Genomic DNA, 109,668 nt, shown 5'->3' with positions numbered 1-109,668 from the left:
GGTAATTGGCCTTCAGCTGGCGGCGCAGCGCGTGGAAGTAGTTGGCGGGCGTGGTGAAGTTGCACACCCGCATGTTCCGCTCGGCGCAGAGCTGGAGGTAGCGCTCCAGCCGCGCGGAGGAATGCTCCGGCCCCTGCCCCTCATAGCCATGCGGCAGCAGCATCACGAGGCCGGACATGCGCAGCCACTTCGTCTCGCCGGAGGCGATGAACTGGTCGATGATGACCTGCGCGCCATTGGCGAAGTCACCGAACTGCGCCTCCCACAGCACCAGGGTGCGCGGGTCCGCCAGCGAATAGCCGTAGTCGAAGCCCAGCACGCCCGCCTCGGAGAGCAGGGAGTTGAAGGCCTCGAATTTGGGCTGCCCCTCGCGGATGTGGTTCAGCGGCGCGTATTCCTGCTGATTCGCCTGGTCCACCAGCACGCAATGGCGGTGGCTGAACGTGCCGCGCTGCACATCCTCGCCCGAAAGGCGCACCCGGTGCCCTTCCAGCAGCAGGGTGCCGAAGGCCAGCGCCTCGCCCGTCGCCCAGTCGAGGCCCTCGCCGCTCTCGATGGCCTGCTTCTTGGCTTCGAGCTGGCGGGCGATCTTGGGGTTGAGGTTGAAATCGCCGGGCACGCGGCACAGTGCGCCGCCCACCTCGCGCAGCGTGTCGAGGCCGACGGCGGTCTCGTGCAGCTGCTCGGTCTCGGCGCCCGAGGCCACGGGCTTGAGGCCGGCCCAATGCCCCTCCAGCCAGTCCGCCTTGTTGGGCTTGAAGCTGGCGGCGGCTTCGAAGGCCTTTTCCAGCTCGGCGTTGAAGGCGTCCTGGATGGACTTCGCCTCCTCGGCCGGGACGCTGCCCTCGGCGGCCAGGCGCTCGGCATAGAGCGTCCGTGTCGTCTTCATCTCGCGGATGCGCTTGTACATGCTGGGCTGGGTGAAGGCGGGCTCGTCGCTCTCATTGTGGCCGTGGCGGCGGTAGCAGACGATGTCCAGCACGATATCCGACTGGAAGCGCATGCGGAATTCGGCGCACATCTGGGCGCACCAGACCACGGCCTCGGGGTCGTCGCCGTTCACGTGCAGGATGGGCGCCTGGATCGCCTTCGCCACATCGGTGCAGTAGAGGCCCGAATAGGCATGGGCCGGCACGGTGGTGAAGCCGATCTGGTTGTTGGTCACGATATGGACCGTGCCGCCGGTGCGGTAGCCGATGAGCTGGCTCATCGCCAGCGTCTCATAGACCAGGCCCTGGCCCGCGAAGGCCGCGTCGCCATGCAGCAGGATGCCCATGACCGAGGTGCGGGTCTTCACATCGCCCGCCATGTCCTGCCGCGCGCGCACCTTGCCGGCGACGACGGGGTTCACGGCTTCCAGATGCGACGGGTTGGGCTGGAGCGAGAGGTGCACCATCCGCCCATTGATCTCGATGTCGGTCGAGGTGCCGAGGTGGTACTTCACATCGCCCGAGCCCTGCACGTCGTCGGGCTTGAAGCTGCTGCCCTTGAACTCGGCGAAGACCTGCGTGTAGGGCTTCTTCACCACGTTCACGAGCATGTTCAGCCGGCCGCGATGCGCCATGCCGATGGCGATCTCGTTGCAGCCCTGGCCCGCCGCGGTCTCGATCACGGCCTGCACGGCGGGGATGGTGCTCTCGCCGCCCTCCAGGCCGAAGCGCTTGGTGCCGACATATTTCTTGGCGCAGAAGGCCTCGAAGCCCTCGGCCTCGGTCAGCTGGGTCAGGATCTTGCGCTTGGCGGCGGCGTCGAAGCCCTTCACCCAGGGCGCGCCCTCGACGCGCTGCTGGATCCAGGACTTCTGGTCCGGGTCCTGGATGTGCATGAACTCGACGCCGATCGGGCCGCAATAGGTGGCCCGCACCCGCTCCATGATCTCGCGGATGGTGGCCGTCTCCAGCCCCAGCACGCGGTCAATGAAGATGCGCCGGTCCAGGTCGGCGTCGGTGAAGCCCCAGAAGGCGGGCGAGAGTTCCGGGTGGGCCGGCGGCGTCTGCAGGCCCAGCGGGTCCAGCTTCGCCTCCAGATGCCCGCGCACCCGGTAGGAGCGGATGAGCATCAGCGCGCGGATGCTGTCCAGCACGGCGCGGCGCGTCTCTTCGGGGTCCGTCGCACGCGCGGCGGGGGCGGTGCCCTTCTTCGCGGGCGGGGCCTCCTCGGCCGGGGCGAAGCCGCCGCGCGGCCGTGGCGCCCAGGACGCGCCCTGCGCATCGCCCAGCACCGCCCGCGCGTCATCATTCAGCGTGGCGAAGAGCTCGGCGAAGGAGGGGTCCACGCTGGCGGGGTTCTCGACCCAGCGGGCATAGAGATCAGCGAGGAAGGCGGCATTCGCCCCATTCATCGCGCTGGCGAGGATATCCACACCGGCCATTCTTGTTTCACGAACGCACCTTCCGGCGGTCCGCCCTTCCTGAATTTCTGCGGCTGCGCCGCCGGAAACTCATCCTGCGGCGCGTGGTGTTAACATACCGATGATGGCGCCATTGCGGCACCCCCCTTGGACAGGGAAGATGGCGGAAAACCGCCATGCTGCGCCGCAAAACAAAGCAGGCGTGACGCCCTTTGCCCGCCCGCGCTATGCTCGGTTGATGGACGAGACGGATGATGCGCTGGAACGCCGCCTTCTGGCCGCGGCGGTGGCCGAGGCCGAGGCGGCGCCCGCCAGCGCCGACACGCCGCAGGCCCTGGTGCGCGAACGCCTGATCCTCATCCGCGACAGGCTGCAGGCACGGCTCGGCCGGCCGGGGGCGCCATGAGCGGCGAGTTGCCCGTCCATTGGTCCCCCGCGGCCCTGCGCGACCTGGATGGGGTTCTGGAATACCTCACCGCCCAAAACCCGCTGGCCGCCGAGCGCCTGGTGGAGGAAATCCTGGAAGCCAGCGACAGCCTCGCCACCCTCGCCCATCGCGGCAAGCCCGGCCGGGTGCCCGGCACCCGCGAGATGCTGACGGACCGGCCCTATGTGCTGGTCTATCGCGTGGAGGAGGGCCAGGGCGTGCGCGTGCTGCGCCTGTGGCACGCCGCCATCATCCGCTGAGAGGGCCTATTCCAGCGACTGCGTGGAATAGGCGCGCAAGGACATCGCCGGCCCCGGCGCCCTCGTCGCGGCGATGGTGAGGCTGGCATAGCCATGCCGCAGCACCAGGCCGGTGGCGACATCCAGCGCAAAACGCCCAGCGGCCGTGAGCTCCAGGGGGCGCCCCGGCCGCAACTCGCCCGTGGCGCGCAGCGTGCAGGCGGCCTGCACCACCGGGCGGCCGGCAATGGTGCCGGTGCCCTCGGGCCGGCAGGCGAATCCTCCGCCCTCCACCCGCAGCCCCTCCTCGATCTCGCCGAGCGGAAGATCCATCACGAATTCCTCGCCCGGCGCCACGCGGAAGGCTTCCACCGCATGCGCCCGGATCATGGCGCGGAGGACGGCGCGCAACCGGCCCACCATCTCCGGCGGCGGCGCGGGCAGGCCCTCGGGCACGGTGAAATCCGCGGGGCCGACTTGGCCCGCGGCATCGCGCGTCAGGGTGAAGGTGACGCCGATGCCATTCTGCAAGGGGCCCGTCGAGAAAGTGAGGTGCCAGACATCGCCCTGCTCGCGCGCCTCTGTCACCTGAAGGCAGGACGGATCATTGGCCGGATACTCACGGCCATCGGGCACCAGCATCATCCGGCGCACGCAGAGCCGGGTGAACGGCCCCCATCCCGCGCCGCCCACCGCGACCGGGGCGGTCAGTGGCGCGAGCGGCCCGTCCAGCGTGACGGCGGGCGCGCGCGCCATGAGTTCGGCGGGGCTTTCGGCCCGCGCCGATGGGCCCGCCGCCAGGACCAGCGCCGCCAGCAGCGGCCACCAGCGCGGGCGGCGGAGCGGCCTCAGCGCCCGAGCGCCTTGACCATGGTGGAGCCGAGCGAGGCCGGGCTGTCGGCGATGTGGATGCCCACCGCCGCCATGGCCTCCATCTTCGCCGCCGCCGTGTCCTTGCCGCCCGAGATCACGGCGCCGGCATGGCCCATGCGCCGGCCCGGAGGGGCCGTGGCACCGGCGATGAAGCCCACCACCGGCTTGTTGGGCTTGCCGGGGCCGAAATTCTCGCGCGCCAGGAATTCGGCGGCCTGGATTTCGGACTGCCCGCCGATCTCACCGATCATGATGATGGACTTGGTCTCGTCGTCCTTCAGGAACAGTTCCAGGACGTCAATGAAGTCCATGCCCTTCACCGGGTCGCCGCCGATGCCCACGCAGGAGGACTGGCCGAGGCCGGCCGCCGTGGTCTGCGCCACCGCCTCATAGGTCAGCGTGCCCGAGCGGGAGACGATGCCCACCGAACCGCGGCGGTGGATGTGGCCCGGCATGATGCCGATCTTGCAGGCGTCGGGCGTGATGACGCCGGGGCAGTTCGGGCCCACCAGCAGCGACTTGCTGCTCTGCAGGGCGCGCTTCACCCGCACCATGTCCAGCACCGGGATGCCCTCGGTGATGCAGATCACCAGCGGGATCTCGGCGTCCAGCGCCTCCAGGATGGAGTCCGCCGCGAAGGGCGCGGGCACGTAGATCACGCTGGCGTTGGCGCCGGTCGCTTCCTTGCACTCGGCGACCGTGTTGAACACCGGCAGGTTCAGCGTGGGGTGCATGGTGCCGCCCTTGCCGGGGGTCACGCCGCCGACATAGGTGCTGCCATAGGCGATGCCCTGGCTGGCGTGGAAGGTGCCCTGCGCGCCGGTGAAGCCCTGCGTCATCACGCGCGTGTTCTTGTCAACGAGAATGGCCATGGTTCAGGCGCCCTTCTTCACGGCGGCAACCGCCTTCTGTGCGGCATCGGCGAGGTTGTCGGCGGCGATGATGGCCAGCCCCGACTCCGCCAGGATCTTCTTGCCCAGCTCGACATTCGTGCCCTCGAGCCGCACCACCAGCGGCACCGAGAGCTTGAGGTTCTTCGACGCCTCCACGATGCCGTTCGCGATCATGTCGCACTTGGCGATGCCGCCGAAGATGTTGACGAGGATGGCCTTCACATTCGCGTCGGAGGTGATGATGCGGAAGGCCTGCGTCACCCGCGCGCTGTCCGCCGTGCCGCCCACGTCGAGGAAGTTCGCGGGGCTGGAGCCGTAGAGCTTGATGATGTCCATCGTCGCCATGGCCAGGCCCGCGCCATTCACCATGCAGCCGATCTCGCCATCGAGCGCCACGTAGTTCAGGTCGTTCTGGACGGCGTCCAGCTCCTTCGGGTCCATCTCCGTGTCGTCGCGCAGCGCCTCGAGGTCTTTGTGGCGGTACAGCGCGCTGTCATCGAAGCTGACCTTGGCGTCCAGCGCCACCACATCGCCGCCCTTGGTGACGACCAGCGGGTTGATCTCGACGATGGCGCAGTCGAGCTCGACGAAGGCCTTGTACATGGCCTCCACGAACTTCACGAAGCTGCCGACCTGCTTGCCCTCGAGGCCCAGGCCGAAGGCCAGCTTGCGGCCATGCCAGCCGGAGACGCCCGTCGCCGGGTCCACATCCACCTTCAGGATCTTCTCGGGGTTGTGGGCCGCCACTTCCTCGATCTCGATGCCGCCCTCGGTGCTCGCCATGATGACGATGCGCGAGCAGTCGCGGTCCACCAGCAGCGAGAGATACAGCTCACGCGCGATGTCGCAGCCCGCCTCGACATAGACGCGGCTGACCAGCTTGCCCTCGGGCCCGGTCTGCTTCGTGACCAGGGTGGAGCCGATCATGGCCGCCGCCGCCGCCTTCACCTCGGCCGCCGACTTGGCCAGGCGCACGCCGCCCTTGCCGTCGGGGTCGTTGGTGAAGCGGCCGGCGCCGCGGCCGCCCGCATGGATCTGGCTCTTCACCACATAGATGGGGCCGGGCAGCTTGCCGGCGGCGGCCTCGGCCTCCTCCGGCGTCCAGGCCACATGGCCGTCCAGCACCGCGACGCCGTAGCGGCGGAGCAGTTCCTTCGCCTGGTATTCGTGGATGTTCATCTGCTTTGTTCCAACCTCAGCTCAGATTGCCATGGGTGAGGGCCTGGGCCCAATCGTCGCGGCCATGGCGCGCGGCTTCCGCCGCCGCCGCGTGCCAGTCATAGGGGATGGCATGGAATTCCACCCGCCATTCGCCGCGCGCCTGCTCCAACAGGGCGAAGCGGGCATGCGGGCTGCCGGCCTCCATGCGGTGCGGCCAGGGCGCGGTGTCGGTGTAGCCCGGCTGGCCCACGCTGCCCGGGTTCACCACCAGCCGCCCATCGGGCAGCGTGAGCATCCGGGCGCGGTGGGTGTGGGCGGTCAGCACCAGCGTCTCGCCCGCGGGCGCGGGCAGCAGCGCGGCGACACCCGCGGGGGCACGCTCCCGCACGCCGGCTTCCGTGACCTCGTGCAGCACATAGGTCAGGTCATCCTCGGGCAGCGCATGCATGGCGAGGATGCCGCCATCGCGCCACGCCATCGGCCGCGCCAGCAAGGCCGCGCGTTGGGACGCCGAAAGCCGCGCATGGGCGAAGGCATCGGTGGCGCCCATCCCTTCGGGGCTGTCCGCCGCCACCCAGCGGTCATGGTTGCCGCGCAACGCCACGGCATCGAGGCCCGCCAGCATCTCGAAACACTCGGCGGGCCAGAGCGGGCCGCTGACGGCGTCGCCCAGTTCGATCACCAGATCCGGCGCGGCCGCCGCGATCGCCTCCAGCACGGCCGCCAAGGCGAGGCGGTTTCCGTGCACATCCGCGATGACGGCGAGCCGCATCCGTCCTCCTCAGACGCCGAGCTTCTTGAAGTCCTCGATCAGCTTCTTCACCGCGTCGCAGGACTTGTCGAAGGCGGCCTTCTCCTCGGCGGTGAACTGCACCTCGACGATCTTCTCGACGCCATTGCCGCCGATCACGACCGGCACGCCGACATAGAAGTCGTTCTGGCCATATTCGCCGTTCAGCAGCACGGCGCAGGGCAGCACGCGCTTCTTGTCGAGCAGGTAGCTCTCGGCCATGGCGATGGCGGAAGCGGCGGGGGCGTAGAAGGCCGAGCCACGCTCCAGCAGCTTCACGATCTCGCCGCCGCCATTGGCCGTGCGGGTGACGATCGCGTCGATCTTCTCCTGCGTGGTCCAGCCCATCTTCACGAGGTCCGGCACCGGGATGCCGGCGACCGTGGAGTAGCGCGTGAGCGGCACCATGGTGTCACCATGGCCGCCAAGCACGAAGGCCGTCACATCCTCGACCGAGACGTTGAATTCCTGCGCCAGGAAGAGGCGGAAGCGCGCGCTGTCCAGCACGCCCGCCATGCCCACCACCTTCTCGGGCGGCAGGCCGGAGCGCTGCTGCAGCACCCACACCATGACGTCGAGCGGATTGGTGATGCAGATGACGAAGGCGTTGGGGGCGTATTGCTTGATGCCCTCGGCCACCTGGCCGATCACGCCCGCATTCTTCGTCAGCAGGTCGTCGCGGGTCATGCCCGGCATGCGGGGGAAGCCCGCCGTCACGATGACCACGTCGGCGCCTTCGATGGCGCTGTAGTCGCCCGTGCCGACCATATGGCTGTCGAAGCCATCCACCGGGCCCGACTGCATGATGTCGAGCGCCTTGCCGGCGGCGACGCCGGGGAACACGTCGAACATCACCACATCGCCAAGCTGCTTCAGCCCGATGAGATGGGCGAGCGTGCCGCCGATGTTGCCGGCGCCGATGAGGGCGATTTTCTTGCGGGCCATGGATTTCCCTTTGGCTTGCCTTCCAGAGGGACGCAGAGTTACTCCGCCGCCCGCCCTGCGGCAACCCGCGCCGCGGGCCGCCCGATATACGTCAGAGCGGGACGCAGCGGGTGATGTCGCTATGGCCGATGGCGTTGGTCGCCATGGTGCCCTCGGGGCAGGCGCGCTGGTTCATGGCCGCTGGGGCCAGACCGCCGGTCCAGCGGTAGGAGGCATTGGCCGTCTGGGTGCAGACGCGGCGGCCATTGCGGGTGGTGCAGCGCTGGGCGGCCGCCTGCCGGCCGGAGGCGTCGGGCCGCGCGGCATTGCGCGGCGCGCTGTAGGGAACGGCCGCGGCGGGGCGCGGCGCGGCGCGCTGGCCGGAAGCCGGGCGCTGGGCGGGCCGCGCGGAGGCGGGGCGGGTCGCGGCGGGGCGGTTCGCCGTGCGGGTCGCCGTCCGTGCGGCGGGGCGGTTCGCGGCGGGGCGGCTCGCGGCCGCCGGGCGGGCGCCGGTCGGGCGCGTGGCGGCCGGGCGGGCGGCGGCACGGTTGGCGGGTGGGCGGTTGGCGGCGGTGGCGGCGGGGCGCTGGTTCTGTGCCCCGGTGCGGGTCTGGCCCTGTGCCTCCGGCACCACCGGCGTGAAGGTCAGCATGAACGCGCCCAGAAGGCCCACCATAAGAAGCCGCATAAAACCCCCGATCCCCGGAATTATCCCTGGGCGAAGGCGTAAGCCAGTCAGGGCAGGTGTGGCAAGGCCAAATACTCGGGGCTCTGCATCTCCATCAGGCGCGACGCGGTGCGCTCGAACATTGCCGCATTTTCGCCTTTTTCATAGAGCTGGTCCGGCCCCGCCGCCGCCGATGCCAGAAGCTTGCAGCGGTGTTCATACAGCGCGTCGATCAGCGTGATGAAGCGCCGCGCCCGGTCGAAATTGTCGGGGCCGAGACGCGGCACCTCGTCCAGCACCAGGGTGTGGAAATGCCGCGCGAGGCAGAGGTAGTCCGCGGGCCCCAGCGCCTTGCCGCACAGCGCCTCGAAGCCCGCGCGGGCGACACCGCCCGCGGCCTCCGGCACCTCCAGCGTGTGGCCCAGCACCGTCAGCGTCAGGGGCGCGCCGCGCGCCTGGCCCGTCAGGTCACGGAAGGCGGTGTCCAGCGCGCGCTCGGCCCTGCCATCGGCCGGGTGGTGCCAGGAGGGCAGGCCGCGCATCCGCTCGCGCCGGTAATCCTGCAGCGATTCGAGTTCCAGCACCTCCACCCGCTGCTCGATCAGCGCGATGAAGGGCAGGAAGGCGTCGCGGCCGGGCTTGCCCTTGAACAGATCCTTGGGCGCGGTGTTGGAGGTGGCGACCACCACGACGCCGCGGGCGAACAGCGCCTCGAACAGCCGGCCCAGGATCATGGCGTCGGTGACGTCATGCACCTGGAATTCGTCGAAGCAGAGCAGCGCCGCCTCGGCCGCGATGCTGTCGGCCAGCGGCGGGATGGGGTCGTTGCCATCCGGGTTGGCGCGCTTCCAGGCATGGATGCGCTGGTGCGCCTGCTGCATGAAGTCGTGGAAGTGGATGCGGCGCTTGCGCGGCACCTGGGCCGTCTCGAAGAAGAGGTCCATCAGCATGGACTTCCCGCGCCCCACCTGGCCCACCAGGTAGAGCCCCTCCGGCGTGCCGGACGGCGCCGCCAGGTCGCCGGAGCCCTTCCGCGCACCGAACAGCTTGCCCAGCAGGCCGCGCGGCGCGGCGCGGGGCACGGCGGGCGCGGGGTCATAGCCGCGCATGCGCTGCCAGAGCCCTTGCAGCACCTCGGCCGCATGGGCCTGCGCCGGATCAGGGCGGAGCACGCCTTCGGCCACGCGGGCGCGGTAGGCGGGCAAGGGACCTTCGTTCAACCTTGTGACACCATCCATTTGGGTTGGTTCCTAGCGTCTGATCGGCTTCGGTGGAATCGCCGAAGCCGTGAATCAGCCGCGCAGCAAAGGTAAAGCGTGAGCAACGACAGTTGCTCAGGCTGTAGACCCGGATGCGCCATCGCTCAACGTGGCCCGGGCGTGTATGCAACGTCCGGCAGCTTGAAGAAGAGGCACGGCATGGCATTCCGGGTGGCGGTGGCGGGGGCGAACACGCTGGCGGGGCGCGAGGCGCTGCGGGCACTGGCGGCGAACGACTTCCCGGTGGCGGAGGTGACGGGCCTCGGCACCGGGCGCAGCGCGGGCCAGGAGGTCAGCTTCGGCGAGGACCGCGTGCTGCGCCTGCGCGCCCTGGAGGGCTTCGATTTCGCGGGCCATGACCTCGTGATCCTGGCGCTGGGCGAGGCCGAATCCCGCACCCATGCCCCCCGCGCCACCGCCGCCGGCGCCTGGGTGGTGGACCTCAGCCCCGCCTTCCGGCTGGAGCCGGGCGTCGCGCTGGTCGTGCCCGAGGTGAATGCCGCGGCCCTGGAGCGCAACAAGCGCAAACGGATCGTGGCCTGCCCCTCCCCCTCCGCCACCTTCGCGGCGCTGGCCGCCGCACCCCTGGCCGCGCTGGCGCCACTGCTGCGGGTGAATGTGGTGAGCCTGCAGCCCGCCTCGGGCGCCGGCAAGGAGGGCATGGACGAGCTGTTCGCCCAGACGCGGGCCAGCTTCGTGAACGACATCCCGGCGCCGCAGCATTTCCCCAAACCCATCGCCTTCAACCTGCTGCCCCAGACCAGCGCCTTCGCGGAAGACGGCGCCACCCGCGACGAAGCCCTGCTGCCGCTGGAACTGCGCAAGATCCTGGGGCCGGACCTCAAGGCCATGGCCACCTGCCTGCGCGCGCCCGTCTTCGTGGGCGAGGCGCTGGTGCTGCAACTGGAATTCGCCGAGGCGGTGGGCCTGGGCGAAGCGCGCGCCGCGCTGCGCAACGCGCCCGGCCTCTCCTTCTTCGACACGCGCGAGGAGGGTGGCTACCCGACGCCCCTCGACGTGGCGGGGGAGGAGGAGGTCAGCGTCTCGCGGCTGCGGCGGGATGGGTCGGTGCCGCATGGGCTGTCGCTCTTCGTGGTGGGCGACAACCTCCGCAAGGGCGGAGGCTTGGGCGCGGCGCAGGTGGCGGAGGAATTGCGGCGGCTGGGATGGCTGGGATCCGTCAAATAGGATAATATTCTTGCAATAAGAAAAAATATCTGGCACATCCGGGACCCATGCAGGAGGTCCCCCCGTGCCGCCCTTCCTCGCCACCCCCCTCACCCTTCTCCTCGGCGCCCTCGCCCTCCTGCTGCCCTTGCTGCTGGCCCGTGCGGCCGGGCTGCGGCTGGAGGGCGCGCTGGCCGCGCCGGCCAACCTCGTCGCGCTGCTGGTCTTCGCGGTCGGCATCGGCTTCGCCGCCTTCCTCTGGTGGCTCGCCTCCCGCTCCTTCGCCCTGCTGCGCGACCCGGCCACCACCCCCACCCAGATCGCCGCCCTGCGCGACCTGCCGATGGGCCTGCCGGAGGGCACGGTGCGGGCGCTGCTCGCGCTCATCGTCGGCATCATCGGCCTGCCGCTGCTGCTGTTCAGCCAGGCGCTGGCGCTCAATGACGCGGTGGCGGGCTATGTGAACGGCATCATCGCCGGCGTCTTCGGCTATTACTTCGGCGCCCGCTCCACCACGCCCGACGCCCAGACCACCCGCCGCCTCACCGAGGCCCTGGCGACGGAGCAGCGCCAGAACCTGGCCCTGCGCGAGGCACCGGACCCTGCGCGGGTCGAAGGCATGGCCGCGCAGCTCGAACGCCAGCTGGGCGTGGCGCGCACCATCCTGACGCAGCTTGGCCCCGCACTCCCGGCCGGCATCCTCCCTCCCCAGGCCGCCACGATGATCGAGGCCGCCGAGCGCGCGCTGGGCGCCGCCCGCACAACAGGGAACGCGACCGAGGCGGGGCTCCAGGCCGCGCTCGGCGCGCTGACCGGGGCGGGCGGGCCCTTCGCCGCCCTGCTGCGCGCCGCCGCCCCCGCCCTGCCGCTGGCCGCCGGTGGCCCGCTCGGCGCCGCCGCGCTTGTGCTGGGCGTGGGCTGGAACCTGGGCGCCGGCGCCTGGCGCCGTTTCCGCGCGCGGCTGCTGGAGGCGCCCCTCGACCCCGCGCTGTTCGAACCGGGCGCCATCACCCCTGCCTCGGCCGAGCTGCGCCTGGCCCAGGCGCCCATCTTCGCGCGACTCTTCACGCGGAGGCTGGAGGAACCCGGCTTCCTCGCCACCCTGCTCGACCACTGCCTGCGCCCCGACGCGGCGGCCCTGCTCTGGGCGCGCTACCCGGGCTTCGCCAACCCGGAGGAGGCCGCCCAGGGCCTGGCGGAATTCCGCGCCGCCCTGCTGGACGAGGCGGTGGCGCGCGATGTCACACCCGAGGCTCTCGCCCGTGCCGCGTCGGGGCTGAGCGCGGCCACCCCCGCCCTGCGCGCCGCCCCCGACGCCACGCTGCTGACGCCCGTCGCGGCCCCGCCCGAGGCGCGCGCCGCGCTGGAAGGGCTGACGCTGCTGCTCGCGCAACTGCGCGAGACCGACACCGACCCCCTGCCCCTGCTCGCGGAGATCACCCCATGAGCCGAATTCTGCCCCTGCTGGCACTGCTGGCCGGCTGCGCCCCCCTGGCCACGGCGCTGGACCCGCCGCTGGGCCAGCTCGCCCGTTGGGAGGGGGCCTCCGATGCGGCCATCGCCGCCGAGCCTGTCGCCTGCCCGCCCGGCCATGCCGCCTGCGCCCGGCTGCACGCCCGCCGCGCCGAGGCCTGTATGCGCCTCGCCATGGACAGCCGCGCGCCTGGCGCCGCCTGCCCGGGTTCCGTCGCGCATCTGGACTGCGCGGCCCAGGGCTATGCCGCCGCCCGCGCGCTGGCGCCCCATCCGGCGCTGGCCCAGGGCGAGGCCCAGGCGCGCCTCTGCCACGCGGCCTTCCTGCCCCGCGCAGAAGCCGCCGCCGAGGCCGCCCGCGCGCGCGACGCCGCCTCCGCCGCGCCCGTCGAATCCCGCGGATGGCTGCGCGCCCGCGCCGCGCTGGTCTTGTCGCATCCGGCGATAGGAAATTTGTCCGCAAACTGTGCCGCCGCCCGGGCGGGCCTGGCCGAAGCCCCGCCCGGCAGCGCGGAGGCGCGCGACCTCGCCGCCCGAATCGCCACCCTGCCCAGCTGCGGAGACGCACCATGAACGTCATGCTGATCCAGCCCCTCGCCTTCACCCTGCCGATGATGCGCGGCGAGGTGGTGCGCGAGGCGCAGCTCGCCCTGCTGCGGACCGGGCTGAACCCGGGCGAGCCCGATGGCATCTATGGCCCCATGACGGCCGAGGCGGTGCGCCGCTTCCAGCGCCGCGAGGGGCTGCCGGTGGATGGCGTGCTGTCCGGCCCCGCCTGGGCGCGGCTGATGCAGGCCCCCGCCCTGCGGCGCGAACATCCTTGGCAGGCCGCGCTGCGGCCCTTCCTGCCGGCGCTCATCACCTTTCACGGCCCACCGGTGGGCGCGGGGCAACGGCGCTGGCGGCTGGTCCGCGGCGGCGTGCAGGTCGAGGGCGAGCCGAGCCCGCGCCGCAACGCCAATCCCCGCGCCGCCGCCACCGCCTGGGCCCGGCACCGGGCCGCGCTGGAGGCCGCGGCCCTGCGCACCGCCACGCCGGTGGACCTGCTGCTGGCGACCGCGCTGGTCGAATCGGGCGGCCGGGCCGAGGCGGTGCGGGAAGAGCCGGGCTTCGTCTCGGACGCCGCCACGCCGCACCGCGTTTCGCCCGGGCTGATGCAGACGCTGATCTCGACGGCGCGCGAGGCCCTGGCCGACCCCACGCTGGACCGCGCGCGCCTGCTGGACCCCGCCACCTCCGCCCTGGCGGGCGCCGCCTATATCCAGCGCCAGGCCACGCGCGGGCGGCTTCCCACGGGCTATGACCCGCCGCTGGTCGCCATCGCCTACAATGCCGGCAGCCTGCGGCCGGCCTCCTCGGACCCGAACTGGGGCCTGGTGCAGACGCGCCGGGGCGATGGCTGGCACGCGGATGCCTTCTGCGCCTTCCTGGGCGACGCCCATGCGTCCTTCGCGGCCGGAGACGCGCCGGGGGCCGAGACACCCAGCCTCTGGGCGCTGCTGGAGGGCGAGGCGCCCGCTGCCTGAGGCCCGGGCCGGATTGCCGTGGGGGCACCCCAGCCCCCCGGCCGTCGCGCCCCTGTCACATCTCCCGTTGGGGTTCACCAAACCTTACATGGAGGGCTCTCACACGGGCCGGCACCTTTCGCGCCGCCCTCGGACCGATGGAACAACATGCTGGAATGGGATGACCTGCGGACTTTCCTGGCAGTGGCCCGCCACGGCAGCCTCTCCGCCGCCGCGCGGGCGCTGAAGGTGACGCAGACGACCATGGGCCGGCGCCTCGAAGGCCTGCATGAGCGGTCGGGCGCGCGACTGCTGCAACGCACGCCGCAGGGCTTCATCCTGACCCCGGCGGGCGAGGAGGTGATGGGCGCGGTCGAGCGCATGGAGGAGGAGGCGCTGCGCGTGGAGCGGCGCATCACCGGCCAGGACAGCCGCCTGGAAGGGCTGGTGCGGGTGACGGCGGTGGAGGCGCTGGGCAGCCGCGTGCTCACGCCCATCCTGGCGCAGCTCCATGTCCGCCACCCCGAAATCCTGGTGGAGCTCAGCGCGCAAAGCCGACCCGTCAGCCTGGCGCGGCGGGAGACCGACATCGCGGTGCGCATCGGCGCCTTCACCGAGCCCGATGTGGTGGCGCGCCGTGCCGGGGAGATCGAGCTGTGCGCCTATGCCGCGACCTCCTACCTGGAGGCGCGCGGCCTGCCCGATTTCGCCACCGGCGCGCCGGGACACGCCCGGCTGGTCTTCGCCCCTCCCGAGGATGCGCGGCCCGACATGTCGCGGCCCGGGCAGGATTGGCTCACGGGTCTGATGCACGCCGCGGCGGTGGGTTTCACCTCCAACTCGCACGAGGCGCTGTTGCAGGCGGCGCTGGGGGGCATGGGTGTCGCGGCCCTGCCGCGCGGCATGGGCGATGGTGCCATGGCGCGGAGCGAGGCCCAGCCGGGGCCAACCCTGGTGCGGCTGGAGACACCCTCCGCCGCGCCGCGCGTGGGCATCTGGATCGGCCTGCACGAGGACACCCGCCACACACCGCGCATCCGCGTGGTGGCGGATGCGCTGCATGAGGGGTTGCAGGCGGTGGGGGCGCAGCTGGCTGGGGCTTAGAGCATGCTGCGTTCACATGCGTTCACGCAGCATGCTTCAGCGTCTGGTCGGCTTCGGCGAAATCGCCAAAGTCGTGAAGCAGCCGCCGGGGCTGAGCCACAGCGTGATCAGGGAGGGTGGATCACGCTGTAGCCACGCCCGCCGCCGGAGATCTCAGTTCCGGCTCAACAGGCCCGCCAGACGCGGGGACGTGGCGGCCTCGGGGGCGACGAAGGTGATCGTCCGCGTCTCACCCTGGTCCACCATCACCGGCACGAGGCCATCGGTGCGCCGCTGCACCTGGGCGTCATCCGTGTAGCGGATGCTGGGCGAGGGGCCGCTGAAGGTCACGACGGTGCCACCGCCGCCCACGATGTTGCCCTGCGCCGCGGGGCCGTACTCGATGGTCATGTCCTCGCCGCTGCCCACCTGGCGCGGATAATCGGCGGCCTGGGCCAGGACGGGGGCGCCCAGCAGCAGGGCGGCGGCGATCAGGTTGCGGGTGGTGTTCATCTTCAACTTCCTTCCGATCTGCGCGGCGGCGATGGCCTCCGCTGATGGAAGGAAGATGCTCCCCGACCCCGTCCCGGCCCATTCCAAGGCTTCGTGCAGGGGGTATGCGGAAACGAGGGGGGCCAGGGATGTCAGGCGTTCGCTTCGACCAGGGCGACCAGACCTTCCAGCAGCTCGGTCGGGCTCGGGGGGCAGCCGGGGATGATGAGGTCGGGCATCAGCACCGCCTCGACGCCGCCCAGCACCGCATAGCTGCCCTTGAAGACACCGCCATCCACCGCGCAATCCCCGGCCGCCACGATCCACACCGGCTCGGGCGTCGCGGCACGGGCGCGCAGCAGCGCCTCGGCCATGTTGCGCGTGAGCGGGCCGGTCACCAGCAGCACATCGGCATGGCGGGGCGAGGCCACGAAGCGCAGCCCGAAGCGCTCCAGGTCATGCGCCACGTTCTGGAGCGCGTTGATCTCCAGCTCGCACCCGTTGCAGCTGCCCGCATCCACCTGGCGGATGGCGAGCGAGCGGCCCAGCCGCCGCATGGAGGCCGCCTCCATGCGCTCGCGCAGCGCGGCCACCACCTCGGGCAGCGGCACCACGGGCGCGTCGGTCGCGGGCGGGCGCAGCAGGTTGCGGGCAAGCCTGGGCCAGAGCATTCAGCCGCCCTCCGCCACGGGTTCGGTGAAGACCAGCCGGTTGCCGAAGGGGTCCGTCACCGCCAGGTCGCGCCAGCCCCAGGGGCGCTCCTCGATGCCCGGCCGGGCATGGCGGTAGCGGCGGGCGGAGAGTTCGGCATGCAGCGCATCCAGCCCGCGCATGCGGAGCATGACGAGGCTGCCCGGCGTGCCATCGCCATGATGCTCGCTGAGGAAGAGCAGCAGCCCCGCGCGCGACACCTGGGCGAAGATAGGCAGGTCAGGCTCGAACCGGTGCTCCCAGTCCCAGGTGAAGCCCAGGAAGTCGCAATAGAATTCCCGCGCCTTCGCCGGGTCGAAGACACGCAGCACGGGGATGGCCACGTCCAGGCTGATCGCGCTCACAGGTCCACCCCGCTGTAGCTCGCGTTGAAGCTTTTGTTGATGAGGGGGAAGTCGGCCACGATGTTGCCGATGACGGCCGCCTCCAGCAGCGGCCAGTGCAGCCAGGAGGGGTCGCGCAGGAAGGCCGCGCGGATCAGCCCGCCCTCGTCCAGAGAAAGCCAGGCCAGGCATTCGCCGCGGAAGCCCTCGACCAGCGCCACCCCTTCGCGCGCCTCGCCATGGCCCAGGGAGACGGTCAGCGGGCCGGGCGGCAAGCCGGCCAGCAGGGTCCGCACCCGCGCGATGGCGGCCAGGGCCTCGGCATGGCGCTGGCGCCAGCGGGCGTCCACATCGGCGCCGGGCTGGGTGGGGCAGTCCGCCATCTCGCCCGTCAGCATCCGCGCGTCGAAGGCGCGGCCCGCGGCGCGGCCCACCACGCCGCCGGGCGCGAAACCGGCGACCAGCGCGGGCGGGATGATGCCCGTGACCAGCACGCGGTCCTGGAGGCTGGCATGGCTTTCATACATCCGCAGCAGGCGCGGCAGGCCGGTGGCGGCGGCGGCCAGCGCGGCCTCGATGGCGGCCTGGCCCTCGGGCGCGAGGTCCATGGCCACACCGCCCGGCACCACGCGGTCCATCATCAGCCGGTGGCCGAAGGCCTGGTGCTGGGCGCGCAGCAAGGCCTCGCGCAGCAGCCCGGCCTCGGCGTGCAGCGGGGCGAAGGCGGCGTCATTGGCGATGAAGCCCATGTCGTTCAGGTGGTTGTGCAGCCGTTCCAGCTCCAGCATCACGGCGCGCAGAGCCGTGGCGCGGGGCGGGGCCTCGGCGCCGGCGGCGGCCTCGGCAGCGCGGGCGAAAGCCAGCGAATGCGCCACGGTGCTGTCGCCGGAAAGCCGGGCCGCGAAGCGCGCCGCCACGCGCGGCGACTTGCCTTGCAGCAGCGAGAGCGTGCCCTTGTGCGTCCAGCCCAGCCGCGCCTCCAGCCGGACGATGGTCTCGCCCTGCACATGGAAGCGGAAATGCCCGGGCTCGATGATGCCGGCATGGATGGGGCCGACCGGGATCTGGTGCACGCCCGCGCCCTCGACGGGCAGGAATTCCATGGGGTCGGCGGCGGGGCTGTGACTGAGCGGACGGGTCGAGAGCGGGGCCCGCACCGGCCAGCGGCCGTGGTCGAGCCAGGGGCGGGCGTCCACCGCGCCCTCGGCCGTGATGCCCCAGAGGTCATGCAGGGCACGCTCGAACAGCGCGGCCCCGGGCCGCACGGGAGAGAGCGCCGGCACGCCGCCCCCCTCCACCGCCGTGCTGGCCAGCCAGAGGCGCGGGGCCGCGATGTCGAGGAAGGCGGCGTGGACGAAGCCCGGCTCGCCCCATAGCGCCAGCAGGTCAAGGCTCGGGTCGCTTGCCAATGCCTCGCGCAGGCGCAGCCAGGCGGCGGCGTCCAGCACCGTGCGCGGCCAGGGCATGCAGGGGGCGATGACGCCCGATTCCAGCACCTTGGCCGCCCTCATCCCAGCACCTGTGCGGCGTCACGCAGCAGGGCGCGCAGCGGCGCCGGCAGGGCGATGGCAAGGATCACGGCCAAGGCCAGGTTGCACCAGATGGGCGCGAGCGTCGCCCAACCCGCGGGGCCCGGCGCCGCGTCCGGCGTGGGCGGGCCGAGGCAAAGGCGCTGCATGGCGTGCAGCAGGGCCAGGGCCGCCACCAGCAGCCCCAAGACATAGGGCAGCAGCAGCCAGGGCGCCTCGCGCCCCAGCGCCACCGCCAGCATCCATTCCGAGGCGAAGAGGCTGGCCGGCGGCAGCCCCGCCAGCCCCACCATCACCAGCACCAGCCCCCAGCCCAGCGCCGGATGGCTGCGCGCCAGCCCGCCGATCTGGTCCATGCGCTGCCCGCCCTTCAGCCGCGCCGCGCGGCCGATCGCGAAGAAGGCCGCCGACTTCAGCAGGGAATGGCCCCACAGGTGCAGGATGCCCGCCATGTTCCCCGCCGGCCCGCCCAGGCCGAAGGCGATGGCCGCGATGCCCATATGCTCGATGCTGCTCCAGCCGAAGAGGCGCTTCGCATCCCGCCGCCGCCACAGCGTGACACCCGCCAGCAGCAGCGAGGCGACCCCCATGCCGATCAGGAACCCGCCCGGCGCCCAGGAGCCTGGGTGCGCCGCCACGATGGCCTCGCCGCGCAGGATGCCCAGCATGGCGCTGTTCAGCAGCAGTCCCGAGAGCACGGCGGCGATGGGGGTGGGGCCCTCGGCATGGGCGTCGGGCAGCCAGGAATGCAGCGGCACCAGCCCCGCCTTGGTGCCGAAACCCACCAGCAGGAAGACGAAGGCGAGGTTGAGCAGGCCGGGTTCCGCCAATGGCGCGATCTCGCGCAGCGCCGCGGCCGAAAGCCGCAAATCGCCATGCGGCAGATGCGGGGCGGCCGCCAGGGCCAGCACGATGATGCCGAAGAGTGCCAACGCGATGCCGAAGCCGCAGAGGATGAAGAATTTCCACGCGGCCTCGATGGCGGCGGGCGTGCGGTGCAGCCCCACCATCAGCACGCAGGCGAGCGTGCCGGCCTCGATCGCCACCCACATGATGCCAAGGTTGTCCGACAGCAGCGCCAGGAAATGCGTCGCCATGAAGCCCTGGAAGGCGGCGTGGTAGAAGCGGGTGCGCGCGGTGTCGAAGCCCTCGCCCTCGATGTCCCGCCAGGAGAAGATGGCGGTGCCGAGCCCCACGATACCCGCCAGCACCACCAGCGACACGGACAGCGCATCGGCCCGCAGCCAGCCCTCGCCGTAGGGGAGCGGCCCGGCCAGCAGCAGCAGCGCCAGCACGAGGCAGGCGGCCGAGATGGCGATGTTCAGCAAGGGGGCGACGCGCGGCAGTGCCGCCAGCAGCGCGGCGCCCAGCAGCGGCAGCAGGATGAGGGCGGTGGCGAGGCTCATCGTCCCTCCCCCCTGTGGCGGTCCAGCACGCCGGGGTCGAGGCTGGCGAAGCGTTCGCGCATCTGCCGCGCGAAGACGCCCGCGATCAACGCCACCACCAGCACCAGCCCGCCCGCCGAAAGCTCCACCACCAGCGGCATGCCGGCCACGCCGACGGCGGCCAGGATCAACCCGTTCTCGATGGTAAGCAGCCCCGCCACATGCGCCAGCGCGCTGCGCCGCGTCACCATCATCAGCGCCCCCAGCAGCAGGATGGACAGCGCCATCGAGAGGTCCACCCGCGCCAACGCCCCGGCCCCCGTGGTGGCCGGCACGACCACCAGCATGGCCAGGCCCACCAGCCCCACCCCCAGCACCAGCCCCGCGCCCATCCGGCCCGGCGCCTCGGTGCGGAGCGGGGGCGGCAATTCGCCCGCCAGGCGGTGCAGCACCAGCGGGATGGCGATGCCCTTGGCCAGCAACGCGATCAGCCCCGTCAGATAGAGTTGCGGCGCCGCCTGGACATGGCCCTGCCAGAAGGCCGCCAGCGCCAGCAACACACCCTGCGCGGCGAGTGCGGCGATCAGCGCGCCGATCCGCCGCTGGCCCAGCATGACGAAGCCCACCAGCAGCATGGCCCCGCCCAGCAGATGCGCCACGTCATAGGCGATGTCCCCGGGGCCGGTCATGCGAGGCCTGTCGTGATGAAGACAAGGGCCGCCGCCAGCAGCGCGAGCAGCAGCGCGGCCCCCAGGAATTCCGGCACGCGGAAGACGCGCATCTTGGCGATGGAAGTCTCGAACACCGCCAGCGCCACGGCCAGCAGCGCCATCTTCGCGCCCCACAGCACCAGCCCCACCACCCAGCCAATCGGCCCCGCCCCGGCCGGCGCCGCGCCGAAGGGCAGGAAGATCGCGGCCAGCAGCGCCAGCCAGACCGTCAGCTTCAGCGCCGCCTGCGCCTCCCACAAGGCGAGGTGACGGCCCGAGGCCTCCAGCAGCATGGCCTCATGCACCATGGTCAGTTCCAGGTGGGTGGCGGGGTTGTCCACCGGCACGCGGGCATTCTCGGCCAGCGCCACGGCCATCAGCGCCAGCAGCACGAAGAGCAGCGAGACGCGGATGCCCAGGCTGCCCTCGCGGAACAAAGCGGCAATGGCGTCCAGGTTGGAACTGCCCGCCAGCACCGCCAGCACCAGCACCGAGGCCAGCAAAGCGGGTTCGGCGAAGGCGGCGAAGGTCATCTCGCGCGCCGCGCCCAGCCCGCCGAAGGCCGTGCCCGCGTCATGGCCGGCCAGCGCCAGCGCCATCCGCGCCAGCGCCAGCAGCCCCGCGATGAGGATGAGGTCCGCGACCGGCGCCAGCGCCATCCCCTGCGCGAAGCCCGGCACCAGCAGCGCGGCCAGCAGCGTCGCGGCCAGGGCCACATAGGGCGTGGCGCGGGTGACGACGCTCGACCCATCGGCCAGCACCGGGCGCTTGCGCAGCAGTTTGAGCAGGTCGCGCAGGGGCTGGAGCGGGTGGGGGCCGCGCCGGCCCAGCAGCCGCGCCTTCACCCAGCGCACCCCGCCCACCACCAGCGGCGCGGCGGCGAGAATGAATGCGGCGTGCAGGATCTGCGTCAGCAAAGCCAGGAAGGTGGCCATCATGCCACCGCCCCCCAGGCCAGCAGCGCCAGCAGCAGCACCAGCGTGCCCAGCGCCAGCGCCAGATAGGCCGAGAGCGGAAGCCCACGCAGCCGCTCCGCCTGGTGCCCGGCCCGACGGCGCAGCCGGCCCAGCGGCCAGAGCAAGGCGACAAAGCCACGGTCCCGCGCCTCGACGCGCAGCCGCGCGGGGCTGGGGCTGCCGGGGGTGGCGGGGTGGTGCGCCTCGCGCTGCGCCAACGCCAGCCCGCCCAACGCACGGCGGATGGGCTGGGCGGCGCCGGCCGCGCTGGGTTGGGTCAGCGGGTCGCCGAAGGGCAAATCGGGCGGCGGGGGCATGAAGCCGCAATCCCAGGCGGGGCCGCGCCGGGGTTCGGGCGCGCCCTTGCGGTGCAGCCCATACCACAGCGCCAGGGCCAGCCCCGCCAGCAGCGCCGTGACGGCCCAGGGGGCGTAGCGGGCGCCCGCCTCGCCCAGCATGAGGTCGAGCCCGGCGATGGGCGGGGCCGCGCCCTCGCCCAGCAGCCCGGTCACGATTCCGCCCGCGAGGCCCAGCGCCGGCGCGGCCAGCAGCGCCAGCGCGGCGCAGACCGCCCCCGCCACCACCAGCGCCGCGCGCATCAGCCCCGTGGCGTCCAGCGCGCCGGCCGCGCGCGGGGTGCGCGGGCGGCCCAGGAACACCAGCCCCACGAAGCGCAGCATGGCCGCCGCCGCCAGGGCCAGCGCCATGCCGGCCGTGACCAGCGCCGCCGCCGAGAGCAGCTGCACCGGCAGTTCCGCCACGCGCCAGCTCTGGATCAGCGCCTGCAGCACCAGCCATTCGCTGGCGAAGCCCGAGAAGGGCGGCAGCGCGGCGGCGGAGGCCGCGCCCAGGAAAGCCAGCCCCGCGACCCAGGGCATGCGGTGGATCAGCCCGCCGAGCCGGTCGGGGTCGCGGCTTCCCGCCTGCTCCGCCACCGCGCCCGCCACGAGGAAAAGCAAGCCCTTGAAGCCCGCATGCACCAGCGTGTGCAGCAGCGCGGCGGACAGCGCCAGCGCGGCCAGTGGCGCCAGGTCCGCGCCCCGGAACACCAGGGCAAGCCCGAGGGCGAGGCTGATCAGCCCCACATTCTCCAGCGTGGAACAGGCCAGGATGGCCTTGATGTCGGTCTCGACATTGGCGCGGATCGCGCCCCACAGCGCCGTGGCCGCCCCCAGCACCACCAAAGGCGCCCCCACCAGCCCGGCTGCGCCACACCCGCCAGGTCGAACAGGGCGCGCACCAGGACATAGAGGGCGATCTTCACCATGGCGCCCGACATCAGCGCCGAGACGGGCGTGGCGGCGGCCGGGTGGGCCAGCGGCAGCCAGAGGTGGAAGGGCAGCAGACCCGCCTTGGACCCCGCCCCCAGCAGGATCAGCACCAGGGCCAGCGTGCCGCGCCAGCCCTCTGGCGGGGCCGCGCGCATCTCGGAAAACCCCATGCCGGGCGCCGAGAGCAAAGCGAAGCCCGCGATGAGGCAGAGGCCTGAGAAGGCCGCGAAGCCGAAATAGAGTCGCGCCGCCCGTCGTCCGCGCCCGGCCGGGTGCCGCGCCGCGACCAGCGCCCAGGAGGCGAGCGACATGGCCTCGAAGCCCAGCAGCAGGATGAAGGCATCGGCCGCCAGCAGCACCAGCACCATGGCGGCGAGAAAGAGCGGGAAGGCCGCGGCCTCCGCCCGGCTGGAAGGGCCTGTCGCCGCGGCGAAGAGCGCGGCGGGCAGCGCCACCACCGCCAGCACCAGCAGGAACCAGGCCGAGAGCGCATCCAGCGCCAGGCGCGCCGGCCCCCAGGGCGGGCCGAGGGCGAGAGCCGCCTCCTCGACCGGCCCCAGCGCCAGCGTGGCCATTGCCACGGCACCCAGCACGGCCGCGACCGCCGCCGCGCCCAGCGGCACCAGCCGCCGTCCCAGCCCCGCGGCCCCCAGCCCAGCCAGCACCGCCAGCGCGAGCAAGCCGAGGCCGAGAAGCGTCAGCACGCCCCCGAAACCCCCGCCGATTGCCCGAGTCGCCCCATCATTCCTTCATTCTATCCACCACGGCGCCCAAGGCGAGGCTGGACAAGCCGCCTCTTTTGTTTAACGCGCTGCTGTCCGCGCGGAGGGATCAGGTCATGTGGGTGCTGCTCGGCTTCAGCCGGGGGGTGGATTGGGTGAATGAGCGCTGCGGCCGCCTGGCCGACTGGTGCATCCTGCTGGCCTGCGCCATCAGCGCCACCAACGCCGTGCTGCGCTATGGCTTCAACTTCTCCCACAATGGCTGGCTGGAGGTGCAATGGTATCTCTTCGCCGGCGTGGTGATGCTGGGCGCCAGCTACACCCTGCAGCGCAACCAGCATGTGCGGGTGGACATCCTGTACGCCATGCTGGGCGAGCGGGGGCGGCTGTGGGTGGATGTCTTCGGCCTGCTGTTCTTCATGCTGCCCGCCATCTTCCTGCTGGCCTGGATGACCTGGCCCTTCTTCCTGGACAGCTGGATGCGCCATGAGATGTCGCCCGCCCCGGGCGGGCTGGTGCGCTGGCCGGTCAAGCTGCTGATGCCGCTGGGCTTCGCCCTGCTGGCCCTGCAAGGCCTGTCGGAGCTGGTGAAGCGCGTGGCCCTGCTGCGCGGGGACATCCAGCCCGCCGAGGTCGCCACCGGCTACGAACGCCCCGAGCAGTGAGGCCCCGCCCCCTATGAGCGTCGAGATCATGCCGCCCCTGATGTTCGCGGGGCTGGTCGTCTTTCTTCTGCTGGGCTTCCCGGTGGCCTTCAGCCTCTGCGCGGTGGGGCTGGGCTTCGGCCTGTTCTTCATCGAGCTGGGCTTCTTCACCCCGGCCTATCTGGGCAATTTGCCGCCGCGGGTCTTCGGCATCCTGTCCAATGACCTGCTGCTGGCCATTCCCTTCTTCACCCTGATGGGCGCCATCCTGGAGCGCTGCGGCCTGGCCGAGGAATTGCTGGAAAGCACGGCGCAGCTCTTCGGCAAGATTCCCGGCGGGCTCGCCTTCGCCGTGGTGCTCGTGGGCGCGCTGCTGGGCGCGGTGACGGGCACGGTGGCGGCCAGCGTGCTGGCCATGGGCGTCATCGCGCTGCCCATCATGCTGCGCTACGGCTATGACCAGCGGCTGGCGACGGGCGTGGTCGCGGCCTCGGGCACCATCACCCAGCTCATCCCGCCCTCGCTCGTGCTGATCGTGCTGAGCGACCAGCTGGGCCGCTCGGTGGGCGACATGTATGCGGGCGCCATCGGGCCCGCCCTTTTGCAGATCCTGCTGTTCCTGGCCTTCGTGGCGGGCGTGGCGATCGTGGCCCCGCACCGCGTGCCGGCCCTGCCGCCCGAGGCGCTGATGGCGCGTGGCTGGCCGCTCTACTTGCGGGTGCTGCGCGGCATGGTGCCGCCGCTGCTGCTGCTGTTCCTGGTGCTGGGCACCATCCTGCTGGGGCTGGCCACGCCCACGGAGGCGGGCGCCATGGGCACGGCAGGGGCGGTGGCTCTCGCCATCCTGAACGGCCGCTTCAGCTGGAAGCTGCTGCGCGAGGCCATGGGCAACGCCATGCGCATCACCGCCATGGTCATCTACATCCTGATCGGCGCCACGGTGTTCAGCCTGGTGTTCCAGGGCGTGGACGGCTCGCATTGGGTGGAGGGGCTGCTGGCCAATCTGCCGGGCGGGCAGATCGGCTTCCTGCTCTTCGTCAACGCCTTCGTCTTCGTGCTGGGTTTCTTCCTCGACTTCTTCGAGATCGCCTTCATCGTGGTGCCGCTGCTGGCGCCGGTGGCCACCAAGCTCGACATCGACCTGGTGTGGTTCGGGGTGCTGCTGTGCATCAACCTGCAAAGCAGCTTCATGACGCCGCCCTTCGGCTTCGCGCTGTTCTACATCCGCTCCATCGCGCCGAAATTCGTGGCGACCCAGGCGATCTACCGCGGCGCCATTCCCTGGATCTGCCTGCAATTGCTTCTGGTGGCCATCGTGATGATCTGGCCCGAGGCCGTCACCTTCCTGATCCAGGGCGGAACGGGGGTGGACCCGGCGACCGTCACCATTGACGTGCCGCCGCCCGCGCCACCCTCCGATGACGATGCCATGCCGATCTTCCGGTAACAGGCTACAGCGTGATCACCATTCGTTGATCACGCTGTGGTCATTGCCGAGCGGCTGATTCACGCCTTTGGTGATCCACCAGAGGCGATCAGACGCTACAGCATGGCCAGTTCCTGCTTGCGGCGCGGCGGCGGGAAGGCCGCGTCCAGCGCGGCCAGTTCCTCGGGGGTCAGCACAATTTCCCCCGCCGCCGCATTCTCCCGCACATGGGCGAGGCTGCTGGCCTTGGGAATGCTGACCACGCCCGGAAGCGACAGCGTCCAGGCCAGCGCCATCTGCCCCGGCGTGGCACCGCGCGCGGCGGCGAGCTTCACAAGGGCCGGGTGGCGCAGAAGCGCACCCCCCTGCCCCACCGGCGAATAGGCCATCACCGGCATTTCCTGCGTGGCGCAGAAGGGCAGCAGGTCGAATTCCGGGCCGCGATGCTCCAGGTTCAGCAGCACCTGGTCGGTGGCGCAATCGGGCAGCGCGGCCTCCAGCTCCAGCAGATCCTCCACATCCAGGTTCGACACGCCCCAGCGCGCGATCTTGCCGGCCTCGCGCGCGCGCTCCATCGCCTCCACCGTCTCGTCGAGCGGCACCGCGCCGCGCCAATGCAGCAGATAGAGGTCCAGCCGCTCCACCTTGAGGCGCTTCAGGCTGCGCTCCAGCGCCTGCGGCAACCCGCGGCGGGAGGCATTGTGCGGATAGACCTTGGAGACGAGGAACACCTCCTCGCGCCGGCCCGCGATGGCCTCCGCCACGACCTTCTCGGCCCCGCCCTCGCCATACATCTCGGCGGTGTCCACCAGGGTGAGGCCGAGGTCGAGGCCCGCCCGCAGCGCCGCCACCTCCTCCTTGCGGCGGGCGCCGTCCTCGCCCATGCGCCAGGTGCCCTGGCCGAGCCGGGGAAACGCGGTTCCATCCCGCAGCCGCAATGGGGTCATGCCATCGCCCTCCTTGTCTGTGATACAATGCCACGATGCGCTTCCGGTTTCTTGCCCTGCTGCCCCTGCTCCTCGCCAGCCCCGCCGCCTGGGGCCAGCCCGCCGCCGAGGAGGTGGGGCCATGGCGCCTCGCCTGCGTCACCGACCGGATGACGGACCGCACCACCTGCATCCTGCGCCATGCGGAGCCGGTGGAGCGTTCGGCGGTCGGCCCCGGCCTCACGCTGGAAATCATGGACCGCCAGGGCATGCTGGTGCCGGCCGTCACCGCGCGGGACCTCTCCTTCGACAGCGCCATGCGCGGCGTACTGGCCTTCACGGGCACCGCCCAGCTGCGCTTCGACAGCCACACCATGCTGGAACTGCCCTGCGGGCTGGAGGGGCGGAACCTGATCTGCACCCCCCGCCGCGGCGAGGCCGAGCGCGCGGCGGCCGAATTGCTGACCGCCCGCCGCGCTTTGGTGCGGATGTCCGGCCTCGGCAGCAACACCAGCGCCGGCACCGAGCCCACGGAACTGCCGCTCTCCCGCACGCGCGAGGCCACCGAGGCGCTGCGCCGCCGCCAGCCTGCCGGCACCGCCCCCCCGCCCGAACCGCCCGGATTCGACCTGCGCGACTGGCTGGGCCGCCTGCAACGCCTCATTCCGTGAGCGAGGCCCTGCTGGCGCGCGTCGCGCGCGGCGACCGCGCCGCGCTGCGCGCCCTCTACGAGGCCCATTCGGTGCGGCTCTTCGGCATCGCCATGGCCATACTGCGCGACCGCGACGCGGCGGCCGATGCGCTGCATGACGCCTTCCTCAACATCGCCCGGCGCGCGGACCAGTTCGACCCGGCACGCGGCGCGCCGGAGCATTGGCTGGGCGCGGTGGTGCGGCATGCCGCGCTGGACATCGCCCGCCGCCGTGGCCGCGAATTGCCCAGCGAGGACGCGCTGCTGGGCGACGCCCCCGTGCCGCCCGAACAATATGAGGCGCTGGCCGCCTCGGCCGAGGGGGCGCGGCTGCGCGCCTGCCTGGACGGGCTGGAACCCAAGAACCGCGACGGCATCCTGCTGGCCTTCGTCCATGGCCTCTCCCACCCGCAGATCTCGGCGCGGCTGGGCACGCCGCTCGGCACGGTGAAGGCCTGGATCCGGCGCGGGCTGCTGGCGCTCAGGGAGTGCCTGGCATGACGCCGGAGGAACGCGACGCCCTCGCCGGCGAATACGTCCTGGGCACGCTGGATGCGCGCGAGGCCGCCCGCGTGCGCGCGCTGATGGAGACCGACCGTGACCTGGCCGCCGCCGTCGCGGAGTGGGAAGCGCGGCTCGCCCCCCTGCAATCCCTGGCGCCGCCCGAGGCGCCGCCGCCCGGCCTCTGGGCGCGCATCGCCGAAGGCCTGGACCCTGCGCCTACGATTCGCCGCTGGCGCTTCCCCTGGCCCGCCTTCGGCATGGGCGCCAGCGCGGTCGCGGCCGGGCTGGCGGCGGTGCTGCTGCTGCGCCCCGCCCCCGAGCCCGCGCTGATGACGGTGCTGCTGACCAGCCAGGACCAGCCGGCCTGGCTGGTCGAATCGGCGCGGGGTGAGCTGCGCCTGGCCGCGTTGAACCTGCCCCCCGTGGCGCCGGACCGGGTGATGGAACTCTGGGCCCTGCCGCAGGGGGCGACGGCGCCGACCTCGCTCGGCCTGGTGCCGGAGGGCGGGCGTATGGTGGTGACCCCGCGCACCGTCCGCCCGGAGCCCGGCATGCTGATCGAGATCACGCTGGAGCCGCCCGGCGGGTCGCCCATCGGCCGGCCCACCGGGCCCATCCTGTTCATCGGGCGGCTCCAGGCGGCGGCGGGAAGCTGATCCGAAAAAATCGCGCGGCGCTGCATCTGGCCGCGCGGCCGCTCCGTAACGCGGGCAGTGGGGCGCTTCCCGTCCCACCTGCAAGACGGAGCACAAGCATGACGACCTCCCGCCTTCGCCTCGCTTTGCTGGCCGGTGCCGCGCTGTTCGGCGCCAACCTGGCCGGCGCCGCCAGCGCCCAGACCCTGGTCGCGCTGACCGCCGAGAACCAGCTGGTCCGCATTGACGCCGAGACCCGCCGCGCCAGCGCCCCCGTCCGCGTGACCGGCGCCGAGGGCCCGCTGGTGGGCATCGACCAGCGCCCCGCCAACGGCATGCTCTACGGCCTGACCGCCGGCGGGCAGATCGTGACGCTGGATCCCGCCACGGGCCGCGCCACCCCCGTCGCCCGTCTGTCCGTGCCCTTCGAAAGCGGCGGCCGCGCGGTGGTGGACTTCAACCCGGTGCCGGACCGGCTGCGCGTGCTGGGCGTGAACGGCACCAGCCTGCGCATCAATGTGGACACTGGCGCCACCATCGTGGACGGCTCGCTGAAATACACGCGCCCGGACCTGGCGGGGACCATGCCGCGCGTGACGGCGGGCGCCTACACCAACAGCGTGGCCGGCGCGACCACCACGGAACTGCTGACGATCGACACGCTGCTGGGCCAGTTGAACCTGCAGAGCCCGCCCAATGACGGCGTGCAGTCGCCGCGCGCGGCGCTGTCCACCAGCCTGCCCCCCGCTGCCGGCTTCGACATTCTGGCGGATGGCCAGGGCGGCAATCGCGGCTTCGTGGTGGCCGACGGCGCGCTGCACGAGCTGAACCTGACAACGGGCGCGGTCACGACGCTCGGGCCCATCGGCAATCTGGGCGGCGCCGTGCTGATCGACGTGGCGGCCATGCGCTGACCGCCTGACCGCGCGCCCCCGTGCCGCCCGGCCAACGCCGCCTCCTCGTTGCGGGCGGCGCGGGGGAAAGCGCCACCGCCCCTTCCCGGCCGGGGGCGGTGGTTGCCCTTGTCAGAAGGCGACGCGGTCGCCGCCCTTCAGCTTCAGCATCTGCCGCGCCTCGTCCGGCGAGGCGATCTCCATGCCCACATCCTCCAGGATGCGGCGGATCTTCGCCACCTGCTCGGCATTGGACGTGGCCTGCTTGCCGGGGCCGATCCACAGCGAATCCTCCAACCCCACGCGCACATTGCCGCCCAGGATACCGGCCATGGTGGTGAAGCCCATCTGGTGCCGCCCCGCCGCCAGCACGGACCACACATACTGGTCGCCGAAGAGACGGTCCGCCGTCTCGCGCATGAACATCAGGTTTCGGTGCTCGGCGCCGATGCCGCCCAGGATGCCGAAGATGGTCTGGACGAAGAGCGGCCCCTCCACCACGCCGCGGTCCAGCATGTGCGCCAGGTTGTAGAGGTGGCCGACGTCATAGCACTCGAACTCGAAGCGCGTGCCGTGGCCCTTGCCCAGCCGCTCCACGATCTGCTCGATGTCGCGGAAGGTGTTGCGGAAGATGAAGTCGGTCGTGCCTTCCAGATAGGGCCGCTCCCACTCATGCTTGAAGGACTTCACCCGCGCCGCGCTGGGCGCGATGTTGAAGTTCATCGAGCCCATGTTGAGGCTGCACATCTCGGGGCTGGCCAGCAGGGGTGCGGCCAGCCGCTCGTCAATGGTCATGCCGAGGCCGCCGCCGGTCGTGATGTTGATCACGGCATCGGTGGACTGCTTGATGACGGGCAGGAACTGCATGAACAGCTTGGGGTCCGGCGAGGGCCGCCCGTCATTCGGGTCACGGGCGTGCAGATGGATGATGGAGGCGCCGGCCTCCGCCGCCGCGATGGAATGCGCGGCGATTTCCGCCGGCGTGATGGGCAGATGCGGCGACATGGAGGGGGTGTGGATGGCCCCCGTGACGGCGCAGGTGATGATGACTTTCTTGGCCATGGCTGATCCTCCGGAGGCGGCCATGGTGCCGCCCCCGGGCGCCGATGTCACTCCGCCCGGAGTGCGGCGATCGGGTCGAGCCGCGCCGCGCGCCGCGCCGGCCAATAGCCGAAGAACAGCCCCGTCAGCCCCGAGACCGCGACGGCCAGCGCCACCGCATCCCACTGCACCAGCACGGGCCAGCCCGCGAGCCCGCCCAGCAGATGCGCCAGGGCGAAGCCCGCGGCCACGCCCGCCGCACCGCCGATGAGTGCCAGCAGCACCGCCTCCAGCAGGAACTGCTTCAATATGTCGGCGGGCCTGGCGCCCACGGCGAGGCGCAATCCGATCTCCTTCGTGCGTTCGGTGACGCTCACCAGCATGATGTTCATCACCCCGATACCGCCCACCAGCAGCGACACCGCCGCCACCGAAGCCAAAAGCAGCGACAGCGTCCGCGCCGACGCGTCGCGCGTGGCCGCGATCTCGCTGAGGTTCCTGATCTGCACCGTGTCCGGCTCATTGGCCGCGACGCGGTGGCGCTGGCGGAACAGGGCGCGAAGCTCCTCCTCCACCAGGGCCATGTCCTCGCCCTCATGCACCTTCACGCTGATGGTGCTGACGGCGCGGGCGAAGGCACGCGAGGACCCCATGACGCTGCGCCGCGCGGTCCAGTAGGGCATGACCACCGCGTCGTCCTGGTCCTGGCCCTGCGGGTTCTGGCCCTTGCGGCCCAGCACGCCGATCACCTCGAAGGGTGTCGCGCCGATGCGGACCTCGCGTCCCACCGGGTTTTCCTCGCCGAACAGCGCCTCGGCCACGGTGGCGCCCAGCAGCACGACCTTGCGGCCGGACATGTTCTCCTCGACGGTGAAGAAGCGGCCTTCCGCCAGGGTCCAGTCATGCGCCACGAACCAGTCCGGGTCCGTGGCCGTGACCGTGGTGGCCCAGTTCTGGTTGCCCGCCACGATCTGCTGCTGCTGGCGGATGGCGCCGGCGGCCACCTGCACGGCATAGATTTCGCGCGGAATGGCCTGGGCGTCGTCCCAGCTCATGTTCGCGCGTTGCCCGGCGCCGAGCGAGACGCCGCCCATCCGCACATTGCCGCCCCAGACCAGCAGGAGGTTCGCCCCCAACGACTGGATCTGCGACAGCACCTGCTGGCGCGCCCCCGCCCCCACCGCCACCGTCACCATCACGGCGGCCACGCCGATGAAGATGCCCAGCGCCGTCAGCGCCGCGCGCAGCTTGTTCGCGTTCAGCGCGCCCAGCGCGGCCGACAGCGCCTCGGTGAAGGACAGCCCGCCCCGCCCGCGCGGCAGGGGTGCCAGCGCGCTGACCGCGGGCGGTGCCACGGGGGCCAGATGCGGCGCGTTCACGCGGCCGCCCTCAGCAGCGCGGCCGCATCCACCGGCGTGTGGCGCCTGTCCTCGACCATCTTGCCATCCTTGAAGCGCAAGGTGCGCGCCGCATAGGCCGCGACACTCGCGTCATGGGTCACGCAGAGCACCGCGACGCCGGCCGCGTTCAGCGCCTGGAACAGCGCCATGATCTCGATGCCCGTGCGGCTGTCCAGCGCGCCCGTGGGTTCGTCCGCCAGCAGCAATTCGGGGCCGTTCACCAAAGCGCGCGCGATGGCGACGCGCTGCTGCTGCCCGCCCGAGAGCTGGTTGGGCCGGTGCCGCATCCGCCCCGCGAGGCCCACCCGCGCCAGGGCCTCGGCCGCGCGCTTCTCCCGCACCGCGCGCGGCACACCGCGATAGAGCATGGGCATCGCCACATTGGACAGCGCATCGAGGCGCGGCAGCAGATGGAAGGACTGGAAGACGAAGCCGATGCGCTCGCCGCGAAGGGCCGCCAGCGCCTCGGTGGAGAGATGCGCCACATCCTCGCCCGCCAGGCGGTAGCTGCCGCGCGTGGGCGTGTCCAGGCAGCCGATCAGGTTCAGGAAGGTGGACTTGCCCGAGCCCGAGGGGCCCATCGCCGCCACGAACTCGCCGGGCTGGATGGTGACGTCCACGCCGTCCAGCGCCGCCACCACGCCCTCGCCCGAGGGGTAGTGGCGCGTGAGGTCATGCGTCTCGATCAGGGGCGCGTTCAAAACAGCCCCCTCCCGATTGGCGCGCGCGGGGCGCCGGCCCGCTCGGTACCGACCACCACCTGCATGCCTTCCTCCAGTGCCCCGCCCACCACCTCCGTCATCTGGCCATCGGTCAGGCCCGTGCGGAGGGAGATGGCGCGCGTGGTCCCATTCGCCTCCAGCACATGCACGGTGCCGGCGGCGGCGCCGCGCTGGCCGCGCGCGGAAGCGAGGCGCGCGCGCTGATCGGGCGTGAGGCTGGCCGTCAGCGCCGCCTGCAGGCGCTGGCGGGCCGCCTGGGCGCCGCGGCGCCGCGCCTCGGCGTCGGCGGGCAGCGCGTCCATGGCGGCGCGGAACTCGGCCTGCGCGGCCTCGATGGCCTGGCGCTGGGCGGGCGTCACGTCCTCCATCTCGCGCAGCGCGGCCTCCATGGGGTTGGCGGGCGCGGCGGTGGCACCGGCGGCACCCGGCGGGCGCCAGCGCAGGGCGGCATTGGGCACGCGCAGCGCCTCGGGCCTGGCGTCGGTCACGATGCGCAGCGTGGCGGTCATGCCGGGCAGCATGCGGCCCTCGGGGTTCGCCGCCGTCACCACCACCGTGTAGGTGACCACGTTGTTCACCGTGGTGGGGCTGAGGCGAATGTCCTTCACCCGGCCACGCAGATTCACCTGCGGGTGCGCGGCGACGGTGAAGGTCACGTTCTGGCCTGGCTGGATGCGGCCGATATCGGCCTCGTCCACCGTCGCCCAGACCTCCATCTCATCCAGGTTCGCCGCGATGGTGAAGAGGGTGGGCGCCTGCAGGGAGGCCGCCACCGTCTGCCCGAGATCCACGCTGCGCGAGACGATGATGCCGTCAATGGGGCTGCGGATCACGGCGAAGGAGAGGCTCACATCCACCTGCCGCAGCTGCGCCGTGCGCTGCGCGAGCGTGGCCTGCGCGGCGGTGACCTGGGCATGGGCCGTGCGCGCCGCGGCCTGGGCGGCGGCGAGCTGCGCCTCGGCCTGGGCGGCGTCGGCCTCGGCGGCGGCCAGCTGGGCGCGTGCGCCGTCCACGGTGAAACCCGCGCGCGTGGCGTCACGCACCGCGCCCACGCCGCTGCGGCGCAGTTGCTCGGTGCGCTGGGCCTCGAACTCGGCATCCTGCGCCTGGGCCGCCACACGGGTGATGTTGGCGCGGGCGGAGGCGAGCTGCGCGGCGGCGCGCAGGGCCTCGGCATCGGCGCGCTGGGCGGAGGTTTCGGCGACAGCCACCGCCGCCTGGGCGGAGCTGAGTTCCGCCGCCGCCGCCGCGCGCGTGGCCTCCAGCTGCTGCGTGTCGAGCCGCGCGAGAAGCTGCCCCGCCGTCACGCGCTGGTTGAAGTCGCCCTCCACCTGGCGCACCTGGCCCGAGAGCTGGCTGCCCACGATGACCGAGACCACGGGGTTCACCGTGCCGGTGGCCGAGACGATGGCGGTGATGGGCCCGCGGTCCACCTGGGCGGCGCGCAGGCGTGGCCCGGCGGATTCGCCCGTGCCCCAGCCGAGGGTGGCCAGCGCCTGGCCTCCATAGAGATAGCCGCCCCCCATGAGGGCAGCGGCGAGGATCAGCAGGGGGAGGGCTTTGCGCATGGCTCCTGTAACATGGCATGCGGGTGTAACGCCGATGTTGCGACAGATCAGGGGGAAAAGACCATGCGGTTGCTCGTGCTCGGGGCCGGCGCGCTGGGGGGTTACTTCGGGGGCCGGCTGGCCGAGGCCGGCGGCGACGTCACCTTCCTGGTGCGTCCGCGCCGCGCGGCGCAACTCGCCGCGCACGGGCTGCGCATCGAAAGCCCCTTCGGCGAGGCCCGGCTACAGGTGAACACCGTGACGGCCGAGGCGCTGGGGCCGGGCTGGGACGTGATCCTGCTGGCCTGCAAGGCCTATGACCTGGACGAGGCCATGGCCGCCATCCGCCCGGCGGTGGATGGGCGCACCGCCATCCTGCCCGTGCTCAATGGTTTGTCGCATGTGGAGACACTTGGTCACGCCTTCGGCGCGGAGCGGGTGCTGGGCGGCCTGTGCAAGATCCAGGCGACGCTCTCGCCCGAGGGCGTGGTGCGGCACCTGAACGACTGGCGCTGGCTGACTTTTGGCGAGCAGAGTGGAGAGATGTCGAGCCGCGTGGCGGCCATCGCCGCCGCCTTCGCCCCCGCCCGCGGCATGGTGGCCCAGGCCGTGCCCGATATCGGCCAGCGCATGTGGGAGAAGCTGGTGCATCTGGGCAGCGCGGCCATCGGCACCGTGCTGATGCGCGCCAATGTGGGCGAGGTGGTGCGCGCGGGCGGCGCGCCCTTCCTGGCCGAGGTGCTGGCGCGCAACGCCGCCATCGCCGCGCATCACGGCCACCCCATGCCGGCGGCCTTCATGGCTGAATACGGCCAGCTTTTCGCGGATCCCGCCAGCGCCTACGCCACCTCCCTGCTGCGCGACATCGAGGGTGGCCACCGCACCGAGGGCGAGCACATCCTGGGCTTCCTGCTGGAGGCCGCCCACCGTGCCGGGGTGGAGGCCCATTGGCACGCCGCGGCGGCGCTGCATGCCCGCGCCTATGAGCAGCGGCGGGTCGCCCAACGTCTGCCCTGAGCCGACCGCCTGGCCGGATATGCGTAGTTCTCCTTAATTGCGTGCCCGTGAATATACTTGTCAGTGTGCGGCATGAACATCATCCGGAATCAGGATCACTCCATGGACGGGCGCACGAATTCGCGATTCGTTGACGATTACCTGCTGTATCTGCTGGCCCGTGCCTCGCACACTCTTTCGGCGGAGTTCCATGCCACGCTGCGCCGCGCCGGTGTCTCGGTGCCGGTGTGGCGGGTGCTGGCCACCCTCTCGGGCAGCACCCCCGAGACCGTGACGGGCCTGGCCGAGGCCTGCCTGCTGCAACAGCCCACCATGACCAAGCTGCTCGACCGGATGGTGCGCGATGGCCTCGTCCAGCGCCTGCCCGATGCGCGGGACCGTCGCGTGGTCCGCATCGAGGCCACGGAACGCGGCCAGGCCCTGGTGCAGGACCTTCTGGTGGCCGCCCGCCAGCACGAGGCGCAGGTGCTGGCCCGCTTCCCCGACATGGACCCGGCAGCCTTCAAGCAGCTGCTGCGCGCCATGATGACCCGCCCCGGGCGTGGGCGCCGCGCCGTCGCGGCGTGACGCGCCGCCGGTGAAGATCCCCGATCCGCACCAGCTCGCCCCCTATGTCATCGCGGCGATGGTCGTGGCCGCGCTGGTGCAGATCATGCTCCTGGTGGTCGGGTAGGGTGCGCTGGGCGGCCGGGCACGCTATTTGAAGGGCGTGACCCAGCCCAAGCCCGACTTCCTCGACCATGACCGCCCGCCCGTGCCCGACCTCGTGGTGCCGCGGGGCGTCGTGCCCTTCCACCTGGCGCAGAAGCCCGTGCGCGGCCGCCTGCTGCGCCTCGGCCCGCTCGCCGAGGCGCTGCTCTCCCGCCATGACCACCCGGAGGCCGTGGCACGGCTGATGGGCGAGGCCATGGCGCTGACGGCGGGCCTCGCCTCCGCGCTGAAATACAAGGGCTCCTTCTCCGTCCAGGCCAAGGGCGACGGCCCCATCCCCATGCTCGTGACCGATTGCACCGACATGGGGGGCCTGCGCGGCTATGCGCGCGTGGATGCCGAGAAGCTGGCCCGCTATGGCCGCAACCCCTCGGCCCGCGCTTTGCTGGGCAAGGGCTACCTGGCCTTCACCTGCGACCAGGGCCCGGACATGGAACGCTACCAGGGCATCGTCGCCATCGAGGGCGCCACACTGTCGGAGATGACGGCCAACTACTTCGCCACCTCCGAACAGCTGCGCAGCTTCGTCCGCCTGGCCTGCGCCCGCACCGACGCCGGCTGGCGCGCGGCCGCCTTCATCATGGAGCGCGTGGCGGTGGAGGGCGGCATCGCCGACAGCGCGGGCGATGACGACGCCTGGGACACGGCGCTGGCGCTCGCCCACACGCTCACCGAGGCCGAGATGCTGGACGACGCGCTGCCGGCCGAGCGCCTGCTGCACCGCCTGTTCCACCAGGAGGGGCTGATGCTCGACCAGCCCCGGGCGCTGGCCTATGGCTGCCGGTGTTCGCGCTCGCGCCTCGCGGGCGTGTTGGAGGGCTTCCCGGTCGAGGATCTCGACCACATGGCGAAGGACGGGACCATCACCATGACCTGCGAATTCTGCAACGTGGATTTCCGCTTCGCGCGGGACAATCTGCGGGGGGCCAGCGCATGATCGCCCGCCGCGCTTTGCTCGCCCTGCCCGCGGGCCTCGCCGCCTGCGCGGCCCCCGCCATCCCGCGGGTCGAAGGCCCGCCCATCGGCTACCGGCACCTGACGCCGCTGCGCCTGGATGTGGCGACCATCGCCATCGAGGAGGAAGTGGCCTTCGCAGGCCCGAACGATCTGGGCCGGGAGCTGCGCCCCAGCGCGGCGGAGGCGGTGCGGACCATGGGCCAGGACCGCCTCTTCGCCTTCGGCACCCAGAACAGCGCGCGCTTCGTCGTGACCCGCGCGCAGATCCTGCGCGAGCCAGGTCCGCCCGGGCAGGGCCTCTTCGCCCAGCCGCAGGACCGGCTGGACCTGCGCCTGACCTGCCGCCTGGAAATCCGCAACCCGGCGGGGCTGCGCCTGGGCTTCGCCGAGGCCAGCGCCACCCGCATGCAGACCGTGGACAGCGACCCCATGGCCCGCATGGCGGTGGCCGAGACGATGCTGCGCCAGGCCATGTTCGACCTGAACACCGAGTTCGAGTTCCAGCTCCGCCGCGCCCTGCGCGCCTATCTGGTGGAGGGCGAGCGCGCCGCCCCGCCGCCCCCCGTCGCGCGCGAGGAGTTGCCCCGGACATGAGCCTGACCTTCTCCAACCCCGAGGGCGTGCGCGCGCCCGCTTCGCGCTATTCCCTTGCCTGCCTGGTGCAGGGGCCGGGACAGCGCCTCGTCATCTCGGGCCAGGTGGGCGTGGCGCCGGATGGCAGCGTGCCGGAAGATGGCCCCGCGCAAATCCGCCAGAGCCTCGCCAACCTCACCACCATCCTGGCGGCGCATGGCATGGGGCCGCGCGACATCGTGAAGGTGACGGTGTTCCTGACCGACCCCGCGCTGATCCAGCCCTGGCGCGCACTGCGCGACGCCGCGCTGGAGGGCCATGCCCCCACCTCCACCCTGCTGATCGTGGCCGGCCTCGCCGACCCGCGCTTCCTGGTGGAGGTGGAAGCCGAGGCCTTCATCCCCGGCTGACCCGCCACTCGCGGAGCAGCAGCGCCAGCAACAGCACAAGGCCCAGCGTGGCCATGGTGTAGAGCGCCGCGTGCGGGCCCAGCCGTTCCGCCAGCGCGCCCACCAGCAGCACGCCCGCCGGCCCCGCGCCGATGCAGGTCGTCACCAGCCCCAGCACGCGCGAGCGGATTTCGGGCGGCGCATGGGTCATGACCAGCGAGGTCTGCATGGCCGCGAAACGCGCCGTGCCGAGCCCGCCCAGCACCAGCAGCACCCAGGCCAGCATGTAGAAGGGGCTGGACACCACCAGCAGCAGGCAGGCGAAGAAGAGCAGGCTGCCCGCCACGAAGGGAAACAGCCCCGGCGGCGCGCGCCGGCGCAGCGCCATCCAAAGCCCGCCCAGCAGCGCGCCGAAGGGCTCGGCCGCCGCCAGCAGCCCGATCGCGGCCCCTGACGCGCCGAAGGCCGCCGCCCCGAAGGCCGGCAGGATGCCCGCATAGCAGAAGGCGAAGACGTTCATGATGAGCGTCACCCCCAGCACCATGCGCAGCCGGGGCTCGGAGAGGGCGAATCGGGCCGCCTCCACGATGCCCGACAGCGCCGATTGCGGCGTGCGGACCACGGGCCGCGGCGGCGTCACCCGCCAGGCAAGGAACAACGCCAGCAGGTGGAAGCCGCAGGCGATGGCGGCGGCGGGCGCCAAGCCGGTGAGCTGGAACAGCGCGCCCCCCAGCAGCGGACCCAGGGCGCGGGTGGTGCTGCCCGTCATGGTGTCCAGCGCCACGGCCTGCACCAGGTCCTCGGGCGGGGCGGCGTCGGCGGCCATGCGGCGGCGCGTGGCCATCTCCCCCGCCCAGGCGAGGCCGGCCAGCAACCCCTGCACCATCAGGTGCCAGGGTGCGATCCAGCCCAGCGCCGCTAGCAGCGCCACCAGCCCCGCCCCCGCCGCCGAACTGGCCTGCAGCGCGATCAGCAGCCGCCGCCGATCCAGCCTTTCGGCCAGCGCGCCCGCCACGGCGCCCAGCAGCAGCATGGGCAGGGCGCGCATCATGGCAACGGCGGCCACCATGAAGGCGGAGCCCGTGGCCTCGTAGGTCCAGAGTGTCGCGGCCAGCAATTCCAGCCAGCGCATGGTGTTGGCGATGCCGCCCAACAGCCAGATGCGCCGGAAATCGGGTGTGGCGAAGAGGCGCCGGATGGCGCCGCGACCTTGGGTATCGGCCGCGCTCATGCGTCTCGTCGTCCGCTGGCAGCGCTGGCCATCAGGTCCCTCCCGGTGGTCGAGGCTACAGCGCGGCGGTGGGCCGGCAACCGGGCGGGCATGAAAAAAGCCGGCCACCCGAAGGTGGCCGGCCTGGTTTCCCCCACGAGGGAGGGCGGGTCAGTCGTCGATCTTCGGGTTGATCTTGCCCTTGATCGCCGCATAGATCGCCCAGAGCAGCAGGGCCGTCGTCACGAAGATGAAGGCCGCGCTGATCGGGCGCGTCACGAAGACCGATGGGTCCCCGCGCGAGAGCAGCATGGCCCGGCGCAGGTGTTCTTCCATCAGTGGGCCCAGGATGTAGCCCAGCAGCAGCGGCGCCGGTTCGAAGCGCAGCAGCATCAGGAAGTAGCCGAACACCCCGAAGATCAGCACCATGAAGATGTCGAAGGTGTTGTTGTTCACGCTGAACACGCCGATCGCGATGAACATCAGGATCGAGGGGAACAGGAAGCGGTAGGGGATCTGCAGCAGCTTCACCCACATGCCGATGAGCGGCAGGTTGAGGATGACCAGCAGCACGTTGCCGATCCAGAAGCTGGCCACCAGGCCCCAGAAGATTTCCGGATGCTCCGTGATCAGGCGCGGGCCGGGCTGCACGCCGGCGATGATCATCGCACCCAGCATCAGCGCCATCACCGCGTCACCCGGGATGCCCAGGGTGAGCGTGGGGATGAAGGCCGTCTGCGAGGCGGCGTTGTTCGCGGCCTCGGGCGAGACCACGCCCTCCACCGCGCCCTTGCCGAAGCGCTCGGGCGTCTTGGAGATCTTCTTCTCGACCGCATAGGCCATGAAGGCCGAGATGGTCGTGCCCGTGCCCGGCAGCGCGCCGAAGAAGGAGCCGACGCCCGTGCCGCGGAGCATGGGCCACCAGAAGCGGCTCCAGTCATCGCGGGTGGGGATCATGGAGCGGAAGGTGATCTTCTGCCGCTGGTCGGCCTTCTGGTCGCGGATCTTGTTCACGCTGGCGATGACCTCGCCCACGCCGAACAGACCCATCGCGATGGCGACCAGGTTGAAACCGTCGGAGAGTTCAGGAATGCCGAAGGTGTAGCGTTGCTGGCCCGTCTGCACGTCCGTGCCGACCATGCCCAGCCCCAGCCCCACCAGCACCATGGCGATGCCCTTGACGGGCGAGCCCTGGGAGAGGGTGGAGGCCGCGACCAGGCCCAGCAGCATCATGGCGAAGTATTCCGCCGGCCCGAAGGCCAGCGCCACCTCGGCCAGCGAGGGCGAGAACAGCGTCAGGATCACGATGCCGATGCTGCCGCCGATGAAGGAGGCCAGCGTCGTCACGAACAGCGCCACGCCCGCGCGGCCGCTGTTCGACATCGGGTAGCCGTCGAGGCAGGTCACGGCCGAGGAGGGGGTGCCCGGCAGGTTCATCAGGATCGAGGCCGTCGAGCCGCCATACTGCGTGCCGTAGTAGATGCCGGCCAGCATGATGAGCGCTGTGGTCGGCGGCACGTAGAAGGTCAGCGGCAGCAGCATCGAGATCGTGGCCAGCGCGCCGATGCCCGGCAGCACGCCCACGAAGGTCCCGAGGAACACGCCGATGAAGCAGTACATCAGGTTCTGCAGCGAAAACGCCGTCTGGAACCCGAAGAGCAGATCGCCGAAAACTTCCATCAGATGTTCCACCGGAAGGCTTGGATGGGGATGCCAAGGCCCCAGATGAACACCGCGACCGCGGCGACGGCGAGGAAGACGCTGAGGCCGAGGTTCTCAATCAGGTTGGGGCCAGGCTTGGCGAAGGCCGCGCAGAAGACCAGGGCGAAGATGGCGGGCACCATGCCCAGCCGCTCAAGCACGAAGGCGAAGACGCCGATCGAGAGGCAGACCATGAGGAACGGCCGTCCCTCGAAGCCCAGCGGGTCACCCTCGCGAAAGAAGGCCGGCAGCGCGATCAGCACGCCGAAGACCGCGATCAGCCCGCCCAGCACCGCCGGGAAGAAACCCGGACCCATGCGGCGCAGCGTGCCGATCGAATAAGATTCCATAGCATGATTCATGAACCATAGGCCGACCGCGATCATCACGGCCCCTCCTATGATGTCCACATAATCCCTTGGTTTTCACCCGGAAGCACTCCCCATCATTATCGCAAGGCGCGCGACACTACGAAGGCGCCAAGCCTGGACGCAAGGGGCGCGCGCCCCAGGTGACTCATTTAATAAGCGTAACGCGGCATAGCTTTCTGAATATTGCGCGCGCGTAAGGCGGCCCGGCAAGTGCCACATCCGCAAAATGGAGTGGAACCAGGGGTTTGGGGGCGGCACGCCGGCGGAACCCCTGCGGGGGGCTGCCAAGCCGGCGCTTTCCATGGATCATCCCGCCCATGACCCATCTCTTCTCCCCCTGGACGCTTCGCGGCGTCACCTTCCGCAACCGCATCGGCGTCTCGCCCATGTGCCAGTATTGCTGCGCCGAGGACGGGCTGCCCACGCAATGGCACCTGGCCCACCTCGTCTCGCGCGCCGTGGCGGGGCCGGGCATGGTGATGACCGAGGCGGCGGCGGTGACCCCCGAAGGCAGGATCAGCCCCGGCGACCTGGGCATCTGGAGCGACGCCCATCTGGAGGGCCATGCGAAGCTCGCGGCCGCCATCGCCGCCGCGGGCTCGGTGCCCGCCATCCAGCTGGCGCATTCAGGCCGCAAGGGCAGCCGCCTGCCGGCCTGGGATTCGGGTCCGGCCGTGCCAGGCTGGGAGGCGCTGGGCCCCTCGGCCGTGCCCTTCGGCAACTATGCGACACCCCGCGCCATGACCGAATCGGACATCCTGGCCACACGCGACGCCTTCATGGCCGCCGCGCGCCGGGCCGTGTCGGCCGGCTATCGGTTGGTCGAGATCCATGCGGCACATGGCTACCTGCTGCACAACTTCCTCTCGCCGCTGTCGAACCGGCGCAATGATGGCTGGGGCGGGGATTTCGAGGGCCGCACCCGGCTGCTGCGCGACATCGCGGCCGCCACGCGCGCCGCCATTCCCGACGAGGTGGTGCTGGGCGTCCGCATCTCCCACACCGACTGGGTGGAGGGTGGCTGGAGCACGGAGGAGAGCGTGGAACTCTCCCGCCACCTCAAGACGCTGGGCGTGGATGTGGTGGATGTCAGCTCCGGCGGGCTCGATGCCGGGCAGCAGATCCCGCTCGGCCCCGGCTACCAGGTGCCGGGCGCCGACGCGGTGCGGCGCGGCGCGGGCATCCCGGTCATGGCGGTGGGCCTGCTGACCGAGGCGGCCCAGGCCGAGGCCGTGCTGGCCGAGGGCAAGGCCGACATGATCCTGCTGGCACGCGCCTTCCTGCGCGACCCCTATTGGGTGCTGAACGCCGCCGTGGCGCTGGGTGCCACCGAGGCCCTGTCCGTGCCGCCGCAATATGAGCGCGGTTGGGGCGGCATGGGCCCGATGCGGATCAACCGTGCGGTCGGCGCGCCCATGCCGCCGCTCTGAAAAAAGGGCCCCGTGCCGACCTTCGTGTCGGCCGGGAAAACCTTGAATTGGCGCTCATCTTTGCCCCAGGACCCGGCCGCGCCTGTGCCCGGCCTCCCTCCTTGCGTGTGCGGTCTTTGTAAAGCACACGCCCGAAATTCACCCGCGCATGTAAATTTTACATTGCATGGGTCGAAATTTCGTTAAAAACAAAATCATCGCGGTCGTTCTTTTGTCATTATGCACGTTCTAGTTGTGCAACCGCTGGGCATCTGGCAGGTTGATCTCATGTTGCTTGGCGGTGGTTCAGGCTGTTCCACCTCATCCGCACTCTCATGTCGGATGCACCGTCAGGTTCCCTGAACAGGAGTGAGACGACCATGGCCGATTCCACCTCACCTGGCGCTTCGTCCGCGGTTGGCTCGCGCAACGCCGTGCCCCCCCGCGCAATGCCGCCGGGCCGGGCCGGGTGCAGCGGGCCCGCCGCCCCGCCGCGGAAGCAACCCGCGGGGCGCGCCGCGCCGATGAGACCGATATCGAACTGGGCCAGCGCCTGTGGCAGCTCCGGCTGCACCGCGGCGTCACCCGGCGTGAGGCCGCCGAACGCCTCGGCGTCACCGCGCAGCAGGTCCAGAAGTACGAGCTGGGCCAGGACCGCCTGTCCATCGGCCGGTTGGTCCGGCTGGCGGCGCTGCTCGAAACGCCGCTGCCCGTGCTGATTGACGGCCTGGGCGAGCAGGATGGCGCGGCCGAGCCCGCGCTGGAGCGCGCCCAGCGCCACGCCGAGAGCTGCGCCCTCATGCAGAGCTTCGCGCTGATCGAACACGGCGAGCTGCGCGAGATGGTGCTGAACCTGGCGGACCGCCTGGCACGCCTGCCCGCCGGCGAATCCGGCAGCATGCCGGCCTCGACGCCGCGTCGCTGACCGCGGCGCCGCCTTCAACCGCGGCGTGATCCTCCCCTACGGATCACGCCGCGATCCCCTGCCTGGGGTCAGGCTTCAGGCCTGAAGCCCGAGGCCTCCACCACCGGCCCCCATTTCTCCGTCTCCTCGCGGATCCGGGCTGTGAAGCGCGCGATGTCCTCATGGGCCGGCGTGAACTCCCGCTGCTCCAGGGCCGCGCGGAAGGACGCATTGCCATTGGCCGTGCGCAACGCCTCGCTCAGCGCCGTCGCCACCGCCTGTGGCGCGCGCGCCGGCAGGAAGACCCCGAACCATTCATCGGCCGTCAGCGCTGGGAAGCCCTGCTCGGCGAAGGTCTGGAAGTCCGGGAAGCGCGGGATGCGCTGCGCGGCCGTGGTCGCGATCACGCGCAGCCGCCCGCCTTCCATCTGGGGCACGATGTCGCCGATCACATTGATGGAGGCCGGCACCTGACCGCCCAGCAGGTCCGTGATGGCGGGTGCCGCGCCGCGATAGGGCACGTGGTTCAGCTCCACCCCCGCCGCCCGGGCCAGCATCACCCCCGTGAAATGCGGCACCGAGCCCGCGGCCGGCGAGGCATAGGCCAGGCCCCCGCGCTGCCGCGCCAGCGCCAGGAATTCCGCGAGGTTCGTCACCCCCGGCGCGCCAGGCCCCACCGCCATGGCGAAGGGATAGACCACCACCGGCGAGATGGGGCTGAGGTCCCGCAGGGGGCTGTAGCGCAGCCGCTCGCCATAGAGGTGCGGGTAGATCGTGATCATGCTGGCCGGGGTCAGCAGGATGGTGGCGCCATCGGGTTCGGCGCGCATCGCCTCCTCGATGGCGAGCCGGCCCGTGGCGCCAGCCCGGTTCTCGACCACGACCTGCGGCGCCCAGACGCCCCGCAGCCGCTCGGCCAGCTGGCGGGCGGTGAAGTCCACCGTGCCGCCGGCAGGGAAGCCCACCAGGATGCGCGCCGGACGGTTGAGCGCGGCGGTCTGCGCGCGAAGAATGCCGGGCGCGGCCAGGAGTGGCACCGCCAGCACGGGTGCGCGAAGAATATCGCGCCGCGAAAATTGTAACATTCTGTCTCCTCCTCCGTGTCTGCTTCAAGCCTGGAACAGAGCGCGCCGAAGGGGCTTCCGCATCCTCCCCGCCGGCCTCTGCGGGCCATGCTGGGCGCATCATGCCTCATCATGGCCGCGAAACGCCATGGAGGGGACACGCGCCATGGACGCGACTCCCGGGCGGGGCCAACATGCCGGCATGAGTTTCCGCCCCGCCTGCCGCGAGGCCCTGGGCGTGCCCGCCCTGGCCATGGCCGCCACCTTCCTGGCCTTCGGCGCGGCGGTGCAGGCGGCGGGGTTCGGGCTGGGCTGGGCCATCGCCGCCTCGCTGCTGGTCTATGGCATGCCGGGGCAGCTCGTGCTGCTCGCGGCCCTGGGCACGCCGGGGGGTGCCCTGCCCGCCGTCGCCGGCGCCGTCGCGGCCAATGCGCGCTTCGTGCCGATGGCGGTGGCGCTGGCCCCCTGGCTGGGCGGAGGGCCACGCCGCTTCCTCGCCTTGCCCTTCATCGCCGTCACCCCCTGGGCCATGGCCATGCGCCGCCTGCCCGCGGTACCGGTGGAACGGCGGCTCGCCTGGTTCCTGGGCTTCGGCCTCACCTCCTGGACAGTGGCGGGGCTGTCCACGCTGGTGGGGCATCTGGTGGCGCCCCTGCTCGACATCTGGTTCCTGGCGGCGCTGCTGTTTGTGAACCCCCTGTATTTCGGCCTGATCCTGGCGAGCGACCTCGGCCAGGCCTTCGTCCGCCGCGCCGCCATCCTGGGTGTCGCGGCGGCCCCCCTCGCCTTCGTGCTGCCGGCCGCCTGGGCGCTGCTGGGGGCGGGGCTGGTGGGCGGCACGCTGGCCTTCCTCTGGAGCCGCCATGTCGGCCGATGACCTGGCCTTGGCGCTGCTGGTGGCTGCCTGCGCCGCCATGCGCGGGGCGGGGCTTTTCGTGGCGGGGCGGCTCGGGGCCGACCACCCCTTCGTGCGCTGGGCCGCCAGTGTCGCGATGGCCACGCTGGCGGCCTTCGTGACGCTGGCGGTGGTGGCGCCCACCGGGTCGCTCACCCTCATCCCCTGGCAGGGGCGGGTCGCGGGGTTCTGCGCGGCCATGGGCGTGCTGGCCTGGCGGGGCGGGCTCTTCGCGCCCCTGATGGCCGGGCTGGCGGCCACGCTTCTGATGGCGATGCTGGTATAGCGTCTGATCCGGGGCGGCTGCTCATCAGCCGCGCACTCAGGCGCCCTTCAGCATCGGGCGCAGCGCCGCATGGATGGCCTCCACATCGGCGCGGCGCGCATGGGCGGTGCCCTCGGCCGCCACGGTGGCGCCGCCGGCCGCGCTGCCCCAGAGGAAGGCCTCCTCCACGCTCTCGCCCCGCGCCAGGGCCAGGGTCATGGCCGCCACGAAGCTGTCGCCAGCGCCGGAGGCGCCGCGCACCACCACATCGGGCGCGGGCAGGCGCCAGCATTGCCCCTCGGCACTGACCAGGAGGGCGCCGCGGCTGCCCAGCGTCACCGCCACCAGCCGCGCCGCACCCGAGGCCGCCAACTCCTTCGCCGCCGCGACCAGAGCGGGTGTCTCGCGCAGCTCACGGCCCACCAGCGCCTCGAATTCGCCGAGGCTCGGCTTCACCAGGTGCACGCCACCGACATCCAGCGCGGCCTTGAGCGCGGCGCCCGAGGTGTCCAGCACCACCCGCCGCCCCGCCGCCTTGGCCTGGCGCAGGGCACGGCCGAAGAAATCCGCGGGCACGCCGCGGGCCAGGCTGCCGGACAGCACCACCCAGCCGCCTTCCTCGCGGTTCAGGGCGTCCAGCGCGGCCTGCCATTCGGCCTCGGCCAGCAGCGGGCCCTCGGGGATGAAGCGGTATTCGAGGCCGCTCGAAATCTCATGGATCACCTGGGCGATGCGCGTGCGGCCGGCGATGGGGAGCGCCCGGTAGGGGGTTTCGCCCTCGGCCAGCAATTCCTCCAGGAAGCGCCCCGCCACCCCGCCGGAGGTGACCAGCGCCAGCGTGTCCCCACCCAGTTCCCGCACCACGCGCGAGACATTCACCCCGCCGCCGCCCGGATCATAGCGTTCGTGGAAGGTGCGCGTCTTGCGGACGGCGCGCACGGTTTCCGCCTCGGCGGACAAATCCACCGAGGGGTTGAGCGTGAGTGTCAGAATGCGTTCGGCCTGGGTCATGGCAGGCATTCTAGCCCCAGCAGCCCCTTGTCGCGGAACCCGCGCGGTTCGATCTCTTCCGCATGCCAGACACGCTCAGCGACATCCGCTTCGGCTTCGATCACTCCTATGCAAAGCTGCCGGAGCGATTTTTCGCGCGCGTGGAGCCCACGCCAGTCACCGGGCCACGACTCTTGCGGCTGAACGCGCCGCTGGCGGCCGAGCTGGGGCTGGACGCGCAGGCGCTGAACAGCCCGGCCGGTGCCGCCATCTTCGCCGGCAGCGCCCTGCCCGCCGATGCCGAGCCCATCGCCATGGCCTATGCCGGCCACCAGTTCGGCGGCTTCACGCCGCAGCTGGGCGATGGCCGCGCCATCCTGCTGGGCGAGGTGCTGGACCGCGAGGGGCGCCGCCGCGACATCCAGCTGAAGGGCTCGGGCCCCACGCCCTTCTCACGCCGCGCCGATGGCCGCGCCGCCCTTGGCCCCGTGCTGCGCGAATACCTCATCAGCGAGGCGATGACGGCGCTGGGCGTGCCCAGCACGCGCACGCTGGCGGCCGCACTGACCGGCGAGATGGTGCTGCGCGAACCAGGCCCCCTGCCCGGCGCGGTGCTGACGCGCGTCGCCGCCAGCCATATCCGCGTGGGCAGCTTCCAGTTCTTCGCCGCGCGCGGCGATGCGGAGGGGCTGCGCCTGCTGGCCGACCACGCCATCGCTCGTCATGACCCCGAGGCCGCGCAGGCCGAACACCCCTACCGCGCGTTGTATGAAGGCGTGCTGGAACGCCAAGCCGCGCTCGTTTCGCGCTGGATGCTGCTGGGCTTCATCCATGGCGTGATGAACACCGACAACACCACCATCTCGGGCGAGACGATTGACTACGGCCCCTGCGCCTTCATGGACGCCTATGACCCGGAGACGGTGTTCAGTTCCATCGACCATGGCGGCCGCTACGCCTATGGCAACCAGCCGCGGGTGATGCAGTGGAACCTGGCGCGGCTGGCCGAGGCCATGCTGCCGTTGTTCGACACGAATGAGGATGCTGCCCTGGACTGGGCGAAATCCGCCATCGCCACCTTCGGCCCGCGCTTCGAGGAACATTACCGGGCGGGGCTGCTGGCCAAGCTCGGCATCGGCACGCCGCGCGAGGGCGATGACGCGCTGGCCCTCGGCCTGCTCGATGCCATGAAGGCCAGCCGCGCCGACTTCACCAACAGCTTCCGCGCGCTGACCCAGGCCGCTGCCGGCGATGACGCCCCGCTCGCCGCGCAATTCACCGGCACCGACGCCATCCTGCCCTGGGCCAAGGATTGGCGGGCGCGCATCTCCACCGAACCCGGCGTGGCCGAACGCCTGGCCGCCGCGAACCCGCAGGTGATCCCGCGCAACCACCTGGTGGAGGAGGCGCTGGAGGCCGCGACGCGCGACCTCGACCTCGGCCCCTTCGACGCGCTGCTGGCCGTGCTGCTTCGTCCCTTCGAGGCACCGCCCGCCCGATACGCCCTGCCGCCCGAGCCCAGCGACCGCGTCTACCAGACCTTCTGCGGCACCTGAGGCGCGGCGCGCTCAGGCCGCGCCGCGCGCCTCGCTGTCCCTGGGCTCCTGCCCCGGCGCATCGGCGGCCAGGGCCAGCGCGGTCGCCACCGTCTGCAGGCGGTCTATGGTGGACTGGATGCTGCCCAGCACCTCGCCCACCCGGCCCGACACCGGGGCGGGCCAGGCCTCGCCCGGGCGCTGGATGGCCTGCTCGGCCAGGCTCTCGGCCTCGCCGAGCAGTTCCGCGACCTCGGCCTCCACCTGCCCCACCCGGCGCAGCGCACCCGACAGCGGCGCGTGCCGGGGGCTGAGCTCGGCCACCAGCGAGGCGGCGATGGAACCCCGCGGCTCCGGCAGGCTGGGGGCGCGACGGGGCGAAGGGGGTTCGGCCCGCGCCGGCAACGCGGCCTGGATCTCGGCGATGATCGGGCCCAGGGCGGCGCGCGCATCGGGCATGGCGCGGGCGGAGGTCTCCAGCGCCGCCCCGGCCTCGCGCACCGCGGCCGCGGCGCCCGCCAGTTCCTGCGCGGTCTCGCCCAGCCGGGCGCCGCCCTCCACCAGGGCCTCCAGCCGCGTGACGTGGTTGGCGAGGCTCTCCAGCGGCAGGGCCTCGCCCAAATGCTGGGCGCCCTCCTCCAGCGCAATGGCGACGGCCTCCACCCGGGCCACCTGGGCGTCCAGCGCCGTGAGCGGCAAGGCATGGACCATCTGCCGCGCCCCTTGCTCCAGGGCCGCGACGCCGCCCGTGACCTGGGCCAGCTGCGCGGCGACCACGGTGGTCAGGCGGTCGAGCTGACCCGCCATCTCGGTGACGGGGATCTTGCCCGCGGCCTGCTCCACCGCCCCGGCCGCGGCGTCCATGCGCGCGATCTGGGTGGTCAGTTCCAGCACGGGCAGCCCGCTTTCCAGCCGTTCGGCCGCGCTCTGCACATGGATCGCGGCGGCGGTGACGCGGTCCACCTGCGCGGCGAGGTCCGCCACCGGGATGACCGAGCCGAGGCCCTGCGCCACGCGGTCCATCTCGGCCGCCAGGGCCGCGACGCGCGCCACCTCGGCCGGGAGCCCCGCCAGGGGCTGCGCCGTGGCCGCACCCTCTTCCAGCCGGGCGGCCAAGGCCTCCAGCCGTTCCAGCGGCAGGGCGGGCGGCTCGGCGGGGGTCAGGGCCGACACCCGCTCCGCGGCCGCCGCCAGGGCGGATTGCGCCTCGGCGAGCGCCTCCTGGCCGGCGGTGGAAACGCGCTCCGCCGCCACGCCGATCCGCACCACGGCCTCATCGGTCACGCGGGTCATGGCCTGCTGCGCCAGCGAGGCCAGCTCACCCAGCAGGGGGGCGGTGGCGCGGCATTCGGCGGCGGCATTCTCGAAGGCGGGCAGCAGCGCGGCCAGCGGCGCGGGATCGGCCAGGGCGCCCGGCGCGGCGTGCAGGTTGTCCACCGCCACCTCCAGCCGCTCCAGACCGCGCGCCTCACGCTCCAGCGCCGCCTCGGCGCGCCCGGCGAGTTGGCCGAGCGTGGCGCCCAGCGTCTCCATGCGGTCCAGCAGGGTAGCGAGGCGCGGATCGGCCTCGCCGCTCGGCAGGGTCTCCAGCCGTTCGGAGAGAAGCCGCACACGATGCGCCAGGCGGTCCTGCTGGTCGCCGGCGCGGGCCGTGGCGCGCGCCACCTCCTCCTGCGCCTGGCGGGCGGAACCCAGCGCCGCCTGGATTTCCTCGCGCAGGCTCTCGCTCCAGGCGGGCGGGCCAGCCTCGGCGGGCGGGCGGCGGCGCGCGGCCAGCAGCAAGGCGAGCAGCCCGAGCGCGCCCATGCCCAGCGCCGCCAGCGGCAGGGCCGCCTCCAGCGGAGCGGGCGGCGTGCCGGCGGGCAGCGTGGCGAGCGTGCCCTCGATGCGGCCGGCAAGCCCCTGCAACATGGCCTCCACCCGCAGCGGCTCGCCCGCGCGGTCCTGCAACTCGGCCAGGGCCAGCAGGCGGCGGCGGAGCTCGGGCAAGGCCGTGGCCTCACCGGACTGCGCGCGGTCGAGCTGCGCCAGCGCCGCCTCCCATTCGGGCTGGAGCGGCGCTGGCGCAGGCAGCGGCATCACGGGTCGCGTGCCGAGCCACAGCGCGGCGCCCGCCGCCAGCAGCGCCGCGACGGCCAGGGCCATGAGGGCCGTGAACTGGTTCCGGGACATCATGTCCTCCTTTCCGCGCGGGCGCGGATCACATGAGCCGGCCGAGTGGGCCGAGATCGAGGTTGAGGGTTTCCGGCGCGATGCCGAGCTTGTCGCAGAGGCTCACCACCGCCTCGCGCGCGCGCATCAGGCCAAGGCCGAGGCGTTCGGCCTCCTCGGCATCCAGCCCGCCGCCTTCCATGCGCCGCACCGCCTGCGCCTCCAGCAGCCGGCGGAGGAATTCCACCAGCGTCAGCACGAGGCGGGAGAGGTCCTGCTCCATGTTCTCCGGGGCGAGGGCGAGCCGCATGGCCACGGGGGCCGCGGCGGCGGCCAGCGCGTGCTGGGCGTCATCGGCCATGGCGATCATGGCTGGGTCTCCGGCCGAGACTGGGCCAGGCGCGCGGCGGTCTCGACCGAGGCCAGCAGCGCCCGCAGCCCGAGATGGACCAGGTCCACGCCCGCCACGGAAATCACGAGCTGCCCGTCCAGCACCACGCCGGTGTCCAGCAGCCGGTCCAACACATCCACAAGCGCCTGCGGCTGGGGCGTCAGCCCGCGCGGTTCAGCCATGGGCATGGGCCAGCGCCTCCCGCGCAAAGGCGTAGGGCGGCCATGGGCCGCTGAGGGTGAGGGAGACACCTGTCGCGTCCAGCTCGTTCGCCATGTTCTCCAGCGACGGGGGCGGGGCGCCGGGCAGGAGCACGTTCACGCCCAGCATCCCGGCGCGGGTGCGGGCGGGGGTGAGCGCGCGCGCATGATCGGCCAGCGCGACCTGGAGACGGGTGGCGGCCGCATCGAGGTGGCGGGCCCGCGCCTCCTCCCGCGCGCGTTCCAGCCGGCGCTCCAGCAGGAAGCGCGTGCCGGGGCCCGCCAGCGCGGCCGCCCCGCTCAGCCGCGCGAGCTCCGTGTCATGGGCGGCGAGCCAAGCCTCCAGCCGCGGCGCATCCTCGCGCAGCAGCAGCGTCCATTCGGCGCAACCCCGGGCGCGATCCAGCGAGGCGGCGAGCGGGCCCGCGCGCTCGGCCAGCCAGAGCCGCAGCGGCGCCTCGCTGGAAAACACCGCGCCAAAGGCGAGCGGCAGCGCCATGCCCGCCAGCGCGCCGCAGACCGCGTGGTGCCGCAGCGCCTGGCGGGAGACCCATTCCGGATCGCTGGACAGCCCGCCCTCGGCGAACCAGGCGGCGGGCACGGGGCTGACCAGGGCGGCCACCGCGCCCTCCGTGACCAGGGCGAGCGGCCCCGCCCCCTCCAGCCCCGGCATGTCCGGGACGGGCGCCCCCGCGGGAAGCGCGGCATAGGCATAAAGGGCGAGGCTCATGCGGCGAGCTCCGGCAGGATGATGCGCCGTGCGGCGCGGGTGGCGAGATCCTGCTGCGCGAGGCCTTCGCCATCCGCCGGCAAGGCGCCGCGCAGCAGCCGATGGGCCTCGCTGGCGGCCGCGAAGCCGGTGGCGCTGCCGCCGGCACGGTCGGGATGCAGCGCGCCCGCCACCTCCCGCCAGCGCCGCGCGAGCGACCGGCCATCGGCGCGGGCAGGCAGGCCCAGCAGGCGCCAGGCGCCGTGGAGCCGGCCGGCCTCCTCCTCCACCACGCGGAAGGCGCTGAAGGAAAGCGGCGGCAGCGGGCCCGTCAGGTCACAGGACATGCCCTGGGTCAGCGCGGGCGGCATGGCGCCGAGCCCGGCCTCGATGGCGGCCTCGCCCCCCGCGGGCACCAGGATGGTCAGCGAGGTCTCGCCCTCGCCCCCCGAGACATCCTCGGGCGAGAGGGCGACAACGAGGGGCAGCAGCGCGGCGCGCAGGGCCGCGGCGCGCTCGGTCCGCGCCTCGGCCAGGATGGCGGCGACGGCATCGGCCACATCCTTCGGGCGCTCACTGGCGGCGAGGCGGCGCACCGCGTCCCGCCGCGCCGCCAGGATGGCCTCCGGCGCCCAGCGCAGCGTGACCTGCCATTGGTGGCGCCCGCCCTCGCGCGCCAGCGCGGCGCCGAGGGCCGGCGCGGCGGCCTCGATCAAGGCCGCGAACTCGCTGGCCGGACACAGGGCGGCGGCGGGGTCCGCCGGCAGGAAGGGGCCCATCTGGCAGGCGATTTCCAGCCGCCGCTGCACGGCGTGCAAGCGCTTGAACATCGCGCTGCGGCCGGCCGGGAAGGCGGTGCGCGGCGCGCCCTGCGCCACGCCGAGCAGCCCACCCACCCGGCACAGCCGCAAGGCCGGGCCAGGCAGGGCGGCCAGGGCGGTTTCCAGCGCGGGCGCCATGGCAGCCTCGGCCACGCCCAGCAGGGTCAGTTGCGGGGTCATGGCGCGCCCTCCGCCAGGGCGGCGCGGATGGCGCGCAGTTCCGCGAGCAGCTCGGCCTCGGCCACGTCGTATTCCTCCTCGGTGATTTCGCCGGCATCGAGCCGCTTTTCGAGCTTTCGCAGCCCCGCCTCGATGCGCGCGGGGTCCAGCGCCTCGGCCAGCACCGCCTCGCGCAGCTTGCCCGCGATCCAGGAGACGCCGCCCAGCGGGCCCATCACGGGCAGGCCAAGCAGGGTGCCGAGCACGCTCATGCCGCCTCCCGCAGCCAATCGGCGCGGAGGGTCACGAAATTGTAGGGGGGCACGGGGCCGACATATTTGAAGGTGACGCGCTCGCCGAAGCGCTGGGCCAGCGCCTCCATGCCGGCGTCGAACTGGGCCTCCGCCTCGCGCCGCACCAGGAAGGCGCGGCTGAGGATCATGTCCTCCTCCACGCTGCGCAGTTCCACCTCGCGCTCGGCGAGCGGGGCGAGGGTGGCGGCGATGGCCGCGCCATCGGCCTCGCGCCGGCGGGCGAGCGCGGCCTCCACGCGGCGACCGAGTTCGATGCGCTCGTAATAGGTCTCTTGCGCGGGGCGGGTCTTGAGCCGGTCGCGCAGGGCGCGGAGTTCGGCATCGCCCTCCACGATCTCGCGCCAGATCAGCCCCTCATGCCATTGCGCCTTCACGCCGAGTTCGACACGGCCTGCGATGCCCTCCAGGGCCTCGCGGAAGGCGGGCGCGTGGGCGACGAGGCAGCGATGCAGCGCGGCCTCGTCCGGTGCCACGGTGCCGAAACGCATGGGTAGGATGTCAGTCGCGCGCATGGCGCGTTCGAGCACGGCGGTGTGGGCCAGCATGAAGCGGCGCGTGGCCTCGATGGGCGCGGGCGGGGCCGCGCCCAGCAGGGCGGTGAAGCCCGCGGCGTGCAGCGCCGTCACCTCGCCACCGCCGAGGCCCGGGCCCAACCCGTCGGCCGGGAGCGCGCCCGGCGCGATGCCGTAGATGTAGAGGCCCGTGCTCATTCCCTGGTCCTCGCGCGCGGCAGGCGGATTTCCAGCGCGGCGTCCTGGCGGTGCTCGGTCCCGTCCTCCAGCCCCACACGCACCGAGTAGCCGATGACCAGGCTGGCCTGGGCATCGCCATCCACGCGCGGGAGGTCCTGCGTGGCGTTTTGCGGCACGACGGCACGGGCGCGTTCGCTGAGCCGGCGCGAGAGGGAGACGGGCCGCCTCATGGCCGCGCGCCCTCCGGCAGCAGCGCCGCTTCGAGGCGCGCCAGCCGCTCCGTCAGCGCCGCGTTCTCCGCGCGCAGCTTCGCCGCATCCTGCGACAGCGCCGCATCGGCCTCCCACCAGCGGATGCCCATTTCCAGCGCCCGGTCCACCGAGGCGATGACGAGGCGCAGCCGCACCGTCAGCAGCTCGACGCCCACCAGGCTGACCGAGATGTCGCCCGCCACCACGATGCCCTTGTCCAGGATGCGTTCCAGGATGTCAGCGAGGCCCGAGCCGGCCACGGAATGCTGCATGGCCATGGCCTATCCCTCCCCGCCCTGGGCGCGGTGGAAGCGGCCCGTGCGGCGCCAGCGCTGGATCTTGCCCTCATGGTCCAGCAGCACCTCGAAACTCGCGATCAGGTCCTGGGTGCGCGGGATGGATTTGTGCTCGATCATGTCGATGCCGATGGTCCAGCCATGCTCGCCGGGATCGAGGCGGCTGACCGTGTCGGGCGGCAGCCCCGTGATGGCCGCCATGTCGCGCTTGGTGCGCTCGATGATCTCGGTGAGGTCCATGGGCGTGCTCCGGGTCAGTATTCGAGGATGATGCGGGGGCGGTGCGTGGGCGCGGGCGCGGCGACCGCCGGGGCCTCCTCGGCGCCGCGCATCCGCCGCTGCAGGACGGCCATGCGGGCCTCCACCTGCGCGAGGCTGCTCATGGCCCCCGCGCGCTGGCGTTCCAGCAATTCGATCTGGCGGGTCAGTCGCGCACGGCGCTGCGCGTTCAGCGCGAATTCCGCGGCCACCGCCTCCAGCCGGAATTCATGCGTGTCATGGCGGGCGAGGCGCGTGCCGCGCCGGGCGTTCACGCGCAGCGGGCGGGGCCTCATGCCACACCCCCGAACCGCGCATCGCGCCGCGTCGTCGCGGGCGGGCAGAAATGCTCGATGAGCTTGATGAGCATCTGCCGATGGCGCGGATCGGGCTGGCCGCCCACCCCGGGCTTGAGCCGGCTGCCCAGCAGGTCGAGGCAGAGCTGCACGAAGTCCGGATCATCGGCGCTGACGGCGAGGCCCTGCACCGCCGTCATCCGCGCGATCATCAGGCTGGCGCGCAGCGTGGGGCGCTGCGTGTATTCGCGCGAGCGGCGGAAGTCGCGCACCATGTCCACGATGGCCGCCGCATCGGCCAAAGGCAGGCCCGAGCGCGCGGCGGTGACGGCCACTTCCGTGCCGCGGTCGAAGCCGTCGAGGTCGAGCGTCACCATGCGGTCCAGCAGGGCATTCTGCGCCTCATGCGCGCCCACATGGTCCACCGGGTTGGAGGTGAAGATGGCGCGGAATTCGGGATGCACGCGCGTGTAGGTCTCGCCGCGGCCGGCCTTGGGCAGCACCAGCATGCGCTCTTCCAGCACCGTCAGCAGCACGTTGTTGGCGGCGGGGGGCGCGCGGTTGAATTCGTCATAGACCAGCGTGCAGCCCTCGGTGCAGGCGACGGTGAGCGCGCGATCGAGCCACATGGGTTCGCTCTCGCTCTCCACCTTGGTCACGCTGGTGATGTAGCGGTCCACGACGCGGCGGCTTCGCGTGCCGCTTTCGCCGCCCACCAGGCGGCGCGTGTCAAAGCTGTCATCCCCCACCAGCAGCACCACGGGGCGTTCCAGCCGTTCGGCGAGGTGCAGCGAGAGCGTGGTCTTGCCGCTGCCGGCGGGGCCACGGAAATGCACCGGATAGCCGCCTTCGAGGTAGCGCAGGCTGCGCTGCACCAGCGCCTCGGTGGCGTCGGTGCTGACGAATTCCGCACCCGCGCGCAGTTGCAGCGTGGTCTCGCTCTCATTTTCGAGCGCATCACGCGGTGGCGGCGGGATCACGGCGCGCGGCCGGACAAGCGGGGAAGGACGCAGGGACATGGCGCTCAGGCTCCGCCGAGTTCGAGGGTGACGCCGCGGCGCCAGGCGGCGCGCGACCGGGCCAGCAGGGCGGGCTCCGCCGTCCATTGCCGGTGAATGTCGGTGATGCGGGCGAAGCCCGGCGCCAGCGCGGCCCAGAGGGCCGGTGCCCAGGCATCCTCGCCCGCCTCGTTGAAGGCGAGGCCAGGCGCGGCCCCCAGCACCGCGCCGGCGATGTCGCATTCCTGCTGCTCGGTGGCGCGCGTCACCTGGCCCGTGGCGGCGAAGGCCAGGGCGGCGCCGAAGCCATAGGCCTGGGCCGACGCGACACCCAGCGGCGCCGCGAGCCGGGCGCCCAGGGCCCGCAGCAGCCGCGCCAGCACCACCGGCGAATGCGGCGCGGCGCCGGCGAGCGCCTGTGCGTCGGACCAGGCGATCCCGGGGCGCAAGGGGGCCTCCGACGCATCCTCGCAGGGGGCGAAGAGGGCGAAGACGAAATCCGCGGCGGGAAAGGGGGGCGGCGCCACCAGCCCCGTGGCCTGCGCGAGCGCCGTCCAGAGACGCTCCAGCGCGGCATGCGCGGCCTGGATCTCGGGTTGCAGCACGATCTCGGGCCGCAGCCCATCGCGCAGGCGCACGCGCAGCGGCACGCCCACCAACTCCCGGAACCGGGTCGGGAGGGTCACCTCCACGCTGCCGGTGCCATGTCCGGCGGATCTGATTCGGCGGGTGCCGAGCTCCATGGCGGAACGTCCTGTCCTGCTAGCAGAAGACCTAGCAGCGCGCTCCTTAACGGCCGGTGAAGCTGACGCCCGGCCACAAAAAAGGGCACCGGCGAACCGGTGCCCCCAGGCGCGCGCCGATGCGGACCGCGTCAGCCGTTCAGCTCGTGCAGGAAGGCCGAGAGCACGGCCTTGTACTGGTTCACCGTCTCGTTGATCTCGTACTTCAGCTTGGCGGCGTGGACGATCAGCTCGGCGGGCGAAAGGTCGGGATCGTCCAGCGAGAAGCCGGCCGTCAGGTCCATGCGCGGGTCATAGCCCTCGAAGAAGGCCAGCGCCTCGTCCAGGCTGTCCACCACGGCCACGTGGAACTGGTCGCGCGCGCCCTCGCCCTTCTGGAAGACGCGGATATCGGCGACGAAACGGCCATCCTCGGTCTGGTAGAGGTTCAGCTCGTGCCAGAGCGGCGTGCCCATGCGGTAGTTGCTCTGGAAGCCGAGCTGCCGGCCGGAGAAGGAGATGGGCCGCGCCCCCGACTTTCGCAGGGTGAACATGCTCCCGCCCGAGACACGGGCCGAGAGCCGCGGATCGGCGGCGATGGGCATGGTGGGGCGCTCGCCCACGGGTTCATAGACGTTCATGACGTTCACGGGTGGTCTCCTCGGTCAGGGCCGGGCGCGGTGCCGGCGGGGGTGTGGTGCGGATGGGGCGCGGGGCCGAGCACGGCCTCCAGCAGGGCGTGCCAGAGGCGACGCTGGGCGGCGGCGGCCTCCAGCAGCGCGGCCGCGTTGTGCCCCGCATTGGGCGCGTCGGTCAGCGCGTCCAGCGGCAGGGGCGGCAGGGGGTCGTGCGCGGCGAAGGCGGCGCGCGCCTCCTCCGGGGTTTCGCAGGGGAAGGCCCAGCTGCGCTCGGCCAGGCCATCGAGGCGGGCGCCCTGGCGGATGGCGGCGACCAGCCCGCCATCCTCCCGCTCATAGACCGCCACCTCGTGCCAGCAGCGCGGCGCCGTGCCGCGATTGCCGGCGCTGAACAGCAGGCGCCCGGCGAAGCCGAGCGGCCGCTGGCCGTGCCGGGGCAGCAGCATGTGCAGGAAATCGCTGGGCTCGGGCGGTGGTGGCGGCGGTTCCGGCGTCAGCCGGATGGCGATGCGGTCCTGGAGCATGGCGGTCAGAGGCGCTTGATGAAGATCCAGACGCCCTCGTCGATCGAGGTGGACTTCATGTGCACCCGCACCTTGGAAGGCTGCATCTTGTAGTCGAAGGCGTATTCGAACATCGCGTTGATCGAGCCCTGCGCCACGCCCTGCTGGAAGCGGCCCTGGAAGAGATGGCCTTTGGTGCAGGGGGCCACGTCGTTGAAGAAGTTCTTGCCCACCACCTCGCCCGAGGTGCGGCCGGTCAGGCCCGCCTGCATGTTGTTGTACTTCAGCACCCGCCCCGTGCGGTCCACGAGGATGGCGCCGAAGGGCAGGCGGTCGAGGCGCGCGGGGTCCTGCGAGACGAGGTTGTCCACATGGTCATTGCCGAACTTGATGAGTTCCATGGTCCTGGGTTCCTTGCGTGGATGGGGTTCAGGCGCCCTGGTCGAGGTGCAGCAGCATCTCGCCCAGCAGCGATTGGTACTGACGGGTGATGTCATCCGCCCGCTGGCGCAGCGTGGCCGCGCGCAACGTGATCATGGCGGTGCTGAGCGTGCGGTCCGCGCAGTCGAGGTCCACCTGCAGGTCCGCCGTCGGGTCGAAGGCGATGAGCCAGGCCATGGCCTCCTCCAGGTTGGGGAAGAGCTCGGCGCGGTGGATGTCGGTGCTGCCCTCGGCCTTGCGGAAGGTTCGCAGCGCGACCGCCACCTCCTCCTGGTCGCGGCGATAGAGGGCGATCTCGTGCCAGGCCTCGGTGCCCGGGGCCCAGCTGTTGCCCTCGGCCAGCAGCTCTCCGCGCAGGCGCAGCGGACGGCCGCCACTGACCTGCAGCGCGACCGATTGCGGCTTGCGCTTCAGCCCGCGCGTCGGGGCGGGATCAGGCGCGTCATGCGGCACGGCGTGGGCGGCACTCATGATGGAGGGTCTCCGTGTTTTGGCACCGCGCGGGGCGCCAGGGCCGCGCAACTCGTCGCATGGCCGCCGTGAAGATGCGGTTAAGCCCGCGCGCGCCACCCCTTAACCGCGCGTCAACAGGCAGGCGGCCAAGGTCATGCGCAGGAGGACCCCGTTATGGACAGCATGGCCGCGCCCCTTCCCCTGCCCGCGCTGGAACGCCTGGTCGCCGCGCTGATCGCCGCCGAGCTGAATGCCGGCGGGCGGCGGCTGAACGGTGCGGAGGTCGCGCGCTGGGATGGCACGCAGCGGCTGGACGCGGAGGGCCTGGCGCTGGACAGCCTGGAGCTGCTGGCCTGCGGCGCGGCGGTGAACGCCTTCTTCCACCTGCACGAGAGCGGCATCGAGGACATGCTGCTGCTGGAGCGGACCATCGCCGGCTGGGCCCGCCTCGTGCACCGCGCGCAGCAGGAGGCATTTGCGCGCCTCACCTTCACCACCTCGGGCAGCACGGGCACGCCCAAGCCCTGCACGCACGACATCGCGACGCTGGAGGAGGAGGTCGCCTTCTTCGCCGGGCGCTTCGCCGGGCGCGGTCGCGTGGTGGCGCTGGTGCCGCCGCACCACATCTATGGCTTCCTCTTCACCGTGCTGCTGCCGCGCCGGCTGGACGTGCCGCTGCTCGATGCGCGCGGCCTCTCGGCCGGTGCACTGCGGCGCGCGCTGCGCGGCGACGATCTTCTGGTGGCGCACCCGACCTCGCTGCTGGTGCTGCAGCGCAGCCTGGGCGGGCTGCCGGCCGGGATGATCGTAACCAGTTCCACCGCGCCGCTGCCCGCGACGCTGCACGTCGCCATGCGCGCGATGGGAGCCGCGGAGGTCATGGAAATCTACGGCAGTTCCGAGACCGCGGGCATCGCCACCCGCACCACCTCCGAGGGCCCCTTCCACCTGCTGCCACGCTGGTGCGCCGGCGGCGCGGAGGAAGAGGCCTCGGTGGTGGAACGCGCGACCGGGCGCGAATTCCCCCTGCCCGACCGCGCCACCTGGCCCGCGGCGCGCGCGCTGCACCTGCACGGCCGCAAGGACGAGGCGGTGCAGGTTGGCGGCGTCAACATCTTCCCGCGCGCGCTGGAGGCGCGGCTGCGCGCGCTGCCAGGCGTGGCCGATTGCGCGCTGCGGCTGGACACCTCGCTGCCGGAGCCGCGGCTCAAGGCCTTCCTCGTGCCCGCGCAGCCGGCGCAGGGCGCGGCGCTGGTGGCGGAGGTGGAGGCCCATTGCCGCAGCCACTGGTCCGCGCCCGAACGGCCCGTGCGCATCACCCATGGCCCCGCCCTGCCGCGCAATGCGATGGGCAAGCCGCGCGACTGGAGTCGTGACGAAGAAGATGTCGCGCTTGAGGGAGTTTTTACCAACAGCCGCGATGCTGCGGCGTGACCAGGGAGGTCAGCCGCCGCCGGCGGGGTCTTCCAGGGTCGTGAATGACCGCAACCGATTTCTCGTTCCAAGACGGAGGACCCATACGTGACCATCAACAAGAGCCTGGCATCGAGCAGCCTGGCGGAAGTGATCGACCGCATCCTGGACAAGGGCGTCGTCGTGGACGCCTTCATCCGCGTGGCGCTGGTCGGCATCGAGCTGATCGCGATCGAGATCCGCGCGGTCGTCGCCTCGGTGGAGACCTACCTGAAGTATGCCGAGGCCGTGGGCCTGACCACCGACCCCGCGGCGGCCTGATGCGGCGCCCGCCTGGGGGGCCGGTGCCCCCCGGGCCCCTCTGTTTCCACGGCCAGCGAGGACCATGATGACCGACGGGCTGACCGGCAGCACGAGCGAAACCCATTCCCTGGGCGGCGTCGCGGCCATCCAGGCGAACCGCGCCGCGCGGCGCCAGATGCGCGCGGGCCTGCGCGAGAAGCTGCGCGAGGAGCGCGCGCGGCTGCGCCGCCTGCCCCCCGCCGCGCCACCCGAAGAGCCCATCGCGGCGGAGGCCACCTCGTTACCGCCGCCCCAAGCCGCACCCCTGCCCGACGAACCCACGCCCGCCGAGATCCACCCGCCAGCCGAGGTGGAATGCACCGTCTTCGGCCAGCTCATCACCGAGGCGGCGCCGCCCGAAGCGGTGCCCACGCCCCTGGAACCCGAGGCCCTGGAACCTGAGACCCTGGAACCCGAGCTCGAACCGCTTGCCGAAGCCGCCCTGGGCGACCTCGGGCCGGACGAAGAAGAGAAGCCTGGCGCACCGATCCTCGCTGCCGTGATGGCCCAGGATGCGCCGCCCGATCTCCCTCCCGCGGAGGAAGCGCCGCCCGCCATGGCGGTGGCCGAGGAGGCGATTCACGGCGCGGAGGCCGCCGCGCCCCCTGCCCTTCCTCTCCCCGGCATGGGGCCCGGCATGGTGCTGCGCCTGCGGCACCTCGGCATCGAGAGCACCGCCCAGATGGCCGAAGCCGATCCGGAGGCGCTGCGCCGCGCCCTCGGTCCCATCAGCCGTCTTGTCAATGTCGAGGGCTGGATCGCCGCGGCACGCGAGACCGCCTGAGCACGGCGCACGCTTCACCCGGGCGGCCCATGCCCTTCGCGCCATCAGGGGCATGGGCCAACCGGGGAAACACGGGCGCCACCACATTCCGCATGGCGGTCGTCGCCCCGCTTTGGCCATCACCACGCCGGCAGCCTTCGCCGCACCGCGGCGTTTCCGCCAGATGGACAATTGTACGGATGCCCTCGGCCGACTCTCTTCCAAAGAGGCCCAGCCGGCGGGGACGCCCCGCCGTGGCAGCCGGCGCATTGGCCGTGGGCAGTCGGGCGAGGTCTGGCTGGCCGAGACGCCCGAGGGGCGCATCGCCACCAAGGTCTTTGTGGGCGGCACCCTGGGCAATTTGATCCATTACGTCCTGACCGGCGCGCCCAACCCCTACATCTGGAACGAGGACGCGGTGCGGACCGCCTTTGAGCGGCGTCGTCTGCTGCACATCCTGATCCCCTTCTGGCTCGGCGATCGGTTGACGATGTCCGACGCGGTCTCGGTCGGCTGGAACCCCGAGCGGATGGTCTGGGAACTGGGCACGCGCTTCGTCGAGGGGCGGACGGTGCCGCTGCTGCACCCCCTGCGCCCGGACGATGCCAATCTGCGCGTGCTGACGCGCGAGGTGATGGCACCCCTCCATGCGCACCTGGTCGAGGCCGGGTTCATCGGCACGACCTGGCAGGCCGGCAAGGGCAACCCCGTCGCGCTCAACAACTTCCTGATGACGGAGCCCGGGCGCTTCGTCTTCATCGACGCGGAATCCGGCATTCCGGCCGTGGCGCCGCTGGACCCGTTCCGCATGCTCAGCTTCTACCTGCCGCATTCGCTGCGGATGCGGCGCGTGCTGTTCGACGATGTGGACCTGCCCCGGCTGCGACACTACCTGGAGCAAGAGGCCGGCCCCCTCGCCGCCGCCCTGGGGGCCGACCGCCTGCGGGAGTTGCGGGAGCGCAGCGCGCGCCTTGGGGAACACCAGATCCGTTGGCGTGCCCTGTCGCGCACGGAGCGGGCGGTGGCCTATCACCATTCCAAGGGCCGACTGACCCACGCCCAGGCGGAACATTTCCGCACCCACCCCTGGCAGTGGCGCGGGCGCGAGGCCGGGCGGGGCCTGGCCAAGGTCTCGGCTTGGCTTCGCACGGCCCTGACTCCCAGGCGGCGGCGAGGGCCTGGCCTGGGCGAAAGGGCGCGCGGCTGGGCGGCCAATCTGCGCGGCTTCGTGACCTCGCAGGATTACAGGCACGAGATCGGCCGCCGCTACGTCGAGGGCCGCATCGGGGCCTGGCAGAAACGCGGGCAGCTGTCGGCGGCGGATGCAGCGGCGCTGCGGCGCGACCTCGCGCGGATGGACGAGGCCGGGAGTTACATCTCGGATTTCGGCGCGCATCTCGGGCTGAAGGGCACCTTCCTGCTGCTGGAACTGGTGCTGCTGGGCGGGCTGGGCCTGCTGGGCGTGCCCTGGCTTATGCTGGGGCTGATCCTGGTGCTCGACGGGCCGATCTACCGGTCGGTCTATACGCTGTGGCGGAGTGCGAAGGCCTTGGCCGCGGGGCGGTCTCCGCCCTGGGTGGCGCTGCTGGTGGGGCTGGTGCCTTTCCTGGGCAGCCTGGCCTTTCCGGCACAGATGATCTGGTCCGCCCGGGGTGCCGAGGATGATTTGGCGCGCTTCATCCTGTGCGACAGCTTCACCCGCATCGGTGAGAAGCTGCCGGTGTGGAACGGCAAGGATTCGCTGGTGGAACACCGGATGAACCGGCTGGGAATGGTCCTGGCCGGGGCCTCGGCACGCCGGCGGCAGGCATGACCTGGGGATAGAGCTGGCGGACCCGAATGGATTCGAACCATCGACCTCTGCCTTCGGAGGGCAGCGCTCTATCCAGCTGAGCTACGGGTCCCTGACCTGCTTATAGGTGCCGCCCGCCCGGGGCGGAAGCCCCTTCGGCCGAGTTGGCGAAGCCGCCCCGCAGCACATCGCGCAGCCCGGGCGATGTGGCGGGGTCGAAGGGCACCGGGCGGCAGGCGGTCATGGCCAGCAGGCCGAAGCGGGCCATGCGCTGGCCGGTCACGCCGGCCTCGGCCGCGCGGCCCAGCACATAGCCCAGCCAATGCCCTCCGGCCGAGGCCATCGCATCCCCCGCCGCATCCACGCCCGCCACCAGCGCGGCATCGGCCACCACGCGCCGCATCAGGCGCCACTCCGCGATCCGGCCCGGCCGCAGCCCGTAGAGCACCGCCAGACGCCGCAGCAGAAGCACCGCGCGGCCCACGAACAGCAAAAGGTCGGCCAGGGGCGTGGGGCTGACCATGCCCAGCACCGCGGCCCCGCGCGCCGCCTCGGCGATGGCGCGCAGCGCACGTTCATCCACCGGGCCCAGCACCTCGCGCACGAAGGCCGCCTGGATCTGGGCGGCGTCGGAGGCGCCAGCGGCCGCCTCGCGCCACCGCGCCAGCGCCGCGGCGTCGGTGGCGCCACGGGCCTGCAGGGAGGCCGCCAGCCGCTCCAGGCTGCGCGCCATGCCCGCCATGTCGCGCGCCTGCGCGACCTGCTCGGCGCGGATGGCCTCGGCCTCGTCGAGCGCGCGCAGCGCCGACAACTCGCGCTGCACGATGCGCCCGACGCCCAGCGCCAGCAGCGCGCCGCCCGCCACGCCCACCCAGGCGCCAGGCCCGCCCTCGCCCAGCCAGCGCCACAGCGTCTCGGCGAGCCAGGCGAAGCCCAGCGTGCCGGCACCCGCCAGCACCAGCCCGACACCCCCCAGGCCCCGGCGCGTGGGCCGGGCCGGTTCGGACAGCGCCACGGCCGGCACCGGCGGCGCGGGGGTAAAGGCGGCGTGGCCGAGTTCGGGCGCGAACACCGGTTCCGTCGGAGGGGCGGACGGCGAAGGGGGTGCGGCGCGCCCGGTCTCGGGGCGGAAGATCTCGGGGTCAGGCATGGCCGTCCAGCAGGAAGTCCAGCGCCTCGTCGAGGCCCAGATGCGGCAGGTCGTGCCGCGCGCGGAGCGATTCGGGGTCGGGCAGGAATTCGGGCCAGTCGAAGCCCACCAGCCCCGCCGCCTCCCAGGCCGTCCAGTCGCGCGCGGTGGGCGGGCCGGCGGGCGGGGCGGGGAAGCGGAAGGTCACGCCGCAATCCAGCGCGCCGGTCGCACGGTCCCGCACGCAGCCGGCCACCAGGGGACGGCCCTCGGCGTCGGTGCCGTCCCGCGTGGCCGCGATGGCGGAGAGCGCCAGGCTGCGGAACTGCTCGCGTCCCCCCTCGTTGCCCGCGAGACCGCCCAGCAGCATGTCGAGATGGGCGCGCAGCCGCTGCCGGCCTTGGGGGGGCAGGTAGTCGGCCTTGGTCGCGGCATAGAGCACCCGCACCGCGCCACCGAAGAACCGTGCCAGGACGCCCATGCGGGGCCGCATGGCCTGCGCCACCTGGGTCAGCGCGGCGGTTGCGTCGGCATAGCCCTGCTGCCCCGAGGAGAGGGCGCCCAGCAGGTCGAACAGCACCACCTGGCGCGTGGTGCCGGGGCCGCGCAGGCTGTCGAAGAAGCCGCGCACATGGTCACGCCGGTAGGCATCGTAGCGGCGGGCCAGGACCGCGGCGAAGCTGCCCGCGGGGGGGCGTTTCGCGGAGGCTGGAAGGGGGAAGAAGCGGAAATCCTCCTGCGCCAGGATGGCGGCGCGCCCACCCACCTTCTCGGGCCGCAGGAACAGGCCGGGCTGCAGCAGGGCGAGGCGCCCCTGGGTTCGCGCCGCCTCCAGGAATTCCACGAAGGCCTGATGCGCGGCCCGCGCCGCCTCGTCCGAATAGGGTTGGCCGGGGTTGATGGCGTTGATCGCGGCCAGGGCGGGCCCGGCCAGCGCGGCGCGCGGCGGGCGCGCCATGGCGGCCAGCGTGGCCTGGCTCCAGGCCGCGAAATCCTGGTCGAGCATGGGCAGGTCCAGCGCCCATTCCCCCGGATAGTCCAGGATGGTGACGCGCCGCTTTTCGCGTTGCTTCGCGCCAGCGCGGCGCAGCACCCGGTCCAGCGCGCCGAGCGCCAGGCCAGGCGGCCTCTCCAGCGTCAGTTCAAGGGTGATGGCGCGGACGCTGTTGGTCGCTTCCGGCCAATGCGGGCTTTCGGCGCGCAGCGCGGCGAGGTTGGCCTCATAGGGAAAGGCCTCGATCGCCTGCACCGCGCCCTGCGGCGGCACGGGCCGCGCATGCACCAGGCGGCCCGTCCGCGCCGCCCCCCAGGCCGGGAAGGCCTGGGGCACGCGCGGCGCGATGCACAGCGCATGCACCAGCGCCGTGATGAAGGCGGTCTTGCCCGCCCGCGACAGGCCGGTGACGCAGAGGCGCAGGTCGCGGGCCAAGGGCGAGCCTCAGAAGATCCCGGGCTTGCTCTCCGCCAGGGTTCCCTTGGGCAGCGCCACGTTCAGCGCGGAGAGCTCACCCGCCTTCAGGCTCAGCACGCCCTCGGCGGCCTCGATGAAGCGGTTGGCCTCGCGCGCGGTGATGATGCCATCCGTCAGCGTCATGAACTTGCGGATATAGTCGGCCCGGCCGAAGGGCTTGGCGCCGCGCGGGTGGGCATTGGCCACGCCCAGCTCATCCACCTTCTTCGTGCCGTCCTTGAACAGGATTTCCACGCGCCCGCCGAAGGCCAGCGTGTCGGGGTCCTTCGAGTGGTAGCGCTCGGTCCACTCCGGCGCCTCGCGCGTCTCGATCTTGTGCCACAGCCGCACGGTGTCGGCGCGGCCGGCGCGCTTGGGCGCGTAGCTGTCCACATGGTGCCAGCTGCCGTCCTGCAGGGCGACGGCGAAGATGTACATGATGGAGTGGTCCAGCGTCTCGCGGCTGGCCTTGGGGTCCATCTTCTGCGGGTCGTTCGCCCCGGTGCCGATCACGTAGTGGGTGTGGTGGCTGGTGTGGATGATGATCTTCTCGATGCTGTCCCAGTCCTCGATGCCCTCGCGCATGCGGAAGGCGAGGTCGATCAGCGCCTGGGACTGGTACTCCGCGCTGTGCTCCTTGGTGTAGCTGTCCAGGATGGCGCGCTTGGGCTCGCCCAGGGCCGGCAGCGGCACCTGGTAGTAGTCGGGGTCATAGACCGTCTTGCGGCCCTTGCTGTCGGCCTGGGTGCGCCCGGCCAGCACCCAGGCGATGACGCTGTCCTCGCCCTCATAGATGGGGCTGGGCGCGCCCTCGCCGCGCATGCAGCGGTCCACGGCCTCCACGGCCAGCTTGCCGGCATGGGCGGGGGCATAGGCCTTCCAGGAGCTGATCTCGCCCTTGCGCGACTGGCGGAAGGAGATGGACGTGTGCAGCGCCTGCTGGACCGACTGGAAGATCACCTCCTGCTTCAGGCCGAGCAGCGTGCCGATACCGGCCGCGGCGGCGGGGCAGAGATGCGCGATGTGGTCCACCTTGTGCTCATGCAAGCAGATGGCGCGCACGAGGTCGATATGGATCTCATAGGCGGTGGCGAGGCCCCGGATCAGGTCGCGGCCGGACCGGCCCATGGCCTGGGCGGTGGCGAGGATCGGCGGGATGTTGTCGCCGGGGTGGGAGTAGTCGGCCGCCAGGAAGGTGTCGTGCATGTCCAGCTCACGCACCGCGGTCCCGTTCGCCCAGGCCGCCCATTCGGGGCTGACGGTGGTGCCGGCGGGCATGCCGAAGACGGTCGCCCCGCCCTCCTTCTTCTTGTGGCCCAGCGCCATGCCGCGCGCCGAGACCACCGGGCGGCGGTTGATGGCCGCGATCGCCACCGCCGCATTGTCAATGATGCGGTTGATGATCATGGCGGAGACGGCCTTCTCCACCGCCACCTTGTCGGTGGCCACGCCCGCGATCTTCCAGGCGAGCTGCTCCTCGCGCGGCAGCAGCGCCTTGGAGGGGTGGACCTTTACCGTATGCGTCTGCATGGACAAGCATTTCCTTCCGAAAAGCAGGCAGGTCAACGCTTGGCGATGCGTGCGCCCGCGCCTAGCCTGCTGAATATCGCGCGGGCGGAGTGTATCGGCCGCCCCGCGCATGGCAACTCTGGGGGCAAGCCGAAAATGGCGTTCGATCTGGTGGTCCGCGGCGATCTGGTGCTGTCGGACGGCATTCTGGAAGGCGGTTATGTCGCGGTGCGGGGGGCGTGATCGCCGCCATCGGCCAGGGGGCGCCGCCCGCCGCGGCCGAGACGGCGGATCATTCCGGCATGCTGGTCTTTCCGGGCCTGGTGGACGGGCACATGCACACCAGCAGCTCCACCGGCTGGCCGGGCATCGAAGGCGCATCCAGGACGGCCGCCGCGGGCGGCGTCACCACCTGCGTGGACATGCCCTATGACGTGCCCAAGCCCGTGACCGACGCCGCCATCCTGCGCGACAAGATCGAGCATGTGCACCGGCTGTCGCATGTGGACATGGCGCTCTACGGCACCATCCGGAAGGATGGGAATGTCGAGGACATCGCGGGGCTGGTGGAGGGGGGCGTCTGCTCCTTCAAGCTGTCCACCTATGAATACGACCCGGTGCGCTTCCCGCGCATCGACCACCCGACCATGCTGCGCGCCTTCGCCGAGATCGCGAAATCCAACCTCATGGTCGCGATCCACAATGAGGACCAGGAGCTGGTGGTGCGCCTGACCGAGCAGGCCAAGGCTGCCGGCGAGACCCACCCCATCATGCATTGCCGCACCCGCCCGCCGCTGTGCGAGACGATGGCGGACCTCGAGATCTTCGAGATGGCGCTGGAGACGGGGTGCCACGTCCATATCGCGCATTCCTCGCTGGCGCGCGGCTTCGACCTGGCGGACATCTTCCGCAAGCAGGGGGCCCGCACCTCGGGCGAGGCCTGCATCCAGTATCTCTGCATGACCGAGGAGGACCTTCTCCGCCTCGAGGGCTTCGGCAAGTGCAACCCCCCCTTCCGCACCGCCGAGGAGGTCGAGCGCATGTGGGTGGCGCTGGAGGCCGGCAAGATCGCCTATGTCTCGACCGACCACGCCCCCTGGCCGCGCGACCGCAAGGTCTACACCGGCGACATCTTCACGGTGGGTGCGGGCCTGACCGGCATGCAGTCCTTCGCGCCGCTGATGTTCACCCTGCTGGAGAAGCGCGGCCTGCCGCTGACCCATATGGCGAGCCTCTGCGCCGAGCGCCCCGCGCGCTTCCACGGCCTCTTCCCCAAGAAGGGTGCCATCCGCATCGGCTGCGACGCGGACCTCGTGGTGATGGAACGCGGCCGCTTCCCCTTCGACCCCGCCACCATCCAGGACCGCGAGGATGCCCGCTGGTCGCCCTATGAAGGGATGGAGATGACGGCGCGCGTGGCCTCCACCTATCTGCGCGGCGGCCGCATCTGGGACGGCAAGTCGGTGCTGGCCAAGCCCGGAACGGGCCGCTTCGTGCCCCGCCAGCACAAGGAATGCTTCCTCGGCTGAGATCACCGCCCGGTGACGGCCAGGACATGATTTCACCCAAGTGAAACAGACGGCCTGGGGGATGTTCGGCTAAGCGCCGACCGGACAATTCCCCAGGAGGTCTGATGTTGCTCCGCCGCATGTTCGCCGCCGCCGCGCTGGTCGCGGCCGGCTTCTCCCTCCCCGCCGCCGCGCAGACGCAGGATTGCCCGCGCGGCCAGCTCGACGCCCGCTTCTGCGACCGCGATGGGGACATGGTGGCCGATGTGCCGACCAACCCGCGCGACCTCGTGGACCCGTCCACCATCGTCTTCGCCTACACCCCGGTCGAGGACCCCGCCGTCTATCGCCGCGTCTGGCAGGAATTCCTGGACCACCTGGCGCGCGAGACCGGCCGCCGCGTGCAGTTCTTCGCCGTGCAGTCCAACGCCGCCCAGATCGAGGCGATGCGCGCCGGCCGCCTGCACGTGGCCGGCTTCAACACCGGCTCCAACCCGCTGGCCGTCAACTGCGCGGGCTTCGTGCCCTTCGCCATGATGGCCGCGCGCGATGGCCGCTATGGCTATGAGATGGAGATCATCGTCCAGGCCGACGGCCCCATCCAGCGGATGGAGGATCTGCGCGGGCGCCTCGTGGCCTTCACCTCGCAGACCTCCAATTCCGGCTTCAAGGCGCCCTCCGCACTGCTGGAAAGCCAGTTCAACCTGGTGGCGGACCGCGACTTCCGCACGGCCTTCTCCGGCCGGCACGACAATTCCATCCTGGGTGTGGCCAACCGCGACTATGACGCGGCGGCCATCGCCAACTCGGTGATGACGCGCATGGTGGCGCGCAACGCCGTGGACCCCGCGCGCATCCGCACCATCTACCGCAGCGCCTCCTTCCCCACGACGGGCTATGGCCACGCGCACAACCTGAACCCGCAGCTGGCCGAGCGCATCCGTGGCGCCTTCTTCAACTTCAACTGGGAAGGCACGGGGCTGCAGCGGGAATTCGCCTCGGCGCAGCCGCCGCAGGAGGTGTTCATCCCCATCACCTACCGTCAGCACTGGGAGGTGATCCGCCAGATCGACGCGGCGATGAACGTCTCCTACGCCTGCCGCTGACCGGCTGAACCTGCGGCCGCCGCCCGCGCCCGCGAAGGCGCCGGGCGGCGGCTTTCCTTTCGACTGGATCCGCCATGCCCGAGAATGCCCCTCCCCTCCTCGCCATCCATGGCCTGACGAAGCGCTACCCCACGGGCGACCTGGCGCTGAACGAGGTGAACCTTCTGGTGCCGCCGGGCCAGGTAATGGCGCTGATCGGCCCCTCGGGCGCGGGCAAGTCCACCCTGATCCGCTGCGTGAACCGGCTGGTGGAGCCGAGCGCGGGCCAGGTGGTGCTGGATGGGGAGGCGCTGACGACACTGAACCGCGGCGCCCTGCGGCGCGCACGCCGGCGCATGGGCATGATCTTCCAGGAATACGCGCTGGTGGAACGGCTGACGGTGATGGAGAACGTGCTCTCCGGCCGGCTCGGCTACACCGGCTTCTTGGCCTCCTGGTTCCGCCGCTTCCCCCGCCGCGACGTGGAGCAGGCCTTCCGCCTGCTGGACCGCGTGGGCCTGGCGCACATGGCGGACAAGCGGGCCGATGCGCTCTCGGGCGGGCAGCGCCAGCGCGTGGGTATCGTGCGCGCGCTGATGCAGGACCCGACGCTGCTGCTGGTGGACGAACCCACCGCCAGCCTCGACCCCAAGACGAGCCGGCAGATCATGCGGCTGATCGTGGAGCTGTGCGAGGAACGCGGCCTTGCCGCCATCATCAACATCCATGACGTGGCGCTGGCGCAGGAATTCGCGCGCCGCATCGTGGGGCTGCGCGCGGGCCGCATCGTCTTCGACGGCACCCCGGAGACGCTGGACGCGGCGGCACTGACCGCCATCTATGGCGAGGAGGACTGGTCGCGCACCATCCGCAGCGTCGAGGCGGAGGACAGCGTGGCGGAGCCTGTGGCGTGAGCGCCACCGCTTTCGACGCGGCCGCCGCCGCCCGCGCCTGGCGCCCGCCGCCGCTGATCTCGAACCCGCTGCTGCGCTATGCCATCTATCTGGGCGCGCTGGCCTATGTCGTGCTGGGTGTGGCCACCGTCGAGGTGAACTGGACCCGCGCCGCCGAGGGCATGGGCCGCGCCGCCGGTTTCCTGGGCGGCTTCTTCCCGCCCGATTTCGTGAGCAAGGGCGACGACATCTTCGAAGGGCTGATGGAAAGCCTGACGATGACGGTGGTTTCCACCGCGCTCGGCATCATCCTCTCCATCCCGGTGGCGCTGGGCGCCTCTCGCAACCTCGCCCCGCTGCCCGTCTATCTCTTCTGCCGCGGCATCATCGCCGTCAGCCGCACCTTTCAGGAGATCATCATCGCCATCGTCTTCGTGGCCATGGTGGGCTTCGGGCCGCTGGCGGGGATGCTGACGCTGACCTTCGCGACCATCGGCTTCATGGCGAAGCTGCTGGCCGAGGACATCGAGGACATCGAGCGCGCCCAGGCCGAGGCCGTGCGCGCCACCGGCGCGGGATGGTTCTCCTGGATCGCCTGGTCCGTGCTGCCCCAGGTGAAGCCGCGGCTGATCGGGCTGTCCGCCTATCGCCTCGACATCAATTTCCGTGAGAGCGCGGTGCTGGGCCTCGTGGGCGCGGGCGGCATCGGCGACACGCTGAACACCGCCTTCGACCGCTACGAGTTCGACACCGCGGCGGCCATCCTGCTCATCATCATCGCGATCGTGCTGGCCTGCGAATACACGAGCGGCTGGATCCGCCGGAAGGTGCAATAGCATGCCCATCCTCGAACGCGCGGGCGGACTGCCCGAATGGAAGCGCCGCACCACGGCGCAGGACATGCTGGTCTGGACGGGTTGGCTGGCGGGCGTCGCCCTGGCCGTCGCCTGTTTCCAGTTCATCTCCGACCGCACCATCTGGGCCTTCGTCTGGGACGCGCCGACGCAGGGCGCGGACCTGGTGTCGCGCATGTTCCCGCCGCGCTGGTCCTATGCGGAGCAGCTGTGGAAGCCGCTGTGGGACACGATCAACATCGCGACCCTGGGCACGCTGCTGGCCATCGTCATCGGCGTGCCGCTCGCCTTCCTGGCCGCGCACAACACCACGCCCTCCGCGCTGCTGGTGCGGCCGGTGGCGTTGTTCATCATCGTGGCCAGCCGGTCCATCAACTCGCTGATCTGGGCGCTGATCCTGGTCATCATCCTGGGGCCGGGCATGCTGGCGGGGATTCTCGCCATTGCGCTGCGCTCCATCGGTTTCATCGCGAAGCTGCTCTATGAGGCGATCGAGGAAATCGACCCCACCCAGGTCGAGGCCCTGCGCGCGGCGGGCGCCAGCAACCCGCAGGTGTTGGCCTGGGGGATGGTGCCGCAGGTGATGCCGGCCTTCGCGGGCATCAGCGTCTTCCGCTGGGACATCAATATCCGCGAGGCGACGGTCCTGGGCCTCGTGGGTGCGGGCGGCATCGGCATGCAGCTCGAAGCCTCCATCAACACGCTGGCCTGGCCGCAGGTGACGATGATCTTCCTCCTGATCCTGGGCATGGTCGCGGTGAGCGAATGGGTCTCGGCGCGGGTGCGGCACGCCATTATTTGATTGTCATCGAAATATCAAACTGAGGCGCGGCGCGGGGTGCTATATCCCGCGCCATGGACATTGAACGCGCCGCGCTGGGCTTCACCGCGCTGGGCCAGACCACAAGGCTGGAACTCATGCGCCTGCTGCTGGGGCGCGGGCCGACCGGGCTCGCGGCGGGCGAGATCGCGGCCGCGCTGGGCGCCACGCCCTCCACCCTCTCCTTCCATCTGCGCGCGCTGGAACAGGCGGGGCTGATCCGCCCCACCCGCATCGGGCGCAGCCTGGTCTATGCGGCGCAGGTCGCGGCGCTGCGCGAATTGCTGGCCTTCGTCGCGGAGGCCTGCTGCGACGGCGAGCCGGCGCGCTGCGGTGACCTCGCCACGCTTCTCCCCACAGCCGCGAAAGGGGCGCCCATGCCCGCCTTCAACGTGCTCTTCCTGTGCAGCCGCAACTCCGCACGCTCCATCATGGCGGAGGCCATCCTGAACAAGCTGGGCGAAGGCCGGTTCCGCGCCTTCTCCGCCGGCTCCGAGCCCTCGCCCGAGGGGCCCATGCCCGAGGTGGTCGCGCAACTCAGCGCGCTGGGCCACGACGTGTCGGGCCTGTCCAGCAAGTCCTGGAACCTGTTCATGGAGCCTGACGCGCCGCGGATGGATTTCGTCATCACCCTCTGCGACATCCTGGCCGGCCAGTCCTGCCCCGATTTCGGCGAGACCATGATCACCGCCGCCTGGCCCCTGCCCGACCCCGCAAAATTCACTGGCAACGCCGCCGAGCGCGCCACCCTGCTGAACGAACTCTATGCCGGGCTGCACCGGCGCATCGGCATCTTCACGAGCCTGCCCATCGCCGCACTCGACCGCATCGCGCTGAAGGCGCGGCTGGATGAGCTGGCGCATCCGGCGGGAGCCCGCGCGTGAAGGTCGGCATCAATGGCATGGGCCGCATCGGGCGGCTCGCGCTGCGCGCCGCGCTGGGTGCGGCCGAGCGCCAGAACAGCGACCCGCGCGCCGGCAACCGCCTGGACGTGGTCCATTTGAACGAGGTGAAGGGCGGCATCGCCGCCACCGCGCATCTTCTGGAATTCGACAGCGTGCAGGGCCGCTGGCGCGCGGAGTTCACTGCCGAGGACGGCGCCATCCGCGTGGATGGCCGGCGCATGGGCTTCTCCGAACACGCCAAGCCCGGCGACATCCCCTGGGGCGATCTGGGCGTGGAGGTCGTGCTGGAATGCACCGGCAAGTTCCTGACGCCCGAAACGCTGCAAGGCCATCTCGACCGTGGCGCGAAGCGTGTGATCGTGGCCGCGCCCGTGAAGTTCGACAGCGTGCTGAACGTGGTGGTGGGGGTGAACGAGCATCTCTACGACCCGGCGCGCCACCCCATCGTGACCGCCGCCTCCTGCACCACCAACTGCCTCGCGCCGGTGGTGAAGGTGGTGCATGAGGCCATCGGCATCCGCCACGGGCAGATCACCACCATCCACGACCCGACCAACACCAATGTGGTGGTGGACGCGCCGCACAAGGATTTGCGGCGCGCGCGCTCGGCCATGCTGTCGCTCCAGCCCACCACCACGGGCAGCGCCACCGCCATCGCGCTGATCTACCCGGAGCTGAAGGGCAAGCTGAACGGCCACGCCGTGCGCGCGCCAGTGCTGAATGCATCGCTGACCGACTGCGTGTTCGAGATGCGCCGCGAGGTCACGGTGGAGGAGGTGAACGCCCTCTTCGCCGAAGCCGCCGCCGGGCCGCTCGCCGGCATCCTGGGCTATGAGACGCGCCCCCTGGTCAGCGCCGACTACGCGCGCGACACGCGCAGCGGCACGGTGGACGCGCTCTCCACCATGGTCACCGACGGCACGCTGCTGAAGGTCTATGCCTGGTATGACAACGAGATGGGCTATGCCTGCCGCATGGTGGACCTGGCCTGCCACATGGAGTCCGTGGGCCTGTGAGGAACTACGCCACCGTCACCGCCGCCTATTGGGGCTTCACCCTGACGGATGGCGCCTTGCGGATGCTGGTGCTGCTGCATTTCTTCCAGCTCGGCTATTCGCCCTTCACGCTGGCTTTCCTCTTCCTGCTGTATGAGGCGGCGGGCATCGGCGCGAATCTGATCGGCGGGTGGCTCGCCACGCGCTTCGGCATCGCGCGGATGCTGGCGGTGGGGTTGTCGGCGCAGGTGTCGGGGTTGCTGCTGCTCTCGGCGGTGTCACCCTCCTGGGGGGCGGCGCTGTCGGTGGCGTGGGTGGTGGTGGCGCAGGGCGTCTGCGGCGTGTCGAAGGACCTGACCAAGACGGCCAGCAAATCGGCCATCAAGATCACGCATGACGAAGCGCGGCGCGAGGGCGGCGAAAGCCAACTGTTCAAATGGGTCGCCTTCTTCACCGGCAGCAAGAACGCCATGAAGGGCCTGGGCTTCTTCCTGGGCGGGCTGCTGCTGGAAGCTTTGGGCTTCCGCGGCGCGCTCTGGACCATGGCGGCGGCGTTGCTGCTGGTGCTGGCCTTCGTGCTGCTGAGCCTGCCACCGATGATGGGCAAGGCCCGCGCCTCGAAATCCGCGAAGGAGTTGTTCGCGAAGAATGCGGGCGTGAACCTGCTGGCCGCCGCGCGCGTCTTCCTCTTCGGCGCGCGCGACGTGTGGTTCGTGGTGGGGCTGCCGGTGTTCCTCTACGCCAGCGGCTGGACCTTCACGATGGTGGGCGGGTTCCTCGCGGTCTGGACCATCGGCTACGGCATCATCCAGGCGGCGGCACCCGCGGTGGTCCGACGGAGCGCGGACGGCCTCTCCACCGAAGTGCCGGCCGCGCGGAGCTGGTCGCTGGCGCTGGCGCTGGTGCCGGCGATCCTGGCCACGATGATGCTGGGCGGCGTGCCGCGCGCCGACCTCTTCGTGCCCATGGGCCTGTGCGTCTTCGGCGTGCTGTTCGCCGTGAATTCCTCGGTGCATTCCTACCTCGTGCTGGCCTATGCGGGCAGCGAGAAGGCGGCCGAGGATGTGGGCTTCTACTACGCCGCCAATGCGGCCGGGCGGTTCATGGGCACGCTGCTGTCGGGCCTGCTCTACATGGCGGGCGGCCTGGTGGCCTGCCTGCTGGGTGCCGCGGCCATGCTCGCCATCTGCTGGCTGGTCACGCTGGCGCTGCCCACGCGCCAGCCGCAACCCGCCTGATCAGCGCCGCCAATCGAAGGGCTGGGCGCGCGGAAGGCCGAGGTTGTCGCGCAGCGTGACGCCGTCGAACTCGCGCCGGAACAGGCCGCGCCTTTGCAATTCCGGCACCACCAGGCGTACGAAATCCTCGTAGCTGCCCGGCATGTGGGTCGCGGCCAGCACGAAGCCGTCGCAGGCGGCGCCCTCGAACCATTCCTGCATCTGGTCGGCCACCTGCGCCGGCGTACCGCTGAAGCAGGTGAATTCATGGATGGTGCCGCGGCGGCTGATCTCCACGAAGTCGCGCAGGGTCGGGTTGGTCTTGCCGCTGATGCGCACCACCCGGTCGCGGATGGCCTGCAGGCCCTTGATGCCGGCCAGCTCGTCATCGGTGAAGGCCTCGTCCATCCCCTTGGCGCCGAAGTCGTAGTTCAGCACCTCCGACAGCAGGGCCAGGCCATCAATGGGCTTGGCCAGCCCCTCGATCAGTGCGCGCTTCTCCGCCGCTTCTTCCTCGGTCTCGCCCACCACGCAATAGACGGCGGGGCAGAGGCGCACCGTTGCCGGGTCCCGCCCGGAAGCGGCAACCTGGTCCTTGAAGCTGGCATAGGAACGCTGCGCGGCGGTGATGTCCGGCGAGATCACGAAGACCAGATCCCCCCATTGCGCCGCGAATTTCTGGCCACGCCCCGACTGCCCGGCCTGGATCAGCACCGGCCTTCCCTGCGGCGTGCGCGGCACGGTGAAGGGCCCGCGCGAGCGGAAGTACTTCCCCACATGGTCCAGGCGCTTGACCTTCGCCGGGTCCGCGAAGATGCCACTCTCGCGGTCCTGGAGAATGGCGTCATCCGCCCAGCTGTCCCAATGCGACAGCACCACCTCCAGGAACTCATCCGCGCGGTCATATCGCAGGTCGTGCTCCAGATGCGTGGTGGCGCCCATGTTGTGCGCCTCGCTGTCGTTCAGCGAGGTGACGACGTTCCACGCCACGCGCCCGCCCAGCATGTGGTCGAGCGTGGCGAAGACGCGCGCCACATGGAAGGGCTCGTAATAGGTGGTGGAATAGGTGGCGCCCAGGCCCAGCCGCGTCGTCGCCAGCCCCATGGCCGTCAGGATGGAAACGAGATCCAGCTTCACCACCCGGATGCCGTGCCGCACCGCCTCGCCATGGTCGTGATTGAGAATGTCCGGCATGGCCAGGCGGTCGTCGAAGAAGGCCATGTGGAAGCGCCCGGCCTCCAGCGTGCGCGCGATGCGCTGGTAGTATTCGGGGCTGAGGTAGTCCTGCATCGTGGCCGGATGCCGCCAGGATCCCGGGTAGTTCGAGCAGTTCTGCGCCTGCAAAAAGGCGACAAGGGCCATCTGGCCTGGCCGGGCATGCGACATCGGGGCGTTCCTCAACAGATTTGCGCGGATCATCCCCCAGGCCGCGCGGCCTGACCAGTTGGCGCGAAGCGCCGTGACCACCATGCCACGCCGGCCCCGGCCAATGAGAGCACGCCGGCCAGCGCGAAGGCCGTGGTGTAGCCACCCATGGCGGTGCTCAGCAGCGCCAGCGCGGTGGGCCCGATCACCGCGCCGGTGAAGGTGAGCGAGAGCACCGCACCCGAGGCCGCCCCCTGCGCGCCCTCCGGCGCCAGCCGCACCGATTCCGCCACCAGCACGCCGTTCCAGCCGGTCGAGGTCGCGCCCAGCAGCACGAACAACAGCACGATCTTCCAGGTGGCCGCACCCGGCGCCAGCGGCAGCAGCGCGAAGAACAGCGTGGCGAACAGGCCGATCAGCACCAGCACGCGCAGCCCGCCCTGCCAGGCATCCGCCAGCACCGCCCAGCCGATGCGCGAAAACGCCCCCACCGCCTGGGACAGCCCCACCATCAGCCCGGCCGAGACCGGGTCCCAGCCGAAATCCAGCACCAGCATGGCCACCATGTGCGCGCCCAGCGCGATCTGGACCAGCGCATAGGCACCGCCCGTCACCGCCAGCGCGCGCAGCGCCGGCGCGTCGCGCAGCCGGAAGCGGGCCAGTGCGGCCGCCGCCGCGCCATGCCCCGCATCCCACCCCGCGCGCAGCGGCTGGATGGCCAACGCCAGCAGCACCAGCACCGCCCCGGCCCCCAGCAGACCCACGCGCCAGCCCGCGGCCTCGGCCACGCGCGGCAGGATGAGGCCCCCCAGCGCGACGCCCAGCGGCACGCCCATCTGCTTCACCGCGAAGACGAGGTTCCGGCGCGAGGCCGGCGCCAGCCGCCCCAGCAGTTGCGAGGCGGCGGGGTTGGTCAGCCCATAGGCACCGCCCAGCAGCGCCGAGGCGATGATGGCGATCCAGGGACTGGCACTCGCCAGCAGCGCCGCGCCACAGCCCGCGCAGACCAGTGCGAGCTGCGTGGTGCGCAACGGCCCCACCCGCCGCAGCACCGCCCCGCCCCGCGCCGAGGTCAGCGCCGCGAAGACATAGACCAGCCCCACCTGGTAGCCGATCATCGCCACCCCCACCCCGAAATCCGGCGCGGCCTGCGCCACCAGCACGGGCAGCGCGAAGACCGCCAGCGTGGCGAGCGACTGCGCGAGGCCCGTGACGGCCAGCGCGGCGCCAAGGCCAGCCGGCCGGCGGGAGTGGGAATGGCTCATGCGGCCAGTCGGGGAGAGGCGGGCATCAGCCCCGTAACCTCGCATGCACCCCTGGCGAAAACCAGCCAGCCGGGCCGCATGGACCCGGGAAGGATGCCCCGCATGTCCCGCAGCCGCCTCTTCTGGACCCTCTCCTGGCTCGCCGCCGGATGGATCGCCTGGGAATTCTTCTACTATTCCCAGTTCAAGCTGAATGGCGCGGAGGGCTCCATCGAGGGCGTCTTCCTGCCGCTTGCCAACTGGATCGGCGCGCCGGCGCTGGAGCCGCAGCTGCGCTGGGGCGTGGTGCTGCTGGAGATCGTGGCGGCGGCGCTGGTGCTGAACCAGCCCACGCGCCTGCTGGGCGGGCTGATGACGGTGGGGCTGATGGGCGGGGCCATCTTCCTGCACGTGCTGGGGCCCATCGGCATAGACCCCTATGACGATGGCGCGATGCTGTTCAAGGAGGCGCTGTTCACCCTCGCCATGGGCGTCTTCCTGGTGGTGGCGCACCGGAGCGACCTGCCGCGCCTGGTCCCGCGTGGCGCCGCGGCATGAACGCCCTGGCGTCGCCGGCGCGCGATGCGCGGCTCGACGCGCTGCGCGGCTGGCTGCAGGTGACGATCTTCATCTCCCACATCTCCGGCAGCGTGGCGGCCGCCTGGATCATCCATCCCGCCTGGGGCCTGTCGGACAGTTCCGAGCAGTTCGTCTTCCTGTCGGGCTTCGGCCTGGGCTCGGTCTTTCTCTGGAAGCAGGCACGGCAGGGCTTCGCCCAGGCCTGCCGTGACCTGTGGACGCGCATGGCGCGGCTGTGGCGCATGCACATGCTGGTCTTCATCAGCTTCGGGCTGATGGTGGCGCTGGCCTCCACCCGCTTCGATGTCGAGGTCTGGCCGCACGCCATCAAACGCCCGTGGGAGGCGCTGCTGGGCGGCGCGGTGCTGCTCTACCAGCCGCCCTTCATGGGCATCCTGCCGATCTTCCTGATGGCGATGGCGGTGCTGCCGGTCTTTTCCTGGCTGGCGGCGCGGCATGGCGCGCGGGCGCTCTGGCTGCCGGCCGCGATGTATGTGGTGGCGCAGTTCCTGCCGGCCGACTGGCCGGGGCTGGGCGGCACCACGCTGGCCTTCAGCCCGCCCGCCTGGGTCGCGCTGTTCCTGCTGGGCGCCTGGTTCGGGCGCCAGGCCCTGCGGCAGGGGCGGGCCGTCCGCTTCCACCCGGCGCTGCTGGCCGCGGCGATCACCATCCTGGGGCTGGGGCTGTGGATGCGGGTGACGGACACTTTGCCGCTCGTCCTCACCGGCAAGGAACAGCTGGCCCCGCTGCGGCTGCTGCATGCGCTGGCCCTCGCCTGGCTGGTGGCAGCCCTGGTGCCGATCGGCGTGGGCTGGGCGCGGGGGCGGCTGGGCCACGTGCTCGGCGCCATCGGGCGGCAGAGCCTGCCGGTGTTCAGCCTGGGCCTCTTCCTGTCCTACCTGGCGAGCCTCGCCCTGGCCGAAATGCCCGGCGCGCAACCCTGGCTGGAGCCCCTGCTGCTGGCCAGCGGCACCCTGGTGCTGGCGGGCTTCGCCGCGCGGCTGGACCGCCGCGCCCGGCCCGCCGTCGCCCCATCCGCGACGGTGGCGGGGCGCTGAGCGCGCCTTGGCGGCGGTGGGCATCGGGCGCACACTCGGGACCAAGACATCCGGAGGGCGCCATGCACATCACCACCATCGGCCGCGCGCCAATCGGCCCCGAGGCGGTGCCGGATTCGGCCGGCACCAACCTCTGGCGCGCAGACCCGGCCTTCGCGCGGCTGCTGCCGCTCTATCTGCCCGCCGACCTGCGCGCGGTGCTGGAACCGCGCCTGGACCAGCTCGGCGCCCTGGCCGGCGGCGCGCTGGACGGGCTCTCCGCCACCGCCGACCGCAACCCGCCCGAGCTGCACCACCGCAGCCGGCGCGGCGAGGACGCGCAGCACATCGAATACCACCCCGCCTATCGCGAGATGGAGCGCCTGGCCTTCGGCGAATTCGGCCTGGCGGCGATGAGCCACCGGGCGGGGGTGTTCGGCTGGCCCACGCCCCTGCCGCCGGCCGCGAAATACGCGCTCACCTTCCTCTTCGCCCAGGCGGAATTCGGGCTGCTCTGCCCGCTCTCCATGACCGACAGCCTGGCGCGCACGCTGCGCCGCTACGGCCAGCCGGAGCTGGTGGAACGCTATTTGCCGCTGCTGACCAGCCAGGACATGGACGCGCTGCACCAGGGTGCCATGTTCATGACCGAGCAGGGCGCGGGCAGCGACATCGCCAACACCGCCGTCACGGCCGCCCCCCGCAATGACGGCACCCATGCGCTGCACGGGGACAAGTGGTTCTGCTCCAACCCCGATGCGGAACTCGCCCTGGTCCTGGCGCGCATCGAGGGCGGGCCGCCGGGGCTGAAGGGGGTGGGCCTCTTCCTGCTGCCGCGCACCCTGCCCGATGGCACGCCGAACAGCCTCCGCATCGTGCGGCTGAAGGACAAGCTCGGCACGCGCAGCATGGCGAGTGGCGAGGTGCGGATGGAGGGCGCCCGCGCCTGGCTCATCGGCGACCCCGAGGCCGGCTTCAAGCAGATGGCCGACATGGTGAACAATTCCCGCCTGTCGAATGGCGTGCGGGCCGCGGGCATGATGCGCCGCGCGGTGGCCGAGGCGCTGCATGTCGCCCGCCACCGCCAGGCCTTCGGCCGGCGCCTCATCGAAATGCCGCTGATGCGCCGGCAGCTGGCGAAGATGCTGATGCGCGCCGAACAGGCCCGCACCATGGTCTTCCAGACCGCCGAGGCCTTGCGCCGCAGCGATACCGGCGAGGAGGCGGCGCGCCCGCTGCTGCGCATCCTGACGCCCCTGCTGAAATACCGCGCCTGCCGCGACGCCCGCGCCGTGACCGGCGATGCGATGGAGGTGCGCGGGGGCTGCGGCTACATCGAGGAATGGCCCGAGGCCAAGCTGCTGCGCGACGCGCATCTGGGCAGCATCTGGGAAGGCACGAGCAACATCGTGGCCCTGGATGTGCTTCGGGCGGCCAAGCGCGAGGGGTCGCTCGAGGCCCTCTCCGCCCATGTGGCCGCGCTGCTGGCCGAGGCGCCGCTGGAAGGCGCGGCCGAGGCCTGGGCGCGTGCGGTGGCACTGGCCGAACGCGCGGGCGGCGACGAGGCACTGGCCCGGGCGGCGGCCGGCGCGCTCTATCACCTCACCAGCGCGGCCGCGATGAGCTGGGAAGCCGCCCGCACCGGCGATGCCAACCGGGCGGCGCTGGCCGCCATGGTGCTGCGCCACCGCGTGCTGCCGCGCGACCCCCTTGCGCCGGAGGACCCGGACGCGGCGCGTCTCCCCGCCCTGCTGGACGCGGCCTAAGCCGCGCGGGCCGTCAGGTGACCAGGGCCAGGACCAGCGCCAGGCCCCAGAACACCAACGGCACGTAGAGCGCGCGCTCCGCATGCCACAGCAGCCGCTCCCGCAGCACGGCGGCGATCTGCGCCTTGGTGCCGGGCTCGGAGAGATAGGCCAGCGGCGGGTTCGCGCTGCGGAGCAACCCGTAGATCTCGGTGTCGCGCACATCGCGCCGCGGCACCCGCCAAGCCGCGACGAAGAGGGCCATCGCCACCAGGGTGGAGGCCGCCCCACCGACCCGCAAGGCCAGAACCGGGTCGAACATCAGGGAGCCCACCACCAGTACGACGGCGAGCGTCGCGAAGGCGCAGGCACGCCGGATGGACAGGTCCACGAGCGGTCTAAGGCGTGTCATGCTGATCCATATTGCCATCATGGCCCTTCCCGTCCAAGCGGAACCCTCCCCCTGTCCGAAGGCATTTTGCGGCCCATATCCTTTCCATCCAGGAAAGACAGGGATCGCTTCCATGCGTGCAGAACGTCGCACCCTCTTCGCCGGCTCGGCGGCCTTCGCCACGGCGCTGGCCCTGCCCGCGGCGGCCCAGGCGCCCGCCGCCGCCCCGGCGGCCACCCAGCAGGCCCCGGGCTTCTACCGCTTCAAGGTCGGTGGCTTCACCGTCACCACCGTGCATGACGGCTTCTTCCGCCGCCCGGTCGAGGGTTTCGTCCGCAACGCCCCCGCCGCCGAGGTCCAGGCCCTGCTGGCCGAACAGGGCATGCCGCAGGACACGCTGACCGTCCCCTTCACCATCACCTTCGTGGAAACCCCGCGCGGCCTCATCGTCTTCGACGCCGGCACGGGCGCGCAGATGGCCCCCACGGCCGGCATGCTGGCCGCCAACATGCGCGCGGCCGGCCTCGACCCCGCCCGGGTGAATGCCGTCGTGGTCAGCCATTTCCATGGCGACCACATCACGGGCCTGACCACCGCGCAGAACGAGGTGGTCTTCCCCAATGCCGAGATCGTCGTGCCCGCCGCCGAATGGGCCTTCTGGACCGATGAAGGCAATGCCGCCCGCGCGCCGGAGGGCCAGCGTGGCACCTTCGCCAACACCACCCGCCGCTTCGCCCCCTACCGCGCGCGCATCCGCCAGGTGGAGGACAATGCCGAGGTGCTGCCCGGCATCCGCGCCGTCGCGGCCCATGGCCACACGCCCGGGCACACCCTCTATCATGTGGCGGATGGCGACGGGCAGATGATGTTCCTGGCGGACCTCACGAACCGGCCCGAGGTGAACGCGCGCCGCCCCGACTGGCAGATCGTCTTCGACATGGATGGCGACGCCGCCGCCGCCACCCGCCGCCGCATCATGGACCGCGTGTCCAGTGAGCGGATGCGCGTGACGGGCTATCATTTCCCCTTCCCTTCCAATGGCATGATGGTGCGCGACGGCCAGGGCTATCGTTTCGCGCCGGCGGATTGGTCAGGGGTGGTGTAATCCCGCGCCGCAACATGGCATGTTCACACCGAAGCGGGCCGCGCCCATCCGGGGCGCGGCGCCACGCAGCGTGAGGACACCATGTCGGAACGGATTTTCGAGGATCGGCGCGCGGCCCTGGAAGAGGCCTTCTTCGCCCGCCACAACGAGGCCCTGCTGCGCCAGCTGCGCGAGAACGACTCCGCGCAGGGCACGCATGCGGCCCTGGCCGCGGCCTCCGGCATCAATGACGCCGCGGTGCTGGACCGGCTGACGGGCCTGGGCATCGGCGCCCAGACCTTCGCCGCCTTCGCGCTGGCGCCGCTGGTGATGGTGGCCTGGGCCGATGGCACCCTTTCCTCGGAGGAGCGCAGCGCGGTCCTCTCCGGCGCGCACAAGGCCGGGCTGAAGGCGGGTGATGTCGGGCACAAGCTGCTGGAACAATGGCTGGCCCAGCCGCCGGGCGCCGAGCTGCTGGCCGCCTGGAAGGCCTATGCCCATGCCCTGGTGGCGGACATGCCGCTCGACCAGCGCCACGCCCTGCGCGACGTGGTGCTCGGCCAGGCCGAGGCCGTGGCCGACGCGGCCGGCGGCTTCCTGGGCCTGGGCAACCGCGTCTCGGCCGTGGAGCGCAAGCTGCTGGGTGAGCTGGCCGCCGTGTTCGAGGGCTAGCGTTTGACCGCCCCTGGCGAATGGCCAGGGGCGTGGTTCAGCCGGGAGCCAGATGCTCCTTCAGGCGCGGCATCAGCTCCACCAGGTTGCAGGGGCGGTGCCGCGCATCGAGCTGCCAGACCAGGATATCGTCCCAGGCATCCTTCACCGCCCCGGTGCTGCCCGGCAGGGCAAACAGGTAGGTGCCGCCCGCCACGCCGCCGATGGCGCGCGACTGCATGGTGGAGGTGCCGATCTTCTGGTAGCTCAGCATCCGGAACAATTCGCCGAAGCCCGTGATTTCCTTCTCCAGGACACGGGCGAAGGCCTCGGGCGTCACGTCGCGGCCGGTGATGCCGGTGCCGCCGGTGGTGATGACGCAATCCACCTGCGGGTCCGCGATCCAGTCGCGCAGCTTCCCGGCGATGAGGTCGGCCTCGTCGCGCAGCAGGGCGCGGTCCACGAGCTTGTGGCCTGACGCCTCGATCCGCGCGGCGAGCGCGTCGCCCGAGCGGTCGGTGGCGAGATCCCGCGTGTCGGAGACCGTCAGGATGGCGATGTTCACCGGCACGAAGGTGCCGTTCGGATCAATGGGCATAAGCCCTAGTTGGCGAGGCGCGGCCGCTCGCGCAACATGGCCGTGACCTCGTCGGTGCCGGAGAAGCGCGGGAACTCCCCGGCCGCCAGCGCGTCCAGGCTGGGCGTGGGCAGGTCGAGCCGGCTCGCGTAGATCCAGGAGAAGGTCAGCACGCGACGGACGAAGGCGCGGGTTTCGGCCACGGGGATGCTCTCGATGAAGAGCATCGGGTCCTCCGCATGGGCGATGGAGTTCAGCCACCGCGACAGGTTTCCCGGCCCCGCATTATAGGCCGCCAGCAGCCGGATCAGGTCGCCGCCCACCGCCTGCTGCCGCGCCAGGTAGTGCAGGTAGCGCTGCCCGATCTCCAGCGAGAAGGCCGGGTCATGCAGGCGCCGCACCCCGGCGCCACGGCGCAGCGAGGGGTCGCCCGCCACATAGCTGGCGGTGGCGGGCATGATCTGCAGCAGCCCGCGCGCCCCGGCGCGCGAGACGGCGTTCGGGTTGAAGCGGCTTTCCTGCAAGGCCAGCGCGTAGAGCAGCGAGGGGTCGAGGCGGAAGCCCGAGGGCGGCATCAGGGTGGGCAGCGGGTAGCGCGCGGAATCCCGCGCGAGGCTGCCCTCGCTCGGCAAATCCTCGGCGGCGAGCGAGGCCAGTTCGGTGAAGCCCGCGCGCTGGCTCACGGCCAGGATGCCTTGCAGCATGCGTGGGTTGTTGCGGGCGCGGCGGTGCAGCAGGCGCAGCTCCGCCTCCGCGCGCTCATGCTGGCCGATCTGCAACAAAGCGAGGGCGCGCCATCCGCCCGCCGTCTCGGCGATGGCCGCGGCGAGCAGAGCCGCGGTGCCGCCATCCTCCACATCGCGCTCCCAGGCCAGGCCGGGCGGCAGGCCCAGCGCGCGGCGGGCGATCATGCCATGGAAGGTGCGCGTCTCCTGCGCGGCCAGCAGCATCCAGGGCGCGTATTGGGCCGGGCGGCGGGCGCGGACGGCGGCGCGGGCGGCCCAATAGGCGGATGAGGCGCGCAGGGCGGAAGCGGCGCGGTCGGAGCGGGCCGCGCGCTCGAAATAGGCGAAGGCGGCCGCGTAATCCCCGCCCGCCCAGGCCGAAAGCCCCGCCTGGTGGGCGGCGGCGGGGTTGGCGCCGTCGAGGCCCAACGCCTCCTCCGAGAGGCGCCGCGCCTCGGCATGGTCGCCCTGGCGGAAGACGACCTGCGCGATCTCGGCGCGCAGCTGGGCGCCATAGCCAGGGCCGATGCCCGCCGTCGAGGTGACGGCGCGCAAAGCGAGGTCCGGCCGGCCCTCGGCCAGGCGGCCCTGCACGGCGCGGTCCAGCGCGGCGCGGCGGACCAGGGCCGCGCTCGGGCGCTGATCTTCCGGAATTTCGGTGGGCGCGGCCTCGCCCGCCTCGGCGGGCGATGGCGGCGCGGCGGCGCCCCTGGGCAGGCGCGCGATCAGGGTGGCATGGATCGCCGGCGCATCGGGCAAATCGGCGTGTTCGAGCAACCAGGCGTGCAGAACCGACGCCGAGGGCGCGCCCCCGGGGCGCAGCAGCCGCTTGGCCAGCAGATGCCCGTGCAGGCGCCGATCGGCGACGCGGTCGGCCTCGCGCTGGGCGGCGGCGCTGTCGCCGCGGGCCTGCGCCTCGAAGGCACGGCGCAGCCGGGCGGCATCCGCCGTGGAGAGCGGCTGCGGGAGGGAGGACGCCTCCATAGACGCCGCGACCCGCACACGAGAGGGGGCATCTTGTGGGGCGGCCCGTTCCGCGAATGCCCCGCAGGGCATGGTCACGACCATGGCCATGACGGCGGAAGCGGCCATGGCGCAACGGGCCAGAGGGCTCATCGCGCTCATGGCCCGGCAGGGGTAGCAACCCGTTCTCCGCCTTGGCAAGCGATAATCCTGAAGAAAAGCCGAAGACGGGAAGATTCAACCAGCGGCTGTGGTGAAGTTAATCCCGACCCTGACCATTCGCCACATTCTCGCCATCTTCTATGCTGCGTCGCAACAACAGCAGATCGGCCCAGGCATCGCGTTTGGCCAGCGGGTTACGCAGAAGATAAGCCGGATGTAGTGTCGGAAGCGCAGGAATGACTTGGCCGTCAAATAACGATACTTGATGCCACCGACCGCGCAGCCGGGTGATGCCCTCGCGCTGGCGCAGCAGCCCCTTGGCCGCCACACCCCCCGCCAGCACCAGGAAACGCGGCCGCGCCAGGGCCACATGGCGCAGCACGAAGGGCAGGAAGAGGTTCAGTTCCGCATCCGTCGGCGTGCGGTTTCCGGGCGGGCGGTAGGGCAGGATGTTGGTGATGTAGAGGCTCTCCTCCCGCCCCAGCCCGATGGAGGCGAACATCCGGTCCAGCAGCCGGCCCGAGGCGCCGACGAAGGGGCGGCCCAGCCGGTCCTCCTCGGCGCCCGGCGCCTCGCCCACCACCATCACAGGTGCGCCCACCACGCCGTCCGCGAAGACCATGTTGGTCGCGGTCTCGCGCAGGGGGCTGCCGGTGAAGCGGGCCATGGCCTCCCGCAGCGCCTCCAGGCTGTCGGCACCGGCGGCGAGGGAAGCGGCCTCCTCCTGCACCGGCGCGGCGGGAGGCGGCGCGGCAAGGGGCGCCGAGGGCGGTCGCGCGGGCGGGGATGGCGGCGGGACCGGCCGCGCGGCGGCGCGATCGAGCGCCAGGGGCATGATCGCCTCATCCGCCCCCATGGCGACCTGCCAGGCAAGTGCCGCGATCAGGGCTTGGCGTTCCGCCTCCATCGGCCACTTCTAGCGTCTGATCGGCTTCCGTGAAACCGCCGCCCGCGCTACCAGACCCGGGCTTTTTTGCAGCGCCGGGCGGAGGAAGGCCCCGTTCGGGCGTTGTGCGAGGGAAGAATTGCGCCGGTCCCGCCTGGGGCCGGCCTCAGTGGGGAAAGGTGCCGGACATGGATGAGCAGCGCGAAAGCATGGAGTTCGACGTCCTGATCGTGGGCGCGGGGCCCGCGGGCCTGGCCGCCGCGATCCGGCTGAAGCAGCTCAACCCCGATGCCGCCGTCTGCGTGGTGGAGAAGGGCGGCGAGGTGGGTGCGCACATCCTTTCGGGCGCCGTGCTGGAGCCCCGCGCGCTGGATGAACTGATCCCCGACTGGCGCGAGGACCCGCCGGCGCTGGCGACGCCCGCCGGCGAGGACCGCTTCATGCTGCTGACCGAGAAGCGCGCCTTCAAGCTGCCCACGCCGCCGCAGATGAACAACCACGGCAACTACATCGTGAGCCTGGGCAATGTCGCGCGCTGGCTCGGCGCCAAGGCCGAGGCGCTCGGCGTCGAGATCTATCCGGGCTTCGCGGCGTCCGAGACCATCATCGAGGACGGCCAGGTGCGCGGCGTCGTGGCCGGCGTCATGGGCATCCTGAAGAATGGCGAGAAGGGCCCGGACTACCAGCCCGGCATGGAGCTGCGCGCCACCTACACCCTGTTCGGCGAGGGCTGCCGCGGCAGCCTGACCAAGCGCCTCTTCGAGACCTTCAACCTCCGCGCCGACTGCCAGCCGCAGACCTATGCGCTCGGCATGAAGGAGCTTTGGGAAATCCCGAAGGAGAAGCACAAGCCCGGCCTCATCTGGCACAGCACGGGCTGGCCGCTAAAGTCGGACACCTATGGCGGCTCCTGGCTCTACATGCTGGGCGAGAACCTGGTCTCCATCGGCTTCGTGGTGGGGCTCGACTATCCCAACCCCTGGCTCTCGCCCTTCGACGAGTTCCAGCGCTTCAAGACCCACCCGGAGGTGCGGAAGATGCTGGAGGGCGGCAAGCGCATCTCCTACGGCGCGCGGGCGCTGAACGAGGGCGGGTTCCAGGCCATCCCGAAGCTCGTCTTCCCCGGCGGCGCGCTGATCGGCGACGGCGCGGGCTTCCTGAACGTGCCCAAGATCAAGGGCACGCACACGGCCATGAAGTCCGGCATGGTGGCGGCCGAGGCGCTGGCGGAGGCGCTGGCGCAGGAGGCGCGCCCGCCCGTGCTCGACGCCTATCCCGAGAAGCTCGCGCAATCCTGGGTGTGGACGGAGCTGAAGGGTGTCCGGAACATCCGCAACGGCTTCGCCAAGTTCGGCTTCTGGGGCGGCATGGCCAATGCGGCGTTGGACACCTACGTCTTCCGCGGCAAGGCGCCCTGGACGATGAAGCACCACCAGGACCATGAGAGCTTGAAGAAGGCCGCCGACGCACCGCGCATCGCCTATCCCAAGCCCGATGGCGTGCTGACCTTTGACCGCCTCTCCTCCGTGTTCCTGTCCAACACCAATCACGAGGAACACCAGCCCGCCCACCTGGTGCTGAAGGACCCCTCCAAGTGGCTGCCGGAAAACTGGGAGAAGTTCGCGAGCCCCGAAAGCCGCTACTGCCCCGCCGGCGTCTATGAGGCGGTGGGCGTGGAGGAGGGCAAGCCCGCGCTGGTGATCAACGCGCAGAACTGCGTGCATTGCAAAACCTGCGACATCAAGGACCCCACCCAGAACATCGACTGGCGCACGCCCGAAGGCGGCGGCGGGCCGAACTATCCGGGCGGCATGTGAGGCGCGCGCGGGGGGCGCCGTGACAATCCGTCACTTCGCAACCCCGCATCCCCGGCGCACAAGCTCTTGCATGTGCCCGGTGATTCGCCGCCGGGCCCGCCGGAAGGAATTCACATGACCAACACCCTCACCCGCTATGCGCCGCATGTGCTGAGCGTCCTGCGCGTCGTGGCCGCCTTCATCTTCCTGCTGCACGGCACGCAGAAGCTGCTGGGCATTCCGGAGGCGGCGCGCGGCATGCCCGAATTCCTCTCCCTGCTCTGGGTGGCGGGCGTGCTGGAGATCGTGGGCGGCGTGCTGCTCATCCTCGGCCTCTTCACGCGGCCCACCGCCTTCGTGCTGTCGGGGCTGATGGCCTTCGCCTATTTCATGGCGCATGCGCCGCGCAGCATCTTCCCCACGCTGAATGGCGGTGACGCGGCCATCCTCTACTGCTTCGTCTTCCTCTATCTGGTCTTCGCGGGCCCGGGCCCGTGGAGCCTCGACGCAAGGCGCCGCTGATGCCCCTCCTCTCGCTGCTGCGCCAGGGCATGGTGCTGTCGCTGGGCTGGATCGTGGCGGCGACGCTGGTGCTGCGCCACCACGGCTTCCTCTGGGCCCTGCTGCTGGTCGTCATCTGGGCGGCGCTGATCGTGCGCTTCCAGCGCAGCACGGTGGCGCATGCCCGCGCCATCGCCGAGGAGCGTCAGCGGCGGGAGAAGGCCAAGTGAACCTCATCGAGGCCGCGCAGGCGCTGGACCGGCTGGGCTTCATGCCCAGCAAGTCCGGCAACCTGTCGCTCCGCACGGCCCGGGGGTTCGTCATCACGCCCTCTGGCCTGCCCTATGAGGCGCTGACCGAGGGCGAACTGGTGGAGCTCGACATCACCGGCGCGGTGATCGGCGGCCTCCGCAAGCCCTCCTCCGAATGGCGGCTGCACCAGGCCATCTACGCCGCCCGGCCCGACGCCATGGCGGTGGTCCACACCCACAGCCCGCGCGCCACCGCGCTCGCCTGCGCGCGGCGCGACATCCCGCCCTTCCACTACATGATCGCGCTGGCCGGCGGCGACGACATCCGCTGCGCGCGCTACGCCACCTTCGGCACGCCGGAACTGGCCGGGGCCGCGATCGAGGCGCTGGAGGGCCGCCGCGCCTGCCTGCTGGCCAATCATGGCGTGGTGGCCATCGGCCAGGACATCCGCGCCGCCACCACCCTCGCGCGCGAGGTGGAGAACCTGGCCGGGCAATACCTCGACATGCTGGCCGCGCGCCTCGAACCGGCGCTGCTCACGCCCGCCGAAATGGAGGCGGTGCGCGACCAGTTCGAGGGCTATGGCCAGCGCCTGCGTCTCCCTTTGGGTCCCTCGCCGCAGGCCATCTCACGCCCCGGTTGAGCGCCCGCCGGCGCTTGATGCAAGCCGGCAACACTGTGGCAATTCGGTGTGAATTTCGGCGCGTCACCATGGCGCGGGTCCATGCTGCGCTGCTACATTACATGCATGGCTCACCGCCGCCCTGGCCCCCCTCAGAACCGTCGCCTCCCGCCCGCCGCATGGCTCGCCACGGGCCTGCTCGCGGCTGGGCTGCTGGCGGGCTGCGGCACGCTTCCGGGCGGCACGGTGGACCGCAGCGCGCGCATCGCGGCCATCAGCACAGCGCCCCCGCCCGGGGCCAGCGCCTTCGGCCGTTTCCTGGTCGGGCGCTTGGCCGCAGAGGAGCAGGATGACGGCATCGCGGCCGACGCCCTGCTGCTGACGCTCCAGGCCGAACCCGAGCAGCGCGAGGTCCTGCAACTCGCCTTCCAGGCGGCGCTGATGGATGGGCGGCCGGATGCGCTGCGCCTGGCGCGGCGCCTTCCGGACAACCTCTCGGCACAACTCGTGCTCTTTGGCTCCGAGATCGTGGGCGCGCGCTGGGACCGGGCCGAGGCCCGCGTCCGCGCCCTGCCCCGCCCCGGCGCGGTGCAGAGCCTGCAGCCCGTCCTCACCGCCTGGGCCCTGGCCGGGCGCGGCCAGACCGATGCCGCGCTGGCGCTGCTGCGCCCGCTGGCCGATGGTGGCCGACTGCGCGCGCTGAACGCGCTGCACGCGGCGCTGATCGCCGACATCGCGAACCGCCCCCGCGACGCCGAGCGCTTCCTGCGCATCGCCATGGCGGACCAGCCCGACCCCACCCTGCGGATGAGCCTGTTGGCCGCGGGCATCCTCAATCGCTCGGGTCGGACCACGGAGGCCCAGCGCCTGCTCGACGGGCTGGCCGCCTCGCACGAGGACATGGCGCTGGCCGCCCAGGGCGCCGCCCGCGCCCAGGTGCTGGGCAGCCGCGCCATCGCAGGCCCGGCCGATGGCGTTGCGGAAGCCTATGTGGCGCTGGGCGCCGCCCTGCGCGGCCATGGGCTGGAGGAACTCTCGGGCACGCTGGCGCGCCTGGCGCTGCGGCTGCGGCCCAGCTTCGGCCCGGCGCTGATGCTGCTGGCCGACACGCTCTCGGAGGCCGAGCGCCACGAAGCCGCGCTGATGGTGCTGGAGCGCGTCGCCGCCAGTGACCCCCTGCATGCCCCGGCCCAGCTGCGCCGCGCCCTCCTGCTGGACCGGCTGGAACGCCTGCCCGAGGCGGAGCGCCTGCTGGCCGAGCTCGCGGCCGCCCATCCCGGCCAGCCCCAGCCCCTGTTGCACCTGGGCGACATCCTGCGCCGGCGCGGCCGCTTCGCCGAGGCGGTGCGGGCCTATGACGCGGCGCTCGCCCGGCTGCCCGAGGTGCGGGAACAGGATTGGCAGATCTTCTACGCCCGCGGCATTTCGCGGGAGCGCGCCGGTGACTGGCCCGGCGCGGAGCAGGACCTGCTGCGCGCGCTCAGCCTCTCGCCCGACCAGCCCTATGTGCTGAACTATCTGGGCTTCAGCTGGGCCGACAAGGGCATCAACCTCGACCGCGCGCGGGAGATGCTGGAACGCGCCCTGGCCCTGCGCCCCGAGGACGGCAACATCGTGGACAGCCTGCGCTGGGCGATGTTCCGCATGGGCGACTACCCGGCGGCCATCCTCTGGCTGGAGCGCGCGGTGGAGCTGGAGCCGCGCAACGCCACCATCAACGACCACCTGGGCGATGCCTACTGGATGGCCGGCCGCCAGAACGAGGCCCGCTTCCAATGGAGCCGGGCGCTCTCCATGGAGCCGGGCCCGGTGGAGGCCGCCCGCCTCACCACCAAGCTCGCCCAGGGGCTGGCCATGCCCTCCCTGCCCCGCGCCGCCAGCCGCTGACCCGCCCCATGACGCTGGAAGAGGCCGCGCCGGCCAAGGTGAACCTGTTCCTGCACGTCACCGGGCGGCGGGCGGATGGGTACCACCTGCTGGACAGCCTCGCCGTGTTCGGCCCGGCGGCCGATCTGCTGACAGCAGCGCCCGCCGACGGGCTGAGCCTGACCCTGGACGGCCCCTTCGGCGCGGCACTCCAGACGGAGCCCGACAACCTCGTGCTGCGCGCCGCGCGCGCCCTGGCCGCCGCCGCCGGGGTGGCGCCACGCGCCGCGCTGACGTTGCGAAAGCATCTGCCCGTGGCCTCGGGAATCGGCGGGGGTTCGGCCGATGCGGCGGCCGCGTTGCGCCTGCTGAACCGGATGTGGGGCGCGGGGCTGGATGACGCCGCGCTGCGGGCGCTGGCCGCGCCGCTGGGGGCGGATGTGCCGGTCTGCGTGGCCTCCACCCCCGCGCGGATGCAGGGGGTGGGTGAGCTTGTCTCGCCCGGGCCGCGCCTGCCCCCCTGTGGGCTGCTGCTGGTGAACCCGGGCGTGCCGCTGGCCACCCCCGCGGTCTTCCGCGCCCGCGCACCGGGCTTCTCGGCCGAGGCCCGCCTGCCTGCCGCCTGGCCCGACGCCGCCGCCATGGCCGCCGACCTCGCGCATCTCACCAACGACCTGGAGGCCCCGGCCCGCGCCCTTTGCCCCGAAGTGGGCGAGGTGCTTTCGGCGCTGGCCGCCCTGCCCGGCGCAATGCTGGCGCGCATGAGCGGGTCCGGCGCCACCTGCTTCGCCCTGTTCGCCACCCCCGCCGAGGCACGGGCGGCGGAGGGGCTTCTTCCTGCCCAGTGGTGGCGCAGCGGCGGGGGGCTTTACGGCGGGGCCGAAGCCTCGCTACACGCTCCCGGCGCGGCTGGGGTGTAGCCAAGCGGTAAGGCAGCGGTTTTTGGTACCGCCATTCCTAGGTTCGAATCCTAGCACCCCAACCAGCCGACTTCGGAACATGCCGCGTTGACGCAGCCCGCTCGCCATTGCCGACAGCGGGATGCGGTGATTCCTCCTCCACGCATCCCGACCTGGAGCAGCATCCGCTAGAGCGGGATGCGTTGAGGTGGATCACCGAGAACGCTGAATCCCGCTCTCAACAAAGGTGAGAGCAGGCTGCGTGAACGCATGTGAACGCAGCATGCTCTAACGGCTGATGGCCTGGTAGGCCGCCAGCGCCGCCATATCCAGCAACTGGTTCACGCCCGACCCGGTGGGGACGATCTGCGCCGGGTGCGACAGCCCCATCAGCACCGGCCCGATGGTGGTGGCGCTGGTGAGGTGCGGCACCGCCTTGGTCAGGATGTGGGCCGCGTGCAGGCCCGGCATCACCAGCACGTTCGCCGGCCCGGTCAAGCGGCAGAAGGGGTAGAGGCTGGCGCGCAGGTTCGCGTCCAGCGCCACATCCGCGCCCATCTCGCCATCGTATTCGAAATCCACGCCCTCGGCGTCCAACAGCTTCACCGCGTCGCGGATGCTGCCCGGGATGCTGCCCTTCGGGTCGCCAAAGGTGGAGAAGGAGAGGAAGGCCACCCGCGGCGTGAGGCCCAGCCGCCGCGCCACCACGGCCGAGCGCGTCGCGATGGCGGCCAGCGTCGCGGCATCCGGCCGCTCATGGATGGCGGTGTCGGCCACCAGCACGGTGCCCGAGCGCCGCGCGATCATCATGGTCATGCCGAACAGCACGCCCTCGGCGTCCAGCGCCATGCGCACGCCTTCCAGCGCCACGGAGTAGCTGCGCGTCTCGCCGGTGATCAGCGCATCCGCATCGCCCATGCCGACCATGCAGGCGGCGAAGACGTTGCGGTCATTGTTCACCAGGCGCTGGATGTCGCGGTAGAGGAAGCCGTCGCGCTGGCGCTTGGCGTAGAGCCAGTCCGCGTAGCGCGAATTGGAGGAGGAGAGGCGCGCATTGTGCACCTCGATCCCCTCCGGCAGCCGCACGCCGATGCCGGCGACCGTCGCGTGGATGCGCTCCTCGCGGCCCACCAGGATGGGGGTGCCATAGCCCGCGTTCACGAAGGCGATGGCGGCGCGGATGACGGCCTCTTCCTCGCCCTCGGCGAAGACCACGCGGCGGGGGTTTGCGCGCACCTGCTCATGGATGGCTTCCAGCGCGTTGGCGGCGACGTCCAGGCGATTGGTGAGTTCCCTCGCATAGCGCGCAGGGTCCATCAGCGGCTTGCGCGCCACACCCGAGCGCACAGCGGCTTCCGCGACGGCCACCGGCACGCGGCTGATGAGCCGCGGGTCGAAGGCGTTGGGGATGATGTATTCCGGCCCGAAAACAAGGCGCTTGCCCGCGCCCGAGCGTGCCACTTCCTCCGGCACCGCCTCGCGCGCCAGTTCGGCCAGGGCCTGGGCGGCGGCCACCTTCATCGCGTCGTTGATGGTGGAAGCCCGCACATCCAGCGCGCCGCGGAAGATGAAGGGGAAGCCCAGGACGTTATTGACCTGGTTGGGATAGTCCGACCTTCCCGTGGCGATGATGCAGTCGGGCCGCGCGGCCTTGGCTTCCTCGGGCGTGATCTCGGGGTCGGGGTTGGCCATGGCGAAGATGATGGGCTTGTCGGCCATGGCGCGGATCATGTCCTGCGTCAGCGCGCCCTTCACCGAAAGGCCGAAGAACACGTCCGCCCCTTCCAGCGCCTGGGAGAGGGTGCGGGCCTTGGTCTCGACCGCATGGGCCGATTTCCACTGGTTCATGCCCTCGGTGCGGCCGCGATAGAGCACGCCCTTGGTGTCGCACATGGTGATGTTCTCGGGCCGCATCCCCATGGCGCGCAGCAATTCGGCGCAGGCGATGGAGGCGGCACCAGCGCCGTTGATCACCAGCCGCGTGGTGGCGAGGTCACGCCCCGTCAGATGCGCGGCATTGATCAGGCCGGCGACGGCCACGATGGCCGTGCCGTGCTGGTCGTCATGGAAGACGGGAATGTCCATCAACTCGCGCAGCCGCTGCTCGATCACGAAGCATTCCGGCGCCTTGATGTCTTCCAGGTTGATGCCGCCGAAGCTGGGGCCCAGGAAGCGCACGCAGTTCACGAACTCGTCCACATCCTCGGTGTCGAGGCAGAGGTCCATGCCGTCCACATCGGCGAAGCGCTTGAACAGCGCCACCTTGCCCTCCATCACCGGCTTCGACGCCAGCGCGCCCAGATTGCCCAGGCCCAGCACCGCCGTGCCGTTGGAGACCACGGCCACGAAATTCCCCTTCGACGTATAGTCGTAGGCCAGCGCCGGGCTGCGATGGATGTGCAGGCAGGGCTCGGCCACGCCGGGGCTGTAGGCGAGGCTGAGGTCGCGCGCCGTGACGAGCGGCTTGGTCAGCCGCGTCTCCAGCTTGCCGGGGCGGCCGGCGGCGTGCATGGCCAGCGCCTCCTCGCCCGTGACGCGCGCCGTGCGGGTGTCCTTGGGGGGTGTGGGGCGCGCGTCGGACATGCGTTTGCTTCCTCGGTGGGTTTGCTTGTCATTCTTGTAACCCTCCATGGCCGCGCTGCGAAGCGACCCCTTCGCGGACCCAGCCCGCCCCGCTAAAGCTGCGCGGTGCAGCATCGCGTGACAGCTTCGGGCGCCACGCCCGCCATGGCCCAATGGTTCGCCGCGAAGGAGCAGGCCGGCAGCGCCCTGGTCTTCTTCCGCATGGGCGATTTCTACGAACTCTTCTTCGAGGATGCCGAGGCCGCCGCCGAAGCGTTGGGCCTCGCCCTCACCCACCGGGGCGAACACCAGGGCCACCCCATCCCCATGTGCGGCGTGCCGCACCACAGCCACGAATCCTACCTCGCGCGCCTGATCCGCCGGGGTTTCCGGGTGGCGATCTGCGAACAGATGGAGACGCCCGAGGAAGCCAAGGCCCGCAAATCGGCCACGTTGCGGCGCGAGGTGGTCCGCATCATCACCCCCGGCACCGCGACCGAGGAAGCCCTGCTGGACGCCGCCCGCCCCGCCTGGCTGCTGGCCCTTGTGCGCGGGGGGGCGGCCTGGCTCGATGTTTCCACCGGCGCCTTCCACACCCAGGATGCGCCCGAGGTCGCCGCGCTGGTCGCGCGCCTCGCGCCCGCCGAAATCCTGGCGGAGGACGGGCTGGAGCTGGAAGGCGCCACCCCCGCCTTGGTGCCGAAGGACGCGCCGGGGCGGCTCGCCGAGGCGCTGGGCGTCGCCTCGCTGGAAGGCTTCGGCCAGTTCAGCCCGGCCGAAATCGCCGCCGCCGCCATGGCCGTGGACTATGTGCGGGGCGTGCAGAACGGCGCCCTGCCGCGCCTCGCCCCGCCCATGCCCGAGGGCGCGCGCGGCGTGCTGCTGCTGGACGCCGCCACCCGCCGCAGCCTGGACATCCTGGACGGCCCGCGCGACGCCTCGCTGCTGGCGGCGGTGGACCGCACCCTGACCGGGCCAGGTGCCCGGGAACTCGCCGCGCGGCTGGCCGCACCCCTGGATAACCGCGCCGCCATCCGCGCCCGGCATGACGCCGTCGCCCTGCTGCTGGAGGACGGCACCCGCCGCGCCGGGCTGCGCGCCGCGCTGAAGGGCGCCCCCGACATGGCCCGCGCGCTGGGCCGACTTTCGGTGGAGCGCTTCGCGCCGCGCGACCTCGGCGCCATCCGCGACGGGCTGGACCGTGCCGGGCGCCTTTCCCGCCTGCTGGAGGGCGCCCCGCCCGGATTGCTGGAAGCCGCGCAGGCGCCGCTTTCCGCCCTGCCCGCCCTCGCGCTGGAACTTTCCCGCGCGGTGGCCGCCGAACTTCCGGCCCGGCTGGAGGAGGGCGGCACCGTCGCCCCGGGCTATGATGGCGAGCTGGATGCGCTGCGCCGCCTGCGCGACGACGCGCGCGGGGCCATCGCGGCCATGCAGATGCAGCTGGCCCAGGCCTGGGCCGTGGCCTCGCTCAAGATCCGGCACCACCAGCAGCTGGGGTATCTGGCCGAAATGCCCGCCGCCGCCGGGGAGAAGCTGCTGCGCGCCGCCCCGCCCGCCGCGACCGGCGACCTCGCGCCCATCCATCGCCAATCCATGGCCAGCGCGCACCGTTTCACCTGCGCCGCGCTGGCCGCGCTGGACCGGCGCCTGTCCGAGGCCGGCGACCAGGCGCGTGCCCGCGAAAGGCTGGTGGTCGCCCATCTGCGCCGCATGATCCTGGCCGAGGGCGATGCCATCGCCGCCGCCGCGCGGGAGATGGCCGCGCTGGACGTGCTGGCCGCCAGCGCGGAACTGGCCTCCAGCGGCGGCTGGTGCCGCCCCGAGATCACCGACCGCCCCGACTTCGCCATCGAAGCGGGCCGCCACCCGGTGGTGGAGGCCGCGCTGCGCCGCGCCCGCGGCCCCGCCTTCGTGCCCAATGACTGCGACCTCTCGCCCGGCCAGCGCCTCTGCCTGCTGACCGGCCCCAACATGGCCGGCAAATCCACCTTCCTGCGGCAGAACGCGCTGATGGTGATCCTGGCGCAGGCGGGGCTGTATGTTCCCGCCCGCGCGGCGCGGATCGGGCTTGTGGACCGGCTCTTCTCGCGCGTGGGCGCGGCCGATGACCTGGCCGGCGGCCGCAGCACCTTCATGGTGGAGATGACCGAGACCGCCGCCATCCTGAACCAGGCCGGCCCCCGCAGCCTGGTGGTGCTGGACGAGGTGGGGCGCGGCACGGCCACCTGGGACGGGCTCGCCATTGCCACCGCCGTGCTGGAGGCGCTGCATGACCGCATCCGCGCCCGCACCCTCTTCGCCACGCATTTCCATGAATTGACGCGGCTGGCCGATGGGCTGCCCGAGATGCGCCTGGCCGCCATGCAGGTGCGCGAATGGCGCGGCCAGGTGGTGTTCCAGCACAGCGTGGCCGAGGGTGCCGCGGAAAAGAGCTGGGGCGTGCATGTGGCCAAGCTGGCCGGCGTGCCCCCTGCCGTGCTGAAGCGCGCGGCGGAGGTGCTGGCCGGGCTGGAAGCCCGCGCCGCCGCCGGCACGGACCCGCTGACGGCCGCGATGCCCCTCTTCGCCGGGGCACCGCCACCGCCACAGCCCCCTCGGGCGTCACCCCTGCTGGAGGCCCTGCTGGCGCTGGACCCCGATGCGCTTTCCCCGCGCGAGGCCCATGACGCACTCTACAGCCTCAAGGCACTCGCAGCCGCGAAGGAAGGCCTGTAGTCTGGTTGACATGACGCTCGCCACCGCCCCACGGGCCCAAGCACGGCTGCAGGACCGCCTGCTGCCTGACGGCGTGCCCATCGCGCGCGACCAGGCGCTGGCCCTGCTGCGGCGGGAGCTGGGCGGGGTGCAGGCCTGGGTCCAGCACGCCTTCGAAAGCCGCGAAACCCATGGGCTGGGCGCCGCCCGCCGCCTGGGCGAACGGATGGACCAGGTGATGCTGGCCATCCTGGACTATGGCGGCGCCATGGTGCCCCCCATGCCCGGCGCCGCCCGGCTGGACTTCGCCCTGGTGGCGACCGGCGGCTATGGGCGCGGCGTGCTGGCGCCGCATTCGGACATTGACCTGCTTTTCCTCACCCAGCGCGAGCCCGGCGCCCGAACCCGGCGGCTGATCGAGTTCATCCTGTATCTTCTGTGGGACCTCGGGCTGAAGGTGGGCCACGCCACGCGCAGCGCCCAGGATTGTCTCACCGAAGGTTGCAAGGACGTCACCATCCTGACCGCCCTGGTGGATGCCCGCTTCCTGGGCGGCGACGCCGAGGCCTTCGCCCATTTCACCGAGAACTTCACCCGGCACCGGCTGGAGAGCGGCATCGCCCCCTTCCTGGCCGCCAAGCGCGCCGAACGCGCCGCCCGCCACGCCCGCTATGGCGAAAGCCCCTTCCTGGTCGAACCCCATGTGAAGGAAGGCCGGGGCGGGCTGCGGGATTTGCAGACCCTCTACTGGCTCGCCCGCTACGCCTTCGGCGTGCAGAAGATGCCGGAGCTCGTGGGCCCCGACAGCCCCGGCGGCGGGCTGCTGAGCGCGCACGAAGCCCGTGCCATCCGCCGCGCCTGGGACTTCCTCTGGACCCTGCGCTTCCACCTGCACTACGTCACCGGCCGGGCGGAGGAACGCCTCACCTTTGACCTCCAGCCCGTCATCGCCGCGCGCATGGGCTACACCCGCCACGGCGCGCAGGACGGGTCGGAGCGGCTGATGAAGCACCTCTTCCTGACGGCGCGCGACGTGGTGCGCTTCACCCGCGTGCTGGAACCGGCCATCGAGCGCGCGGCCTTGGGCCCGCCCGCCACAAGGCGCGAGGGGGATGAAGGGCTGGCCGCGCTGGGACTTGCCTTCGCCGATGGCAAGCTGGTGGCCGCCCCGCCTGACCGCGATTTCTCGCGCGAGCCCGTGCTGATGCTGCGCATCGTCAAGGCGGCGCGGGACCGCTGCCTGGACATCCACCCGCTGGCCGTCCGCGCCCTCATCCGCCACGCCCGCCAGGCGGAGCGCCTGCGCGGGGACCCCGAGGCCAACCGCCTCTTCCTCGACCTGCTGATGGGCAAGGGTGCGGCCAAATGGATGCGCCTGCTGAACGAGGCGGGCTTCCTCGGCCGCTTCATCCCCGAATGGCAGCGCATCACCGGGCTGATGCAGTTCGACACCTACCACGTCTTCACGGTGGACGAGCACACCATCGAGGCCATCGGGGTGCTGCAGCAGATCGAAAGCGGGGCGCTCGCGGAAGTCGCCCCGGTGGCGAGCGAGCTGGCCGGCCAGCTGCAATCCCGCCGCGCCCTCTATGTCGCCGCCCTCCTGCATGACATCGCCAAGGGCCGCGGCGGCGACCACAGCGAGATCGGCGCCCGCCTCGCCCAGGAGATCTGCCCGCGCCTGGGCATGAGCGCCGAGGAGACCGAGACCGTCTCCTGGCTGGTGCTGCACCACCTGCTCGTCTCCCAGACCGCCTTCAAGCGTGACATCGAGGACCCCAAGACCATCCTCGACATCGCCGACCAGGTGCAGTCGCCCGAACGCCTGCGCCTGCTGCTGGTGCTGACCGTGGCGGACATGCGCGCCGTCGGCCCCCGTGTCTGGAACGCATGGAAGGCCACCCTGCTGCGCGAGGTCTATTGGCGCGTTTCCGAAGTCCTCGCCGGCGGCATGACGGTGCCCGAGCGCGATGTGCGCGTGGCCCGCGCCAAGGAAGCCGCCATCGCCGCCCTGCCCGCCTTCACCCAGGCCGAGGCCGAGCATTTCCTCTCCCTGGGCTACCCCGGCTACTGGCTCTCCTTCGACGCCGAGACCCATGCCCGCCACGCCTCGATGATCCGCGACGCCGAGGCCACGCGCGCGCCGCTCACCGTCCGCACCCGTGTGCTGCCCGAGCGGGGCGTCACCGAGGTCACGGTCTATTGCACCGACCATCCGGGCCTGTTCAGCAAGATCTCGGGCGCGCTGGCCGTGGCCGGCGCCTCCATCGTGGATGCGCGCATCCACACGCTGACCAATGGCATGGCGCTGGACACTTTCTGGGTGCAGGACAGTTCGGACGACGCCTTCGACGCGCCGCACCGCCTGGCGCGGCTGTCGGTGCTGATCGAGCAGTCGCTGTCCGGCCGCCTCCAGCTCGACGCCGAAATCCGCAAGGTGCGGCGGGAGCCCGCGCGGCTGGCCGCCGTGACGGTGCCGCCGCGCGTGGTCTTCGACAACTTCGCCTCCAACACCCACACCGTCATCGAGGTGAATGGCCGCGACCGGCCCGGCCTGCTGCATGACGTGACGGCCGCCATCAGCGAACAGGGGCTGCAGATCGCCTCCGCGCACATCACCACCTATGGCGTGCGCGCCGTGGACGTCTTCTACGTGAAGGACGTCTTCGGCCTGAAGATCGAGAATGAGCGCAAGCTCGCCCCGCTGCGCGAGGCGCTGCTCGACGCGCTGACCCCGCCCGACGCGCCCGGCGGCGGGGGCGTCTCGGTGCTGATGCGCGAGGTCGCCAGCCAGGCCTGATGCTGCGCTCCATCGCCACGGTGGGCGGCTGGACCATGGCCAGCCGCATCCTCGGCTTCGCGCGCGACATCCTGATCGCCTCGCGCCTGGGGGCCGGCCCGATGGCCGATGCCTTCTTCGTGGCGCTGAAACTGCCCAACCTCTTCCGCCGCCTCTTCGGCGAGGGCGCCTTCAACGCCGCCTTCGTCCCCGCCTTCGCCGCCACCCTCACGCGCGAGGGTTTCGCGGAAGCCCAGCGCCTGGCCGAGCGGATGGCGGGGCTGATGGCGCTTTGGCTGTCCCTGCTCACGCTGCTGGGCATGGTCTTCATGCCGCAGGTGCTGTCGGTGCTGGCGCCCGGCTTCTCGGCGCGGCCCGACCAGTTCGCGTTGGCCGTGGAGCTGACGCGCATCGTCTTTCCCTACCTGCTGCTCATCTGCCTGGTGGCGCTGGTGTCAGGCGTGCTGAACGGGCTGTCGCGCTTCGGGGCGGCGGCGGGGGCGCCGGTGCTGTTCAACGTGACGGCCATGGCGGCCCTGCTGGGGCTGACGCCCTTCGTCGCCACGCCGGCCCATGCGCTGGCCTGGGGGGTGACGGCCTCGGGCGTGCTGCAACTCGCCCTGGTGTGGTGGGCGGCGCGGCAGGCGGGCATGGCGCTGAACCCGGTGCGGCGCATCACCCTTGGCCCGAATGAGCGAGGCGTGTTGCGGCGGATGGGGCCGGGCATCATCGGCGCGGGCGTCACGCAGCTGAACCTGGCGGTGGATGTCATCATCGCCTCGCTGCTGCCGGCGGGCGCCGTGTCCTTCCTCTATTACGCGGACCGGGTGGCGCAGCTGCCGCTGGGCGTGGTGGGGGCGGCCATCGGCACCGCGCTGCTGCCGCTGCTGGCGGCGCAGATCGCGGCGCGGCAGAAGCTCTCGGCGCATCGCAGCCAGAACCGGGCGCTGGAGATCTCCCTCGCCCTCACCCTGCCCGCCGCGGTGGCCTTGGCGGTGCTGGCCGCGCCCATCATCACCGTGCTGTTCGAGCGGGGGGCCTTCGGCGCGGCGGCGGCGGCCGAGACGGCGCGGGTGCTGGCCGCCTATGCGGCGGGGCTGGTGGCCTTCGTGCTGGTCAAGGCGCTGGTCCCGGCCTTCTTCGCCCGTGGCGACACCACCACCCCCGTGGTCGTGGGTGTGGGCGTGGTGGCGATGAATCTGGGGCTGAACCTGCTCTTCCTCTGGGCCACGCCGCTGGGGGCCTCGGGTATCGCCCTGGCCACGGGGCTGGCCGCCTGGGCGAATGTGGCCGTGCTGCTGTGGCTGCTGCACCGCAAGCGCCACTTTCGCGCCGACCGCCGCCTGCGCCGCAACGCGCCACGCCTGCTGGCGGCGGCGCTGGCCATGGGTGTGGCTCTGGCGCTGGGCGCCTTCTGGCTTGCGCCCGGTCCGGGCGCGCTTGGCGCGATGTGGCTCGCCCTGATCTGCGCCGTGGGGGGCGTGATCTATTTCGGCGTGGCGCATCTGCTGGGCGGGCTCGACCTGCGCGAGCTGCGCCGGATGGTGCGGCGGCGGCGGTAACCCCCCGCCACGTCTTGACCGCGCGCCCCGCGCGCGCGAACGATCCCCACGGCCAATTCACGGGAATTTCCATGCAGCGCGTCTTCTCCGGCATCCAGCCCTCCGGCGTGCCCACCCTGGGCAACTACCTCGGCGCCATCCGCAACTGGGTGCCGATGCAGGATCAGCACGAATGCCTGTTCTGCATCGTGGACCTGCACGCCATCACCCAGTTCCAGGAGCCCGCGCAGCTACTCGCCCAGACGCGCGAAATGGCCGCGACCCTGCTGGCCTGCGGCCTCAGCCCCGAGAAATGCGTGCTGTTCGTGCAGAGCCATGTGCCGGCCCATGCCGAGCTCGGCTGGATCTTCAACTGCGTGGCGCGCCTGGGCTGGCTGAACCGCATGACGCAGTTCAAGGACAAGGCCGGCAAGGACCGCGAGGCGGCCAGCAGCGGCCTCTACGTCTATCCGAACCTCATGGCCGCCGACATCCTGGCCTACAAGGCGACCAGCGTGCCGGTGGGCGATGACCAGCGCCAGCATCTGGAACTGGCCAACGACATCGCCCAGAAATTCAACCACGACTACGGCACGGATTTCTTCCCGCGCATCGAGCCCTTCATCCAGGGCGTCGCGGCCCGGGTGATGAGCCTGCGCGACGGCACGAAGAAGATGTCGAAGTCCGACCCGTCGGACCAGTCGCGCATCAACCTGAACGATGACGCGGATACCATCGCGCTCAAGATCCGCCGCGCGCGCACCGACGCCGAGCCCCTGCCCGGCCACCTGGCCGGCCTCGAAGGCCGGGCCGAGGCGCGCAACCTGGTGGGCATCCTCGCCGCCGTCACCGGCACCCTGCCGGAGAACGTGCTGCGCGAGCATGAGGGCCAGGGCTTCGGCGCCTTCAAGGAGGTGCTGACCGAGGCGCTGGTCGCCCACCTCGCCCCCATCCGCAAGGAAATGCTGCGGCTGCTGGAGGATGCGCCGGCGCTGGACGCCGCACTGCGCCGGGGCGCGGAGCGGGCGGAGGCCATCGCGAACCCCATCCTGGCCGAGGCGAAGCGTCTGGTGGGCTTCCTGCCGCGGCGCTGAGAGGGCGCTTCAGCCGCCCAGCGCCCGCGCCACCACTTCCTCCAGCAGGGGGCCGTCATCCACGGCCTCCAGCGCGCGCTCGGCGAAATCGGCATAGCCATCGCCGCCGCGCCGCAGGAAGTTGTTGGTGGCGATACGATAGGCGCGCTCGGGATCGAGGGGGCGCCATTCGCCGGGCGCCTCCTCCACCTCCACATCAAGGGCGCGTTCCCCCACCGGGCGCGAGGCATCGGCGCGGAAGCGCAGGCCAGCCAGTTGCGGGAAGCGGCCATTGGGCTCGGGCAGGCGCGAGAGGCCGTTCTCCAGCGCGGCCCGCAGGGCGTCGCCCCGCAGGGTCAGCCGCGCCACGGTGTTGCCGAAGGGAAAGGCGGCCAGGGTATCGCCACGGGTGACGTCACCCGCCGGCAGGCTGGTGCGCAGCGCACCCGCATTGCTCCACCCGATCTCGGCACCCACCGCCCGGCGCATCGCCTCGGCCACGAAATTCCCCATGGCGCAGGGCTGTTCGCGGCAGCCCTCCAGGGTGAAGGCCTCGGGCAGGCGGCCCACCACGGCGCGGCGCACGGCCTCCAGCGGGCCCGCATATTCGGCCACGATGGCGGCCACCGCGGCATCCTCGGCCAGGGCGGCGTCCAGCTCCGCCATGGCCTGGGCGTGGTGCAGCACCGTGCCATCGGCCGCGAGGTCGAGGTCGAGCCGCCCCAGGAACCGCCCGAAGGCGCCGGCCTGGACGATCAGCACCGGCCGGTCCGGCCCCTCCACCAGCCGGGGCGGGGCGATGCGCAGATGGGTGTGCCCGCCGATGATGGCGTCCACCCCGGGCACCTGGGCGGCCAGGCGCTCATCCTCCGCGAATCCCAGATGCGAGAGCAGCACGACGGTCGCCGGCCCCTCGCGCCGCGCGGCCCAGACGGCACGCTCGGCCGCCTCGGCGGGGTCGGTGAAGCGCAGATTCGCACCGGGCGAGGAGATGACGGGCGTGTCCGTCGTCACCAGCCCCACCACCACCAGCCGCGCCGGGCCGTTGCGGAAGGTCACGGTGGGCAGCACGCGGCCGGCCAGCGCGGGCTCGGCCGTGGCGTCGAGATTGGCGCAGAGCACGGGGAAGCCCGCCATCTCGATGTAGCGGGCCAGCGTGGCCGGCCCCTTGTCGAATTCATGATTGCCCAGCGCGAAGCCCTGCACCCCCCAGGCGCGCTGAACCGCGGCCTCGGCCAGCCCCTCATGGTGAGAGAAGAACAGGCTGCCCATGAAGCTGTCGCCCGCCTCCAGCAGCAAGGCGGGGCGCTGGTCGGCGCGGGCGGCCTCGCGCGCCTGGGCGATGGCGGTGGCGATTCGCGCCGAGCCGCCGAAGCAGGCCTCGCCCGGGCGGCAGGTGGCGCCGCTGGCCGCGATGGGCTCATGCCGGCTGTGGAAATCGTTCAGGTGCAGCAGCGCCACCCGGCTGACACTCTGGGCACGGGCGGGGCGCAGCGTGGGGCTGGCGAGCAGGGCCGAGACGGGAAGCCCGGCAAGGACGCGACGGCGAAGCATGACCCACCCTGCGGGCTGTTCCCGCCCAAGTCCAGTGATGTTGCGTGACGCAACCTGAACGCCCCTTCGGGCCTTGCCACGGGCGGGCGATGGGTGAACCCTTGCCCCTCATAGAAGTGAGCCTTGTTGTTGCAAATCTACCTGCCCATCGCGGAAATGAGCGTGGATGCCCTTCTCCTGGTGGGCATCGGCTTTGGCGTGGGCTGGCTGTCGGGGCTGTTCGGCGTGGGCGGCGGCTTCCTGCTGACGCCGCTGCTGATGCTGATCGGCATTCCCTCCTTCGTCGCGGTGGCCTCCGGCGCGAACCAGACGCTGGGCGCCTCGGTCTCGGGCCTCATCGCCCAGGCGCGGCGGGGCAATGTGGACTGGCGCATGGGCGCCGTGCTGGTGGCGGGCGGCCTGCTGGGCAGCTTCGCCGGCGTGCAGCTCTTTGCCTTCCTGCGCGAGAAGGGCCAGGTGGATGCCGCCGTGGCCCTGTTCTACGTGGTGGTGCTGGGCATCGTGGGCCTGCTGATGGTGATGGAGAGCGTGCGCGCCATCTTCCGCCGCGTCCGCGCCCGCCCGCAGCGGCTGCACCAGCATTCCTGGGCGCATGGCCTGCCCTTCAAGATGCGCTTCCGGCAGAGCCGCCTCTACATCTCCGTCCTGCCGCCGATCGCGGTGGGGTTCGGCATCGGCGTGCTCTCGGCCGTGATGGGCGTGGGCGGCGGCTTCATGCTGGTGCCGGCCATGATCTACATCCTGGGCATGCCGACCTCGGTCGTCATCGGCACCTCGCTGTTCCATGTGGTCTGCATCACGGCCTCGGTCACCTTCTTCCAGGCGGTGCAGGTGGGCGGCGTGGACATCGTGCTGACCATGCTGCTGCTGGCCGGTGGTGTGGCGGGCGCGCAGTTCGGCGCCTCCATGGGGGCCCGGCTGCGCGGCGAGGAGACGCGCGCGCTGCTGGGCCTGCTGGTGCTGGGCGTGGCCCTGATGCTGATGTGGAACCTGGTCACCCCACCCGAACGCCTGTTCTCGGTCACGCGCGCGCCATGAGGGCCTGGCTCCTCCTCCTCCTCCTCCTGCTGGTGCCCGGCCTCGCCGGGGCGCAGCCGCTGGTGGCCCGCCTCTCCACCGACCGCGTGGACGTGACCACCGCCTTCGTGGGCGAGAGCGTGCTGGTCTTCGGCAGCACGGAGCAGCCCATCGGCCCCGGCGGCGACGAGATCATCGTCGTGGCGCGCGGCCCGTCCACGGATTTCGTGGTGCGCCGACGCGTCAATGTGCTGGGCATGTGGCTGAACGGTCCCTCGGCGCATTTCGACGATGTGCCGAGCTTCTATGCCATCGCCGGCACCCTGCCGGCCTGGCGGCTGCTGCCGGAGGAGGTGCGCCAGGCCCGTGGCCTGGGGCTGGACGCGCTGCCGCTGACGCCCAGCTCCGGGGCGCGCTCCCCGCAATTCCGCGCCGCCCTGCTGGAGCTGAAGCGCAATGAGGGCCTGTGGCTGGAGGATGTGGCGCCGGTGGACATCGCGGGCAACCGCCTCTTCCAGGTGCGCCTGCCCCTGCCCGCCACGGTACAGCCAGGCGTCTATGAGATTTCCGTCCACCTCATCCGCTCGCGCCAGGTGGTGACGACGGAGCGGATAGGCTTCATCGTGGCCCGCACCGGCAGCGCGGCCGAGATTGAAAGACTGGCGCGGCTGCAGCCCGCGCTTTATGCGCTGATCTGCATTATTTTCGCCGCCCTGGCCGGCTGGCTGGGCAGCATCCTCTTCCGGAGAAGCTGATGACCGAGGACGGAACGGAAAAGGCCCGGCGCGACCGCGTGTTCCTGGTCGTCGTGGATGACAGCCCCGAACGCGCGGTCGCCCTGCGCTACGCCTGCCTGCGCGCCGCGAAGGGCGGTGGCCGGGTCACGCTGCTGCGCGTGGTCGAGCCGGTGGAGCAGTCCGAATGGGCCGGCATCGGCTCCATGATGCAGGAGGAGCGCCGGGAGGAGGCCGAGGCCCTGTTGGCCGGCCTTGCCGCCCAGGTGAAGGAGCTGACGGGTGGCATGCCCATGCTGGTCATCCGCGAGGGGCGCATGGCCGATGAGCTGCTGGCCCTTCTGGAGGAGGACCCGCGCATTTCCATCCTGGTGCTGGCCACCTCGGCCGGCGGCAAGGGGCCGGGGCCGCTGATCACGGCGCTGACGGGGCGGCTGGCGGGCAAGATGACCGTGCCCATGACCATCGTGCCCGGCGAGATGAGCGAGGCGGAACTCGACCGGGTGACTTGATTCTTGCCCTCAGGCGCCGGGCGCCGCCTCCGGCGGCTTGGCTTTCGCCGCGCGGCGGGTGTGCTGGCCACGCGGCTGTCCGGGCGGCGCCGGCCGCGTTGCGGCCGGATGCTCGGATGGTTCGCATCTGGGTGAAGCAAGTCCTTGCCCGAAGGCGCCGGACGCGCGCTCCGTACCCCCTCAATCCGGCAGCATATGCCCGAAGCGCTGCGCCTTGGTGGCCAGGTAGCCGTCATTCACGCCATTGCCGGCGAAGGCGTGTTCCTCGCGGGCCTGCACCTCGATGCCGCAGGCGGCGAGGCCCGCCAGCTTGTCGGGGTTGTTCGTCAGCAGCCGCACGCGCGGAATGCCCAAGGCGCGCAACATGGTGGCCGCGACCAGGAAGTTCCGCTCATCCGCGCCATAGCCCAGGGCACGGTTGGCATCGAGCGTGTCCAGCCCCTGGTCCTGGAGCGTGTAGGCGCGCAGCTTGTTGACGAGGCCGATGCCCCGCCCCTCCTGCGCCAGATAGATCAGCACGCCCGCACCTTCCTCGGCCATGCGGCGCAGCGCGCCCTTCAGCTGCGGGCCGCAATCGCAGCGCAACGAGCCCAGCAGGTCCCCGGTGAAGCATTCCGAATGCAGCCGCGCCAGGGGCGCCCCGCCGCCGGCCAGCACCGCCTCGGGGTTGCCCACCAGCATGGCCAGGTGCTCGATCCCGCCATCGGCGGCGCGGAAGGCGATGATTCGCGTGTCCTTCGCATCCTCCAGCGGCACCCGCGCCTCGCCCACCGCGCGCAGCGTGGTGGCGGCGGTGTGGGGGTAGGCCAGGATCTCCTCGGCCGCGATGCCGATCAGGCCCGGCACGGAGGTGACCACACGGTCCAGCGGCACCGCCACCAGCGCGGGGAGCAGGCGCCCCAGCTTCGCCAGCGCCAAGGCGGCGGGGGCCAGGGGCGGCGTGGCCGCGCGGTCGAGCTGCTGGCCCTCGGCGCCCAGGAGCTGGTCCGCGGTGGGGTCGGCGAAGGCGCGCAGCCGGGCGGGGTCCATCAGCCCGGAGGGCAGGCGCAGCGCCACGGCACCCGCCTCGGGCGCGTCGAGCGGCACGGGGCGCTGCAACAGCGCGGCCGCGCGCACGGGGGCCAGCAGCAGCACGGGCGGGCGCGCGGAGGCACGCGCCATCTCGCCCAGGCCCTGCGCGCCGACCGTTTCGGCCGCCGCCACCAGCATGGCCCCCTCGGCCCCATGGACAAGAACGGGCGTGCCGCGGCGGAGTTCGGACACGGCGCGATGAACCGCCCGCAGCACCAGGACATCCTCCGTCAGCGCACCAAGGGAAGCCTGCGGTTGCGAAGCGACGACATTCATGGACGAGCGATCCTTCATGGGTAGAAACTCTGCCTTGAGAATGTGGCGTCACAGTGGGAAGCGACAGGGCGCCGCGTGAAACTTATTTTCACAGACTTGCGCAACCTTTCGCGCAAGCATTCCTCCCGCGCGGCGCAAGTGCTAAGAGAGGGAAGATTGTAAACCACAGCGGCTGTCACCAAGCCGACATCCTCCAGGCGACCATGGCCGGCCCGCGCCACCTGCTTCTACTGACCGAGGACGAGGCCCTGGCGGCCATTCTTCCCGCGCAACTGGCGCAAGGCACGGAATACCGGGCGGAGCCCATGGCGCCCGGCGAAGGCCCTGCCCGCCTCGCGGACCCTCTCGCGCATGTCGAGGCCACGCTGCTCGACGCCCCGGCCCTGGCCTGGGTGGAGCCGTTGCGCGCGGCCAGCGCCGGACGGCCCATCCTGCTGCTGGGCGATGGCGCGGCGTCGGAACTGCCCAGCCTGCCCAAGCCCGTGCGCCTGGCGGCGCTGGTGTCCCGGATGAACGCGCTGCTGGCGGCCTTCGAAGCCTCGCCCGAGGCTGGCATCAGCCTGGGCGGGCACCTCTTCCACCCGGCCTCGCGCCTGATGCTGACGCCCGAAGGCACCCGCATCCGCCTGACCGAGAAGGAGGCCGCCATCCTCCTCTACCTGCACCGCGCGGCCGGCCGCGCCGTCTCGCGCGCGGAATTGCTGGGGGAGGTCTGGGGCTATTCGGCGGCGGTCGCGACCCACACGCTGGAGACGCACATCTACCGTCTGCGCCGCAAGATCGAGCAGGCGCCGGAACTCGCGCGCCTGCTGGTGACGGAGGAGGGCGGGTACCGGCTGGAACCCGCCCCCTGACGGGCCTTACAGGAGCTTGCAGGCTTCCTCGAATTCCAGGCGCGGGCTGCGGGGGAAGACGCCGGACGGGTCGCCATGGCCGAGCGTCACCAGCCAGTTGGACTTCCAGCCGGTGTCGGCCAGGAACAGCTCATCCACCTTGCCATTGTCGAACCCGCTCATGGCGCCGACATCGAGGCCCAGCGCGCGCGCGGCCAGCATCAGATAGGCGCCCTGCAGGGTGCCGTTGCGGAAGGCGGTGGTGTCCGCCAGCGACCAGTTGCCGGAGAACCAGGACTTCGCGTCCGCATGGGGGAACAGCCGCGGCAGCAGGTCGTAGAACTTCGGATCATGCGCCACGATCACGACCACGGGCGCGGTCATGGTCTTCTCGACATTGCCGGCCGAGAGCGTCTCCTTCAGCTTCGCCTTCGCCTCGGGCGTGCGGAGGAACAGGAAGCGCGCGGGCGAGGAATTGGCGCTGGTCGGGCCCCATTTCATCAGGTCATAGAGTTCACGCAGCGTCTCGTCGGAGACGGGCTTGTCCTGCCACTTGTTCTGGGTGCGCGCCTCGCGGAAAAGCTGGTCGAGGGCGGCGGGGGAGAGGGTCTCGGTCATCGAATTCCTTCCGGGCGGGGTTCCGCGTTCGTTCCGCATGTAGGGTGGCCGGGGCGGCGCTGCCAATCCGCGCAGGCTATGGCCATCATCCGGCAGCGCAATATCGGCTGCGGCGGGCGTTTCCGTCGGCATGGAACCGTGGCTAGACTGGCTCCAACCGAATGGAGGAACCGACCGGATGGACCTGCGTGACATGCTCAAGGGGCGGCTGCGCCTGCCGCTCATCGCCTCGCCGCTGTTCATCATCTCGGTGCCGGACCTGGTGGTGGCGCAATGCACCAGCGGCATCATCGGCTCCATGCCCTCGCTGAATGCCCGGCCGCTGGAGCAGCTGGACGAATGGCTGACCGAGATCAAGGAACGCCTGGCCGCGCATGACCGCGCCCATCCCGACCGGCCCTCGGCCCCCTTCGCGATCAACCTGATCGTCCACAAGTCCAATGACCGGCTGGAACAGGATTTGGCGCTCTGCGTGAAGCACAAGGTGCCGCTGATCATCACCTCGCTGGGCGCGCGGGCCGAGGTGAACGAGGCCATCCATTCCTATGGCGGCTTCGTGATCCATGACGTGATCAACCAGTTCTTCGCCCGCAAGGCCATCGAGAAGGGCGCGGACGGGCTGGTGCTGGTGGCCGCCGGCGCGGGCGGCCATGCCGGCGCGCAATCCCCCTTCGCCCTGGTGCAGGAGACGCGGCAATGGTTCGACGGGCCGGTGGCGCTGTCGGGTTCCATCGCCCATGGCCGCAGCATCCTGGCCGCCG

At 71.7% G+C, this 109,668-nt stretch carries 113 protein-coding genes and 2 tRNA genes (2 of these 115 only partly in view); 57 read left to right on the top strand and 58 right to left on the bottom strand.

The window, feature by feature from the left end:
* A protein-coding gene (locus ICW72_RS17445; RefSeq protein WP_191083866.1) for a 2-oxoglutarate dehydrogenase E1 component crosses the window boundary here: on the bottom strand, positions 1-2,371 show its 5' portion. 506 nt of this gene lie to the left of the window's left edge; 2,371 of the gene's 2,877 nt are visible here — the first part of the coding sequence; its start codon is at positions 2,369-2,371; its stop codon lies beyond the left edge, outside the window.
* Between the two features lie 181 nt (positions 2,372-2,552).
* Between ICW72_RS17445 and ICW72_RS17440 the strand changes: the two genes are divergently transcribed.
* Both ICW72_RS17440 and ICW72_RS17435 read left to right on the top strand, forming a co-directional pair.
* Positions 2,553-2,756 (top strand): hypothetical protein, encoded by a 204-nt coding sequence (locus ICW72_RS17440; protein WP_191083865.1) that lies wholly within the window; start codon positions 2,553-2,555, stop codon positions 2,754-2,756.
* Complete coding sequence (locus ICW72_RS17435) at positions 2,753-3,037, top strand: type II toxin-antitoxin system RelE/ParE family toxin (protein ID WP_191083864.1); 285 nt, start codon at positions 2,753-2,755, stop codon at positions 3,035-3,037. The genes ICW72_RS17440 and ICW72_RS17435 overlap by 4 nt, the downstream gene beginning before the upstream one ends.
* A 6-nt stretch (positions 3,038-3,043) precedes the next feature.
* Here ICW72_RS17435 and ICW72_RS17430 read toward each other — a convergent pair whose 3' ends face one another.
* The 7 genes from ICW72_RS17430 to zapE all read right to left on the bottom strand — a co-directional run bounded on the left by ICW72_RS17430 (position 3,044) and on the right by zapE (position 9,562).
* Complete coding sequence (locus ICW72_RS17430; RefSeq protein ID WP_191083863.1) at positions 3,044-3,772, bottom strand: hypothetical protein; 729 nt, start codon at positions 3,770-3,772, stop codon at positions 3,044-3,046.
* A 92-nt stretch (positions 3,773-3,864) separates the two neighbouring features.
* Positions 3,865-4,761, bottom strand: coding sequence for a succinate--CoA ligase subunit alpha (gene sucD / locus ICW72_RS17425; protein ID WP_191083862.1), 897 nt, complete (start codon positions 4,759-4,761; stop codon positions 3,865-3,867).
* 3 nt (positions 4,762-4,764) lie between these two features.
* Entirely contained in the window at positions 4,765-5,961 is a 1,197-nt protein-coding gene (sucC, locus tag ICW72_RS17420) for an ADP-forming succinate--CoA ligase subunit beta (protein ID WP_191083861.1), read from the bottom strand.
* Between the two features lie 16 nt (positions 5,962-5,977).
* Positions 5,978-6,715 carry a metallophosphoesterase family protein gene (locus tag ICW72_RS17415; protein ID WP_191083860.1) on the bottom strand — a complete coding sequence of 246 codons (738 nt, stop codon included), beginning with the start codon at positions 6,713-6,715 and terminating at the stop codon, positions 5,978-5,980.
* Between the two features lie 9 nt (positions 6,716-6,724).
* Positions 6,725-7,678 carry a malate dehydrogenase gene (gene mdh, locus ICW72_RS17410; RefSeq protein WP_191083859.1) on the bottom strand — a complete coding sequence of 318 codons (954 nt, stop codon included), beginning with the start codon at positions 7,676-7,678 and terminating at the stop codon, positions 6,725-6,727.
* A gap of 91 nt (positions 7,679-7,769) precedes the next feature.
* Positions 7,770-8,309: a hypothetical protein gene (locus tag ICW72_RS17405; protein WP_191083858.1), complete on the bottom strand. Its 540-nt coding sequence runs from the start codon at positions 8,307-8,309 to the stop codon at positions 7,770-7,772.
* Between the two features lie 83 nt (positions 8,310-8,392).
* Positions 8,393-9,562 carry a cell division protein ZapE gene (gene zapE / locus ICW72_RS17400; protein ID WP_191083857.1) on the bottom strand — a complete coding sequence of 390 codons (1,170 nt, stop codon included), beginning with the start codon at positions 9,560-9,562 and terminating at the stop codon, positions 8,393-8,395.
* A 180-nt stretch (positions 9,563-9,742) separates the two neighbouring features.
* Between zapE and ICW72_RS17395 the strand changes: the two genes are divergently transcribed.
* The 5 genes from ICW72_RS17395 to ICW72_RS17380 all read left to right on the top strand — a co-directional run bounded on the left by ICW72_RS17395 (position 9,743) and on the right by ICW72_RS17380 (position 14,832).
* Complete coding sequence (locus tag ICW72_RS17395; RefSeq protein ID WP_191083856.1) at positions 9,743-10,771, top strand: aspartate-semialdehyde dehydrogenase; 1,029 nt, start codon at positions 9,743-9,745, stop codon at positions 10,769-10,771.
* Between the two features lie 64 nt (positions 10,772-10,835).
* Positions 10,836-12,197: a hypothetical protein gene (locus ICW72_RS17390; RefSeq protein WP_191083855.1), complete on the top strand. Its 1,362-nt coding sequence runs from the start codon at positions 10,836-10,838 to the stop codon at positions 12,195-12,197.
* On the top strand, positions 12,194-12,796 hold the full coding sequence (locus ICW72_RS20800; RefSeq protein WP_223880660.1) for a hypothetical protein: 603 nt from the start codon (positions 12,194-12,196) through the stop codon (positions 12,794-12,796). The genes ICW72_RS17390 and ICW72_RS20800 overlap by 4 nt, the downstream gene beginning before the upstream one ends.
* Positions 12,793-13,749: a peptidoglycan-binding protein gene (locus ICW72_RS17385; RefSeq protein WP_223880659.1), complete on the top strand. Its 957-nt coding sequence runs from the start codon at positions 12,793-12,795 to the stop codon at positions 13,747-13,749. The genes ICW72_RS20800 and ICW72_RS17385 overlap by 4 nt, the downstream gene beginning before the upstream one ends.
* 147 nt (positions 13,750-13,896) lie before the next feature.
* Positions 13,897-14,832 (top strand): LysR family transcriptional regulator, encoded by a 936-nt coding sequence (locus tag ICW72_RS17380; protein WP_191083853.1) that lies wholly within the window; start codon positions 13,897-13,899, stop codon positions 14,830-14,832.
* 153 nt (positions 14,833-14,985) lie between these two features.
* Here the strand turns inward: ICW72_RS17380 and ICW72_RS17375 are convergent, their stop codons facing one another.
* From ICW72_RS17375 to ICW72_RS21140, 9 genes are all read right to left on the bottom strand, one after another.
* Positions 14,986-15,324, bottom strand: coding sequence for a hypothetical protein (locus tag ICW72_RS17375; RefSeq protein ID WP_191083852.1), 339 nt, complete (start codon positions 15,322-15,324; stop codon positions 14,986-14,988).
* A gap of 131 nt (positions 15,325-15,455) precedes the next feature.
* On the bottom strand, positions 15,456-15,974 hold the full coding sequence (locus ICW72_RS17370) for an NADH-quinone oxidoreductase subunit B family protein (RefSeq protein WP_191083851.1): 519 nt from the start codon (positions 15,972-15,974) through the stop codon (positions 15,456-15,458).
* Complete coding sequence (locus ICW72_RS17365) at positions 15,975-16,358, bottom strand: glyoxalase superfamily protein (RefSeq protein ID WP_223880658.1); 384 nt, start codon at positions 16,356-16,358, stop codon at positions 15,975-15,977.
* Entirely contained in the window at positions 16,355-17,848 is a 1,494-nt protein-coding gene (locus ICW72_RS17360) for a hydrogenase large subunit (protein WP_191083850.1), read from the bottom strand. The genes ICW72_RS17365 and ICW72_RS17360 overlap by 4 nt, the downstream gene beginning before the upstream one ends.
* A complete protein-coding gene (locus ICW72_RS17355; protein WP_191083849.1) occupies positions 17,845-19,272 on the bottom strand; it encodes a hydrogenase 4 subunit F in 1,428 nt (475 codons plus the stop codon). Before ICW72_RS17355 ends, ICW72_RS17360 begins: the two co-directional genes overlap by 4 nt.
* On the bottom strand, positions 19,269-19,940 hold the full coding sequence (locus ICW72_RS17350; RefSeq protein WP_184385096.1) for a hydrogenase-4 component E: 672 nt from the start codon (positions 19,938-19,940) through the stop codon (positions 19,269-19,271). Before ICW72_RS17350 ends, ICW72_RS17355 begins: the two co-directional genes overlap by 4 nt.
* The gene (locus ICW72_RS17345) at positions 19,937-20,899 is read right to left on the bottom strand and encodes a respiratory chain complex I subunit 1 family protein (RefSeq protein ID WP_332308940.1); all 963 of its coding nucleotides are present in this window, start codon (positions 20,897-20,899) and stop codon (positions 19,937-19,939) included. Before ICW72_RS17345 ends, ICW72_RS17350 begins: the two co-directional genes overlap by 4 nt.
* Positions 20,896-22,095, bottom strand: coding sequence for a proton-conducting transporter transmembrane domain-containing protein (locus ICW72_RS17340; RefSeq protein ID WP_269749859.1), 1,200 nt, complete (start codon positions 22,093-22,095; stop codon positions 20,896-20,898). Before ICW72_RS17340 ends, ICW72_RS17345 begins: the two co-directional genes overlap by 4 nt.
* Positions 21,993-22,892 carry a proton-conducting transporter transmembrane domain-containing protein gene (locus tag ICW72_RS21140; RefSeq protein ID WP_269749826.1) on the bottom strand — a complete coding sequence of 300 codons (900 nt, stop codon included), beginning with the start codon at positions 22,890-22,892 and terminating at the stop codon, positions 21,993-21,995. The genes ICW72_RS17340 and ICW72_RS21140 overlap by 103 nt, the downstream gene beginning before the upstream one ends.
* Before the next feature lie 134 nt (positions 22,893-23,026).
* Between ICW72_RS21140 and ICW72_RS17335 the strand changes: the two genes are divergently transcribed.
* Together ICW72_RS17335 and ICW72_RS17330 are read left to right on the top strand one after the other, a co-directional pair.
* Positions 23,027-23,575, top strand: coding sequence for a TRAP transporter small permease subunit (locus ICW72_RS17335; RefSeq protein ID WP_191083847.1), 549 nt, complete (start codon positions 23,027-23,029; stop codon positions 23,573-23,575).
* A 28-nt stretch (positions 23,576-23,603) separates the two neighbouring features.
* Positions 23,604-25,001 carry a TRAP transporter large permease gene (locus ICW72_RS17330; RefSeq protein WP_223880657.1) on the top strand — a complete coding sequence of 466 codons (1,398 nt, stop codon included), beginning with the start codon at positions 23,604-23,606 and terminating at the stop codon, positions 24,999-25,001.
* Positions 25,002-25,096: 95 nt separating this feature from the next.
* On the opposite strand, the gene ICW72_RS17325 is transcribed toward ICW72_RS17330, so the two are convergent.
* Entirely contained in the window at positions 25,097-25,927 is an 831-nt protein-coding gene (locus ICW72_RS17325) for an aldo/keto reductase (protein ID WP_191083845.1), read from the bottom strand.
* Positions 25,928-25,962: 35 nt separating this feature from the next.
* Between ICW72_RS17325 and ICW72_RS17320 the strand changes: the two genes are divergently transcribed.
* The 4 genes from ICW72_RS17320 (at position 25,963) to ICW72_RS17305 (ending at position 28,650) form a co-directional block, all read left to right on the top strand.
* Positions 25,963-26,577: a hypothetical protein gene (locus tag ICW72_RS17320; RefSeq protein WP_191083844.1), complete on the top strand. Its 615-nt coding sequence runs from the start codon at positions 25,963-25,965 to the stop codon at positions 26,575-26,577.
* Positions 26,574-27,098 carry a sigma-70 family RNA polymerase sigma factor gene (locus tag ICW72_RS17315; protein ID WP_223880656.1) on the top strand — a complete coding sequence of 175 codons (525 nt, stop codon included), beginning with the start codon at positions 26,574-26,576 and terminating at the stop codon, positions 27,096-27,098. Before ICW72_RS17320 ends, ICW72_RS17315 begins: the two co-directional genes overlap by 4 nt.
* Positions 27,095-27,757, top strand: a complete 663-nt coding sequence (locus ICW72_RS17310) for an anti-sigma factor (protein WP_191083843.1) — start codon at positions 27,095-27,097, stop codon at positions 27,755-27,757. The genes ICW72_RS17315 and ICW72_RS17310 overlap by 4 nt, the downstream gene beginning before the upstream one ends.
* Positions 27,758-27,855: 98 nt before the next feature.
* Entirely contained in the window at positions 27,856-28,650 is a 795-nt protein-coding gene (locus ICW72_RS17305) for a DUF4394 domain-containing protein (RefSeq protein WP_191083842.1), read from the top strand.
* A 111-nt stretch (positions 28,651-28,761) separates the two neighbouring features.
* Here the strand turns inward: ICW72_RS17305 and ICW72_RS17300 are convergent, their stop codons facing one another.
* Genes ICW72_RS17300 through ICW72_RS17285 form a run of 4 tightly spaced genes read right to left on the bottom strand, consistent with a single transcriptional unit; the run spans position 28,762 to position 33,360 of the window.
* Positions 28,762-29,691 (bottom strand): BKACE family enzyme, encoded by a 930-nt coding sequence (locus ICW72_RS17300; protein ID WP_191083841.1) that lies wholly within the window; start codon positions 29,689-29,691, stop codon positions 28,762-28,764.
* Between the two features lie 47 nt (positions 29,692-29,738).
* Positions 29,739-31,025, bottom strand: coding sequence for an ABC transporter permease (locus ICW72_RS17295; RefSeq protein ID WP_223880655.1), 1,287 nt, complete (start codon positions 31,023-31,025; stop codon positions 29,739-29,741).
* Positions 31,026-31,045: 20 nt separating this feature from the next.
* The gene (locus ICW72_RS17290; RefSeq protein ID WP_223880654.1) at positions 31,046-31,771 is read right to left on the bottom strand and encodes an ABC transporter ATP-binding protein; all 726 of its coding nucleotides are present in this window, start codon (positions 31,769-31,771) and stop codon (positions 31,046-31,048) included.
* Positions 31,768-33,360 (bottom strand): efflux RND transporter periplasmic adaptor subunit, encoded by a 1,593-nt coding sequence (locus tag ICW72_RS17285; protein WP_191083840.1) that lies wholly within the window; start codon positions 33,358-33,360, stop codon positions 31,768-31,770. The genes ICW72_RS17290 and ICW72_RS17285 overlap by 4 nt, the downstream gene beginning before the upstream one ends.
* Before the next feature lie 63 nt (positions 33,361-33,423).
* Here ICW72_RS17285 and ICW72_RS17280 point away from each other — a divergent pair, with 63 nt between their 5' ends.
* From ICW72_RS17280 to ICW72_RS17260, 5 genes are all read left to right on the top strand, one after another.
* Positions 33,424-34,356: a 2-dehydropantoate 2-reductase gene (locus ICW72_RS17280; protein WP_191083839.1), complete on the top strand. Its 933-nt coding sequence runs from the start codon at positions 33,424-33,426 to the stop codon at positions 34,354-34,356.
* Positions 34,357-34,458: 102 nt separating this feature from the next.
* A complete protein-coding gene (locus tag ICW72_RS17275) occupies positions 34,459-34,923 on the top strand; it encodes a MarR family winged helix-turn-helix transcriptional regulator (RefSeq protein ID WP_184385073.1) in 465 nt (154 codons plus the stop codon).
* A 133-nt stretch (positions 34,924-35,056) separates the two neighbouring features.
* On the top strand, positions 35,057-36,004 hold the full coding sequence (gene hslO, locus ICW72_RS17270; RefSeq protein ID WP_191083838.1) for an Hsp33 family molecular chaperone HslO: 948 nt from the start codon (positions 35,057-35,059) through the stop codon (positions 36,002-36,004).
* Positions 36,001-36,618, top strand: a complete 618-nt coding sequence (locus ICW72_RS17265; protein ID WP_191083837.1) for a hypothetical protein — start codon at positions 36,001-36,003, stop codon at positions 36,616-36,618. Before hslO ends, ICW72_RS17265 begins: the two co-directional genes overlap by 4 nt.
* Positions 36,615-37,007 (top strand): RidA family protein, encoded by a 393-nt coding sequence (locus ICW72_RS17260; protein ID WP_191083836.1) that lies wholly within the window; start codon positions 36,615-36,617, stop codon positions 37,005-37,007. The genes ICW72_RS17265 and ICW72_RS17260 overlap by 4 nt, the downstream gene beginning before the upstream one ends.
* On the opposite strand, the gene ICW72_RS17255 is transcribed toward ICW72_RS17260, so the two are convergent.
* From ICW72_RS17255 to ICW72_RS17245, 3 genes are all read right to left on the bottom strand, one after another.
* Complete coding sequence (locus tag ICW72_RS17255) at positions 36,994-38,217, bottom strand: MFS transporter (RefSeq protein ID WP_191083835.1); 1,224 nt, start codon at positions 38,215-38,217, stop codon at positions 36,994-36,996. The two genes, ICW72_RS17260 and ICW72_RS17255, sit on opposite strands and share 14 nt — an antisense overlap.
* 150 nt (positions 38,218-38,367) lie before the next feature.
* Positions 38,368-39,876 carry a tripartite tricarboxylate transporter permease gene (locus tag ICW72_RS17250; RefSeq protein WP_191083834.1) on the bottom strand — a complete coding sequence of 503 codons (1,509 nt, stop codon included), beginning with the start codon at positions 39,874-39,876 and terminating at the stop codon, positions 38,368-38,370.
* Complete coding sequence (locus ICW72_RS17245; RefSeq protein WP_269749825.1) at positions 39,876-40,286, bottom strand: tripartite tricarboxylate transporter TctB family protein; 411 nt, start codon at positions 40,284-40,286, stop codon at positions 39,876-39,878. The genes ICW72_RS17250 and ICW72_RS17245 overlap by 1 nt, the downstream gene beginning before the upstream one ends.
* Positions 40,287-40,585: 299 nt before the next feature.
* On the opposite strand from ICW72_RS17245, the gene ICW72_RS17240 reads away from it, so the two are divergent.
* Entirely contained in the window at positions 40,586-41,698 is a 1,113-nt protein-coding gene (locus ICW72_RS17240; protein WP_191083832.1) for an NADH:flavin oxidoreductase/NADH oxidase, read from the top strand.
* A gap of 448 nt (positions 41,699-42,146) precedes the next feature.
* Positions 42,147-42,602 (top strand): helix-turn-helix domain-containing protein, encoded by a 456-nt coding sequence (locus ICW72_RS17235; RefSeq protein WP_191083831.1) that lies wholly within the window; start codon positions 42,147-42,149, stop codon positions 42,600-42,602.
* A 68-nt stretch (positions 42,603-42,670) separates the two neighbouring features.
* Here ICW72_RS17235 and ICW72_RS17230 read toward each other — a convergent pair whose 3' ends face one another.
* Positions 42,671-43,666, bottom strand: a complete 996-nt coding sequence (locus ICW72_RS17230) for a Bug family tripartite tricarboxylate transporter substrate binding protein (RefSeq protein WP_191083830.1) — start codon at positions 43,664-43,666, stop codon at positions 42,671-42,673.
* Positions 43,667-43,847: 181 nt separating this feature from the next.
* Here ICW72_RS17230 and ICW72_RS17225 point away from each other — a divergent pair, with 181 nt between their 5' ends.
* Positions 43,848-44,522 (top strand): AzlC family ABC transporter permease, encoded by a 675-nt coding sequence (locus ICW72_RS17225; protein WP_191083829.1) that lies wholly within the window; start codon positions 43,848-43,850, stop codon positions 44,520-44,522.
* Positions 44,509-44,826, top strand: a complete 318-nt coding sequence (locus ICW72_RS17220; RefSeq protein WP_191083828.1) for a hypothetical protein — start codon at positions 44,509-44,511, stop codon at positions 44,824-44,826. Before ICW72_RS17225 ends, ICW72_RS17220 begins: the two co-directional genes overlap by 14 nt.
* Before the next feature lie 36 nt (positions 44,827-44,862).
* On the opposite strand, the gene ICW72_RS17215 is transcribed toward ICW72_RS17220, so the two are convergent.
* Positions 44,863-45,816: a 1-phosphofructokinase family hexose kinase gene (locus tag ICW72_RS17215; RefSeq protein ID WP_191083827.1), complete on the bottom strand. Its 954-nt coding sequence runs from the start codon at positions 45,814-45,816 to the stop codon at positions 44,863-44,865.
* A gap of 62 nt (positions 45,817-45,878) precedes the next feature.
* Here ICW72_RS17215 and ICW72_RS17210 point away from each other — a divergent pair, with 62 nt between their 5' ends.
* Entirely contained in the window at positions 45,879-47,351 is a 1,473-nt protein-coding gene (locus ICW72_RS17210) for a protein adenylyltransferase SelO (RefSeq protein ID WP_191083826.1), read from the top strand.
* Between the two features lie 12 nt (positions 47,352-47,363).
* On the opposite strand, the gene ICW72_RS17205 is transcribed toward ICW72_RS17210, so the two are convergent.
* The 17 genes from ICW72_RS17205 to ICW72_RS17125 form a co-directional block, all read right to left on the bottom strand.
* Positions 47,364-49,505 carry a hypothetical protein gene (locus ICW72_RS17205; RefSeq protein WP_191083825.1) on the bottom strand — a complete coding sequence of 714 codons (2,142 nt, stop codon included), beginning with the start codon at positions 49,503-49,505 and terminating at the stop codon, positions 47,364-47,366.
* Positions 49,506-49,530: 25 nt separating this feature from the next.
* Entirely contained in the window at positions 49,531-49,851 is a 321-nt protein-coding gene (locus ICW72_RS17200) for a gas vesicle protein K (protein ID WP_223880653.1), read from the bottom strand.
* Positions 49,848-50,054: a gas vesicle protein gene (locus tag ICW72_RS17195; RefSeq protein WP_191083824.1), complete on the bottom strand. Its 207-nt coding sequence runs from the start codon at positions 50,052-50,054 to the stop codon at positions 49,848-49,850. The genes ICW72_RS17200 and ICW72_RS17195 overlap by 4 nt, the downstream gene beginning before the upstream one ends.
* Entirely contained in the window at positions 50,047-50,802 is a 756-nt protein-coding gene (locus ICW72_RS17190; protein WP_191083823.1) for a GvpL/GvpF family gas vesicle protein, read from the bottom strand. The genes ICW72_RS17195 and ICW72_RS17190 overlap by 8 nt, the downstream gene beginning before the upstream one ends.
* Positions 50,799-51,782, bottom strand: a complete 984-nt coding sequence (locus tag ICW72_RS17185) for a GvpL/GvpF family gas vesicle protein (RefSeq protein WP_191083822.1) — start codon at positions 51,780-51,782, stop codon at positions 50,799-50,801. The genes ICW72_RS17190 and ICW72_RS17185 overlap by 4 nt, the downstream gene beginning before the upstream one ends.
* Positions 51,779-52,033 carry a gas vesicle protein GvpG gene (locus tag ICW72_RS17180; RefSeq protein WP_223880652.1) on the bottom strand — a complete coding sequence of 85 codons (255 nt, stop codon included), beginning with the start codon at positions 52,031-52,033 and terminating at the stop codon, positions 51,779-51,781. Before ICW72_RS17180 ends, ICW72_RS17185 begins: the two co-directional genes overlap by 4 nt.
* Positions 52,030-52,785, bottom strand: coding sequence for a GvpL/GvpF family gas vesicle protein (locus tag ICW72_RS17175; RefSeq protein ID WP_191083821.1), 756 nt, complete (start codon positions 52,783-52,785; stop codon positions 52,030-52,032). Before ICW72_RS17175 ends, ICW72_RS17180 begins: the two co-directional genes overlap by 4 nt.
* Complete coding sequence (locus tag ICW72_RS17170) at positions 52,782-52,997, bottom strand: hypothetical protein (RefSeq protein ID WP_191083820.1); 216 nt, start codon at positions 52,995-52,997, stop codon at positions 52,782-52,784. Before ICW72_RS17170 ends, ICW72_RS17175 begins: the two co-directional genes overlap by 4 nt.
* Complete coding sequence (gene gvpJ, locus ICW72_RS21420) at positions 52,994-53,296, bottom strand: gas vesicle protein GvpJ (protein WP_207018177.1); 303 nt, start codon at positions 53,294-53,296, stop codon at positions 52,994-52,996. The genes ICW72_RS17170 and gvpJ overlap by 4 nt, the downstream gene beginning before the upstream one ends.
* A gap of 3 nt (positions 53,297-53,299) precedes the next feature.
* On the bottom strand, positions 53,300-53,554 hold the full coding sequence (gene gvpO, locus ICW72_RS17160; RefSeq protein ID WP_184385037.1) for a gas vesicle protein GvpO: 255 nt from the start codon (positions 53,552-53,554) through the stop codon (positions 53,300-53,302).
* A 14-nt stretch (positions 53,555-53,568) separates the two neighbouring features.
* Positions 53,569-53,868 carry a hypothetical protein gene (locus ICW72_RS17155; protein ID WP_191083819.1) on the bottom strand — a complete coding sequence of 100 codons (300 nt, stop codon included), beginning with the start codon at positions 53,866-53,868 and terminating at the stop codon, positions 53,569-53,571.
* Positions 53,865-54,887 (bottom strand): gas vesicle protein GvpN, encoded by a 1,023-nt coding sequence (gene gvpN, locus ICW72_RS17150; protein WP_191083818.1) that lies wholly within the window; start codon positions 54,885-54,887, stop codon positions 53,865-53,867. The genes ICW72_RS17155 and gvpN overlap by 4 nt, the downstream gene beginning before the upstream one ends.
* Before the next feature lie 5 nt (positions 54,888-54,892).
* Complete coding sequence (locus ICW72_RS17145; protein ID WP_191083817.1) at positions 54,893-55,552, bottom strand: hypothetical protein; 660 nt, start codon at positions 55,550-55,552, stop codon at positions 54,893-54,895.
* A 188-nt stretch (positions 55,553-55,740) separates the two neighbouring features.
* Complete coding sequence (locus ICW72_RS17140) at positions 55,741-56,238, bottom strand: hypothetical protein (RefSeq protein WP_191083816.1); 498 nt, start codon at positions 56,236-56,238, stop codon at positions 55,741-55,743.
* Positions 56,235-56,750 carry a hypothetical protein gene (locus tag ICW72_RS17135; protein WP_191083815.1) on the bottom strand — a complete coding sequence of 172 codons (516 nt, stop codon included), beginning with the start codon at positions 56,748-56,750 and terminating at the stop codon, positions 56,235-56,237. The genes ICW72_RS17140 and ICW72_RS17135 overlap by 4 nt, the downstream gene beginning before the upstream one ends.
* Positions 56,751-56,755: 5 nt before the next feature.
* Complete coding sequence (gene pyp / locus ICW72_RS17130) at positions 56,756-57,130, bottom strand: photoactive yellow protein (protein WP_191083814.1); 375 nt, start codon at positions 57,128-57,130, stop codon at positions 56,756-56,758.
* A 28-nt stretch (positions 57,131-57,158) separates the two neighbouring features.
* A complete protein-coding gene (locus ICW72_RS17125; protein WP_191083813.1) occupies positions 57,159-57,641 on the bottom strand; it encodes a hypothetical protein in 483 nt (160 codons plus the stop codon).
* Between the two features lie 156 nt (positions 57,642-57,797).
* Here ICW72_RS17125 and ICW72_RS17120 point away from each other — a divergent pair, with 156 nt between their 5' ends.
* The 4 genes from ICW72_RS17120 to ICW72_RS17105 all read left to right on the top strand — a co-directional run bounded on the left by ICW72_RS17120 (position 57,798) and on the right by ICW72_RS17105 (position 61,954).
* A complete protein-coding gene (locus ICW72_RS17120; RefSeq protein WP_191083812.1) occupies positions 57,798-59,057 on the top strand; it encodes an AMP-binding protein in 1,260 nt (419 codons plus the stop codon).
* 87 nt (positions 59,058-59,144) lie between these two features.
* Positions 59,145-59,357: a gas vesicle structural protein GvpA gene (gvpA, locus tag ICW72_RS17115; RefSeq protein WP_184385022.1), complete on the top strand. Its 213-nt coding sequence runs from the start codon at positions 59,145-59,147 to the stop codon at positions 59,355-59,357.
* A gap of 64 nt (positions 59,358-59,421) precedes the next feature.
* Complete coding sequence (locus tag ICW72_RS17110; protein WP_191083811.1) at positions 59,422-60,162, top strand: hypothetical protein; 741 nt, start codon at positions 59,422-59,424, stop codon at positions 60,160-60,162.
* A gap of 52 nt (positions 60,163-60,214) precedes the next feature.
* Entirely contained in the window at positions 60,215-61,954 is a 1,740-nt protein-coding gene (locus ICW72_RS17105; RefSeq protein ID WP_191083810.1) for a hypothetical protein, read from the top strand.
* A 14-nt stretch (positions 61,955-61,968) separates the two neighbouring features.
* Here ICW72_RS17105 and ICW72_RS17100 read toward each other — a convergent pair.
* From ICW72_RS17100 to ICW72_RS17085, 4 genes are all read right to left on the bottom strand, one after another.
* Positions 61,969-62,045, bottom strand: a tRNA-Arg gene (locus ICW72_RS17100).
* 9 nt (positions 62,046-62,054) lie between these two features.
* Entirely contained in the window at positions 62,055-63,083 is a 1,029-nt protein-coding gene (locus ICW72_RS17095) for a DUF697 domain-containing protein (RefSeq protein WP_191083809.1), read from the bottom strand.
* Positions 63,076-64,491 carry a YcjX family protein gene (locus ICW72_RS17090; RefSeq protein ID WP_191083808.1) on the bottom strand — a complete coding sequence of 472 codons (1,416 nt, stop codon included), beginning with the start codon at positions 64,489-64,491 and terminating at the stop codon, positions 63,076-63,078. The genes ICW72_RS17095 and ICW72_RS17090 overlap by 8 nt, the downstream gene beginning before the upstream one ends.
* Before the next feature lie 9 nt (positions 64,492-64,500).
* A complete protein-coding gene (locus tag ICW72_RS17085) occupies positions 64,501-66,042 on the bottom strand; it encodes an MmgE/PrpD family protein (RefSeq protein ID WP_191083807.1) in 1,542 nt (513 codons plus the stop codon).
* Between the two features lie 39 nt (positions 66,043-66,081).
* Here ICW72_RS17085 and ICW72_RS20795 point away from each other — a divergent pair, with 39 nt between their 5' ends.
* The 9 genes from ICW72_RS20795 (at position 66,082) to arsJ (ending at position 74,319) form a co-directional block, all read left to right on the top strand.
* Positions 66,082-66,264 carry a hypothetical protein gene (locus tag ICW72_RS20795; protein WP_223880651.1) on the top strand — a complete coding sequence of 61 codons (183 nt, stop codon included), beginning with the start codon at positions 66,082-66,084 and terminating at the stop codon, positions 66,262-66,264.
* Entirely contained in the window at positions 66,261-67,550 is a 1,290-nt protein-coding gene (locus ICW72_RS17080; RefSeq protein ID WP_223880650.1) for a dihydroorotase, read from the top strand. The genes ICW72_RS20795 and ICW72_RS17080 overlap by 4 nt, the downstream gene beginning before the upstream one ends.
* Before the next feature lie 104 nt (positions 67,551-67,654).
* On the top strand, positions 67,655-68,635 hold the full coding sequence (gene phnD / locus ICW72_RS17075) for a phosphate/phosphite/phosphonate ABC transporter substrate-binding protein (RefSeq protein WP_191083806.1): 981 nt from the start codon (positions 67,655-67,657) through the stop codon (positions 68,633-68,635).
* Between the two features lie 74 nt (positions 68,636-68,709).
* Positions 68,710-69,528, top strand: coding sequence for a phosphonate ABC transporter ATP-binding protein (gene phnC / locus ICW72_RS17070; protein ID WP_191083805.1), 819 nt, complete (start codon positions 68,710-68,712; stop codon positions 69,526-69,528).
* Positions 69,525-70,343: a phosphonate ABC transporter, permease protein PhnE gene (phnE, locus tag ICW72_RS17065; protein WP_191083804.1), complete on the top strand. Its 819-nt coding sequence runs from the start codon at positions 69,525-69,527 to the stop codon at positions 70,341-70,343. Before phnC ends, phnE (ICW72_RS17065) begins: the two co-directional genes overlap by 4 nt.
* A 1-nt stretch (position 70,344) precedes the next feature.
* A complete protein-coding gene (gene phnE, locus ICW72_RS17060; protein ID WP_191083803.1) occupies positions 70,345-71,163 on the top strand; it encodes a phosphonate ABC transporter, permease protein PhnE in 819 nt (272 codons plus the stop codon).
* Positions 71,164-71,216: 53 nt separating this feature from the next.
* Entirely contained in the window at positions 71,217-72,065 is an 849-nt protein-coding gene (locus ICW72_RS17055; RefSeq protein ID WP_191083802.1) for a metalloregulator ArsR/SmtB family transcription factor, read from the top strand.
* On the top strand, positions 72,062-73,102 hold the full coding sequence (locus tag ICW72_RS17050) for an ArsJ-associated glyceraldehyde-3-phosphate dehydrogenase (RefSeq protein WP_191083801.1): 1,041 nt from the start codon (positions 72,062-72,064) through the stop codon (positions 73,100-73,102). The genes ICW72_RS17055 and ICW72_RS17050 overlap by 4 nt, the downstream gene beginning before the upstream one ends.
* Positions 73,099-74,319, top strand: coding sequence for an organoarsenical effux MFS transporter ArsJ (gene arsJ / locus ICW72_RS17045; RefSeq protein ID WP_223880649.1), 1,221 nt, complete (start codon positions 73,099-73,101; stop codon positions 74,317-74,319). The genes ICW72_RS17050 and arsJ overlap by 4 nt, the downstream gene beginning before the upstream one ends.
* On the opposite strand, the gene ICW72_RS17040 is transcribed toward arsJ, so the two are convergent.
* Together ICW72_RS17040 and ICW72_RS17035 are read right to left on the bottom strand one after the other, a co-directional pair.
* Positions 74,320-75,684 (bottom strand): LLM class flavin-dependent oxidoreductase, encoded by a 1,365-nt coding sequence (locus ICW72_RS17040; protein ID WP_223880648.1) that lies wholly within the window; start codon positions 75,682-75,684, stop codon positions 74,320-74,322.
* A gap of 29 nt (positions 75,685-75,713) precedes the next feature.
* Positions 75,714-76,928 carry an MFS transporter gene (locus ICW72_RS17035; RefSeq protein WP_191083800.1) on the bottom strand — a complete coding sequence of 405 codons (1,215 nt, stop codon included), beginning with the start codon at positions 76,926-76,928 and terminating at the stop codon, positions 75,714-75,716.
* A 102-nt stretch (positions 76,929-77,030) separates the two neighbouring features.
* Between ICW72_RS17035 and ICW72_RS17030 the strand changes: the two genes are divergently transcribed.
* The 3 genes from ICW72_RS17030 (at position 77,031) to ICW72_RS17020 (ending at position 80,289) form a co-directional block, all read left to right on the top strand.
* Positions 77,031-77,465 (top strand): hypothetical protein, encoded by a 435-nt coding sequence (locus ICW72_RS17030; protein ID WP_191083799.1) that lies wholly within the window; start codon positions 77,031-77,033, stop codon positions 77,463-77,465.
* Positions 77,462-78,544 (top strand): OpgC domain-containing protein, encoded by a 1,083-nt coding sequence (gene opgC, locus ICW72_RS17025; RefSeq protein ID WP_191083798.1) that lies wholly within the window; start codon positions 77,462-77,464, stop codon positions 78,542-78,544. The genes ICW72_RS17030 and opgC overlap by 4 nt, the downstream gene beginning before the upstream one ends.
* A gap of 62 nt (positions 78,545-78,606) precedes the next feature.
* Positions 78,607-80,289, top strand: coding sequence for an acyl-CoA dehydrogenase family protein (locus tag ICW72_RS17020; protein ID WP_191083797.1), 1,683 nt, complete (start codon positions 78,607-78,609; stop codon positions 80,287-80,289).
* A 13-nt stretch (positions 80,290-80,302) separates the two neighbouring features.
* On the opposite strand, the gene ICW72_RS17015 is transcribed toward ICW72_RS17020, so the two are convergent.
* Complete coding sequence (locus tag ICW72_RS17015; protein ID WP_191083796.1) at positions 80,303-80,680, bottom strand: hypothetical protein; 378 nt, start codon at positions 80,678-80,680, stop codon at positions 80,303-80,305.
* 112 nt (positions 80,681-80,792) lie between these two features.
* Between ICW72_RS17015 and ICW72_RS17010 the strand changes: the two genes are divergently transcribed.
* Both ICW72_RS17010 and ICW72_RS17005 read left to right on the top strand, forming a co-directional pair.
* Entirely contained in the window at positions 80,793-81,764 is a 972-nt protein-coding gene (locus tag ICW72_RS17010; protein WP_191083795.1) for an MBL fold metallo-hydrolase, read from the top strand.
* Positions 81,765-81,845: 81 nt separating this feature from the next.
* Positions 81,846-82,415: a hypothetical protein gene (locus ICW72_RS17005; protein WP_191083794.1), complete on the top strand. Its 570-nt coding sequence runs from the start codon at positions 81,846-81,848 to the stop codon at positions 82,413-82,415.
* Positions 82,416-82,452: 37 nt separating this feature from the next.
* Here ICW72_RS17005 and moaB read toward each other — a convergent pair whose 3' ends face one another.
* The 3 genes from moaB to ICW72_RS16990 all read right to left on the bottom strand — a co-directional run bounded on the left by moaB (position 82,453) and on the right by ICW72_RS16990 (position 85,728).
* Entirely contained in the window at positions 82,453-82,992 is a 540-nt protein-coding gene (gene moaB, locus ICW72_RS17000) for a molybdenum cofactor biosynthesis protein B (RefSeq protein ID WP_191083793.1), read from the bottom strand.
* A gap of 5 nt (positions 82,993-82,997) precedes the next feature.
* Entirely contained in the window at positions 82,998-84,788 is a 1,791-nt protein-coding gene (locus ICW72_RS16995; protein WP_191083792.1) for a lytic transglycosylase domain-containing protein, read from the bottom strand.
* Positions 84,789-84,918: 130 nt separating this feature from the next.
* Positions 84,919-85,728, bottom strand: a complete 810-nt coding sequence (locus ICW72_RS16990; RefSeq protein ID WP_191083791.1) for a uracil-DNA glycosylase — start codon at positions 85,726-85,728, stop codon at positions 84,919-84,921.
* Positions 85,729-85,895: 167 nt separating this feature from the next.
* On the opposite strand from ICW72_RS16990, the gene ICW72_RS16985 reads away from it, so the two are divergent.
* The 7 genes from ICW72_RS16985 (at position 85,896) to ICW72_RS16955 (ending at position 91,729) form a co-directional block, all read left to right on the top strand.
* Entirely contained in the window at positions 85,896-87,524 is a 1,629-nt protein-coding gene (locus tag ICW72_RS16985; protein ID WP_191083790.1) for an electron transfer flavoprotein-ubiquinone oxidoreductase, read from the top strand.
* A gap of 114 nt (positions 87,525-87,638) precedes the next feature.
* On the top strand, positions 87,639-88,025 hold the full coding sequence (locus ICW72_RS16980) for a DoxX family protein (RefSeq protein ID WP_191083789.1): 387 nt from the start codon (positions 87,639-87,641) through the stop codon (positions 88,023-88,025).
* On the top strand, positions 88,025-88,234 hold the full coding sequence (locus ICW72_RS16975) for a hypothetical protein (protein WP_184384967.1): 210 nt from the start codon (positions 88,025-88,027) through the stop codon (positions 88,232-88,234). The genes ICW72_RS16980 and ICW72_RS16975 overlap by 1 nt, the downstream gene beginning before the upstream one ends.
* Positions 88,231-88,899, top strand: coding sequence for a class II aldolase/adducin family protein (locus tag ICW72_RS16970; RefSeq protein WP_223880647.1), 669 nt, complete (start codon positions 88,231-88,233; stop codon positions 88,897-88,899). Before ICW72_RS16975 ends, ICW72_RS16970 begins: the two co-directional genes overlap by 4 nt.
* A gap of 105 nt (positions 88,900-89,004) precedes the next feature.
* A complete protein-coding gene (locus tag ICW72_RS16965) occupies positions 89,005-90,765 on the top strand; it encodes a tetratricopeptide repeat protein (protein ID WP_191083788.1) in 1,761 nt (586 codons plus the stop codon).
* Positions 90,766-90,773: 8 nt separating this feature from the next.
* Positions 90,774-91,664 (top strand): 4-(cytidine 5'-diphospho)-2-C-methyl-D-erythritol kinase, encoded by an 891-nt coding sequence (locus ICW72_RS16960; RefSeq protein WP_191083787.1) that lies wholly within the window; start codon positions 90,774-90,776, stop codon positions 91,662-91,664.
* A tRNA-Gln gene (locus ICW72_RS16955) sits at positions 91,655-91,729 on the top strand. The genes ICW72_RS16960 and ICW72_RS16955 overlap by 10 nt, the downstream gene beginning before the upstream one ends.
* Positions 91,730-91,931: 202 nt before the next feature.
* Here ICW72_RS16955 and ICW72_RS16950 read toward each other — a convergent pair.
* Positions 91,932-94,226, bottom strand: a complete 2,295-nt coding sequence (locus ICW72_RS16950; protein WP_191083786.1) for an NADP-dependent malic enzyme — start codon at positions 94,224-94,226, stop codon at positions 91,932-91,934.
* 144 nt (positions 94,227-94,370) lie between these two features.
* On the opposite strand from ICW72_RS16950, the gene mutS reads away from it, so the two are divergent.
* The 4 genes from mutS (at position 94,371) to trpS (ending at position 102,313) form a co-directional block, all read left to right on the top strand.
* Positions 94,371-96,920: a DNA mismatch repair protein MutS gene (gene mutS / locus ICW72_RS16945; RefSeq protein WP_191083785.1), complete on the top strand. Its 2,550-nt coding sequence runs from the start codon at positions 94,371-94,373 to the stop codon at positions 96,918-96,920.
* A 10-nt stretch (positions 96,921-96,930) separates the two neighbouring features.
* Positions 96,931-99,699: a [protein-PII] uridylyltransferase gene (locus ICW72_RS16940; RefSeq protein WP_191083784.1), complete on the top strand. Its 2,769-nt coding sequence runs from the start codon at positions 96,931-96,933 to the stop codon at positions 99,697-99,699.
* Positions 99,699-101,240: a murein biosynthesis integral membrane protein MurJ gene (gene murJ / locus ICW72_RS16935; protein ID WP_191083783.1), complete on the top strand. Its 1,542-nt coding sequence runs from the start codon at positions 99,699-99,701 to the stop codon at positions 101,238-101,240. Before ICW72_RS16940 ends, murJ begins: the two co-directional genes overlap by 1 nt.
* A 71-nt stretch (positions 101,241-101,311) precedes the next feature.
* Positions 101,312-102,313 (top strand): tryptophan--tRNA ligase, encoded by a 1,002-nt coding sequence (trpS, locus tag ICW72_RS16930; protein WP_191083782.1) that lies wholly within the window; start codon positions 101,312-101,314, stop codon positions 102,311-102,313.
* A gap of 9 nt (positions 102,314-102,322) precedes the next feature.
* On the opposite strand, the gene ICW72_RS16925 is transcribed toward trpS, so the two are convergent.
* The gene (locus tag ICW72_RS16925; RefSeq protein ID WP_191083781.1) at positions 102,323-103,846 is read right to left on the bottom strand and encodes a bifunctional metallophosphatase/5'-nucleotidase; all 1,524 of its coding nucleotides are present in this window, start codon (positions 103,844-103,846) and stop codon (positions 102,323-102,325) included.
* Positions 103,847-103,969: 123 nt separating this feature from the next.
* Between ICW72_RS16925 and ICW72_RS16920 the strand changes: the two genes are divergently transcribed.
* From ICW72_RS16920 to ICW72_RS16910, 3 genes are read left to right on the top strand one after another with little or no spacing between them, the layout of a single operon-like run.
* Positions 103,970-104,884, top strand: a complete 915-nt coding sequence (locus tag ICW72_RS16920) for a sulfite exporter TauE/SafE family protein (protein ID WP_456300165.1) — start codon at positions 103,970-103,972, stop codon at positions 104,882-104,884.
* Entirely contained in the window at positions 104,881-105,618 is a 738-nt protein-coding gene (locus ICW72_RS16915) for a TIGR02186 family protein (RefSeq protein ID WP_191083780.1), read from the top strand. Before ICW72_RS16920 ends, ICW72_RS16915 begins: the two co-directional genes overlap by 4 nt.
* Positions 105,618-106,109, top strand: coding sequence for a universal stress protein (locus ICW72_RS16910; RefSeq protein WP_191083779.1), 492 nt, complete (start codon positions 105,618-105,620; stop codon positions 106,107-106,109). Before ICW72_RS16915 ends, ICW72_RS16910 begins: the two co-directional genes overlap by 1 nt.
* Positions 106,110-106,289: 180 nt before the next feature.
* Here ICW72_RS16910 and ICW72_RS16905 read toward each other — a convergent pair whose 3' ends face one another.
* Complete coding sequence (locus ICW72_RS16905) at positions 106,290-107,474, bottom strand: GTP cyclohydrolase II (protein WP_223880646.1); 1,185 nt, start codon at positions 107,472-107,474, stop codon at positions 106,290-106,292.
* 185 nt (positions 107,475-107,659) lie between these two features.
* Here ICW72_RS16905 and ICW72_RS16900 point away from each other — a divergent pair, with 185 nt between their 5' ends.
* A complete protein-coding gene (locus tag ICW72_RS16900) occupies positions 107,660-108,310 on the top strand; it encodes a winged helix-turn-helix domain-containing protein (protein WP_191083778.1) in 651 nt (216 codons plus the stop codon).
* Between the two features lie 6 nt (positions 108,311-108,316).
* Here the strand turns inward: ICW72_RS16900 and ICW72_RS16895 are convergent, their stop codons facing one another.
* The gene (locus ICW72_RS16895) at positions 108,317-108,907 is read right to left on the bottom strand and encodes a malonic semialdehyde reductase (RefSeq protein WP_191083777.1); all 591 of its coding nucleotides are present in this window, start codon (positions 108,905-108,907) and stop codon (positions 108,317-108,319) included.
* Between the two features lie 178 nt (positions 108,908-109,085).
* Between ICW72_RS16895 and ICW72_RS16890 the strand changes: the two genes are divergently transcribed.
* A protein-coding gene (locus ICW72_RS16890) for an NAD(P)H-dependent flavin oxidoreductase (RefSeq protein WP_191083776.1) crosses the window boundary here: on the top strand, positions 109,086-109,668 show its 5' portion. 440 nt of this gene lie beyond the right edge of the window; 583 of the gene's 1,023 nt are visible here — the first part of the coding sequence; it begins with the start codon at positions 109,086-109,088; the stop codon falls past the right edge of the window.

The sequence above is a fragment of the Roseococcus microcysteis genome (genome assembly GCF_014764365.1).
Lineage (GTDB): Bacteria > Pseudomonadota > Alphaproteobacteria > Acetobacterales > Acetobacteraceae > Roseococcus > Roseococcus microcysteis.
This window is presented reverse-complemented; position numbering and strand designations above follow the sequence as displayed.

Coding starts and splice junctions, on each gene's coding strand:
- ICW72_RS16925 (WP_191083781.1), bottom strand. CDS start 103,846: ATGCTTCGCCGTCGCGTCCTTGCCGGGCTTCCCGTCTCGGCCCTGCTC.
- ICW72_RS16965 (WP_191083788.1), top strand. CDS start 89,005: ATGGCTCACCGCCGCCCTGGCCCCCCTCAGAACCGTCGCCTCCCGCCC.
- ICW72_RS17430 (WP_191083863.1), bottom strand. CDS start 3,772: ATGGCGCGCGCGCCCGCCGTCACGCTGGACGGGCCGCTCGCGCCACTG.
- moaB (WP_191083793.1), bottom strand. CDS start 82,992: ATGCCCATTGATCCGAACGGCACCTTCGTGCCGGTGAACATCGCCATC.
- ICW72_RS17020 (WP_191083797.1), top strand. CDS start 78,607: ATGCACATCACCACCATCGGCCGCGCGCCAATCGGCCCCGAGGCGGTG.
- ICW72_RS17300 (WP_191083841.1), bottom strand. CDS start 29,691: ATGGCCAAGAAAGTCATCATCACCTGCGCCGTCACGGGGGCCATCCAC.
- pyp (WP_191083814.1), bottom strand. CDS start 57,130: ATGGAACTCATCAAGTTCGGCAATGACCATGTGGACAACCTCGTCTCG.
- ICW72_RS17225 (WP_191083829.1), top strand. CDS start 43,848: ATGAGTTTCCGCCCCGCCTGCCGCGAGGCCCTGGGCGTGCCCGCCCTG.
- ICW72_RS17230 (WP_191083830.1), bottom strand. CDS start 43,666: ATGTTACAATTTTCGCGGCGCGATATTCTTCGCGCACCCGTGCTGGCG.
- ICW72_RS17195 (WP_191083824.1), bottom strand. CDS start 50,054: ATGGCTGAACCGCGCGGGCTGACGCCCCAGCCGCAGGCGCTTGTGGAT.
- ICW72_RS16990 (WP_191083791.1), bottom strand. CDS start 85,728: ATGGAGGCGGAACGCCAAGCCCTGATCGCGGCACTTGCCTGGCAGGTC.
- ICW72_RS17275 (WP_184385073.1), top strand. CDS start 34,459: ATGGACGGGCGCACGAATTCGCGATTCGTTGACGATTACCTGCTGTAT.
- ICW72_RS17350 (WP_184385096.1), bottom strand. CDS start 19,940: ATGACCGGCCCCGGGGACATCGCCTATGACGTGGCGCATCTGCTGGGC.
- gvpJ (WP_207018177.1), bottom strand. CDS start 53,296: ATGGCCATGCAGCATTCCGTGGCCGGCTCGGGCCTCGCTGACATCCTG.
- ICW72_RS17085 (WP_191083807.1), bottom strand. CDS start 66,042: ATGCAGACGCATACGGTAAAGGTCCACCCCTCCAAGGCGCTGCTGCCG.
- ICW72_RS17055 (WP_191083802.1), top strand. CDS start 71,217: ATGGACATTGAACGCGCCGCGCTGGGCTTCACCGCGCTGGGCCAGACC.
- ICW72_RS16985 (WP_191083790.1), top strand. CDS start 85,896: ATGGATGAGCAGCGCGAAAGCATGGAGTTCGACGTCCTGATCGTGGGC.
- ICW72_RS16995 (WP_191083792.1), bottom strand. CDS start 84,788: ATGGCCGCTTCCGCCGTCATGGCCATGGTCGTGACCATGCCCTGCGGG.
- mdh (WP_191083859.1), bottom strand. CDS start 7,678: ATGGCCCGCAAGAAAATCGCCCTCATCGGCGCCGGCAACATCGGCGGC.
- ICW72_RS17110 (WP_191083811.1), top strand. CDS start 59,422: ATGATGACCGACGGGCTGACCGGCAGCACGAGCGAAACCCATTCCCTG.
- ICW72_RS17005 (WP_191083794.1), top strand. CDS start 81,846: ATGTCGGAACGGATTTTCGAGGATCGGCGCGCGGCCCTGGAAGAGGCC.
- ICW72_RS17200 (WP_223880653.1), bottom strand. CDS start 49,851: ATGATCGCCATGGCCGATGACGCCCAGCACGCGCTGGCCGCCGCCGCG.
- ICW72_RS17280 (WP_191083839.1), top strand. CDS start 33,424: ATGCGGTTGCTCGTGCTCGGGGCCGGCGCGCTGGGGGGTTACTTCGGG.
- ICW72_RS17185 (WP_191083822.1), bottom strand. CDS start 51,782: ATGACCCCGCAACTGACCCTGCTGGGCGTGGCCGAGGCTGCCATGGCG.
- ICW72_RS16960 (WP_191083787.1), top strand. CDS start 90,774: ATGACGCTGGAAGAGGCCGCGCCGGCCAAGGTGAACCTGTTCCTGCAC.
- ICW72_RS17360 (WP_191083850.1), bottom strand. CDS start 17,848: ATGAGGGCGGCCAAGGTGCTGGAATCGGGCGTCATCGCCCCCTGCATG.
- ICW72_RS17125 (WP_191083813.1), bottom strand. CDS start 57,641: ATGAGTGCCGCCCACGCCGTGCCGCATGACGCGCCTGATCCCGCCCCG.
- ICW72_RS17255 (WP_191083835.1), bottom strand. CDS start 38,217: ATGAGCGCGGCCGATACCCAAGGTCGCGGCGCCATCCGGCGCCTCTTC.
- murJ (WP_191083783.1), top strand. CDS start 99,699: ATGCTGCGCTCCATCGCCACGGTGGGCGGCTGGACCATGGCCAGCCGC.
- ICW72_RS16950 (WP_191083786.1), bottom strand. CDS start 94,226: ATGTCCGACGCGCGCCCCACACCCCCCAAGGACACCCGCACGGCGCGC.
- zapE (WP_191083857.1), bottom strand. CDS start 9,562: ATGGATGGTGTCACAAGGTTGAACGAAGGTCCCTTGCCCGCCTACCGC.
- ICW72_RS17210 (WP_191083826.1), top strand. CDS start 45,879: ATGCCAGACACGCTCAGCGACATCCGCTTCGGCTTCGATCACTCCTAT.
- ICW72_RS17030 (WP_191083799.1), top strand. CDS start 77,031: ATGTCCCGCAGCCGCCTCTTCTGGACCCTCTCCTGGCTCGCCGCCGGA.
- ICW72_RS17035 (WP_191083800.1), bottom strand. CDS start 76,928: ATGAGCCATTCCCACTCCCGCCGGCCGGCTGGCCTTGGCGCCGCGCTG.
- ICW72_RS17260 (WP_191083836.1), top strand. CDS start 36,615: ATGAGCCTGACCTTCTCCAACCCCGAGGGCGTGCGCGCGCCCGCTTCG.
- ICW72_RS17135 (WP_191083815.1), bottom strand. CDS start 56,750: ATGCTCCAGGACCGCATCGCCATCCGGCTGACGCCGGAACCGCCGCCA.
- ICW72_RS17310 (WP_191083843.1), top strand. CDS start 27,095: ATGACGCCGGAGGAACGCGACGCCCTCGCCGGCGAATACGTCCTGGGC.
- ICW72_RS17220 (WP_191083828.1), top strand. CDS start 44,509: ATGTCGGCCGATGACCTGGCCTTGGCGCTGCTGGTGGCTGCCTGCGCC.
- opgC (WP_191083798.1), top strand. CDS start 77,462: ATGAACGCCCTGGCGTCGCCGGCGCGCGATGCGCGGCTCGACGCGCTG.
- ICW72_RS17375 (WP_191083852.1), bottom strand. CDS start 15,324: ATGAACACCACCCGCAACCTGATCGCCGCCGCCCTGCTGCTGGGCGCC.
- ICW72_RS17320 (WP_191083844.1), top strand. CDS start 25,963: ATGCGCTTCCGGTTTCTTGCCCTGCTGCCCCTGCTCCTCGCCAGCCCC.
- ICW72_RS16905 (WP_223880646.1), bottom strand. CDS start 107,474: ATGAAGGATCGCTCGTCCATGAATGTCGTCGCTTCGCAACCGCAGGCT.
- ICW72_RS17405 (WP_191083858.1), bottom strand. CDS start 8,309: ATGCTGACCTTCACGCCGGTGGTGCCGGAGGCACAGGGCCAGACCCGC.
- ICW72_RS17345 (WP_332308940.1), bottom strand. CDS start 20,899: ATGATGGCCACCTTCCTGGCTTTGCTGACGCAGATCCTGCACGCCGCA.
- ICW72_RS16910 (WP_191083779.1), top strand. CDS start 105,618: ATGACCGAGGACGGAACGGAAAAGGCCCGGCGCGACCGCGTGTTCCTG.
- ICW72_RS17015 (WP_191083796.1), bottom strand. CDS start 80,680: ATGACACGCCTTAGACCGCTCGTGGACCTGTCCATCCGGCGTGCCTGC.
- ICW72_RS17335 (WP_191083847.1), top strand. CDS start 23,027: ATGTGGGTGCTGCTCGGCTTCAGCCGGGGGGTGGATTGGGTGAATGAG.
- ICW72_RS17385 (WP_223880659.1), top strand. CDS start 12,793: ATGAACGTCATGCTGATCCAGCCCCTCGCCTTCACCCTGCCGATGATG.
- ICW72_RS17325 (WP_191083845.1), bottom strand. CDS start 25,927: ATGACCCCATTGCGGCTGCGGGATGGAACCGCGTTTCCCCGGCTCGGC.
- ICW72_RS17265 (WP_191083837.1), top strand. CDS start 36,001: ATGATCGCCCGCCGCGCTTTGCTCGCCCTGCCCGCGGGCCTCGCCGCC.
- ICW72_RS17435 (WP_191083864.1), top strand. CDS start 2,753: ATGAGCGGCGAGTTGCCCGTCCATTGGTCCCCCGCGGCCCTGCGCGAC.
- ICW72_RS17285 (WP_191083840.1), bottom strand. CDS start 33,360: ATGCGCAAAGCCCTCCCCCTGCTGATCCTCGCCGCTGCCCTCATGGGG.
- ICW72_RS17155 (WP_191083819.1), bottom strand. CDS start 53,868: ATGAGGCCCCGCCCGCTGCGCGTGAACGCCCGGCGCGGCACGCGCCTC.
- ICW72_RS17205 (WP_191083825.1), bottom strand. CDS start 49,505: ATGATGTCCCGGAACCAGTTCACGGCCCTCATGGCCCTGGCCGTCGCG.
- phnD (WP_191083806.1), top strand. CDS start 67,655: ATGTTGCTCCGCCGCATGTTCGCCGCCGCCGCGCTGGTCGCGGCCGGC.
- ICW72_RS17010 (WP_191083795.1), top strand. CDS start 80,793: ATGCGTGCAGAACGTCGCACCCTCTTCGCCGGCTCGGCGGCCTTCGCC.
- ICW72_RS16940 (WP_191083784.1), top strand. CDS start 96,931: ATGACGCTCGCCACCGCCCCACGGGCCCAAGCACGGCTGCAGGACCGC.
- phnC (WP_191083805.1), top strand. CDS start 68,710: ATGCCCGAGAATGCCCCTCCCCTCCTCGCCATCCATGGCCTGACGAAG.
- ICW72_RS17395 (WP_191083856.1), top strand. CDS start 9,743: ATGGCATTCCGGGTGGCGGTGGCGGGGGCGAACACGCTGGCGGGGCGC.
- ICW72_RS17250 (WP_191083834.1), bottom strand. CDS start 39,876: ATGGAAGTTTTCGGCGATCTGCTCTTCGGGTTCCAGACGGCGTTTTCG.
- ICW72_RS17120 (WP_191083812.1), top strand. CDS start 57,798: ATGGACAGCATGGCCGCGCCCCTTCCCCTGCCCGCGCTGGAACGCCTG.
- ICW72_RS16975 (WP_184384967.1), top strand. CDS start 88,025: ATGCCCCTCCTCTCGCTGCTGCGCCAGGGCATGGTGCTGTCGCTGGGC.
- ICW72_RS20800 (WP_223880660.1), top strand. CDS start 12,194: ATGAGCCGAATTCTGCCCCTGCTGGCACTGCTGGCCGGCTGCGCCCCC.
- ICW72_RS16900 (WP_191083778.1), top strand. CDS start 107,660: ATGGCCGGCCCGCGCCACCTGCTTCTACTGACCGAGGACGAGGCCCTG.
- mutS (WP_191083785.1), top strand. CDS start 94,371: ATGGCCCAATGGTTCGCCGCGAAGGAGCAGGCCGGCAGCGCCCTGGTC.
- phnE (WP_191083803.1), top strand. CDS start 70,345: ATGCCCATCCTCGAACGCGCGGGCGGACTGCCCGAATGGAAGCGCCGC.
- gvpN (WP_191083818.1), bottom strand. CDS start 54,887: ATGTCCCTGCGTCCTTCCCCGCTTGTCCGGCCGCGCGCCGTGATCCCG.
- trpS (WP_191083782.1), top strand. CDS start 101,312: ATGCAGCGCGTCTTCTCCGGCATCCAGCCCTCCGGCGTGCCCACCCTG.
- ICW72_RS17170 (WP_191083820.1), bottom strand. CDS start 52,997: ATGAGGCGGCCCGTCTCCCTCTCGCGCCGGCTCAGCGAACGCGCCCGT.
- ICW72_RS17240 (WP_191083832.1), top strand. CDS start 40,586: ATGACCCATCTCTTCTCCCCCTGGACGCTTCGCGGCGTCACCTTCCGC.
- ICW72_RS16895 (WP_191083777.1), bottom strand. CDS start 108,907: ATGACCGAGACCCTCTCCCCCGCCGCCCTCGACCAGCTTTTCCGCGAG.
- ICW72_RS17370 (WP_191083851.1), bottom strand. CDS start 15,974: ATGCTCTGGCCCAGGCTTGCCCGCAACCTGCTGCGCCCGCCCGCGACC.
- gvpO (WP_184385037.1), bottom strand. CDS start 53,554: ATGGACCTCACCGAGATCATCGAGCGCACCAAGCGCGACATGGCGGCC.
- ICW72_RS17105 (WP_191083810.1), top strand. CDS start 60,215: ATGGGCCAACCGGGGAAACACGGGCGCCACCACATTCCGCATGGCGGT.
- sucC (WP_191083861.1), bottom strand. CDS start 5,961: ATGAACATCCACGAATACCAGGCGAAGGAACTGCTCCGCCGCTACGGC.
- ICW72_RS17180 (WP_223880652.1), bottom strand. CDS start 52,033: ATGAGCGTGCTCGGCACCCTGCTTGGCCTGCCCGTGATGGGCCCGCTG.
- ICW72_RS17305 (WP_191083842.1), top strand. CDS start 27,856: ATGACGACCTCCCGCCTTCGCCTCGCTTTGCTGGCCGGTGCCGCGCTG.
- ICW72_RS17175 (WP_191083821.1), bottom strand. CDS start 52,785: ATGAGCACGGGCCTCTACATCTACGGCATCGCGCCGGGCGCGCTCCCG.
- sucD (WP_191083862.1), bottom strand. CDS start 4,761: ATGGCCATTCTCGTTGACAAGAACACGCGCGTGATGACGCAGGGCTTC.
- ICW72_RS17215 (WP_191083827.1), bottom strand. CDS start 45,816: ATGACCCAGGCCGAACGCATTCTGACACTCACGCTCAACCCCTCGGTG.
- ICW72_RS17355 (WP_191083849.1), bottom strand. CDS start 19,272: ATGAGCCTCGCCACCGCCCTCATCCTGCTGCCGCTGCTGGGCGCCGCG.
- ICW72_RS17380 (WP_191083853.1), top strand. CDS start 13,897: ATGCTGGAATGGGATGACCTGCGGACTTTCCTGGCAGTGGCCCGCCAC.
- ICW72_RS16915 (WP_191083780.1), top strand. CDS start 104,881: ATGAGGGCCTGGCTCCTCCTCCTCCTCCTCCTGCTGGTGCCCGGCCTC.
- ICW72_RS17095 (WP_191083809.1), bottom strand. CDS start 63,083: ATGCCTGACCCCGAGATCTTCCGCCCCGAGACCGGGCGCGCCGCACCC.
- ICW72_RS17190 (WP_191083823.1), bottom strand. CDS start 50,802: ATGAGCCTCGCCCTTTATGCCTATGCCGCGCTTCCCGCGGGGGCGCCC.
- ICW72_RS17040 (WP_223880648.1), bottom strand. CDS start 75,684: ATGTCGCATGCCCGGCCAGGCCAGATGGCCCTTGTCGCCTTTTTGCAG.
- ICW72_RS16980 (WP_191083789.1), top strand. CDS start 87,639: ATGACCAACACCCTCACCCGCTATGCGCCGCATGTGCTGAGCGTCCTG.
- ICW72_RS17330 (WP_223880657.1), top strand. CDS start 23,604: ATGCCGCCCCTGATGTTCGCGGGGCTGGTCGTCTTTCTTCTGCTGGGC.
- ICW72_RS17415 (WP_191083860.1), bottom strand. CDS start 6,715: ATGCGGCTCGCCGTCATCGCGGATGTGCACGGAAACCGCCTCGCCTTG.